At 70.8% G+C, this 115,343-nt stretch carries 86 protein-coding genes and 4 pseudogenes; 46 read left to right on the plus strand and 44 right to left on the minus strand.

Annotation, left to right across the window (positions count from 1 at the left end):
- Positions 1-171 precede the first annotated feature (171 nt).
- The gene (locus WMF42_RS27545; protein WP_437685799.1) at positions 172-591 is read left to right on the plus strand and encodes a hypothetical protein; all 420 of its coding nucleotides are present in this window, start codon (positions 172-174) and stop codon (positions 589-591) included.
- 2 nt (positions 592-593) lie between these two features.
- Entirely contained in the window at positions 594-2,390 is a 1,797-nt protein-coding gene (gene dauA, locus WMF42_RS27550) for a C4-dicarboxylic acid transporter DauA (RefSeq protein ID WP_437685801.1), read from the plus strand.
- Between the two features lie 37 nt (positions 2,391-2,427).
- On the opposite strand, the gene WMF42_RS27555 is transcribed toward dauA, so the two are convergent.
- From WMF42_RS27555 to WMF42_RS27585, 7 genes are all read right to left on the minus strand, one after another.
- Positions 2,428-3,789, minus strand: a complete 1,362-nt coding sequence (locus tag WMF42_RS27555; protein WP_437685803.1) for a TAXI family TRAP transporter solute-binding subunit — start codon at positions 3,787-3,789, stop codon at positions 2,428-2,430.
- A 264-nt stretch (positions 3,790-4,053) separates the two neighbouring features.
- Positions 4,054-4,305, minus strand: coding sequence for a hypothetical protein (locus tag WMF42_RS27560; RefSeq protein WP_437685805.1), 252 nt, complete (start codon positions 4,303-4,305; stop codon positions 4,054-4,056).
- Between the two features lie 631 nt (positions 4,306-4,936).
- The gene (locus tag WMF42_RS27565; RefSeq protein WP_437685807.1) at positions 4,937-5,335 is read right to left on the minus strand and encodes a hypothetical protein; all 399 of its coding nucleotides are present in this window, start codon (positions 5,333-5,335) and stop codon (positions 4,937-4,939) included.
- 26 nt (positions 5,336-5,361) lie between these two features.
- A complete protein-coding gene (locus WMF42_RS27570) occupies positions 5,362-6,666 on the minus strand; it encodes a DUF1552 domain-containing protein (RefSeq protein ID WP_437685809.1) in 1,305 nt (434 codons plus the stop codon).
- A 9-nt stretch (positions 6,667-6,675) separates the two neighbouring features.
- Positions 6,676-8,370 (minus strand): DUF1592 domain-containing protein, encoded by a 1,695-nt coding sequence (locus WMF42_RS27575; RefSeq protein WP_437685811.1) that lies wholly within the window; start codon positions 8,368-8,370, stop codon positions 6,676-6,678.
- Between the two features lie 1,357 nt (positions 8,371-9,727).
- Positions 9,728-10,129 carry a hypothetical protein gene (locus WMF42_RS27580; RefSeq protein WP_233561087.1) on the minus strand — a complete coding sequence of 134 codons (402 nt, stop codon included), beginning with the start codon at positions 10,127-10,129 and terminating at the stop codon, positions 9,728-9,730.
- A 1,048-nt stretch (positions 10,130-11,177) separates the two neighbouring features.
- Positions 11,178-12,371, minus strand: coding sequence for an alpha/beta hydrolase (locus WMF42_RS27585; RefSeq protein WP_437685813.1), 1,194 nt, complete (start codon positions 12,369-12,371; stop codon positions 11,178-11,180).
- An 89-nt stretch (positions 12,372-12,460) separates the two neighbouring features.
- Between WMF42_RS27585 and WMF42_RS27590 the strand changes: the two genes are divergently transcribed.
- The gene (locus WMF42_RS27590) at positions 12,461-12,667 is read left to right on the plus strand and encodes a hypothetical protein (protein ID WP_437685815.1); all 207 of its coding nucleotides are present in this window, start codon (positions 12,461-12,463) and stop codon (positions 12,665-12,667) included.
- Positions 12,668-12,837: 170 nt separating this feature from the next.
- Here the strand turns inward: WMF42_RS27590 and WMF42_RS27595 are convergent, their stop codons facing one another.
- Both WMF42_RS27595 and WMF42_RS27600 read right to left on the minus strand, forming a co-directional pair.
- Positions 12,838-13,740: a nucleoside hydrolase gene (locus tag WMF42_RS27595; RefSeq protein ID WP_061606096.1), complete on the minus strand. Its 903-nt coding sequence runs from the start codon at positions 13,738-13,740 to the stop codon at positions 12,838-12,840.
- Between the two features lie 339 nt (positions 13,741-14,079).
- Positions 14,080-14,436 (minus strand): hypothetical protein, encoded by a 357-nt coding sequence (locus WMF42_RS27600; RefSeq protein WP_437685817.1) that lies wholly within the window; start codon positions 14,434-14,436, stop codon positions 14,080-14,082.
- A 291-nt stretch (positions 14,437-14,727) separates the two neighbouring features.
- On the opposite strand from WMF42_RS27600, the gene WMF42_RS27605 reads away from it, so the two are divergent.
- Entirely contained in the window at positions 14,728-15,912 is a 1,185-nt protein-coding gene (locus WMF42_RS27605; RefSeq protein ID WP_437685819.1) for a cytochrome P450, read from the plus strand.
- 19 nt (positions 15,913-15,931) lie between these two features.
- Here WMF42_RS27605 and WMF42_RS27610 read toward each other — a convergent pair whose 3' ends face one another.
- Positions 15,932-17,191 carry a DUF5690 family protein gene (locus WMF42_RS27610; RefSeq protein ID WP_081426169.1) on the minus strand — a complete coding sequence of 420 codons (1,260 nt, stop codon included), beginning with the start codon at positions 17,189-17,191 and terminating at the stop codon, positions 15,932-15,934.
- Between the two features lie 425 nt (positions 17,192-17,616).
- On the opposite strand from WMF42_RS27610, the gene WMF42_RS27615 reads away from it, so the two are divergent.
- Positions 17,617-18,129 (plus strand): hypothetical protein, encoded by a 513-nt coding sequence (locus WMF42_RS27615; RefSeq protein ID WP_437685821.1) that lies wholly within the window; start codon positions 17,617-17,619, stop codon positions 18,127-18,129.
- Between the two features lie 481 nt (positions 18,130-18,610).
- Here the strand turns inward: WMF42_RS27615 and WMF42_RS27620 are convergent, their stop codons facing one another.
- Positions 18,611-20,119 (minus strand): hypothetical protein, encoded by a 1,509-nt coding sequence (locus tag WMF42_RS27620; RefSeq protein ID WP_437694466.1) that lies wholly within the window; start codon positions 20,117-20,119, stop codon positions 18,611-18,613.
- On the opposite strand from WMF42_RS27620, the gene WMF42_RS27625 reads away from it, so the two are divergent.
- The 13 genes and pseudogenes from WMF42_RS27625 (at position 20,108) to WMF42_RS27685 (ending at position 36,322) form a co-directional block, all read left to right on the plus strand.
- The gene (locus tag WMF42_RS27625) at positions 20,108-20,449 is read left to right on the plus strand and encodes a BON domain-containing protein (RefSeq protein WP_233561089.1); all 342 of its coding nucleotides are present in this window, start codon (positions 20,108-20,110) and stop codon (positions 20,447-20,449) included. The two genes, WMF42_RS27620 and WMF42_RS27625, sit on opposite strands and share 12 nt — an antisense overlap.
- A gap of 860 nt (positions 20,450-21,309) precedes the next feature.
- The gene (locus WMF42_RS27630; RefSeq protein WP_437685823.1) at positions 21,310-23,340 is read left to right on the plus strand and encodes an amino acid adenylation domain-containing protein; all 2,031 of its coding nucleotides are present in this window, start codon (positions 21,310-21,312) and stop codon (positions 23,338-23,340) included.
- Positions 23,337-24,326 (plus strand): chlorinating enzyme, encoded by a 990-nt coding sequence (locus WMF42_RS27635; RefSeq protein WP_437685824.1) that lies wholly within the window; start codon positions 23,337-23,339, stop codon positions 24,324-24,326. Before WMF42_RS27630 ends, WMF42_RS27635 begins: the two co-directional genes overlap by 4 nt.
- Complete coding sequence (locus WMF42_RS27640) at positions 24,323-24,694, plus strand: cupin domain-containing protein (protein ID WP_061606105.1); 372 nt, start codon at positions 24,323-24,325, stop codon at positions 24,692-24,694. Before WMF42_RS27635 ends, WMF42_RS27640 begins: the two co-directional genes overlap by 4 nt.
- A gap of 76 nt (positions 24,695-24,770) precedes the next feature.
- On the plus strand, positions 24,771-25,937 hold the full coding sequence (locus WMF42_RS27645; RefSeq protein WP_437685827.1) for an alpha/beta fold hydrolase: 1,167 nt from the start codon (positions 24,771-24,773) through the stop codon (positions 25,935-25,937).
- A gap of 37 nt (positions 25,938-25,974) precedes the next feature.
- Positions 25,975-27,396, plus strand: a complete 1,422-nt coding sequence (locus WMF42_RS27650) for an FkbM family methyltransferase (RefSeq protein ID WP_437685829.1) — start codon at positions 25,975-25,977, stop codon at positions 27,394-27,396.
- Between the two features lie 77 nt (positions 27,397-27,473).
- Positions 27,474-28,709: a benzoate/H(+) symporter BenE family transporter gene (locus WMF42_RS27655; RefSeq protein ID WP_061606114.1), complete on the plus strand. Its 1,236-nt coding sequence runs from the start codon at positions 27,474-27,476 to the stop codon at positions 28,707-28,709.
- A gap of 57 nt (positions 28,710-28,766) precedes the next feature.
- Entirely contained in the window at positions 28,767-29,540 is a 774-nt protein-coding gene (locus WMF42_RS27660; RefSeq protein ID WP_437685831.1) for a thioesterase II family protein, read from the plus strand.
- A 60-nt stretch (positions 29,541-29,600) separates the two neighbouring features.
- On the plus strand, positions 29,601-30,782 hold the full coding sequence (locus WMF42_RS27665; protein ID WP_437685833.1) for an acyl-CoA dehydrogenase family protein: 1,182 nt from the start codon (positions 29,601-29,603) through the stop codon (positions 30,780-30,782).
- Between the two features lie 240 nt (positions 30,783-31,022).
- Positions 31,023-31,385: pseudogene (locus tag WMF42_RS27670) on the plus strand (class I SAM-dependent methyltransferase); the annotation flags it as partial.
- Between the two features lie 330 nt (positions 31,386-31,715).
- Positions 31,716-32,648, plus strand: coding sequence for a PLP-dependent cysteine synthase family protein (locus WMF42_RS27675; protein WP_061606115.1), 933 nt, complete (start codon positions 31,716-31,718; stop codon positions 32,646-32,648).
- A gap of 387 nt (positions 32,649-33,035) precedes the next feature.
- Positions 33,036-33,917 carry a hypothetical protein gene (locus WMF42_RS27680; protein ID WP_061606110.1) on the plus strand — a complete coding sequence of 294 codons (882 nt, stop codon included), beginning with the start codon at positions 33,036-33,038 and terminating at the stop codon, positions 33,915-33,917.
- A gap of 182 nt (positions 33,918-34,099) precedes the next feature.
- Positions 34,100-36,322 (plus strand): flotillin family protein, encoded by a 2,223-nt coding sequence (locus WMF42_RS27685; RefSeq protein WP_061606111.1) that lies wholly within the window; start codon positions 34,100-34,102, stop codon positions 36,320-36,322.
- Between the two features lie 373 nt (positions 36,323-36,695).
- On the opposite strand, the gene WMF42_RS27690 is transcribed toward WMF42_RS27685, so the two are convergent.
- Positions 36,696-38,087 carry a hypothetical protein gene (locus WMF42_RS27690; RefSeq protein ID WP_437685835.1) on the minus strand — a complete coding sequence of 464 codons (1,392 nt, stop codon included), beginning with the start codon at positions 38,085-38,087 and terminating at the stop codon, positions 36,696-36,698.
- 461 nt (positions 38,088-38,548) lie between these two features.
- On the opposite strand from WMF42_RS27690, the gene WMF42_RS27695 reads away from it, so the two are divergent.
- Both WMF42_RS27695 and WMF42_RS27700 read left to right on the plus strand, forming a co-directional pair.
- Complete coding sequence (locus WMF42_RS27695; protein ID WP_437685837.1) at positions 38,549-41,692, plus strand: hypothetical protein; 3,144 nt, start codon at positions 38,549-38,551, stop codon at positions 41,690-41,692.
- A gap of 885 nt (positions 41,693-42,577) precedes the next feature.
- Positions 42,578-42,913 carry a hypothetical protein gene (locus WMF42_RS27700; RefSeq protein WP_061608853.1) on the plus strand — a complete coding sequence of 112 codons (336 nt, stop codon included), beginning with the start codon at positions 42,578-42,580 and terminating at the stop codon, positions 42,911-42,913.
- Positions 42,914-43,310: 397 nt separating this feature from the next.
- Here the strand turns inward: WMF42_RS27700 and WMF42_RS27705 are convergent, their stop codons facing one another.
- Entirely contained in the window at positions 43,311-46,256 is a 2,946-nt protein-coding gene (locus tag WMF42_RS27705; RefSeq protein ID WP_437685839.1) for a DUF4215 domain-containing protein, read from the minus strand.
- A gap of 442 nt (positions 46,257-46,698) precedes the next feature.
- On the opposite strand from WMF42_RS27705, the gene WMF42_RS27710 reads away from it, so the two are divergent.
- The 3 genes from WMF42_RS27710 (at position 46,699) to WMF42_RS27720 (ending at position 56,262) form a co-directional block, all read left to right on the plus strand.
- Positions 46,699-52,368, plus strand: coding sequence for a DNA repair ATPase (locus tag WMF42_RS27710; RefSeq protein WP_437685840.1), 5,670 nt, complete (start codon positions 46,699-46,701; stop codon positions 52,366-52,368).
- 230 nt (positions 52,369-52,598) lie between these two features.
- Entirely contained in the window at positions 52,599-53,807 is a 1,209-nt protein-coding gene (locus WMF42_RS27715; protein ID WP_437685842.1) for an FIST signal transduction protein, read from the plus strand.
- Positions 53,808-54,825: 1,018 nt separating this feature from the next.
- Positions 54,826-56,262 carry a cellulose binding domain-containing protein gene (locus tag WMF42_RS27720; RefSeq protein WP_437685844.1) on the plus strand — a complete coding sequence of 479 codons (1,437 nt, stop codon included), beginning with the start codon at positions 54,826-54,828 and terminating at the stop codon, positions 56,260-56,262.
- A 33-nt stretch (positions 56,263-56,295) separates the two neighbouring features.
- On the opposite strand, the gene WMF42_RS27725 is transcribed toward WMF42_RS27720, so the two are convergent.
- From WMF42_RS27725 to WMF42_RS27735, 3 genes are all read right to left on the minus strand, one after another.
- A complete protein-coding gene (locus WMF42_RS27725) occupies positions 56,296-57,258 on the minus strand; it encodes an L-lactate dehydrogenase (protein WP_061605343.1) in 963 nt (320 codons plus the stop codon).
- Positions 57,259-57,395: 137 nt separating this feature from the next.
- Positions 57,396-58,625, minus strand: coding sequence for a mechanosensitive ion channel family protein (locus tag WMF42_RS27730; RefSeq protein ID WP_437685846.1), 1,230 nt, complete (start codon positions 58,623-58,625; stop codon positions 57,396-57,398).
- A gap of 84 nt (positions 58,626-58,709) precedes the next feature.
- Positions 58,710-58,889, minus strand: coding sequence for a hypothetical protein (locus WMF42_RS27735; protein WP_437685848.1), 180 nt, complete (start codon positions 58,887-58,889; stop codon positions 58,710-58,712).
- Between the two features lie 650 nt (positions 58,890-59,539).
- Between WMF42_RS27735 and WMF42_RS27740 the strand changes: the two genes are divergently transcribed.
- The 3 genes from WMF42_RS27740 (at position 59,540) to WMF42_RS27750 (ending at position 61,850) form a co-directional block, all read left to right on the plus strand.
- Positions 59,540-59,986 carry a CoA-binding protein gene (locus WMF42_RS27740; protein ID WP_437685850.1) on the plus strand — a complete coding sequence of 149 codons (447 nt, stop codon included), beginning with the start codon at positions 59,540-59,542 and terminating at the stop codon, positions 59,984-59,986.
- An 83-nt stretch (positions 59,987-60,069) separates the two neighbouring features.
- Positions 60,070-61,233 carry an AAA family ATPase gene (locus WMF42_RS27745; RefSeq protein WP_437685852.1) on the plus strand — a complete coding sequence of 388 codons (1,164 nt, stop codon included), beginning with the start codon at positions 60,070-60,072 and terminating at the stop codon, positions 61,231-61,233.
- A gap of 2 nt (positions 61,234-61,235) precedes the next feature.
- Positions 61,236-61,850, plus strand: a complete 615-nt coding sequence (locus WMF42_RS27750) for a DUF4276 family protein (protein ID WP_437685853.1) — start codon at positions 61,236-61,238, stop codon at positions 61,848-61,850.
- 98 nt (positions 61,851-61,948) lie between these two features.
- Here WMF42_RS27750 and WMF42_RS27755 read toward each other — a convergent pair whose 3' ends face one another.
- On the minus strand, positions 61,949-62,371 hold the full coding sequence (locus tag WMF42_RS27755; protein WP_233562198.1) for a cupin domain-containing protein: 423 nt from the start codon (positions 62,369-62,371) through the stop codon (positions 61,949-61,951).
- A gap of 226 nt (positions 62,372-62,597) precedes the next feature.
- On the opposite strand from WMF42_RS27755, the gene WMF42_RS27760 reads away from it, so the two are divergent.
- Complete coding sequence (locus WMF42_RS27760) at positions 62,598-63,635, plus strand: PA0069 family radical SAM protein (protein WP_437685855.1); 1,038 nt, start codon at positions 62,598-62,600, stop codon at positions 63,633-63,635.
- Between the two features lie 203 nt (positions 63,636-63,838).
- Complete coding sequence (locus WMF42_RS27765) at positions 63,839-65,479, plus strand: glycoside hydrolase family 43 protein (protein ID WP_437685857.1); 1,641 nt, start codon at positions 63,839-63,841, stop codon at positions 65,477-65,479.
- Here the strand turns inward: WMF42_RS27765 and WMF42_RS27770 are convergent.
- Positions 65,440-65,679, minus strand: a complete 240-nt coding sequence (locus WMF42_RS27770) for a pyrimidine/purine nucleoside phosphorylase (protein WP_437685858.1) — start codon at positions 65,677-65,679, stop codon at positions 65,440-65,442. The two genes, WMF42_RS27765 and WMF42_RS27770, sit on opposite strands and share 40 nt — an antisense overlap.
- Before the next feature lie 270 nt (positions 65,680-65,949).
- Between WMF42_RS27770 and WMF42_RS27775 the strand changes: the two genes are divergently transcribed.
- The 3 genes from WMF42_RS27775 to WMF42_RS27785 all read left to right on the plus strand — a co-directional run bounded on the left by WMF42_RS27775 (position 65,950) and on the right by WMF42_RS27785 (position 68,540).
- The gene (locus WMF42_RS27775) at positions 65,950-66,963 is read left to right on the plus strand and encodes a hypothetical protein (RefSeq protein WP_437685860.1); all 1,014 of its coding nucleotides are present in this window, start codon (positions 65,950-65,952) and stop codon (positions 66,961-66,963) included.
- Positions 66,964-67,276: 313 nt separating this feature from the next.
- A complete protein-coding gene (locus WMF42_RS27780; protein WP_061611050.1) occupies positions 67,277-68,056 on the plus strand; it encodes a HAMP domain-containing protein in 780 nt (259 codons plus the stop codon).
- Positions 68,057-68,081: 25 nt separating this feature from the next.
- Positions 68,082-68,540, plus strand: coding sequence for a tellurite resistance TerB family protein (locus WMF42_RS27785; protein WP_061611049.1), 459 nt, complete (start codon positions 68,082-68,084; stop codon positions 68,538-68,540).
- 80 nt (positions 68,541-68,620) lie between these two features.
- Here WMF42_RS27785 and WMF42_RS27790 read toward each other — a convergent pair whose 3' ends face one another.
- From WMF42_RS27790 to WMF42_RS27805, 4 genes are all read right to left on the minus strand, one after another.
- On the minus strand, positions 68,621-70,183 hold the full coding sequence (locus tag WMF42_RS27790; protein ID WP_437685862.1) for an NFACT RNA binding domain-containing protein: 1,563 nt from the start codon (positions 70,181-70,183) through the stop codon (positions 68,621-68,623).
- Between the two features lie 21 nt (positions 70,184-70,204).
- Positions 70,205-70,924 carry a hypothetical protein gene (locus WMF42_RS27795; RefSeq protein WP_437685864.1) on the minus strand — a complete coding sequence of 240 codons (720 nt, stop codon included), beginning with the start codon at positions 70,922-70,924 and terminating at the stop codon, positions 70,205-70,207.
- A 144-nt stretch (positions 70,925-71,068) separates the two neighbouring features.
- The gene (locus WMF42_RS27800; RefSeq protein ID WP_437685866.1) at positions 71,069-71,812 is read right to left on the minus strand and encodes a hypothetical protein; all 744 of its coding nucleotides are present in this window, start codon (positions 71,810-71,812) and stop codon (positions 71,069-71,071) included.
- 145 nt (positions 71,813-71,957) lie between these two features.
- Positions 71,958-72,395, minus strand: coding sequence for a hypothetical protein (locus WMF42_RS27805; RefSeq protein WP_437685868.1), 438 nt, complete (start codon positions 72,393-72,395; stop codon positions 71,958-71,960).
- Between the two features lie 101 nt (positions 72,396-72,496).
- On the opposite strand from WMF42_RS27805, the gene WMF42_RS27810 reads away from it, so the two are divergent.
- Positions 72,497-73,240, plus strand: a complete 744-nt coding sequence (locus WMF42_RS27810) for a formylglycine-generating enzyme family protein (protein WP_061609045.1) — start codon at positions 72,497-72,499, stop codon at positions 73,238-73,240.
- A 12-nt stretch (positions 73,241-73,252) separates the two neighbouring features.
- Here WMF42_RS27810 and WMF42_RS27815 read toward each other — a convergent pair whose 3' ends face one another.
- The 3 genes from WMF42_RS27815 to WMF42_RS27825 all read right to left on the minus strand — a co-directional run bounded on the left by WMF42_RS27815 (position 73,253) and on the right by WMF42_RS27825 (position 76,905).
- Entirely contained in the window at positions 73,253-73,879 is a 627-nt protein-coding gene (locus tag WMF42_RS27815) for a glutathione S-transferase family protein (protein WP_437685870.1), read from the minus strand.
- 105 nt (positions 73,880-73,984) lie between these two features.
- Entirely contained in the window at positions 73,985-76,279 is a 2,295-nt protein-coding gene (locus tag WMF42_RS27820) for a 5'-nucleotidase C-terminal domain-containing protein (RefSeq protein ID WP_437685872.1), read from the minus strand.
- Between the two features lie 194 nt (positions 76,280-76,473).
- Positions 76,474-76,905 (minus strand): CBS domain-containing protein, encoded by a 432-nt coding sequence (locus WMF42_RS27825; RefSeq protein ID WP_437685874.1) that lies wholly within the window; start codon positions 76,903-76,905, stop codon positions 76,474-76,476.
- A 253-nt stretch (positions 76,906-77,158) separates the two neighbouring features.
- Here WMF42_RS27825 and WMF42_RS27830 point away from each other — a divergent pair, with 253 nt between their 5' ends.
- The gene (locus tag WMF42_RS27830) at positions 77,159-77,923 is read left to right on the plus strand and encodes a zinc-dependent peptidase (protein WP_437685876.1); all 765 of its coding nucleotides are present in this window, start codon (positions 77,159-77,161) and stop codon (positions 77,921-77,923) included.
- A gap of 80 nt (positions 77,924-78,003) precedes the next feature.
- Positions 78,004-78,330, plus strand: a complete 327-nt coding sequence (locus tag WMF42_RS27835; RefSeq protein WP_061609040.1) for a hypothetical protein — start codon at positions 78,004-78,006, stop codon at positions 78,328-78,330.
- 3 nt (positions 78,331-78,333) lie between these two features.
- Here the strand turns inward: WMF42_RS27835 and WMF42_RS27840 are convergent, their stop codons facing one another.
- From WMF42_RS27840 to WMF42_RS27860, 5 genes are all read right to left on the minus strand, one after another.
- Positions 78,334-78,948, minus strand: coding sequence for an SgcJ/EcaC family oxidoreductase (locus WMF42_RS27840; RefSeq protein ID WP_437685878.1), 615 nt, complete (start codon positions 78,946-78,948; stop codon positions 78,334-78,336).
- Positions 78,949-79,069: 121 nt separating this feature from the next.
- Entirely contained in the window at positions 79,070-80,212 is a 1,143-nt protein-coding gene (locus tag WMF42_RS27845; protein ID WP_437685880.1) for a hypothetical protein, read from the minus strand.
- A gap of 40 nt (positions 80,213-80,252) precedes the next feature.
- Positions 80,253-80,846, minus strand: a complete 594-nt coding sequence (locus tag WMF42_RS27850; RefSeq protein WP_061609038.1) for a hypothetical protein — start codon at positions 80,844-80,846, stop codon at positions 80,253-80,255.
- A gap of 11 nt (positions 80,847-80,857) precedes the next feature.
- A complete protein-coding gene (locus WMF42_RS27855) occupies positions 80,858-82,993 on the minus strand; it encodes a xanthine dehydrogenase family protein molybdopterin-binding subunit (RefSeq protein WP_061609037.1) in 2,136 nt (711 codons plus the stop codon).
- Positions 82,990-83,451, minus strand: coding sequence for a (2Fe-2S)-binding protein (locus WMF42_RS27860; protein WP_437685882.1), 462 nt, complete (start codon positions 83,449-83,451; stop codon positions 82,990-82,992). The genes WMF42_RS27855 and WMF42_RS27860 overlap by 4 nt, the downstream gene beginning before the upstream one ends.
- A gap of 210 nt (positions 83,452-83,661) precedes the next feature.
- Here WMF42_RS27860 and WMF42_RS27865 point away from each other — a divergent pair, with 210 nt between their 5' ends.
- The gene (locus WMF42_RS27865) at positions 83,662-85,332 is read left to right on the plus strand and encodes an NTP transferase domain-containing protein (protein WP_437685884.1); all 1,671 of its coding nucleotides are present in this window, start codon (positions 83,662-83,664) and stop codon (positions 85,330-85,332) included.
- Between the two features lie 181 nt (positions 85,333-85,513).
- On the opposite strand, the pseudogene WMF42_RS27870 reads toward WMF42_RS27865, so the two are convergent.
- Positions 85,514-85,831, minus strand: a pseudogene (locus WMF42_RS27870) (transposase); the annotation flags it as partial.
- Positions 85,832-85,981: 150 nt separating this feature from the next.
- Here WMF42_RS27870 and WMF42_RS27875 point away from each other — a divergent pair.
- A pseudogene (locus WMF42_RS27875) lies at positions 85,982-86,206 on the plus strand (aldo/keto reductase); the annotation flags it as partial.
- A 7-nt stretch (positions 86,207-86,213) separates the two neighbouring features.
- Here the strand turns inward: WMF42_RS27875 and WMF42_RS27880 are convergent.
- The 4 genes from WMF42_RS27880 to WMF42_RS27895 form a co-directional block, all read right to left on the minus strand.
- Positions 86,214-87,575, minus strand: a complete 1,362-nt coding sequence (locus tag WMF42_RS27880; protein WP_437685886.1) for a cytochrome P450 — start codon at positions 87,573-87,575, stop codon at positions 86,214-86,216.
- Between the two features lie 180 nt (positions 87,576-87,755).
- On the minus strand, positions 87,756-88,637 hold the full coding sequence (locus WMF42_RS27885) for an SDR family oxidoreductase (protein ID WP_437685888.1): 882 nt from the start codon (positions 88,635-88,637) through the stop codon (positions 87,756-87,758).
- The gene (locus tag WMF42_RS27890; protein WP_061609047.1) at positions 88,634-89,188 is read right to left on the minus strand and encodes a TetR/AcrR family transcriptional regulator; all 555 of its coding nucleotides are present in this window, start codon (positions 89,186-89,188) and stop codon (positions 88,634-88,636) included. Before WMF42_RS27890 ends, WMF42_RS27885 begins: the two co-directional genes overlap by 4 nt.
- Positions 89,185-89,931, minus strand: a complete 747-nt coding sequence (locus WMF42_RS27895) for a hypothetical protein (RefSeq protein ID WP_437685890.1) — start codon at positions 89,929-89,931, stop codon at positions 89,185-89,187. The genes WMF42_RS27890 and WMF42_RS27895 overlap by 4 nt, the downstream gene beginning before the upstream one ends.
- 241 nt (positions 89,932-90,172) lie before the next feature.
- Here WMF42_RS27895 and WMF42_RS27900 point away from each other — a divergent pair.
- From WMF42_RS27900 to WMF42_RS27910, 3 genes and pseudogenes are all read left to right on the plus strand, one after another.
- Positions 90,173-90,292, plus strand: a pseudogene (locus tag WMF42_RS27900) (hypothetical protein); the annotation flags it as partial.
- A gap of 186 nt (positions 90,293-90,478) precedes the next feature.
- On the plus strand, positions 90,479-90,775 hold the full coding sequence (locus WMF42_RS27905) for a hypothetical protein (protein ID WP_437694467.1): 297 nt from the start codon (positions 90,479-90,481) through the stop codon (positions 90,773-90,775).
- A gap of 523 nt (positions 90,776-91,298) precedes the next feature.
- Positions 91,299-94,055, plus strand: a complete 2,757-nt coding sequence (locus WMF42_RS27910; protein ID WP_437685892.1) for a hypothetical protein — start codon at positions 91,299-91,301, stop codon at positions 94,053-94,055.
- A gap of 620 nt (positions 94,056-94,675) precedes the next feature.
- Here the strand turns inward: WMF42_RS27910 and WMF42_RS27915 are convergent.
- Positions 94,676-95,485, minus strand: coding sequence for a TetR/AcrR family transcriptional regulator (locus tag WMF42_RS27915; protein WP_437685894.1), 810 nt, complete (start codon positions 95,483-95,485; stop codon positions 94,676-94,678).
- A 287-nt stretch (positions 95,486-95,772) separates the two neighbouring features.
- Between WMF42_RS27915 and WMF42_RS27920 the strand changes: the two genes are divergently transcribed.
- Positions 95,773-96,345 (plus strand): alpha/beta hydrolase fold domain-containing protein, encoded by a 573-nt coding sequence (locus WMF42_RS27920; RefSeq protein ID WP_061609661.1) that lies wholly within the window; start codon positions 95,773-95,775, stop codon positions 96,343-96,345.
- Between the two features lie 45 nt (positions 96,346-96,390).
- Here WMF42_RS27920 and WMF42_RS27925 read toward each other — a convergent pair whose 3' ends face one another.
- From WMF42_RS27925 to WMF42_RS27945, 5 genes are all read right to left on the minus strand, one after another.
- A complete protein-coding gene (locus tag WMF42_RS27925) occupies positions 96,391-97,125 on the minus strand; it encodes a hypothetical protein (protein ID WP_437685896.1) in 735 nt (244 codons plus the stop codon).
- Positions 97,126-97,365: 240 nt separating this feature from the next.
- Positions 97,366-99,303: a PAS domain-containing sensor histidine kinase gene (locus WMF42_RS27930; protein WP_437685898.1), complete on the minus strand. Its 1,938-nt coding sequence runs from the start codon at positions 99,301-99,303 to the stop codon at positions 97,366-97,368.
- Positions 99,304-99,316: 13 nt separating this feature from the next.
- Positions 99,317-100,111, minus strand: coding sequence for an alpha/beta fold hydrolase (locus tag WMF42_RS27935; protein ID WP_061609663.1), 795 nt, complete (start codon positions 100,109-100,111; stop codon positions 99,317-99,319).
- 214 nt (positions 100,112-100,325) lie between these two features.
- Positions 100,326-101,582, minus strand: coding sequence for a protein kinase domain-containing protein (locus tag WMF42_RS27940; protein ID WP_437685901.1), 1,257 nt, complete (start codon positions 101,580-101,582; stop codon positions 100,326-100,328).
- A gap of 616 nt (positions 101,583-102,198) precedes the next feature.
- On the minus strand, positions 102,199-102,468 hold the full coding sequence (locus tag WMF42_RS27945; RefSeq protein WP_061607572.1) for a hypothetical protein: 270 nt from the start codon (positions 102,466-102,468) through the stop codon (positions 102,199-102,201).
- Positions 102,469-103,010: 542 nt separating this feature from the next.
- Between WMF42_RS27945 and WMF42_RS27950 the strand changes: the two genes are divergently transcribed.
- From WMF42_RS27950 to WMF42_RS27965, 4 genes are all read left to right on the plus strand, one after another.
- Complete coding sequence (locus WMF42_RS27950; protein ID WP_437685902.1) at positions 103,011-104,915, plus strand: DUF4215 domain-containing protein; 1,905 nt, start codon at positions 103,011-103,013, stop codon at positions 104,913-104,915.
- Positions 104,916-105,894: 979 nt separating this feature from the next.
- Complete coding sequence (locus tag WMF42_RS27955) at positions 105,895-108,042, plus strand: TOMM precursor leader peptide-binding protein (protein ID WP_437685904.1); 2,148 nt, start codon at positions 105,895-105,897, stop codon at positions 108,040-108,042.
- An 11-nt stretch (positions 108,043-108,053) separates the two neighbouring features.
- Positions 108,054-108,836 (plus strand): SagB/ThcOx family dehydrogenase, encoded by a 783-nt coding sequence (locus WMF42_RS27960; RefSeq protein WP_437685906.1) that lies wholly within the window; start codon positions 108,054-108,056, stop codon positions 108,834-108,836.
- Positions 108,837-108,858: 22 nt separating this feature from the next.
- Positions 108,859-109,893, plus strand: a complete 1,035-nt coding sequence (locus WMF42_RS27965) for a TOMM precursor leader peptide-binding protein (RefSeq protein ID WP_437685908.1) — start codon at positions 108,859-108,861, stop codon at positions 109,891-109,893.
- Positions 109,894-110,044: 151 nt separating this feature from the next.
- Here the strand turns inward: WMF42_RS27965 and WMF42_RS27970 are convergent, their stop codons facing one another.
- From WMF42_RS27970 to WMF42_RS27980, 3 genes are all read right to left on the minus strand, one after another.
- Positions 110,045-110,416 (minus strand): hypothetical protein, encoded by a 372-nt coding sequence (locus tag WMF42_RS27970; protein WP_437685910.1) that lies wholly within the window; start codon positions 110,414-110,416, stop codon positions 110,045-110,047.
- Between the two features lie 107 nt (positions 110,417-110,523).
- Positions 110,524-111,108, minus strand: coding sequence for a hypothetical protein (locus WMF42_RS27975; RefSeq protein WP_437685911.1), 585 nt, complete (start codon positions 111,106-111,108; stop codon positions 110,524-110,526).
- On the minus strand, positions 111,105-113,219 hold the full coding sequence (locus tag WMF42_RS27980; RefSeq protein ID WP_437685913.1) for a hypothetical protein: 2,115 nt from the start codon (positions 113,217-113,219) through the stop codon (positions 111,105-111,107). Before WMF42_RS27980 ends, WMF42_RS27975 begins: the two co-directional genes overlap by 4 nt.
- A gap of 307 nt (positions 113,220-113,526) precedes the next feature.
- Here WMF42_RS27980 and WMF42_RS27985 point away from each other — a divergent pair, with 307 nt between their 5' ends.
- Positions 113,527-114,456, plus strand: coding sequence for a hypothetical protein (locus WMF42_RS27985; RefSeq protein WP_437685915.1), 930 nt, complete (start codon positions 113,527-113,529; stop codon positions 114,454-114,456).
- A gap of 143 nt (positions 114,457-114,599) precedes the next feature.
- Entirely contained in the window at positions 114,600-115,088 is a 489-nt protein-coding gene (locus WMF42_RS27990) for a GNAT family N-acetyltransferase (protein ID WP_437685917.1), read from the plus strand.
- The last annotated feature ends 255 nt before the right edge of the window (positions 115,089-115,343 follow it).

Raw genomic sequence — 115,343 nt, forward strand, 5'->3', positions numbered from 1 at the left:
TCGTGCGGTCGCGGCGCGGCAGAACGCGGAGGTCTTCGCGTGGCACAGATGTTGCCCTGTCGGTGCGGCGGTGCGGCGGGCCGGCCGCCGGGAGCGGTGAAGGAGCAGTGCGGGAGCACGTCGCCGCGCGCTCCACCGTGGCGCCGGCCGGCCGAGGAGGGTGTGGAACCGATGGTGCGAACGACGAAGGCGGCAATGAACGCCGCGGCGCGGAGACGGCGGGGCGATCCGCGCGGCGTGGTCATCGTCTCCGACCACGCGGAGACGCTGGACGGGCTGCAGGGCTACCTCCAGCGCGCCGGCGTGACGGCGCACGTGACGCGCCACCTCCGGGCAGCCGCGCTCGACGGCGCCGACGTCGCTGCCGTCGTGCTCTTCCCGGACGACTACCCGCTGGCGGAGGTCGAGGCCGCGGTGGCGCGCCTCCTGCGCGAGCGTCCTTCCGTGCTGCCCGTCCTCGTGACCCGGAATCCGCGACAGTTCGAGACGCTCGTGAGCGCGGCGGGCGCGCGCGATGTCCCCGTGATCATCCCGAAGCCCGCCTGGGGATGGACGATCCTCGATCTCATCCGCGCGCGGGTGGAGGTGTGACGATGTCTCCCAGGTTCGAGCGAATCGACCCGGCTGCCGCCGGGCAGGGCCAGGGCGGCGAAGCGCCCCGGCCGCCCGCCTCGCCGCCTTCTCCGGCGCGGCGCCTCATCCCGGTGGCGACGGCCCTGCGGCGCAGCTTCGCCAGGGGGTACGGCCTCGCCGAGCTCCAGGCGGACCTCCTGGCCGGCACCGTCGTCGGCGTCGTCGCGCTCCCCCTCTCGATGGCGCTCGCCATCGCGGTGGGAGCGCCCCCCCAGCACGGGCTCTACACGGCGATCGTGGCCGGCGCGCTGGTGGCCCTGCTGGGGGGCTGCAAGTTCCAGGTCACCGGCCCGACGGCGGCCTTCGTGGTGATCCTCGCGCCGATCGTGACGAAGCACGGGCTCTCCGGGCTGATGACCGCGGGCCTGATGGCGGGCGTGATGCTCGTGATCATGGGGCTCGCGCGGCTCGGCCAGCTCATCCAGTACATCCCGCACCCGGTGACGACGGGCTTCACCGCCGGCATCGCCACCGTGATCGCGACGCTCCAGGTGAAGGACATCCTCGGCCTCTCGACAGGGGCGCTCCCGGAGCACTTCACGGACAAGGTCGCCGCCCTGTGGGCGGCCCGCGGGACGGCCAGCCTCTTCGAGCTCGGCGTCGCCGCGTCGACGCTCGCGCTGCTCCTGCTCGTCCCGCGGATCGTCAAGAAGGTGCCCGCGCCCCTCATCGCCATCTCCGTCGTTTCGCTCGCCGGCATGGTGATCGCCGAGGTCTACCCGGTGTTCTCCGTGGCCACGATCGGCAGCCGCTTCCGCACGACCATCGACGGCGTGGAGGTCGCCGGGATCCCGTCGATCCTGCCGGTCCCGTCGCTCCCGTGGGGGGACGGGCTCTCCTACGAGCTCGTGAGGGACCTGCTCCCCTCCGCCTTCGCCATCGCCATGCTCGGCGCCATCGAGTCGCTGCTGTCGGCGGTCATCGCCGACGGCATGACGGGGACCAAGCACGATCCGGATGCGGAGCTCGTCGGGCTCGGCGTCGGGAACATCGTCGCGCCGCTCTTCGGCGGCATCGCGGCGACGGGCGCGCTGGCGCGCACGGCGACGAACATCCGGGCAGGCGCGCGCTCTCCGATCGCCTCCGTGACGCACGCCCTCGTCATCCTGCTGTCGATCCTCTTCCTCGCCCCGCTCGTGGCCTACGTCCCGATGGCGTCGCTGGCGGCGCTGCTGCTGCTCGTCGCCTGGAACATGTCGGAGCTCCACCACGTCGTCCGCATCGTGAGGCTCGCGCCGAAGAGCGACGTCTTCGTGCTCCTTTCCTGCTACGGGCTCACCGTGATCCTCGACATGGTCGTCGCGGTCTCGGCCGGCGTGGTCCTCGCCGCCATCCTCTTCATGCGCCGGATGGCGGAGCTGACGGGGAGCCGGACGGTGCTGGACTCGAGCGAGGACTCCGACGCGATCCAGCTCCCGAAGCGGGTCGCGCTGTACGAGGTCAACGGCCCGCTGTTCTTCGGCGCCGCCCAGAAGGCGATGGATGCGCTGCACTCCATCCGCGGGGATAGCTACGAGGTCATGGTCCTGCACCTCGGCAAGGTCCCGGTCATCGACAGCACGGGGTTCGTCGCGCTGGAGAACGCGCTCGACGGGCTCGCGCGGCGCCACAAGACGGTGATCCTGGCCGGGCCGCTGCCCAGGCCTCGCGAGATCTTCGACAGGGCGCGCCTCCACGAGGAGAAGCCCTATCGCGTTCACGTCGCGGAGGACCTGGACGCGGCGATCCGCCTCGCCGGCGAGCTCGTGCGGGCCTGACGCGACCGCCGCCGCAATCAGCGTGACCGCACGCGGATCACGCGGCGGGTGGCGGCGGGATCGAGGGCTGCTCGCCCTCGAGTCGCCGGCGCACGTACCCGAGGTGCAGGTAGAGCTGGTAGAGATCCGCCGTGGCCCTGAGCGGGACCGACAGCGCCGCGAGGTTGTCCTCGAGCTGCCGGAGCGTCGCGATCAGCGCCGCGCGCCGCGCCGGATCGACCGGGCGCGAGAGCTCCCGCTGCGCGCGGCGCAAGATCTCGTAGTGGCGGTAGATGCGCGCGCTGATCCGCCAGTTGTACAGCGGCTGCGCGATCTTGAAGATGGAGAAGATCACCGTCGCCAGGGGCAGCAGCATGACCTTGAGCCGGCTCACCATCGACGCCGGCCAGAACGGCAGGACGCGCCGCAGGAACGAAGGCCCCTCCTCTTGGTAACGCCGCGCCTCGGGGTGGAGCGGCGCCTCCACGAAGCGCGTGGACGGGAACTCGCCTGGCGCGTCGAGGAGGTTGCCCGGCGCGTGCGCGGCGCGCGCCGCCTCGATCAGGAGCGGGATCAGCGCGGGGTGGAGCGTCGCGTTGGCGACCAGCGCGGCGGGCGGGGCGAGCAAGGTGCTCGGCGCGGGCGGGATGTTGCGGTCGAGGTCGAGCAACCCCTCGCTGAGAGGTACGCTGGAAAGATAGGGATACCGGCGCACGTAGCTCTCGTGCCGGCGCAGGCTCATGAGGTGCACGCCCTCGGCGCGGAGCAGCTCCTGCACCTGCGCGGAGCCGGGGCCGACGATGAAGAGCGCGGCGTCGATGCGGCCAGCCAGCAGCGCCTCGGCGGCCTCCTGATCGGGCAAGCCCTCGAAGGGCGCGCCGGCTGCGGCCTGCGCGTCGGCGGTGACGCCGCTGTCCGCGAGCAGCCGCTCCACGACCTCTCGGGTGCCACTGCCCTCGGGGCCGATGGAGAGGCGCATGCTCGCGAGATCGGTGAGGCGATCGTGGGCCCCGTCGCCGCGGTGGAAGACCCAGAGCGGCTCGCGGTAGACGCTGGCGAGGCTGCTCAGGCGATCGCTGGCCTCGGGCGGCATGACGCCGCCCTGCACGAAGGCGAGGGAGACCCCGCTCGCCGGATCGAGCAGGAGCGCCACGTTCTCGGCCGAGCCCGCCGTCTCGCGGATCTCGACGGTGATGCCGACCCCGGCCAGGTACGCGCGGTACTGCTCGGCAAAGGCGTGGTAGCGGCCGGTGGGCTGCCCGGTGGCGATGGTCACCTGGCGGGGCGGCGGGGGCTCGACGAAGAGCAGGTAGGTCGCGACGAGGGCGACGAGGCCGAGCAGCAGGAACGGGGTCCAAACCCGCAGGAGCTCCCTGCGGTACCCCTCGACGATCTCGCGGCGGCGGACGAGCTTGAACATGAGCGGCTCGCCTGGACCCGTCCGCCGCGACGCGGACCCGCGCCCACCTCGGGGGCGCGGACCGCCGGCGCGACCGGGGGTGCCAGGGAGCGCATGATGGCCCGACGGGCATCGCCCGGACAACCCCGTTGCTCCACGCCGCCCCACCGCGCCGCCTCGCCGCGCCCGCGCGGGGACGCAAGGGACCGGATCCTCGCGCGCCCTGGTCGCAGTGAACGGGCAGCGTCGCCTGCGGACGCCACGTGTCTGTGATGCCCTCTCCCCTCAAGCGCCCAGCTCGAAGCGCTGCATCGCCACCAGCGCGACGCAATCGGGCGCGCGCGAACCGGACACGATCTGGCGGATCTCGTGAAAATACCGCACGTGCAACGCGCGCAGCCGCTCGAGGTCGCTGCGCGCGACGCTGATCAGGTTGTACGAATACAGGCCCGGATCGCCGCGGCTCTGCCGGCGCGCGGCGACGTCGAGCCAGTGTGTCTTCAACCGTTGTCGCGGCTCGGCGGCGCCCCGCGTCATATCGACGGTCTCGGACGTGGCGGCGTAGCGCCCCTTGCGCCATCGGACGAGGCCCCCGCGACAGGGCCTCGAGGCACGCGCGCACCTCGTCGTCCGGGAGCCGGAGGCGAGCGGCGACCCAGGCGTCGTCATGGCAGGGGAGTGCCGCGTAGCTCGCGAGCTCGAGGACGCGCAGGACGGCGTGGGACCAGGGCATCTCCGTCGCTATCCGGCGGCGCTCCTCGAGCGCGCGGAAGTCGCGCGCCACCGAGGGCAGCTGGCCCGGGTGGACGAAGAGGGCGAGGAAATCGAGCAGCCGGTCGGTCGTCGCGTCGACGATGGCCAGCACGTCGGGGAGCCGGGGCTCGGGACGCGCCCGCCATGAAGCGCGACACCTGAAACGCGCTGCGCCCGATACGGGAGCCGATCTCGGCGTTGCTCAGCCCCCCCCTTGACGATCTGAAAGACGCCGCGCGCCGATCAGCTTGAAACACCCAGGAATGAAGAGATTTGAACCACAGAGGCACAGAGGGCACAGAGGAGGAAGAAAAAAAAATAAATTATCTTTCTTTTCTCTTCCTCTGTGCCCTCTGTGCCTCTGTGGTTCGTTTTCTCGGGGTTTCAACCCGTTTGTCGCTCTAGGTCGATCGCTTCATCCTCTGTCAATTCGACTGCTCCATCGTTGCAATGGTGTACACTCCATGGCCATACCCGCCGACAATGACGGCACCGATGGCACCGTCGCAGGCGCGGCCTCGATCGCCTCGATCGCCTCGCTCGCGCCGCCCGCAGCAGCCAGGCATTCCTCCGCGTCGTCGCCGAGCGCGGCGACAACATCGGCAGCGCTATCGCCCGGCTCCTGCAGCTGCTCGAAGCCGTCGGCGCCGCCGAGCTCGAAGAGGCGCTCGTCGAGGAGCTCGAGCGCGACACCATCCACGTCGGCGCCGTCCGCCAGGTGATCGACCGCCGCCGCTCCGAGCGCCACCTGCCGCCTCCGGTCTCGATCCCCGTCACGCGCGGCCAGCACGCCGCCCTCGTCGTCACGCCCCATTCCCTCGCCACCGAATTGGCTTCCAGCTATGTGATGAGCGGACCTCGACACCAGGCAGCGCGGCCGACAGACGTCACGTCCATGCCGATCGCCCGGGCAATGCTGACATAAACGTCGTTGTGATTGCGCCCGCCGGCGTCGAGCAGGCGCCCGGTCGTCCAAGCACCTCCACAGCTGCCGGCAACCACGAAAGGTGCGTGTTGGGGCGGGTGGTCGGTCTCGGCGAAGTTCTGGGCTGAGCCAAGCTGGCTGCTGCCGTTCTGGGTGCAAAGAACCGCTGCGGTGTTGTCGAGCAGCGAGAACTCACCGTCGGAGAGGCTCTTCAGCTTCTCGACGAAATAGCGGAACTCTCCCGCGAAATAGGCCTGGAGCCGGGTGATCTGTCGTCCCGGATCGCCGTCCGGATCGCCGTGTGAGACGGAGTGCCAGGCTGAGATATCGATGTCGCCGAACTTGATGGCTTCGTTGTTCTCGCCGCCGCCCCACATCATGGATGCCACGCGAGTGATGTTGCAGGCGAAGGCCATCGCCATGATGTCGAGATACAGCCGGCTGTGCTCCGGCATGTCGTTCATCATGGTGTTCTTGCTGAGCAGCGGCGACGCGATCTCCTTGCACGAGCTCTCTCTGGGGATGCTGCCGCCGACATCGCGTTCGAGCGTGCGCAGCGACTCGAGGTAGAAGTCCATCTTGACGGCTTCCTCCGGCCCGAGCCGCCCGCGAAAGGACCCGACATCGTCCTTGATGAAGTCGAGCACGCTCTGACGGCGGAGCAGCGCCTGCTCGGCGGAGCTCGGCGTGTTCATGGTCGTGCCGCCCCCGCTGATGCGGTCCGCGATGCGCTGATACGCAGCCAGCGGGTTTGTCACGCTGGGGATGAACCTGCCATCGACCTGAGACAGCCCGGGGATGACGCCGCCGTCGCCGGATGTCTGCCCGACCGCGATCTCCAGCGATGCCAGCGGCGCCGTGCCCTTGAGGAACCTGGCGAACTCCTGATCGATGCTGGTCGGCGCGCCGAGGCCGAACACCGAAAACGAAGCCGAGCGGTGCGCGTTACCGGGGTCGCGTACGAGCGTCAGGTTCTTGAACACCAGGATGTCGTCGCGCACCGCCTCGAGTGGCGCCATGTGCGGCTTGAGCACGAAGTTCCTCTCGCCTCCGGTCGGCTCCGATTGATACTGAGAGCCATTCGCGTAGCCGAACATGGCGACGCGCGTGATTCGCGGAACGGTTTGGGCGTAGAGGTTGTCGATGAGCCCAGAACAGAAGATCGTTCCGTAGCCGAGGCCACGAAGCATCGCACGCCGGGAAAATTTCACGTTGCGCATGGCTAACTCCTAGTTTCTCCGGTCGATGAAGCTCGGTGACTCGATCACGCTCAGCACCAGCTGATCGATCGCGTGCTGTGAGCGCGCAAATTCGTCCACGAGGCGCTCCTTCTCGCAGGCGTCGAGCTCCGTCAAGTCGTACCCTGAAGCGTAGGCGGCGAACTGCTGGACGAAGCAGCCGTAGACATCCGGCTTTTGCGCCAGCTCGTCCACCAGCTCCACGAAGTTGGAAAACGCCATTCCGGGGAGCGCGTTCTCCTCGCTCGGCAGCGGCAGACTGCCGCTCGCATCGATCACCTGCCCCTGATCCATCGTTCTGTAGCGACCGATGGCATCGTAGCTCTCGAGGGCAAACCCGATGCCATCGAACAGGTTGTGACAGACGGCGCAGCCCGGGCTCGCATGAATGCCGAGTCTCTGCCGACCCGTGGCACCCGGCTCGGCAAATTGGCCAGCGTTCGGGATACCGGCGGGCGGCAGCGGCACGCGGTGGCACAGGACCTCTGCGCGGACGTAGGCGCCGCGCCCGACGAGGCTCGTATCCTGGCTGTGCGCGTGGCCCCAGAGAAACGGTACCGAGGTGAAGATGCCTCGGCGCTCCGTCGGATTGAGCTCGCGACGCACCATGGCGTCGCCGGTCACCCCGCTCAAACCGTAGAGCGGGGCGGTGCGCTCGTTCACGAACGCGTACGTGCCCGAGAACAGCGAGTCGAAGCGACGATCCGCTCCCGCGTCGAACAGCACGCTGTTCGTGAACAGGCGCAACTCTTCTTGCAAATCGGCGGCGAGCTCGGGCGTCGCCATCGGGAAGAGGCTGGCGTCTTTCACCGACTTCGAGAGATTCTCGAGCTCCAGCCACTGCTCGAAGAAGTGGTTCATGGCCGGCGCGGCCTTGTCGCGCGCCTCGAACAGGCGCTGGGCCTGGGCCAAGATCACCGTACGGTCGCGCAGCTTGCCTTGATCTGCGAGCGCGGTGAGCTCAGCGTCCGGCGCGCTGTCCCAGAGCATGTACGAGAGCGCCGAAGCGATCTCGTGATCCGTCAGCGGTGTCACCGCTCCGGTATCCTTCACCGTGCCGAGCTCGGTGCGGTGCAGGCTGTTCGGCGACATGAGCAGCGCCTGCACGACGCTCTTGACGCCGCCGGCAGGACCTTCGCCCTGCGCGGCGGTCTTGGCGAAGAGCGCGCTGAAGGAGGTGATTTCAGCCGCCGAGAGCGGGCGGCGCCACAGCTTTCGCCCCGTTTGGGCGACGAAGCCGTCCAGGCAACTGCCAGGCGCCAAGCTGGCGACGTCGCAAGCGATCCCGAACTTGTCGGGGTTCTGCAGCGCGTGCGCCCCGAGCTCTTCGCCGAGCGCGAAATAGACCTCCGCGAGGAGCGGCGCGACGCGCAGGTTCGAGGCCTGGTTGGCGAAGCCGTCGAGCCTGGCCTCGTTCGGCAAGCTCGACAGCGCTGCCGGCTGGATGTCGAACTCGTCGCGCAAGGTGTTGGCGAGCTGGGAGTTGGTCAACCGCCAGATGCGCGGTTTGGCCAGCGCAGGGGTGGCGCCACACTCGGCCGCCGGCGCCGCCTCGGCCTCGGGTCCCCCGCCATCGGGTCCCAGGACGCCCGTGCACCCGGTGGCCACGGCGACCGCGAGCGGCGCAAGGCGAAACGAGCGGCTTATGAGTGAACGCAGTACACCGGTTCGTTTTACGATAGGCATGGAACGCTCTTGCTGGGGTGAAATCTTGGACGAAGCTGGGTGAGGCTGAAAATTTGGACGCGATCCGAACGTCGAGCTTCTCGTGGTGGCGTCTCCGTTTGTTGCCACGAATGACCGCATCCGTGTCGAAATCGGCAGCGCTCCAGAGGTTCGGCGCGGGTAGCCGGACCGCCGTGCGATCGCGTCTTGCCCTGAGGTGGACGCGAGCGTCCGAGGTCAGTCACGATCTGCTCGAGATCTGTCGAGAGGCCGTGAAGACCGCTCACTGAAGTGTTCTGCGCCGGGGGTGGATGCGGCGGGCTCGACCGGTCAGCTCACCGGATGAGCCATCGAGCTCTTGCCTGGCCGCGCCATCTCCATGTCGTTCCCCGACCCCGGGGCGCGAGCAGGACTCCCATGAAGAACTGCCAGGCGCTCCACATCACGAGCGCCGCGCCGCTCGGCGTGAGCGTGGTCGCCCCACCGCTGGTCGTTCGATGGGCGCCGGCGCTCCCCGCTCTTGCCCGGGGCGGGGTGCTCCACCTTCCCGGGGCCGGCGCTGGATCCGACGAGCCGCATCCCACCAGGCTCAATCCAACGAGGGCGACGGTTTTTGAGGCATATGAACGCACGGCAGCCTCGACGAGGTTGGTTGTATACGGCTGAAGGCTAGATGAACCGGTGCGCGTGCGGGTCGCAGGTGAGGCCTCGCGCTCAGGGCGCGGTGTGGCGCGAGCGATGCCCCCGCGATCGCGACGCTGCACGCGTGCTCGACGACCGAACGAACATACCCGGTGCCGACATCGATCCCGACCCCGGGGACGAAGCGCCGGCGCGCACGACGGCTTGTCCAGGGCAAAACAAAAGAACACCCCGAGAGGGCATTGTGAACGTTAACATTTTAGGTGTCAACCAGAGATCGAGCGGCGCGCGGGCCTCCTGGATCCCAGGGTGGGGCGCGGCGCCCGTGTGAGCTCTCCGATGCGCTCGGCTCGTACCACGGCCCGGCGAGATGGCGGGCCGGCGGGCCGGCGGGCCTGCAGGTGCGATACGTCGGCCTGCATCGGGCTCAAGAAAGCGAACGGCATCACTGCGCTTGCCCACGAAGGCGGCCATGGTCGACGGCCTGACCATGAACAGCAATTGGTGCACCACGGCACAGGAGCTCACGATGACCACGAGATCTCGCCTGCCGGGCACCTCTGATCAGGGCGCACACGCACCTGCCACGCAGGTTCCGAATCTCCGTTTGGCGGACCCGCTCGGACGGAGTTCTCCGGGCCAGTGCTGGCCTCAGCCCGTCGGGTACGGCCGGCGCTGCCAGGAGAGCGCGCGCCCGGCGCGAGGAGCGGAGAGCGGGATAGCAGAGAGAGGCGCCTCAGAAGGCGGCGTCGCGGAGCTTCGCCTTGTACTCCGCCTTGTACAGATCGTGGCAGGCCTTGCAGCTCGCCTTGGCGCCGTCGATGTCGCCCTTCTTGGCCTTTTCCGCGCCATCCTTCGAGATTGCAACCCACTTGGGCATCCCGGGCGGCGGCTTCGACGCCACGTATTCCAGCGCCGACGCGATCTTCGCGCCGTCGCCGCTCGTGGTCGCCGACTGCATCACCGTCTTCATCCAGCCCTGCATCGGACAGGCCTTCTGTCCTTTTCCACCGCAGCCAAAATCCTTTCCCTCGGCAACAGAACCGGGGACATCCGCCGTCCCGCTCGCGGCCCACGCTGCGCCCGCAAAGCCGATGCCGACGCTCACCAACACCGCACTCATCAGCTTCATGCTCATCGGCATCCGACGTCTCCTGCCATGTAAGGAGCAAGCTCGGCCAGGCCATCGCAGCTCGGAGGAACAGATTGTGAACGTTCACATTTTTGGCGTCAACCAGAATTAACCGACGCGCGGCTATCCTCGATCCCGATGGGCGCGCAGCGGCGGCCAGCCGCGGCGCCGACCGTCGATGCGCTGCTCGGCTTCGAGCGCGTCGGGCGGGCCGGCGATCAACGCGGTCTGGCGTCCGCCGATGTTGACGCGGCGCGCAGGAGGAGCCCCGCCAGCCTTGCCCTCCCTCAGGCTCGGGGGTACCCCGCGGGCCCAGGGCCGGCGGGACGGTCGAGGTTACCGTTCGCCTGAAACTCAGCGACGGAAAGCTGAACTCCTGTGCTCCGAAAATCTCTACGTGGAGAGAGCATGCGGAAGACGATTTTGTCATTCGATGAGCCTCGTCGATAGACAAACATCCGCCTCTCAGAATCGCTACGATCCATCCGCTGCCGGTCCCGTGCGTCCTGCGAGCTTGTCGGTAGGACCGGCCGGCTTCGCTGCTGTCCACATCCGGCGAAAGCGGTCTCCGTGATCTGAAGCCGCACGGACAGGGGTGGCGATGAGCAGGCAGGCATGGAAGGCGCCCGCCCGCCTGCTCATGGGTTGGGCTTCGGCGGCGGCAGGTGTAGGTCTCATCGCACCTGGCCGCTGTGACCACGGCCGTGGGGCAGGGTCGGCCTCGGAGCCGCCATCCTACGGGCCCGGCCGCGCCCCTTTCGGTCTGCTGCGCTACACTTCTTCGCGCTGCGTTCCGGCTTCTTTTGCCGACGACGACGTTGTCGAGATCGCCGACCATGGGCGCGCTCCTGGCGTGGTTCGTGTGGAGCCACGCCGTGCCAGAGCCCACTGGCGCGCTCGTCACCTCGATGCGCCCGCCGTGCGCCTCGGCGATGCGGCGCGCCTTCTGTCACCTGAGGTGAGCGTGGCGATTCGCCCTTGATATCCGCGAATCGCTTTGCTTTTCCTTCCCCCCGCAGCCTGCGGGGCCCAGCATGGGCTGGACCACCATGCGTCAATCGGCCGGGTAGCCCCGCCACATCCAGCGCAGCGTGTCGGGGAGTGTCTGTCGGATCACCTTCCCGTCGCAGTGGCTGGCGCCCTTCGAGTAGACGAAGCGGTAATGATACCCCTTCTCCTTGAGGATCGCCGCCACGCGCTGGTTCGCCATCACCCAGTTGTGGTGGCTCGCTTCATCTCTGGTGCTGCCGAGGTCGTTGTCGCCGACCTGCAGGAAGATGCGCAGCGGCTTGCGCGGGCTGTCCCGGATGAGCCCCTCCGTGTACTCCCAGGCGCCGTCGGGATACTCGGCCTCGGTGGGCGCGCGGGGGTTCTGCTGGTCGACGAACGTGCCGGAGTAGGTGACGATCTTGCGGTAGGTGTCGTCGCCGAACCAGCCCATGGTCAGCGCCGCCGCCCCGCCCGAGCTGCATCCGTACGTGGCGCGGCCGTCCGGATCGCTGGTGAACTTCAGGTTGGGGTACGCGGCGCGGACGGCCTGGTCGTTCTTGACCGCCTCGAGGAGCTCCGTATCGACGAACCTCTGATAGGCGTCCGACATGGTGTCGTATTCTAGCCCCCGCTCGCTGCCGTACGAGTCGCCCCCTCCGCTCGCGGCGAAGATGGCGATGACGCTCGGGAAACGGTTGTTCGGGTCCGCGACGAAGTTGTTGATCGTGTTGATGATCTCGTTCCTGTCGCGCGCGTCCTGGACGACCATGAACGGCGCCTCCTCGCCGTCGACGTACGTCGCGGGGATCGCGACCTCCACGCGGCGGTTGAAATCTCCTTTGGCGTTGTCGTTCAAGGTTGGATCGTGGCCGGTGAAGATTTCGCTCTCCCGGGACGACAGGGAAAACGTGAACGTCCGCCCCTGGGGAACGCCGTCGATCCTCTTGATCTCCGAAGCGTCCTGGTAGTCAGGCCCGATCTCGAAATCGCCGTCGCCTTCGGTGCCGACCGGATCGATCGTCCCGCCCTGTCCTCCCCCGCCGTTCGGGCCCGGGTCGTCCGTGCCGCCCGTGCCCGAGGTGCTGCCGCTGCTGGTCGAAGAGCTGCTGCTGCTCGAAGAGCTGCTGCTGCTCGAAGAGCTGCTGTTTCCTTTTCCTCCGCTGCCGCCCGAGCCGTCGGCGGCGTCGTTGTCGGACCCGCAAGCAGCGATTGAAAGCGCGACAAGGAGCGAGATGCTGCATGTGATCGAGCGGGTCATGGATCCTCCTGGGATTCAGTAGCGGATCGCCCTCGGACCGGCTCACCACGAGAGCGAATCGTGCCGGAGCGAAGTTTTTCTGTCGCAGCGTGAGCCTGCTGCTCGCCGCGACGCGGCATACCTCCCAGCCGCGACGCGGCATGATCCGACGCATCGTCCTGGCCGAGAGACAGGAGACCCTCGCCATGATCGACTCGAGCTCCTGTCCGATGAGCGGCTTGAGCGGCGGCGAGAGCGTCACGCCCAGAAGTTCGGCCACCTCGCGGGTGCTCATCTCCACCACCGTCCGCCGCTGACGTTACCGCTAGGATCACGGAACATCTCGCGCGAGCTGGGGCGGTCCGTAAAATCATCAACCGGCGCTCAGCGAAGCCTGCGTCCCACTGTTTGAGGCCGCGTGCCCGGACGGGCCGGCAGAGGACGCCCTCGCCGCGTGCATCGACGAGGCGCGCGCCCGAGCTGCCGATCAGCGCCCGAGCACGTCGAGGAAGCGCTCCTCGTGAAACCCGATCGAGATCCGCGTGCGCGTCCCCTGCACGGCGCGCGCACCCCATTCGCCCTTCGCTCGATAGATCTCGACCTCGGCGAGGTCGCAGACGCGCTCGTCAAGCGCACAGGCGGCCGCGACGAGATCGTGCATCGCCTTGCCGACGCCCTTGTCGTCGAGGTAGCGGTCGAGCGCGTCGATCATCATCCTCAGACCAACCCGCGACGGATTGCTCGCGATCCGGCGATTCAGCGCGTCCTGCATGGATGGGGTCCACACGACCCCGTGGCACACGTTCTTCGAGACGAACACGCGCTGGTCGATCTGCGGTGAAGCGAGCAGCGCGAGCGTCTCCCGGGGCGCGCCGCCGGGGTTGAAGCTCGGGCAGGTGAGCCGGCCGCGGAATTTCTCGAGCGGCTCGGCGACCAGGTCATCGCCCGCGAAGCCGCCCTGCTGGACCCAGCGCGCGAGCCTGAGCTCGGGAACGTCCTTGAACGCCTTGCCGATGTTCTTGGGCGCCGCCCCGACGAGCACCGTGGCGTCCGGATCGCGCAGCAGCTCGGCAAGCAGCGCGGGGCCGATCGCGACCTCGCCGACCGGGTGCTGGAGGATGCCTTCGCCGTAACACGCGTGATGGAAGCCGGAGACACGCGCCTTCTTGCCATCGCTGGTCGCCCACCAGGACGGACCGTGCAGCGCGCCGATCGGGACATCCGGCCGGCCGCAGCGATCGAGCCCCCAGCGGACCAGCTGGCACTGGTCCTGCGAGCCGGGCGTGACGAGCACGCCGAGCAGCTCGACGCCGGGGTGATCGGCGAGCCAGAGCAGCGTCATGAAGTCGTCCGGGTCCGAGGTCTCCATCTCAAAGATCATGCGCCGCATGACCGCTACTCTATCCCATCACCCGACGAGCCGCCGCTCGAAACAGACGGCTCGAGGAGCTGTATCGGCTCGGCACTCCAGCCCAGGGCACCATCACGTCGTCGTGCGTGCTCCGGGACTGCTTCCCCTGGAACAACATGAACGTCGGCAATTCCCGAGATCAACAACGCCGCGCTGGCGCTCGCGCTCCTCATCCTCTCGTCCCTCGCCGCCACCGTGGGGGCTTATCGCGTCGCAGATGAATCGCCCGCTGACGCTCGCGCCCCGAGCCCCCCCTCGGCGCGCCGCCGCGCGCGCGGAGCGCGGCCGCGCCTCAGGGGGCCCTGAAACCGCCTCCGGTCAGCTCGCTGTCCAGGTGCCGTTCAGCGCCTCGCAGATCGGCTTCGCGGCCTCCTCCGTGAACCCTTCCGCATGGTAATAGTACATCGTCATCGTCTCCCCGCCGCGGGTGACGACGCAGGTGCCCAGCACGTCGTCCGTCGAGCAGCCATCGACGAGCGTGGCCTCGAGGTCTCCGGAATCCTTGCATTGGCTTTCCTGCTCGCCGATGTCGCCGGCCTCGATCTCGGTGCAGCTATGGACCGACACACCGCTCGCGGCGGAGGACCTGAACTCGCAGGCGACCTTGCCGGCGACCTGACCCTCGCCGCCGCACCCAGCGACGAGCACGAACACGAAAGCAAGAATGTTGCGCATGGCGATTCCTCCTTGATGCGCGCTCGAGGGAGCGCGACGTGGTGAGATGTCCACCTCGCGCGAGCAGGGCGACCGGCTCCGCTCGCGCTGATCGTGGTCTGCCGGCGCTATGTTCGGCGCCGAGCGCCGGGATCACGGAATCGTCACCCCCGGCCCGAGCGCGGCGACGCCCTCGGTCGTTCTCGGGCGACCGCGACGGCCGTCGCCCAGGAGGTCCATGTCCATTGACGGCGTCCGCGCGTTCGCGGACCATGGGGGCTTCATCCAGTTGCCCGACATCAGGAAGGACCCATGAGCCATCGCCTGGATCTGCTCTCTCCGGAGCTGCGCGCGAACCCGTATCCTTATTATGCGGAGCTGCGCCGCTCCGATCCGGTGTGCCAGGTCGATCCGGGGGGGCTGTGGGCGCTCAGCCGTTATGACGACGTCGCGTTCGCCCTCAAGAACACCGACCTGTTCTCCGCGCAGGGCGGCCGGGTGGGCGTGCTCCCGCCCTGGCTCGACCGCAATCCGATGGCCGACTCGCTGCTGCTCATGGATCCGCCGGAGCACACGAAGGCCCGGGCCCTCGTGGGCCGCGCGTTCAGCACGCGCGTGATCCCGCGGATCGAGCCCGTGCTGCGCGCGGCGACCCGGGAGTTCATCGAGCGGCTGACCCCGGGGCGCGAGCTCGACTTCTACGCCGAGCTCGCGATGCCCATCCCGGCGGCGGCCATCGCGGATCTCCTCGGCCTCGACCCGGCGCTGCGCGCCCATTTCCAGCGCTGGACCGCGGACTTCGTCGCCACCGCGGCGGCCACGCCGGAGATGAGGCCGCGGATCCGCGCCACAATCGTCGAGCTCGAGGAGTACCTCCTGGAGGTCATCGCGGCGCGCCGCGCCGCGCCGCGGGACGATCTCGTGAGCGACCTCCTGGCGGCCCGGGTCGACGGCGTCGCGCTCACCGAGCCCGAGCTCGTGAGCTTCCTCTTCGTGCTGCTGGCCGCCGGCTTCGAGACGACGACCCACCTGCTCAACGCCGCGCTGGTGCTCCTCATGGATCACCCCGACGTGTACGCGCGCATCCGCGCGGACCCGGCGCTGATCCCGGCCTTCCTCGAGGAGGTGCTGCGGTTCGAGCCCCCGGGCCAGATCGCCTTGCGGCAGGCGAAGACCGATGTGGAGATCCGGGGCGTCACGGTGCCGGCGGGCGCGTTCATCGCGGCGCTCATCGGCTCGGCCAACCGCGACGAGCAGGTCTTCCCGGATCCGGATCGGTTCGATATCGACCGAGAGCGTCAGGTGGGGCTGTCGTTCGGGCACGGCGTCCACTTCTGCATCGGCGCGGCGCTCGCGCGCGCCGAGGCGAAGATCGGGATCGAGGTGCTGGCGTCCCTCCCGGGGCGCTTCGAGCGGGCGGGCGGCAGGGCGCCGGAGTGGAACGTCTCCCTGCTGCTGCGCGGGCTGAAGGAGTGCTGGGTCCGCTACGTGCTTTGAGCGGCTCCCGGTGATCGCCTCAGGCGTCGAGCGCCGGGCGCGCGGCCGGGAGCGAGGGGCGCGTGCGCAGCCAGAAGTAGCCCGCCGACGCGGCGAAGAGCGCCGCGCAGAGGAAGGCTGTCGCGTAGCTGAAGCCGAGGAAGAACTCGAGCCACGAGCGCCTGGCCTGGCCGAAGCTCTTGTAGAGCAGCAGGGCCACGCTGCCGAGGTAACCGAACGCGTCGGCCGCGGTGATCAGGAAGCCCGCCGTCGCCACCGAGCCCACCGCCGCGATGAGCCGGTCGAACAGCACGCAGTTGAACGGGACATACCCCACGTAGAGCCCGAGCCCGACGCTGATCATCCACGCGACGGGGCCGATGACGCCCGCCTGGAAGAGCACGGTGCTCACCCCGGCGAGCGCCGCCCCGCCGACCATGATGCCGTGGATCGCGAGGAGCGCCGTCCTGTTGCTCCGGATCCCCATCATCACCGCGACCGAGAGGAGCGCGCCGATGGCCACGGGGATCTCGGCCGTCGTCAGGATCGCCGGCTGATCGGCGTAGTCGAGGGCGTCCCAGATCTCGCGGGCGAAGTTGTCCCGGAAATCGCGGTAGGCGGTGAGGACGATGTAGCCGAGGACCAGGGTCGCGAGCCCGCCCGCGTTGGCGAGGACGAACGCGCGCCGCGCGGCGCGGTCCATCGGCGCGCGCCGGGTCCGGAGCGCCTCGTCGGTCGCCGACGGCGGCGGGATCTGCGCGAGCATCCACACCGAGAGCAGCAGCGGCGGGAAGAAGAGCGCCCCGGTGACAGCGGGCATCCAGACCTCGGGGACCCCCCAGCCGAGCGTCAGCTTGCCGACCGTCTTCACGAAGCCGCTCGCCACGATGAAGCTCGCGCAGAGGCCGGCGCCGAGCAGGTCGCTCACGCGGCGCCCCTCGAGGAAGCCGAAGACGAGCCCCCAGACCATCCCGAGCGGCAGCCCGTTCAGCACGAGGAAGACAGCGGCGTAGGGGGCCGGCGTGAGCGCGAACAGCACGAGCGCGGCCTGGCTCACCCCGATGCACGCGAGGATGGCGAGGGCGCGCCGCTCGGGCGGCATCTCGGACACCACCTTGATCCCGAGGAACTTCGAGGCGCAGTACCCGAGCACCTGGGCGATGATGTAGAGGCTCTTCAGGTCGAGCGCTGGGAGCAGCGGCAGCGCGACCGTGCCCTGGAAGGTGCCGACAGCGAACGGCTTGCGGAAGGCGTACATGCAGAAATACGTGGCGAACGCGGCGAACACGGCGAAGGCCATGAACACAGGCGCCGGCGCGCGCGCGAGCCACCGGGTCACGCTTCCGCGCGCCCCCTCGTCACGCGGCTCACGGGTCATCTCGTCACGCGGCTCACGAGCCATGTCATCGTTTTTCACGCGTCATCTCGCCACGTTGTTCACGTGTCATCTCGCCACGTTTCTCACGGTCATCTCGCCACGTTGTTCACGCGTCATCTCGCCACGTTGTTCACGCGTCATCTCGCCACGTTGTTCACGCGTCATCTCGCCACGCGCATCTGGGCCGGCATGGGCGCTCCGGGGATGGCGCGAGGGTAGCCGCGGGTGCGCGGCGCGCGCATGAATTTTCGGTTCCGGTGAGGCGCACGGCCGTTCCCTTCCGCCCGCTCCCGTGCGAGACATCGGAGCCTGCGCCGCCGTCCGCGGCGCGGCCGGGAGGGCACGCCGTGGGAGATCCGTCACCGCTCGCCGCGAGGAAGGTCCTGGGAGACGCCGGGGCCCCTGCCCTCGGCCGCGACGAGCGGCTGCGCGGCGCTGTCGCCCTGCTCGCGGTGGGCCTCGCCGCCGGAGGGGCGGGCGAGCTCTCGCTCGACCAGGTGAAGCAGCGCTTCCGGAGCGCGATGACGCGCGATCCGCTCGATTCGCTGGCGGCCATGGTCCTCGGGTGCTCGTACCTGTTCCACCAGGCCGAGCAGGCCGAGAACCCGCGGTGCACGCGCTTCGTTGACGCGCTCCTGTTCATCTCGACGTGCCTGTCCGGCGGCTACACCGACCAGTTCGCGCGCACCCCCGCGGGCAAGACGATCGCCTCCTTCGCGATGACGTTCGGCCCGACGCTCGTGGGCTCCGCGCTGAGCACGCCCGGCGGCGCGCCCGCGTCCCAGGGGCTGCAGGAGCAGAACCAGGCGATCCTCGAGAGGCTCGACGGGATCCTCGAGGCGCTGCGCGCGCCGCGCTGACCACGCGCGGCACGCAACGAGCCAGGAAGCGCGCAAGCAGACCCGAGCGCGACGGCCGCACGACCGAGCTCGACAGGACGAGAGACGCCCAGGTCAGATCGACCCACGGGATTCTTTCTCTCTCGCCGGAGATGCCTCGCTCTGCGCACGCTCGACCGCTTCGGGAGGGTATCGATCGATCCCTGGAGAGAGCTCAGGAACAACCCGAATCGACGTTCTCCCCGGTGTGGCACAACGTCTCGATGGGACGCCTTGTCGCTCGCGCGTGGGGCACTTTGCACCCCCGCGGGCGGGGATGACGCCCGTCATCTTCCCGAAAACGGACCGAAACGTCGCCCCGACGGATCTGGAATACCCCTTGCGACGTCCGGCCGCGCTGGGGCATCGGGGCCCCGGCTTTTCCAGGGGCGCGGCACCGGACAGGCGCGAACAACGGGCGGCCCGAACACTGATGTCCCGCATGCCATGAGCGCTCACTGGATCATGACCGGAAGCGACACGGTTTCGCCGAGCTGTCGCGCGTGTTGCAGAGAAAGGCGGAGGAGTCATGCCGAATCGTCAGGGATGGATCGACGAGGAGCACAGTGACGGTCGGGGACGCGACGACGAGAGGTTCGGGCGACACCAGGGGTATCGAGGTGATCAAGGATATCGTAGCGAGCGCGGAGCCGCCGGCGATGCTAGCTACGGCCATCGTGGCAATTACGAGCAAGTACTCCAGCGCGACGACCAGCGTCACGCCCGAGGCGGCCACGACGACTTCCGGGGTGGGTCGGATCCACGGGAGTTCGGTGGACGCAGCCAGGAGCGCGGCTACGAGGGTGAGTTCGGCGGAGGCGGCTACGATCGCGACCAGGGCGGACGCGGCTACGGCGGCGAGCGTGGCTGGGAAGGCCGGCAGGAGCGCGGCTTTGGACAGCGCGAGGACTTCGGGGGCCAGCACCACGCAGCCCACGCTTCGGGCGGCTACCGCGATGACTTCCAGCGAGGAGGTCGCGACGATCTTGGCGCCAGGGGCGGCTACGGCGGCCGCCAGGGCGGCTTCGGTGGCGGCCAGGGCGGCTTCGGCGGCGGCCAGGGCGGTCACGGCGGCCAAGGTCACTTCGGCGGCGGCCAGGGCGGCTACCGCGGCCAAGGCGGCTTCGGCGGCGGCCAAGGCGGTCACGGCGGCGGCCAGGGCGGATTCGGCGGCGGCCAGGGCGGTCACGGCGGCGGCCAGGGCGGCTTCGGGGGCCAGGGTGGATTCGGAGGAAGCCTGGGCGGCCACGGTGGCGGCCAGGGTGGCTTCGGGGGCAGCCAGGGCAGCTTCGGCGGCGGCCAGGGCGGCTTCGGTGGCCAGCACGGCGGCCAGGGTGGTCAGGGCTACTTCGGCAGCGAGCATGAGCTCGGCGGCCGGGGCGCTCACGGCGCCCAGGGTGGATTCGGCGGCCAGGGCGGCTACGGCGGCGGCCAGGGAGGTTTCGGCGGTCATCCGGGTGGATTCAGCGGCCAGGGTGGCTACGGCGGCGGCCAGAGCAGCTTCGGCGGTCAGGGTGGATTCGGCGGCAGCCAGGGCGGCTACGGCGGCGGCCAGAGCAGCTTCGGCGGCCAGGGTGGATTCGGTGGCCAGGGTGGACCTGGTGGCGGCCAGGGCGGCTTCGGTGGCCAGGGAGGCTTCGGCGGCGGCCAGCACCAGGGAGCCCGAGGCGGCCTCCGGCAGTGGGCCGACGACGAGCGCGGCTGGACCGAGCGGTCCGGCCAGCAGCGAGGAGCTGAAGGCCAGGAGCCGCGCTTCCGGGGCGATCAAGGCTTCCACCAGCACCAGCCGGGTGGACAGGGCTGGGGCGGACAGGGCTACGGCGGCGGACAGGGCGCCGGCGGGCGGAGCTTCCTCGATACCGTCGGTGGACAGGGCGGAGGCCTCGGCGGTTCGCGCGGTCGCCCGCCCAAGGGCTACAAGCGATCGGACGACAGGATTCGCGAGGACATCTGCGATCAGATCGCCGACCACCCGGATCTCGACGCGAGCGACGTCGAGGTGAAGGTGCAGAACGGCGAGGTCGTCCTCTCCGGCACCGTCCGCGATCGCCGCTTCAAGCACCAGCTCGAGGCGCTCGCGGAGCGCATCTCGGGCGTGACCGACGTGCGGAACGAGATCCGGCTCTACCGCGAGCAGCAGCAGCAGGGCGAGACGAAGACGAGCGCCGGGCTGTCGTCGAGCGAGCGCTCCACCGCGGGCACGTCCGGCTCCACCGCGGGCACGTCCGGCGCCATCACCTCCGCCGGCGCCGCGTCGTCCACGGAGACGAAGAACAACGAGTCGCGCCGGAACGCGTCGTAGCTCCGCCCGCCAGAAGTCCGGCGCCTGCCAGAGGTGGCCGGACTTCTGCGCTTCGCGGCGGCTTCGCGCCGGGCGCCCGGTCGTGGCGCATGCCCCCCGCTGCGACCGACGGATCGCGCCCCACCCTCGTCAGCCCGCGAGCGCCTCCCAGAGCCCCAGCGCCCTGACGAGCCACTCCACCTGCCACGCCCTCTCCGCGAGGTAGCGCCGTCGATCGAGCGCGGGCGAGATTGACCGCCGCAGCGCTGTCCACGCGCCGGCCGAGCACGCCGCGAAGAACGACGAGGAGCACGGCGCAGCAACACAGGCAGCGATTGCGGCGCGCGGCCACCGAGATCACCTCGGGGGGCTGGTCCGGGCTGGCAGGGCCCCAGACCCGTCGCTCGCGCCTGCCGTGGCCCTGGAGCCGGACGGCGCCCCCGAGCGGACGACTCGCGGCGCCGCAGGCGGTGCACGGACGTAGCACCTCGCCCCGAGTTCCTCGCTTTCATGAAGATGTCGAGCAGGTTTCGCGACAGCCTGAGCCGACGCATTCACCACCGCGCCAATCCATCGGATCCCTTCGTCACCTCGACCACCCGCGCGCCGCATTCGTGCTCTCGCTCGATCGAGCCGCCAGGCCGCACGATGCCGAAATGGCACTGTAACATTTCACACCAATGACCACTTCTCCAGTCCGCACCCGCACGCCAAAATTTGGTCGCCCGGAACACAAATCGTTCTTGACCAATTAGAGCGACGAATCTAGTACTCGACGCAGAGAGCGATATTCATACTCTGGGGGGATGGGTGGGGCTCATTGCGCGGCGCCGCTTGCATAGCGTCGTGCAATCAAAGACGTACACCGACGCCATTCCTGCATGCGCGGCGTGGTCTGCACACGTCGCGTGAGACCATCTAGGGCGTCGCTCCTCTTGAGCGGAGCGAAAGCAAGGCGTGGACGGGCAGCGCCCTTCTTTCTGCCCATTGCCATTTTCGCAGAGGACATGTCGATGTTTGAAACCAAGTGCGAGGCGCGAGGACGAGCGCCGGGCGAACAGGTGCATCAGTTGCCCGGGAAGTGTTTGCACGAGATCTTTGCGGCCATTGCGCTGGCGCATCCAGAGCGCGTGGCCGTCAGCACGCCGGATGACGACATCTCGTACGGCGAGCTCAATGCGCGCGCGGACCGGCTCTCGCGCACGTTGCGGACGCTGGGTGTGGGTCCGGATGTGCTCGTTGGACTCTACGTAGATCGCAGCATCGACATGATCGTCGGGCTGCTCGCCATCCTGAAGGCGGGCGGCGCGTACGTGCCGATCGATCCGACTTACCCGCCAGCGCGAGTTCAGCTCCTTATTCGCGACAGCGCCGTCTCCGTCATCGTCAGCGTATCGCGCATCGCCTCGCTGGGCCTGCGCGATTGCGAGGCGAAGATCGTCCTGGCCGACCAGGACCCGGCGCCCGCCGGCGCGGAGCTCCCCGGCTTGCCGCCGGCGCACGTCTCCGACAGCAACCTCGCGTACGTGATCTACACCTCCGGCTCGACCGGAAAGCCGAAAGGAGTGCTGGTCGAGCACCGCAACGTCGTCCGGCTCTTCGAGCAAACCCATGCGTGGTTCGGCTTCGACGAGCGCGACGTGTGGACCATGTTCCATTCGATCAGCTTCGACTTCTCCGTCTGGGAGATCTGGGGCGCGCTGCTCTACGGTGGGCGGCTGGTCGTCGTGCCATTTGACGTGTCGCGCTCACCGTCGCGGTTCCTGTCGCTGCTTCACGAAAAGCGCGTCACCGTCCTGAACCAGACCCCCTCGGCGTTCCGTCAGCTCGTCGCGGCCGATCTGGCGTGTGACTCGCCGGCGGCGCTGTCGCTCCGGATCGTGATCTTCGGCGGCGAGCGCCTGGACACCCAGCAGCTCGCGCCCTGGATCGCGCGCCGCGGCGACCAGCACCCTCGGCTGATCAACATGTACGGCATCACGGAGACGACGGTCCACGCGTCGTACCGGCCCGTCGTCCGAGAAGATCTCGCCGCGCCTGCAATCAGCCCGATCGGCGTCCCGCTGCCGGACCTGCGGTTCTACCTCCTCGATGAAGCAGGGCAGCCCGTTCCGGACGGCGTGCCGGGCGAGCTGTACGTCGCCGGTCCGGGCGTCGCGCGGGGGTACCTGAACCGCCCGGAGTTGACCGCCGAGCGCTTCTCGCGCAGCCCGTTCGGTGACGCCGAGGGCACGCGGCTGTATCGCTCCGGCGATCGGGTCGTGCGCGGGCCGAACGGCGAGTACGCGTACCTCGGGCGCACCGACGATCAGATCAAGGTGCGCGGATTCCGCATCGAGCCTCGCGAGATCGAGCTCTGCCTGAACGGCCACGCCGAGCTGCTCGCGAGCGTCGTCGTGCCCCACGACTACGGCGACGGCGACGTCCGGCTCGTCGCCTATCTGGTGCCACGGCCCGGCATCCAGCCCGACATGTTCTGGGCCAGCAAGATCAGCACCGAGCTGCAGGCGCGGGCGACAGCGGCGCTACCCGTCCACATGAGGCCGTCGGCCTACGTGGCCATGGCCTCGCTGCCGCTCACAGCCCACGGCAAGATCGACCGAGCCGCGCTCCCTGCGCCGGCGGCGGCCCAGCGCCTGGAGAGCGCCGGGGGCGACGCCGCGAGCCCGACCGAGGCGTGGATCGAGGCGCTCTGGCGGGAGATCCTGGACCTGCCGCGCGTCGGCAATGACGACGACTTCTTCGATCTCGGCGGCACGTCTCTCGCGCTCATCCGCATGTTCGGGCGGGTGAACGAGCACTTCGGCACGGATCTGGATCCCGCCGTCATGGGCGACGGCGCGACGATCACGCAGCTCGCCACCAGCATCGATAAGGCGCTGAACAACAATTCAACGTTGAGAGTCCAATGAACACTGTTTCAGGGAAATCCTCCATCTTTTCCTTGTCGCCCCAGGAGACCAGCGATTTTCACCGGCTCGGCTATGCCGGCCCGTTCACGCTGTACGAGCCGGAGGAGATGAAGGAGCTGTGGCGGCGCGAGCGGCTCAGGATGCTCGACCGCAGCGCCGCCATCTATCAGGACGAAGCGGCGAAGTCCGGCGTGACGAACATCGCGAACTACGACCGCCACCTCGACAACGCCTTCCTCGCGTCGCACATCTGCCGTCCTCAGATCGTCGACCGCGTCGCCAGCATCCTCGGACCGAACGTCCTGTGCTGGCGCAGCGAGTTCTTCCCGAAGTATCCGGGCGACGAGGGGACGGACTGGCATCAGGCCGACACGTTCGCCAACGCCTCCGGTTCGCCCCAGATCGTGTGGCCGGAGGACAGGGAGTTCGGCGGAACGATCACTGTGTGGTCGGCGTTCACCGAGGCCACGGTGGACAACGGCTGCCTGCAGTTCATCCCGGGGACCCATCGGACCATGTACTACGATGAGACCAAGCGGATGCACTACGATCCGGACTTGATCAACAGCCTCGAGAAGGGGAGCACCCGGCGCGGCTTCTTCGGCTACGACTACCGCCAGCTCCAGATTGACCCGGACTGGCAGCCGGAAGAGTCGAAGGCGGTGTCGATGGTGATGCAGCCCGGGCAGTTCATCATGTTCTGGTCCACGCTGATGCACGCGTCGCACCCGCACAGCGGCAAGACGAAGGACATGCGGCTCGGCTTCGTCTCGCGCTACGTGCCGACCTCGGTGAGGATCTACCCCGACACCGACATCATCGAGGAGTACGGCGGCAAGGTGAGCCTCGAGAAGTACGGCGCGGTGCTCGTCAGCGGTCGCAACGAGTTCACCCACAACCGGATCGCGACGTCCACCACGCGCGGCCACCGCTTCGTCTCCCGCGATATCACGGCCTCGTCCGCGCAGCAGGAAGCGCTCGCGTGAGCGAGACGGCTGTCGCACGCGTGTCACTGGCGGAGAAATTCGCGCTCGTTGACCGGCCCTGGACCCCGAAGATCGTCGGTGAGCTGAACGGCCAGTATGTCAAGCTGGCCAAGTTCAGCGGCGAGTTTGTGTGGCACAAGCACGACAACGAGGACGAGATGTTCCTGGTCGTCAAGGGCGAGCTCACGCTCAAGCTCGAGGGCCACGACATCACCCTCCGCGAAGGGGAATTTGCCATTGTGCCGCGCGGCACCCTCCACCTCCCGGTAGCTGCGGGCGAGACGCACGTGCTGCTCTTCGAGCCGAAGAGCACGGTCAACACGGGTGAGCTGAACCATGCGCTTACAGCCAGCTGTGATTGGATCTGACCCCCGCGCGCTGGCAGGAGGTCACGAGGAGCCTCAGGCGTCCGCCCGCGCGGCCGTGCGGCGCCTGGCGGGCACGATGTCGTCCATCGCGCCGCTCGTGAACGCGCTCGACGCGCCGGTGCGCGTCGCGGTGTCGGGGCCCGGGGCGCCCGAGGGCGGAGGCTCGACGCTCGGCGAGCGGGGTGACGAGCTCCAGGCGTTGCTCGATCGGCTGGCGGACGGCGCCGGGGCGCGGCGTGTCGTGCTGCACCGCGATGCCGTGCCGCTGTCTGCCTTCGAGCTCATCCTCAGCGATCGCCTGGCGCTCGCGTCGACGCTGGAGCTGCCTCTGGAGGTGCTCCGCGCGCTGCGCATGGACGTGGACGACATCGCACAGGGACCGCGCGCGCACGGCGTCGAGGCGGTGTTCGAGCGTGGGGAGCTGCAGTCCTGGGACGGGTCCCGCCTGCGGGTCTACGTCGAGGGGCCGAGCGACCGCAAGGCCGTCATCCTCGTTCCTGCGTGCGGCATGCCGATCGGCCTGTGTGAGCCATGGATGCGTCGCCTTGCTCAGGAGTTCCGCGTCATCACGTGGGAGAGCCGCGGGCTCTTCGGCGCGATGGGCACGACGGAGGAGTTCGACGCGCGCGCGCACGACGTGTCGGCGCAGGCGCGCGACATGCTCGCCGTCATGGACCATTTCGGCGTCGAGCGCTCCCACGCCACGGCGCTGTGCGGCGGCGCCGTGATCGCGCTCGCCGCGGCGGCGACGGCGCCGACGCGCATCTCGTCGCTGAGCCTCTGGCACGGTGACTACGAGCTCGGCCAGGACGCGCCGAAGACGCAGCATCAGCGCGACGTCCAGATGCTGATGACGATGGCCGGCAGGGGGCGCGCTCAGGCCACGGGGCTGCAGAAGATGTTCAGGCGACCGTCCGTGCTCGCCAAGATCCGCGCCGACATGGCACATCATGTGATGTATCCTTACGCGAACGGCGAGCTCCTTTACCGCTATGCACGTCTGAACGGCGCGATCATGGAGCACGACTGCAGATCGTTGCTCGAGCGGGTAGGCCAACCGGCCCTGGTGGTCACGAGCCATGACGACCACACGGCACACCCGGAGGGGTCGCGCTACGTCGCCAGCAAGTTACCTCGCGCAGAGTTGTACATGGGAGAGCACGGGGATCACCTGACGTTGTTCGAGGCCGAATCGCGCCTCGGTGATCTTGCCGCTGCGTTCATTGCTCGCGAAGCGAACTGATAAATCGGGCGGAAACATGAACCATAATGACAATGATGTGAACCGTGCGCTCACCTCCTGCCTCCGCGATCATGCCGCGGTCGAGGACGCCGTCGTGGCGTCGAGCGGTCCGGACTCCAGCGCGCTCGTCGCCTACATCGTCCCGGATGCTCATCGCGCAGGGGAAATCAGACGCGCGTGCGCGCTCGAGGCAGACGGCCGCCTGGAGGGGCTATCGCTCCACGAGCCGAGCGCCGAGCTGCTGGTCGCGCAGCGGAACCGCACGGAGACCGACTTCCTGTACCGAGAGATCTTTCTCGACAACGCCTACTTGCGGCACGGCATCGAGCTGCCGGAGCAAGCGTGCATCATCGACGTGGGCGCGAACATCGGCATGTTCAGCACGTTCGCCGCGAAGGCGTGCCCGACAGCGCGCATCGTCGCGATCGAGCCCATCGCCGAGCTCAGCCGCGCGGTGCGCGCCAATGCCGAGATTCACGGCGCCAACATCACGGTGCTGAACTGCGCCATCGGGAGCGAGGCGGGTCGGACCGAGTTCACCTTCTATCCGAACAACACGGTGATGTCCGGCCGCTTCGCCGACGTGGAGGACCGCGACGTGCTGCGCGCCTACCTGCTCACGGGAGATGGCGCGCAGGAAGGGCGCCTGCTGGACGACCTCGTCGCGGACCGCATGGCCATCGAGAGGCGGAGCTGCGAGGTCATGACCCTGCGGCAGGTGGTCGAGATCCAACGTATCGGGGAGATCGATCTCCTGAAGATCGACGTTGAAAAGGCCGAGATGGACGTCCTGAGCGGCATGGACGAAGCGACGTGGGCGAAGGTCGCTCAGATCGTCATCGAAGTCCACGATATCGGGGGTCGACTCGGTGAGGTCCTGAAGATGCTCGACGACCGGGGCTTCGTCGTCGCGCACGACTGCGACGCCCGCATGGTGAAGACGGGCTGCTATACCGTCTACGGCCATCGTGCGCAGAAGCGGCGCGCCGGCGCGCGCACCGGAGCGCCGGCCCCCGCGGAGCGATGGCCGTCGCGGCGCAAGCTCGCCGATGACCTGCGCGCCGCGATCGCCGGCCAGCTCCCCGGCCATCCTGTCCCCGAGCGCTTCATCTTCGTGAGCGCCCTGCCGACCGAGGCCAGCCTCCGCGAGCTCTCGGCGCTCTCCCGCGCGGAGCACGCCCCGCGCGCGCCGGGCGGTAGCCGCAGCGAGATCGAGTCGCGCCTCGCCGGCATCTGGCGGGAGCTGTTCGGAGGAGGCGTGCTGCGCCCTGACGCGGATTTCTTCGAGCTCGGCGGGAACTCCCTGACGGCGGTGCGGCTGCTCTCCCGGATCGAGGACAGCTTCGGAGCAGACGTCCTCGCGCCGGACGATATCTTCACGGCGAGTCGGCTCGACGACATGGCGGCCGCCATCGATGCCACGCTCGCGGCCCGTCAGGCCGCCGGCGGCGCCGCTTGATCCGGCGCGGCGTGGCGTCGCCGGCCAGCAGGCCCGAAGCCGCGCTGGCTGGTTGACGCGATCGAGGATGTATGTTCATGCCGAGGGCTGTGACGAGCTCGATTCCCTTATCCGTCGTCGCCGCGGGCTTCATCACTGTCCTCGTCGGCTTCACCAGCGCGGCCGCGATCGTGTTCCAGGCCGCCAGCGCCGCCGGCGCGACGCCGGCCGAGCTGAGCTCCTGGATGGGCGCGCTCGGGCTGGGTATGGGGGTCACGTGCATCGGCCTCTCGCTGCGCTACCGAGCGCCTGTCGTCACGGCCTGGTCCACGCCGGGCGCCGCGTTGCTCGCCACGAGCCTCACCGGCGTATCCATGGCGGAGGCGATCGGCGCCTTCGTGCTCTCGGCGGCCTTGATCACGATCTGCGGGCTCACCGGCTGGTTCGAGCGGATCATCGATCGCATCCCGATGCCGATCGCCTCGGCGATGCTGGCCGGCGTGCTCGTCCGCTTCGGGATGGATGTGTTCACCGCCATGAAGACCAGGTTCGTGCTGGTCTTCGCGATGTTCTTTGCCTATTTGCTCTGCAAGCGCCTGTGGCCTCGTTACGCGGTGATCGTGGTGCTGCTCCTCGGCGTCGTGGTATCGTGGTGGCAAGGCTTGCTCCACATGGAGTCATCCCAGCTCACGCTGGCGACACCGACGTTCGTCATGCCGTCGTTTTCCTGGCCCGTCCTGATCGGCGTGGGTGTTCCGCTGTTCGTCGTCACGATGGCGTCGCAGAACCTCCCCGGCGTGGTCGTCATCCGCAGCTCCGGCTACGCGACACCTGTGTCGCCGTTGATCACATGGACCGGTGTCACCACCCTGTTGCTGGCGCCGTTCGGTTGCTTCGCGCTGAACCTCGCCGCCATCACCGCCGCCATCTGCATGGGCAAAGAGGCGCACGAGGATCCGGCGAAGCGTTACCTGGCGAGCGTGGCCGCCGGCGTCTTCTATTTGCTCGTCGGCCTCTTCGGCGGGGCCGTCGGCATGCTGTTCACGGCGTTTCCGAGAGAGCTCGTGCTCGCCGTGGCCGGCCTCGCGCTGCTCGGCACCATCGCGAACGGCCTCCACGGCGCCATGAGGGACGAACGCGCCCGAGAGGCCGCGCTGATCACCTTCCTGGTCACCGCGTCGGGCGTCTCGCTGTTCGGGATCGGCGCCGCGTTCTGGGGGCTCGTGGCTGGCGTCTCCGCGCTGGCGGTGCTCACCTGGTTCCAGCGCGTCGCTCCCGCGCAGGCGATCCCCGCCCGCGCGCACGCCGCCCCCGAGCGAGGCGGCGAGCGATGATCTCGACGGGTCCTGAAACGCCGCCTTCCGTCCGCTCCCGCGAGCCGAGAGGCTGAAATGAGTATCGAGCAGATCCCCACCAAGGCGCCTGTCCTCAATCGCTGGATCTATCGCCCCGCCCCGCGAGCGAACGCGCGGCTTCGCATGTTCTGCTTTCCTTACGCTGGCGGCAGCCCCTCGCTGTTCCGGAGCTGGGTCCATGCCATCCCGGCCGACGTCGACATCATGGGGGTACGGCTGCCGGGTCGCGATAACCGGATCAAGGAGCCGGCGTACAGCGAATGGTCCGCGTTGCTCGACGCCCTCGAGGACTCGCTCCCAGAGCTGCTCACGGGGCGCTTCGTCTTCTTCGGCCACAGCATGGGCGCGGCGGTTGCCTACGAGCTCGCCCGCCGGCTCTCCGCGAAGGGCAAGCCGCTCCCGGCGCATCTGCTGCTCGCCGGTTGCCGAGCGCCGCACGTCCCTCGCTACGTGCCGGCGATCCACCACCTGCCGGATGAGGAGTTCTACGAGGGGCTGCGCGACATCAGCGGTACGCCCCGCGAGGTCCTCGCGGACAAGAAGTTCATGGCGCTGCTCGCGCCGACGCTGCGCGCGGACATCCAGCTGGCGGAGACGTGGTCAGGCACAGCCGGCGAGCCGCTCGACACCCCGATCACTGTGTTCGCTGGCGCGGAGGACGCGCTCGCCCCGCCGGATCGCATGCCGGAGTGGGCTTGCTATACGACGGGGCGGTTCACGGCCCATCTACTTCCCGGTGAACACTTCTTCCTCCGCACATCAGAGGAAGCGTTGTTGGGTCACATTCGTGCCACGCTGGAGTCGTGCTGACGGGCAGGACGACCCTCACATGGACAGGAGCAGCAGGAGGATGGAGCGCTGGACGCCGTGATGTCTGTCTACTTTTCGCCCGAGCACGAGGCCTTCCGTCATCGCGTACGGGAGTTCCTGTCGCAGGAGGTGCTACCGTTCGCCGATGAATGGGAGCACGCGCGACTCATTCCGCGACGCGTGTGGCTGGAGATGGGCCGCCGCGGGCTGCTCGGGCTTCACTACCCGAAGACGTACGGCGGCGCCGAGCTGGATCTGTTCTACTCGCTGGCGTTCCTCGAGGAGCTCGGCCGCACGGGGTACTCCGGTTTCCGGGCCTCCGTGTCGGTGCACGAGTACATGGCGACCCACTATCTCGCCACGTCCGGCAGCGAGGCGTTGAAGCGCAAATACCTGACCACGGCGATCGCCGGAGAGAAGGTCGCGGCGCTCGCGATCACGGAGAAGGACGCCGGCTCGGACCTGAACCGCATCGCCACGACGGCGACGCTCGACGGCGACTGCTTTGTCGTCAACGGCGAGAAGACCTTCGTCACCAACGGCACGACGGCCGGCTTCATCACCGTTGCGGCGCGCACAGCGCCCGCATCGACAACGGCGAAGCGCGGCGCCGTCGGGCTCTCTCTCTTGCTCATCGATGCCGAGTCGCCCGGCATCGCCAGGCAGAGGCAGGACAAGATCGGCTGGCATTGCTCCGACACGGCGGAGCTCCGCTTCGAGAACGCGCGCGTGCCTGTCGAGAACCTGATCGGCAAGCCCGGCGGCGGCTTCATGTATCTGATGCGCGGGTTCCAGCTCGAGAGGCTTGTCGCGGCCACGCTGGCGATCGGCGGGATGGATCGCTGCATCGAGGAGACCTGCCGCCACCTCCTCGGGCGGCGCGCATTCCAGGGAACCTTGGCGGGCCTGCAGGCGATCCGACATCGGGTCGCCGACCTTGTGACGGACATCGAGGCGGCTCGTCAGCTCGTCTACCACGCCGCGTGGCTGTACCAGCGCGGCGAGCTGCCCATCGCGGAGTGCTCGATGGCCAAGCTCCGCGCCACCGAGCTCGCGAGCCGCGTGGCCGCGGAGTGCTTGCAGCTTCACGGGAGCCGCGGCTACCTGGAAGGATCGGCGATTTCGAGGATCTACCGCGACGCGCCCGCCGCGACCATGGCCGGCGGGGCCAGCGAGGTCATGCGTGACATCATCGCCCAGATCGCCATCGAGGAGAAGCATCGCCAGGGTGGTGTGACATGATCACGCGCTGGCCTCCGGGGTCCTCCTCCAGCGGGGACATGCACGCGAGAGGAGCTGTTGTCCGGTCGCGGGCCACGCTCGACGCGCTCATCGAGGCCGCCGTGCGGCTCTGGCGTGGCTCACGTCCATGAGGCGCACGGCGCCGGAGGTGATGGGGTGAGCTGCTGGCTCACCCGCTCGGATGCGCTCGGGGCGCCCGAGCTCCTCGGCGAGCCCGCGACGCGCATGGCGAGCGGGGCCATGGCGGCGCTCGCATCCGCCGCGCGGATCCTGGGCCGGTCGCTGCCTCAAGGGGAGCTACGCGTGCTCGAGCTCGGCTGCGGCGCGCTCCAGCCCGCGGCAGCGCTGCGCGACGCGCTCGGCGCCGCTCGCGTCCGCTTCACGCTCCTCGACGCCGACGAGACGATGATCCACCGCGCCTGCGACGCGCTGGGAGACTCGGTCGCCGCCGCGCACGCGCTATCTCTCGATCCGGCGGAGATCGCGGGGAGGCTCGGGAATGCGCGCTTCGATGTCGTCCTCTCGGTGTGCGCTGTGCATCCGCTGGCCGATCGCGCCGGGAGGGATCTCCTTCGCACGATCTGCGCGCACCTGGCGCCGCGCGGCGCGCTCCTGCTGCTGGACGTCTTCCGTCTCGACGGGCTCGCGCGGGAGCTCGGATGCGCGGCGGGGGAGCTGATCCATCCGCGGGTGGCGAGCGACGGCGCCGCGGCCTGCGGCTCCGCGCTGGCCGGCTCGGTGGATGACAGGCCCGCCGGCGAGCGCCGCGCCGCCGTGGAGGATCATCTCCTCTGGTTGCGGCATGATTCGCACATGGACGCGGCCTGCGCATGGCGCGGGTGGGACGCCGCACTGCTGATCGCCCGCCGGGGCGAGGCGCAGGCGGGCGGCGCGCGGTGGCCGGGGGAAGCCACGGCGGGTGTCGTCGCGAGCGTGACCGACACGATCGGCGACACCCCGATCGTGGCGCTCGACCGTCTATGCCGCGGGCAGGAGGGGTCGATCCTCCTGAAGCTCGAGATGCGCAACCCGGGTCTCAGCAAGAAGGACCGGATCGCGGTGGAGATGGTGCGCGCCGCCCGCCGCACGGGCGCCCTGCAGCCCGGACAGCCGGTCGTGGAGCTCACGAGCGGCAACACCGGCGCCGGGCTGGCGATCGCCTGCGCGATCCTCGGGCATCCCTTCGTGGCGGTGATGAGCGCGGGAAACTCGCGCGAGCGCGCTCGCATGATGATGGCGCTCGGCGCCGACGTCGTGCTGGTACCGCAGCACCCCGACTCGGTGCCCGGTGTCGTCAGCGGGCTCGATCTCGCGCTCGTCGAGGAGCGCGCCCGCGCTCTCGTCGTCGAGCGGGGCGCCTGTCGGACAGACCAGTTCGAGATGGAGGCCAACGTCGAGGCGCACGAGCGCGGGACAGGCGCGGAGATCCTGAGGCAGACCGGGGGCCGACTGGACGCGTTCGTCGATTTCGTGGGCACGGGCGGGACGTTCGCCGGCGTGGCGCGGGCGTTGAAACGGGCGCTGCCGGCTGTCCGCACGTACGTGGTCGAGCCCGCAACGGCGCCTTTCCTGGCTGGCGGGGAAGTCACGGATCAGCGGCACCGCATCCAGGGTGGCGGTTACAGCCGGGAGCTGCCACTCCTGGACCGGGCGCTGTGCGACGGTCATCTCACCGTCAGCGACGAGGAGGCCATCGACGCGGCCCGCCGCCTCGCCCGGATCGAGGGTATCTTCGGAGGCTTCTCGACGGGCGCCAACGTCGCCGCCGCGGAGAAGCTCCTTGCGGGTCCGCACCGCGGCAACACCATCGTGTGTCTCGCGTGCGATTCAGGGCTGAAGTACCTCAGCACCGATCTGTATCTATGAATTAGCCCGGCGGGTTCGGCGCCGCGGCGCCTATCGGCCGGACCGAGAGGCCCTCGCGGGTCGTCGTCGGCGGCGTCGTCGCGACGCTCATCGGATGTCTGGTGGTCGGCGTGCTCCCGCCGTTCTCGCTGCCGGTGGCCGCGCTGGCAGGGCTTGTCTGGGCGCTGGGGTACGGCATTGCAGGCCCCGTCCATCACTCCTGTCCGCAGGTCGATCGGCCCCGGATGGGCGCGGCTCGCGGTGGGCTCCAGCCCGGGCATGTCAAGCCATTTCGGCGACGCACCGCGGCGGTGGAATTTAACCCCGCTCCTCCCCTCGCTGTGATCCAATCCGGAGCGCCGGTCGGGGGCGCCGCGTCGCGCATCGCCCCTGCCCCCGCGTCTGCCCATGGCCGAGGTGCTCGCTGCATCCCTGATGTTCCCCGCCGTGCTCTTCACGGTCGTGCTCGCGCTCGCGCTCATTTACTGGCTGTTCGTGCTCGTTGGCGCGCTCGACCTCGACCTGCTCGGCGGCGCGCACGCCGACGCCGCGCCCGACCTCGGCGCGCTCGACGGAGCCGCCAAGGGCGCGCTCGAGGGCGCGACCAAGGGCGCGCTCGAGGGCGCCGCCAAGGGCGCGCTCGAGGGCGCCGCCAAGGGCGCCGCGGAGGGCCTGGCCGACGGCGGCGACGCCGCGCACGGCGTCGGATCGCTGCTCGTCGCGCTCCAGCTCCACCGCGTGCCCGCCACCGTGACGCTCACGCTCGTCGCGGCGTTCGGCTGGTTCTCCAGCGTGCTGTCGACGATGCTCGCCGAGCCGGCCTGGCTCGGCGCAGGGCTGCCGCGCTGGGCGCTCGGCCTCGCGGTGCTCGCGGGATCGCTCACGGTCGCCCTGCTGCTGACCTCGCTGGCCGTGCGGCCGATCGCCCCGCTGTTCGTGACCCGGCACGCCGAGGCGAAGAAGGACCTCGTCGGCCGCGTGTGCGTCATCTCCACCGGCCGCGTCGACGAGCGCTTCGGCCAGGCGGTGATCGAGGAGGGCGGCGCGAGCCACATCCTCGACGTGCGGAGCGACACGCCCGGCGCCCTCCGCCGGGGCGACCGCGCGCTGCTGGTGAGCTGGGACCCGCACGGCGAGGTCTTCGGCGCCGAGCCGCTCGACGCCCTGCTGGGCCCGCCCCCGCCGCTCGCCGGGCGGGTTGCGTCCTCCGCGGAAGGTCCCCCGGACGGCGCCGAGGACGACGAGGGCGCCGCGACGGGCGCAGGAAACGCGCGTCAGCGCGGTCGCTGAAGCCGCCATCGCGGTCCGCTCGAACGCCGCCGTCGCGCTGGCGGTTTCGTGTACGCTCCTCCCTGAGGGGGCATCATGCGGCCCCCGATCTGGCTCAGGCCCGGGCGCTGAGCCCTCGCTGACGCGAACGCGGAGGCGAGGGCCGTCGCCCTGCCGCCGCCGAAAACGCGAAGGAGCTCCGCGTGCCCACTCTGACCGTCCCCCTCATCATCGCTCTCGTCGGTGTCCTCGCCTTCGTCGCCCTCGGGATGCTGGTCATGTACGCCAAGTTCTACCGGCAGGTGGATCAGGGCAAGGCGCTGATCATCAACACGCGGGGCGAGGACCCCATCGTCACCTTCACGGGGACGCTGGTGATCCCGATCATCCACCGCGCCGAGTACATGGATATCTCGGTCAAGACGATCGAGATCGACCGTCGCGGCAAGGAGGGCCTGATCTGCAAGGACAACATCCGCGCGGACATCAAGGTCACCTTCTTCGTGCAGGTGAACAAGACGCAGGACGACGTGCGCACTGTCGCCCGGACGATCGGCTGCGTCCGCGCGTCGAACCCGGAGACGCTCGAGCAGCTCTTCGCCGCGAAGTTCTCCGAGGCGCTGAAGACGGTCGGCAAGCGGCTGAACTTCGAGGACCTCTACAAGGAGCGGCAGAAGTTCAAGGACGACATCATCGACGTCATCGGCAAGGACCTGAGCGGGTTCGTGCTCGCCGACGCGGCGATCGATTACCTGGAGCAGACCCCGATCGAGCTGCTCGACAAGGACAACATCATGGATGCCGAGGGCATCCGGAAGATCACCGAGCTCACGGTCGCGCAGAACGTGCTGACGAACGAGCTCCGCCAGAAAGAGCGGATGGAGATCGGCAGCCAGAACCTGAACTCCGACGAGGCCGTCTTCCGCTTCGATCAGCGCCGGGCCGAGGCCGAGGCGAAGAAGGCGAAGGAGATCGCGGTGGCGCAGGCGCGCGAGCAGAACGAGGCCGCCCGCATCACGAGCGAGGAGCGCAAGAAGACGGTGCTCCTCCAGGAGAAGAACGACGAGGAGGCGTTCATCGCGCGCGAGGCGAAGGAGCGCGGCGTCTCGGTCGCCCAGAAGAACAAGGAGCGGGAGGTCGCTGTCGAGACCGAGCGGGTCGAGAAGGCGCGGCAGCTCGAGATCGTGAGCCGCGAGCGCGACGTGGCGCTTCAACAGATCGCGCGCGAGAAGGAGCTGGAGATCCAGAAGAAGGACATCGCCGACGTGATCCGGGCGCGGATCGCGGTCGAGAAGACGGTGGCCGAGGAGGAGGAGCGCATCAAGGACGTGCGCGCGGTGGCCGAGGCGACGCGCCTCAAGGACGTCGTGCGCATCAACGCCGAGGCCGAGGCGCAGGAGCAGCTCGTCAAGCACATCAAGGGCGCCGAGGCGAGCGAGGAGGCGGCGAAGTTCCGGGCGCGCGAGAAGCTCATCACGGCCGACGCCGAGCTCGAGGCGAGCGACAAGGCCGCGCGCGCGAAGATCCGGATGGCCGAGGGCGTGCAGGCCGAGACAGCGGCCGAGGGGCTGGCGCGCATCCGGGTGAAGGAGGCCGACGCGCAGGCGATCGAGAAGCAGGGGTTCGCCGAGGCGCGCGTGACGCTCGAGAAGATGTCGGCCACGGCGGCCGGCGAGGAGAAGCAGGGCCTCGCGCGGGCGCTCGTGAAGGAGGCCGACGCGCAGGTGACCGAGAAGCAGGGGCGCGCCGAGGCGCTGGTCACCCGGGAGCGGCTCCTCGCCGAGGCCGCCGGCATCGAGCAGAAGGGGCTCGCGGCCGCGAGGACGCGCGAGGCCGAGGCGCTGGCGCTGGAGAAGACGGGCCTCGCCGAGGCGACGGCGATCAAGCAGCGGCTGCTGGCCGAGGCCGCCGGCACGGCGGAGAAGGCGACGGCGATGAAGGCGCTCGACGGGGTCGGGCGCGAGCACGAGGAGTTCCGCCTGCGGCTCGAGAAGGAGCGCGCGGTGGAGCTCGAGGCGCTGCGCATCCGCGCGGAGATCGCGCGGGCGCAGGCCGAGGTGCTGCGGGGCGCGTTCGACCAGGCGAAGATCAACATCGTCGGCGGCGACGGGGCGTTCTTCGACCGCTTCGTCAAGGCGGTCACCCTGGGCCAGTCGGTCGACGGGATGGTCGACCAGAGCGCCACGGTGCGCGCCCTTGTCGGCGACTACCTGAACGGCAACGCGAGCCTCCCCGAGGACCTGAAGCAGGTCATCGCCCACCCCGCGCCCCTCGCGCGGCCCAAGGACGGCACGCTGTCCGGGATGCTCACGTCGCTCCTGCCGGGCACCGACGACGACGGGAAGAAGAAGATCGAGGCGCTGGCCCAGAAGGCGCGGGAGCTCGGCCTCGACGAGCTCGTCCAGCAGCGAAGCCCGCGGGCCTGAGCGGCGCGGGGGGCGCGCGATCCGGCGGGCGGACGCCTCGGCTGGGTCGCGCGCTGGTTCATGAAGAGAGAATGAACCACAGAGGCCACAGAGGGCACAGAGGGGAGAGAAGAAGGCTTCTTCACCTGAGGGCCCCTCGCTTTACAGCCATTTTTCGGCAGAAAAATTGAACGGGGAGGCGGGGAGACGGGGAGACGGGGAGACGGGGAGGCGGGGAGACGGGGAGTATTTTGAATATTTCCCTCCCCGCCTCCCCGCCTCCCTGTGATTTTTTCTGAAGAATTTGAGGCCATGCCTCAGCTTCTCTACCTCTGTGCCCTCTGTGCCCTCTGTGCCCTCTGTGGTTTGTCTCTCTGTGGTTTGTCTCTTCACCTCACTGGTTCTTGGTCACGTAGACCAGGGCGGCGATGCACATCTCGTCGAGCGTGCTCTCGCCGAGGTGCACGTCCACGGGGGCCGGGATCTTCTGATCCTTGAGCGCCTTGGCGAGGAACGGGTTGCCCATCGTGTTGTCGTAGGTGCAGCGCATCGTGAGCAGATCGCCCCCGCGGAGGCGCGGGAGGTCCGCGAGGGGCGCGTCGTAATGGAAGCCGCGCTGCCACGAGAAATCCCACCTCGGCGTCTGCACCAGGCACTGCTCCGCGGGCTGGCCGGCGGCGGGCGCCTCGGGCGCGAGGGTGACCTTCATGTCCTTGCCGACATAATGCATGTGCGTGCCAGCGCCGTAGAGGTAGACCTCCGACTCGGACAGCGACGCCGGCATCCTGAACTGCATCGTCTCGACATGATCGCTCACGCCGGCCGGGATCAGGAACTCGACGCCATCCGTGTCGTTCGGCCCGGGCAGGAGCCCGCCACCCCCGTCCATGGGAGACTCGAAGTTGCCGATCAGCGCGACGCCCATGAAGTACTCGGGCACCCCTTGCGTGAAGCGCATCTGCACGCGCGTCGTGTCCGGCTCGGCGGTCGTCCCGGCCGGGTGGTAATGCACCTGCATCACCAGCCGCGAGCCCACGGGGATCTCCGCGCCGATGTTCGGCTCGAACTCCAGGGGCACCGCCCCCGGCGCCCACGCGGCGACGAGCTCGCCCGAGAACCCGGGGCCGCCGAAGCAGTCGTATCCACCCTGCTCGTCGGCGAGCTCCACGGACGCGCCCTCCTTGTCGAGGAACACGAGCGCGTGATGCACCACCTTGCTGTTGCCCGGGAGGACGTGCACGCCGTTGAGGTAACGCGTCTCCGATAGACCGGGATCCATCACGAAGCACCGGAACTGGTCGGCATCGCCGCTCGCGACGAACGGCGCCTCCGGCGCGACCTCCTTCTCGACGCCGGCGAGGCCGCCGGCCTCGGGGACGAACGGCGCCGGCGCGTCCGCAAGGTCGCCCTCGGGGCTGCCCGCGGCAGCCCACGCCTCGAGCGTCGCGATCTCGGCCTCGGTGAGCCGGAGGTCGTCCTTCCAGCCATGAGGCGGCTCGCACTCGTCGGTCTCGAGCGCGCCCCACGGCGGCATGGTGCGCTCCCGCGCCGAGCGCGCGACCAGGTTGGCCACCGAGCGCGCCGCGTCGTACGTCGTCAGGCTGAACGGGGCGATGTTGCCAGGCGAATGGCAGCTCATGCAGTGCTTCTGCAACAGCGGCTCGACGTCGCGATGGAACGTCGGCGACGCCGCCGTGGCGCCAGGCGCCCCCTCGCCAGAACAGCCGAGGAGCAGCGCCGGAACCAGCCCGAGCAGCGTGAACACGCCCGATGTCGAATGTCGCATGGAACTCCTTTTCAACCGCGCCCGCCGCGCCGACGCGCCAGCAGGGTCATGAAGGCCTCATCGCGAGGCGGGCCGCCGGCCTGCCGGCGCACCCTGCTGCCAGCGTGAGGCAACCCACCGGATGATGCAGCGTCCCGGAAGTCGCTGCCGACCGCGGGACAGGCCGGATAGTTCCAGGACAGACGCGCTGCGCCGGCAGAGAAGCACTGTCCCGGCAGCGAGAAAGCGCGCCGCGGCCTGCGGGTGACGCTGCGCAGCGCCCCGCGAGCGCGATCTCGGACGCGTTGCATCCCGGACACAGCGACGTCGCGCAGGGCGCTTTCCTGCGTCCGGCGCGCTCGAGACCTGTGGACACCGTAAGGGCCATCGGGTCCACTCGTCTTATGGCGCACGACAGGAATTTTCTGCGTCCTCGGTTCGAATTCGCCTCGCTGGCCGACCGGATGGCGCCGCTGGTCCCGATGATCGCGTTGCTCGCCTCGCTCACCGCGGCCGGCTGCGCGGGAGGCTCGGAGGTGACGACGGGGCCCACCGGGTCCAGCAGCGCGGCGGGCACCGGCGGCCATGGCGGGAGCGGCGGCGGCGGCGGCGGGGGCGCGGGCGGCGGCGGGGGCGACGCGGGCGGCGCCCCGAGCGGGAAGCTCGAGCTCTGCGTGCTCAACGACGGAGGGCCGACGGGCGCGTGCGCGAGCCCCGAGGTCCTCGATTTCGAGGCGGTGCCCGCGGGCCGGCAGCAAACGCGCCTGTTCCGCGTCGAGAACCAGACAGCGGAGACGGTCACGTTCACCGAGGCCACCATCGCCAGCGCCGACTTCGCGATCGAGCCGGTGCGCTACGAGCCCGACCCGGGGAGCCCGGGCGCGTGGACGCGCGCCGCGGAGCGGCTGCCGGCGGAGAGCGAGCCGGGCGGCGCGCTCTATTTCGAGGTGACGTTCACCTCGAGGGGGATCGCAGGGCCGCTGCCCGCCGACCGGGTGACCGTCGAGGCCGAGATCGGCGACGCGCACGCGCCCGACGTCGTGGTGCCGGTCATCGGCCGCTCGAACGGCTGTCCCGTGGGGACCGCGGCCTGCGACGACGAGCCGGACAACGGCTGCGAGACCGACCTCCTCAGCAGCGCGGCCCACTGCGGCGCGTGCAGCCAGCTCTGCGTCTCGCCGAACGGGACCACCGGCTGCATCGACGGGATCTGCACGGTGTCGTCGTGCACCAACTCCCACGCCGACTGCGACGGGAACGCCACGAACGGCTGCGAGACCAACCTGCTGAACGACGTCGATTCGTGCGGGGCGTGCGGGGCGAGCTGCGTCAAGCAGCACACCGAGGCGTTCTGCAACGGGGGCAACTGCGACATCACCGGCTGCGCGACAGATCACGCCGACTGCGATCTCGACCCGCTGACCGGCTGCGAGGCCGACCTCCTCACGAGCGCGGCCCACTGCGGCGGCTGCAACATCGCCTGCGACTTCGCGCACGCGAGCGGGACGTGCGCGGCGGGAGAGTGCCAGTTCGGGGCGTGCGACGCCGGCTACGCCGACTGCGACGGCGACCTGACGAACGGCTGCGAGGCGAACCTCGGGGCCAGCCTCGACCACTGCGGCGCCTGCGGCACCCCGTGCAGCTACCCGGCCGCCCTCGAGCTGTGCCTCGCGGGCGTCTGCGTGCTCGGCGCGTGCGAGCCGGGGTTCGCGAACTGCAACGCGAGCGCGCTCGACGGCTGCGAGGTGAACACGGCCATCGATCTCGCGCACTGCGGCGGCTGCAACATCGCGTGCGACCCCGCGAACGCCGCCGAGGCGTGCCTCGCCGGCACCTGCGTGATGGGCGCCTGCGACGCCGGCTTCGCCAACTGCGACGGCGCCGCGGCGAACGGGTGCGAGGTGAACACGGGCACGAGCCTCGCGCACTGCGGCGGCTGCGGCATGGCGTGCAACCTCGCGAACGCGTCCGAGGCGTGCGCGCTCGGGGCGTGCGAGCTCGTCGCCTGCAACGCGGGGTTCGCGAGCTGCAACGGCGTCGAGGCCGACGGGTGCGAGGTCAGCATCGCGTCCGACCCGGCGAACTGCGGCGCCTGCGGCGCGAACTGCGCCGCGGCGATCCCGAACGCGGCTGTCGGGTGCAGCGCGGGGGCGTGCACGTTCGGCGGCTGCCTGCCGGGCTTCCACGACCTCGACGGGTCGCTCGCGAACGGCTGCGAGTACGCGTGCACGCCCGTGAGCGACGAGGACCGGCCCGACGACGCCTTCGTCGACGCGAACTGCGACGGGATCGACGGCGACGCGAGCCTCGCTGTCTTCGTGGCGCCGACGGGGAGCGACGCCAGCCCGGGGACGCGGCAGGCGCCGAAGGTGTCGGTCATGGGGGGCATCAACGAGGCGGTGCTGACCGGGAAGACGCAGGTCTACATCTCGCAGGGGACGTACATCGGCCGGGTCACCCTCTCGAGCGGGGTGTCGCTCTACGGCGGCTACGACGCGACGGCCGGCTGGGCGCGCTCGGCCGCGTCGATCGTGGAGATCCGATCGGGGAGCACGACGGGCGGCTACCTCGCCGCTGTCGAGGGCCTGAACATCAACGCGCCGACGACGCTCGACCGGCTGACGATCCGGACGTCGACGGCGACGCTGACCGGCGCGTCGAACTACGCGATGCGGTGCGTGAGCTGCACGGCGGTGACGCTGAGGAACAGCCGGCTCGAGGCCGGCGGCGGGGGGCCGGGCGCCGCGGGCGCGAACGGCGCGGCCGGGACGGCGGGCGGCAGCGGCGCGAACGGCGAGGTGGGGAGCTGCGACGGCGCCGGCACGCGCACCGGCGGCGCGGCGGGCACGTCGAGCTGCGGCCGCGCCGGCGGCAAAGGGGGCGACGGGGGTCCCGAAGGGGGGAACGCAGGCAGCAACGGCGCGACCGGCTCCGGCGGGGCGATCGGCGGCGCCGGAGGCTCGCCCGGGAACGACAGCAGGGCGGGGCGGCCGGGCGGCAACGGAGCCGACGGCGGCAGCGGCGCGGTCGGGCTGAACGGCACCGGCGGCACCGGGGGGTTGGTCTCCGGCAATTTCTGGCAGGGCCGGGCCGGGAACACGGGCGTCGCGGGCACCCATGGGCACGGGGCCGGCGGCGGCGGCGGCGGCGGCGGACAGGGCGGCTTCGTCACGAACAACGGCGCGGGCAACGGCGGCGGCGGCGGCGGCGCGGGCGGCTGTGGCGGCAACGGCGGCGGCGCGGGCGGCGCGGGCGGCGGCTCGTTCGGCCTGTTTCTCGTGAACTCGACGGGGTTCCAGCTCGTCGCCAACCAGATCTCCAGCAGCAACGGCGGCGCCGGAGGCAGAGGCGGCAGCGGCGGCAACGGCGGCAACGGCGGCAACGGCGGCGCCGGCGCGACGGAGTGCACGAGCGAGGTCGGCGCCGGCGGCAACGGCGGCGCGGGCGGCAGCGGCGGCCGCGGCGGGCACGGTGGCGGCGGCGCGGGCGGCATCTCGTACGGCGTCTACCGGGTCAGCACCACGGTGTCGACCACGGGGAACGTCACCTTGGCCGGCAATGGCGGCGCGGGCGGCACCTCGCCGGGCAACGCCGGCGCGACGGGCGCCTCGGGTAACGTCTTCTGAACGATACAGCCTTCCCCCTGACAGGTCCATGCTCGGTTCCGTGACACAGGTGCATGCTCGGTTCCGCGACAATCCACGAGCGCCCGCGATCACCGCGCTGACCTAGGGACGCAACCAGAGCTCCCGCGCGACAGCGTACGCCTACACAGCTCGCGGCGAGCGGCGAGGTGGGACCGAGGTGAGCGGGCTCCGGCGAGCGTGTCTTTCACATGGATGCGCCGAGCAAGCTCGTGACGGAGGGTCAGCGCCTGCGCGCCATCGCGTGCGACGGGAGCGATCTCAGCGCCCTTCTTATCGGAGGCGGCGAGGGCAGCGCGACTCAAGGAGAGCACTGGCTGCCCGAGCTCGGGAAACGGTTCGCGCTCATCCGCATCGGGCAGGGATTCGACATCGTTTTTGACAACACGCCCACGCGCACCGAGATCCACCAACCCGGTCGACGCCGCGGAGCTCCACCAGGTCCTCCGCGGAGAAACGAGCTCGGCAGACTCCGTCGTCCGGCTCGATCCGGGGAAGGATTTGTGAAGAATTGCAAACCGATCGCGGGAGATCGCTCGCGACCACAGAGCGTTCAGGACAGACCGTCACGCTTCCCACAGACAGCGGCGCTCCTCACGAGCTCTGCCATCCTCGCAAAAAAAAACAATGATATCCGCCAACAACCCATTCACACATTGATGAGACTGCCAGCGCTACACAGCCCTCGACATCTCAAGCTGAGCCCGCCCAATGACCGCTCATGGCTTCACGCCAGAATCCACCGCAACCAAATCTCCAAGACTTCGTCTTGCACATCGAACAAGGCGCTTCTACGCTCGCGTCATCGCAGGTGCGACACGCGCAATCCGCGCCCTGGACGACAGCCTGCGATACAGGAGTCATGCCATGAAGATGCAACACGCATTCGCGCTCGGTGGCATCATCGCTGCTGTGGGCATCACCGGGTGCATGGGCTACGAAGAGACGGCGGAGCCGGAGATCGTCCGCCTGGATGCGAGCGAAGCCGCGGAGAACCCGCTCGGCAGCTGGAGCGGCCCCTCCGCTGCACCTGCCGCCGAAGCGCAGTCGGCCGGCCAGGACTCAGCCGCTTACTGCTGGGTGTGGCTCGACTACTGCGTTGACCCGCGTACCGGGACGGGGACCTGCCATGACAACGGCGGGTGTACCTGGGAACAGTTCATCAATGCATGCATCGACCTGTACGAGGACATCTGCATCTGAGCTGACGATCTCCGCGGACATGGTCGACGAGGCGCTCGTCGACGTCGCCTGCATCGACGTGGACGGCGGCGCGCCCGGGGTCGCCTGGAGGAGCACAGCCTCCGGCGCTCCCTGTTTCGCGGCTTGCTCGTTCGCGTAGGGGTTGAACTCGTTCGTGTAGACGCGGTTCAGGGCGACACCGAAGAGACGTACCGCATCTTCTACCGCGACGCCCAGCGCAGCTCGCAATCTGGGAGCACACCATCGAAGACTCGATGGTGGTATCGCAGTACGGCTCTAGGCACTCGTATCGAGATTCTCCTCCCATCCCCCTCCCAAGGACGAGAGAGGCCCGCCGACGGCGGCGCGGCGACCCGGACGGGTCGCCGCGCTTCACGCCGTCACGGGCGGACCCGGATCACTTGACCTCGGTGCGGCACGTGGCGCTGCAGTTGTCGCCGCTCGCTGTGTTGCCGTCGTCGCACTCCTCGTACGGCGACTGCCGCACGCCGTCGCCGCAGTGCGGGCCGAACACGCAGCCGGGCGCGCACTCGCCGTAGCCGCCGTCGTTCTCGCTGTCGTCGCACTGCTCGGGCGGCGCCTGCGTCACGCCATCGCCGCAGCGGGGGCCGTACACGCAGCCCGGCGCGCACTCGCCGTAGCCGCCGTCGTTCACCCCGTCGTCGCACTCCTCGCCGAGCTCCCGCTGCACGCGCCCGTCGCCGCAGACAGCGCCGATCCGGCAGCCGAGGCAGCCCATGCTGCCGTCGTTCACCCGGTCGTCGCACTCCTCGCCCCACGCCTCCTGGATGACGCCGTCGCCGCACTCCGGCGCCTTGGCGCACTCCGGCGTGCACCCGCCGTAGCGGCCGTCGTTCACGCCGTCGTCGCACGTCTCCTCGGGCGCGTCGATGCGCGCGTCGCCGCACCGCGGCCCGATCAGGCACTCCTCCGTGCACCCGCCGTAGCGGCCGTCGTTCACGCCGTCGTCGCACTCCTCGCCGAACTGGCTGTCGATGTTCTCGTCGCCGCAGAGCGGCGCCGCCACGCAGCCCGGCGCGCACGCCGACGAGCCGTAGCCGCCCAGGTTGGTGCCGTCGTCGCAGATCTCGTACGGCGAGCTCCGGACGCCGTCGCCGCAGTAGAGCCCCAGCGTGCAGCTCGTCGAGCACTTCCCGTACCCCGGGCCGTTCTCCGCCCCGTCGTCGCACTGCTCGTCGGGCGTGACGATGCCGTCGCCGCACACGGGCTCGCAGACGGACGGGGCCGCGTTGAAGCCGCCGAGCGTCAGCTTGTAGCTCGACGCCGCCGTGTGGCGCTCCGCCTGGAACACGGCGACCTCGTAGACGCGCCCCACGGTGAGGCCGAGCTCGTCCATGAGCACCGTCCCGCGATCGTCCTCCACGCCGCCGACCTCGCCCGTCCCCATCGGCGTGTGGATGCCGCCGAGATCGATGCGGAGCCGGTTGTTGATGAACACCCAGACGTCGTCGTCGCCGTAGAAGTCGAGCCGCTCGCCGCCGTGGTACTCGAACCAGTAGCGGACCTCGCTCGTGAAGTAGAAGTTGTGGTTGCCCGCCTCCGCCCACCCGTTGAACGGATCGCGCGCCAGGCGGCTCGCCTCGCGCTGCGCCGCCGGCAGCAACGGGTCCTGCCAGCCGCGGCCGTCGAGCGGGAAGAACAGGGGATCCTCGAACACGTACACGTCCGACGCCCCGGCGCGCAGGAGCACGAGCTGGTCGACGACCGTCTTCGAGATCGACGAGTTGTTGTACCAGCGGTTGAAGTCCGTCGCGTTCGTGAGGAAGGCGGCCGCCGGCGGCGACCCCGCGAACTGCGGCTTGCCGTCGGCGCCGAGCGTCGCCCGCACGAGCCCGGTCACGAGGGCGTTCGGCGGGTCGGTGTTGGGCTCGAAGTTCGGCGCGTCCTCCTTGAAGTCGCGGTACACGATCGGCACGCGCAGCTCGTCGCCCAGCGTCACGTCGTTCGAGCAGCGATACCCCGGCTCGACGGCGCACGCCGACGAGCAGCCGTCCCCGTCCGCCGTGTTGCCGTCGTCGCAGGCCTCGTCACCGAGGCGCAGCCCGTCGCCGCACGCCGACGTGCAGCCGGCGTCGCCGCAGTCCGGCTCGACCTGGCAGAACGGCGTGCAGCCGTCGCCCAGGTTGGCGTTGCCGTCGTCGCACGGCTCGGAGCCCTCCCGCTCGCCGTCGTTGCAGACGGTGTCGCGGCAGATGTAGCCGCCGGCCGCGGGCTCGCACACGACGCCCGGCTCCCACTGGCACGCCGCGCTGCACCCGTCGCCGTCCAGGGTGCCGCCGTCGTCGCACTGCTCCCGCGCGACGACCCGCCCGTCGCCGCAGACCGCCGCGCAGCGGCTCCCCGCGCGCGGGCAGTCGAACCCCGCCTCGACCTGGCAGGTCGCGGAGCACCCGTCGCCCGAGGCCGTGTTGCGGTCGTCGCACCCCTCGCCCACGCCGATCTGCCCGTCGCCGCACACGACAGTGAACGTGCAGTGCAGGCCGTCCGGGCACACCCAGCCCGCCTCGACGAGGCAGGTCGGCGAGCAGCCGTCGCCCGGCTCCGTGTTCCCGTCGTCGCACCGCTCGCTCGGCCGAAGCCGGCCGTCGCCGCAGCGCTCGATCGGCCTGCAGGGCTCCCCCGGCACAGGACAGACGATGTTCTCCCGGTCCTCGAGCGCGCACACGTCGGAGCACCCGTCGCCGGCCACCGTGTTCCCGTCGTCGCAGGCCTCGCCGGCCGAGACGCGCGCGTCGCCGCACGTGTGGAGCCGGTAGCAAGGCTCCCCGGCGCGCGGGCAGATCCAGTCGCCCGGCTCCCGCTGGCAGCGATCGTCGCAGCCGTCGCCCGCCGCCGTGTTGCCGTCCTCGCACGTCTCGCCGGGCTCGATCGCGCCGTTGCCGCACACGATCGTCGTGTGACACCCCTCCCCCGGCTCGCAGACGCAGTACGGCTCGATCTTGCAGGCGCCGGAGCAGCAGTCGCCGGGGAGGCTGTTCCCGTCGTCGCACTGCTCTTCCTCCCGGTTCTTCTCGCCGTCGCCGCACGCCGGCTCGACCGCGGCGCACTCCGGCGGCGCGCCCGGCCCGTCGCACGGGTCGCCCCCGCCGCTCCCCGACGCGGGCCCGACGGTGATGAACCCGCCGAGGCCGCCGGAGCTGTCGTCGGCGCCCGCGCCGCCGGCCCCGCCCTCGCCGCCCGCGCCGCCCGCGGCGCCGGCCCCGCCAACGCCGCCCCCCGCGCCCGTGTCGCCGCCGCCTCCGCCGCAGGCGACGAGCGGACCGGCGAGGAGGGCGAGCACCACAGAAGAAAGTCGTTTAGCCAAGCGCATCGATGCCACCATCCCAACCCGCTTCAGAAGAGCGTCACTTTGTTCAAGGAATGCCGCGGAGCGCCTCCGCCCATGAGGTGCGCCTCCGGAGACGGCGTGGGTGCATCTCGCACCGCATTCGCGCGCGTTCGCGCGCAGGCCGCCCTCGTCCCGGGGGGATCGCAACGCAAACTCCGCGATGTTGCAAGCGGATTTCGCGCCATGGCGGGTTTGCGACGCGCCGCCCGCCGCGCCGTCCTGGAATCCGCCCACGCGGACAGCGGCGGGCGGGCGGGCGTCGTGGAGACAGCTCGGTCTTGACATCGCGGCCCGGCGCTCAGGGCCCCGCGATCGCGCCAACTCGTCCCCCGGGCGCGGCAGAAGGGCTGTAGTCTGGCCGCGGGGAAGCCGGACCGGCGCTCGCGCGACGCGGGGCGGGGCGAGGCGAGGACCGAGGCGATCGAACGGAGCAGGCATGGTGTCGACAGGGGCCTTGGACGGCGCGGCCCGCGCGGCGGTGGCCGCCCCGCCGAAGGCGGCGGATACGCTGGATGGGGGCAGTTACGAGGTCATCCGGCGGCGGCTCGTCGAGCGCGCCGAGGAGCTGGGCCGCCGCGCCGAGGCGCTCAACGCGCGGCGAAAGCAGGTGTTCGGCGGCGCCGACCTCGCGCTCCTCGAGAACGCGCGCGTCAGGACCGAGAACAACTGCGTCCCGCGCGACATCGTGAGCATCCGGGGCAAGCTGCTCGTCGGCTACCTCGTGTTCATGGGGCTGAAGGAGGTGAACGTCGGCGACGTCTTCAGCCTCCACCGCTTCGCGAAGGAGGACGGCGCCTTCGACCTCACGCCCGCCCCGCTCGACGAGGGCGACGCGTTTCTTGCCGATCCTGGATTCGTCAAGGAATTCAAGGACCTGCACCGCTACGTGAAGGAGCCTCGGCTGCTCCAGCTCCGGCGCAGCGACACGCGGCTGCTCGCCATCTTCCAGGTCGGCGCGACCGAGCGCGACGTGAAGGTGTTCCGCTGGAGCATCGACGCGACAGGGCGCATCCGGTACCTCGACTCGCGCGGCGAGGAGGACAGCGTCCGGCCGCGCGCCCACGACTTCGCCTGGACGCAGTCCACGCGCGACGACCACGTGCAGGGCAAGCACCCGCACGTCTCGATCCTCGGCGAGATCTTCGTCGAGACGGTCGGCGGCGACCTCACCGTCAAGGTCGAGAACAACACGACGACGGGGCTCGGCATCTACCGCGAGCCGGTCGACGACGCGGGCCAGGCGCTCGACGACGCCGACATCCAGTACGCCCGGCTCGGGCCGCTCATCCTGCTCAAGATCAAGCCGTTCCGCGAGCCGTCGTACCGCTACCTCGTCTACAACGGCCGCACCCGCAAGGTCGTGCGCATCGACGCGATCGGCCTCGCCTGCCTGAGCCTCCCCGAGGACCAGGGCATCGTCTTCCCGAACGGCTACTACCTCGTCACCGGCGAGACGAAGCGCTTCGAGGGGAGCACCGAGAGCCTCGTCTTCGAGCGCGTCATCCGCTCGCCCAACGGGGAAGACGTGCTCTACGTGTTCCACCAGGTCGTGGACGGGCGCTACGTGCTCTTCCCCTACAACCTGATCCGCAAGGAGATCGCGACCCCGATCCAGTGCCACGGGTACAGCCTCTTCGACGACGGCAAGATGGTGATCTTCCGGGCGTCGAGCGACGAGGCGACGCGCGTCCACCCGATGCAGATCTGGCAGACGCCGTTCATGACAGCGGAGTTCGCGGCGTCGGCGCCGACCGACGGCTCGTACCTCGCCAAGGTGGGCAACGCCGACCTCGTGCGCGGCATCTCCGACGCGCTCAGCCTGCGGCGCGCGGCGATGGACGGGTCGCCGACCCGCCAGACGTTCGAGGATCTCATCCGGACCGCCGGGCGGATGACCGACGCCTTCTACTGGCTCGGCCACGCCGAGGCGGGCGACCTCCTGTCGATGGTGACCGAGCTCCGGGCCGTCTCCGAGAGCATCGTCGACGAGTTCGAGAAGGTCGAGGCCATCAAGGCGCGCGCCGCGAGCGCGCTCGCCGAGACAGAGGCGGCGCAGCAGCAGCTCCTCGGCGGGGTGCGGCCCGAGGACGCGGCGAGCGTCGACGCCTTCCTGACGGCGCTCACCGCCCTCCGGCGGCAGCGCGGGCACCTCATCACGCTCCGCGAGCTCAAGTACATGGACCTCGACCGCGTCGACGCGCTCGAGGCCGAGGTCGTCGCGCGGGCCGACGAGGTGAGCCAGGCGTGCGTGACGTTCCTGCTCGGCGAGCAGGCGTTCAAGCCGCTGGCCGACCGGCTCGCTGGGCTCATCGCGAAGATCGAGGCGGTCGCGAAGTCGCCCGAGCTCGCGCCGTTCGCCGCGGATCTCGACGCGGTGAACGAGGGGCTCTCGGTGCTCGCCGACATCGTGGCGAGCCTCAAGGTCGACGACCCCACGGCGCGGACGCGGATCCTCGAGGGGATCAGCGAGGTGTACGCGCAGCTCAACCGGGCGCGCGCGACGCTCACGGCCCGCGGCAAGGACCTCCGGGGCGCCGAGGGGCGCGCCGAGTTCGGCGCGCAGTTCAAGGTGTTCGGCCAGAGCGTCTCGAGCGCGCTCGCTGTCTGCGACTCGCCCGAGCGCTGCGACAGGGAGCTGTCGAAGCTGCTCGTCCAGCTCGAGGAGCTCGAGGGCAAGTTCGGCGAGTTCGACGAGTTCCTCGGCGAGCTCGCGGCGAAGCGCGAGGAGGTCAACGACGCGATCGCCGCGCGGCGGCAGGCGCTGCTCGACGAGCGGCAGCGGCGCGTCTCGAACCTCGTGGCCGCGGCGGACCGGATCGTCCAGGGGGTGGCGCGGCGGGCGCGCTCGTTCGCGGGCGCGGACGAGCTGAACACGTACTTCGCGTCCGACGCGATGGTCGCGAAGGTCCGCGATCTCGCGGCCGAGCTCCACGCGCTCGGCGACAGCGTGAAGGGCGACGAGGTCGAGGCGCGGCTCAAGGCGGCGCGGCAGGACGCGCTGCGGGCGCTGCGCGACCGCGAGGACCTGTTCGAGGGCGGCGGCGACGTCATCAAGCTCGGCCGCCACCGGTTCAACGTGAGCACGCAGCCGCTGGAGCTCACGCTGGTGCCGCGCGGCGAGGGGCTGTCGCTGCACCTCACCGGGACCGACTTCTTCGAGCCGATCGAGGACCCGGCGCTCGAGAGCGCGCGCGACCTCTGGGGCCAGGAGCTCGCGAGCGAGACCGCGGACGTGTACCGGGGCGAGTTCCTCGCGGGCTCGATGCTCGCGGACGCCGAGGCGGGGCGGCACGGCCTCTCGATCGACAGGCTGCGCGAGGCGGCGATCGGCCCGGGCGGGCTGCTCGGCGCGGTGCGCGCGTACGCGGAGGGGCGGCACGACGAGGGCTACGAGCGCGGCGTCCACGACGCGGACGCCGCGCTCATCCTGGAGAAGCTGCTCGCGCTGCGGGCCACGGCGGGGCTGCTCCGGTTCGGCAGCGCGCCGCGGGCGCTCGGCTGCCTGACCTGGGCGGGGCTCGACGCGCGCGCCCGGGATCTCGTCCACCGGCGGGCGCGGAGCCTGGGCCGGCTCGCGGCGCAGCTCGGCGAGAGCGAGGCGCGGGCGGCGCTCGCGGCCGAGCTCGCGGAGGGCGTGGCCGCGGCGGCGGCGGCGCACCGGCTCGGGCCGGACGTGAGCAGCGCGGCGGCGGTGCGCGTCGCGGCGCGCTACCTCGTGGAGGAGCTCGCGGCGGAGCGCGTGCGGTTCGTGACGAGCGACGCGGCGCTGTCGCTGCGCGACGCGCTGCTCGCCCACCTGGACCTGGCGGGGGGCCGCGCGGCGTTCGAGGAGGACCTGCGGCAGCTCGAGAAGCACCCGGCCGAGCGGCTCCAGCTCGCGCTCGCCTGGCTGAGGGGGTTCGTCTCCAAGGACGCCGTCGACGAGGGGGGCTCACCCGGCAAGCCGGGCTCTGCCCCCAGGCCCTCGCGAACATCCATGAGCCACCTCGCGCTCGAGGCGGCGGTGGTGATCGTGACGGAGCGGCACCTGGAGCGGGAGCCCAGCGGGGCCGTGACCGAGGCGCGCGTGGAGGGGCTGCTCGGCCAGCACCCGCGCATCCGGGAGCGCGCGCTCGCGCTCCGGCTCGACGAATTCCTGAGCAGGATCGAGGACTTCCTGCACGATCGGGCGCCGCGCTACCGCGCCTACCGCAAGGTGCGCAGCGAGATCGCGGAGCGGGAGCGGAGGCGGCTGCGCCTCGAGGAGTTCGCGCCGCGGGTGCTCACGTCGTTCGTGCGCAACCGGCTGATCGACGAGGTGTACCTGCCGCTCGTCGGCGCGAACCTGGCGAAGCAGCTCGGCGCGGCGGGCGACGTGAAGCGCACCGACCTGATGGGCATGCTGCTGCTCATCTCGCCGCCGGGCTACGGCAAGACGACGCTGATGGAGTACGTCGCGAGCAAGCTCGGGCTCGTGTTCATGAAGGTGAACGGGCCGTCGCTCGGCCACGAGGTGACGTCGCTCGACCCCGCCGAGGCCCCGAACGCGACAGCGCGCCAGGAGGTCGAGAAGATCAACCTGGCGTTCGAGATGGGCAACAACGTGATGCTCTACCTCGACGACATCCAGCACACGAACACGGAGCTCTTGCAGAAGTTCATCTCGCTCTGCGACGGGCAGCGCCGGATCGAGGGCGTGTGGCGGGGCCGGACGAGGACGTACGACCTGCGCGGCAAGAAGTTCTGCGTGGTGATGGCGGGCAACCCGTACACGGAGTCGGGCGCGCGGTTCCAGATCCCCGACATGCTGTCGAACCGGGCCGACACGTACAACCTCGGCGACATCCTCGACGGCAAGGAGGCGCTGTTCGCGCTGAGCTACCTGGAGAACGCGCTCACGTCGAACCCGACGCTCGCGCCGCTCTCGGGGCGGGCGCCGGGCGACACGCACAGGCTCCTCCGGATGGCGCAGGGCGAGTCCGTGCCGACGACGGAGCTCGAGCACGCCTACTCGGCGGCGGAGGTGTCGGAGATCGTCGCGGTGTTCGAGCGGCTCTTCCAGGTGCAGAGGGTGCTGCTCTCGGTGAACCTGGAGTACATCCGGAGCGCGTCGCAGGACGACGCCTTCCGGACCGAGCCGCCGTTCAAGCTGCAGGGCAGCTACCGCAACATGAACAAGCTCGCGGAGAAGGTCGTGGCGGCGCACACGCCTGCGGAGGTCGACCGGCTCATCGACGATCACTACGTGAGCGAGTCGCAGACGCTGACGACGGGCGCCGAGCAGAACCTGCTGAAGCTCGCCGAGCTGCGCGGCCGGATGACGCCCGAGCAGAAGGCGCGGTGGGAGGAGATCAAGAGGGGGTTCGTGCGCATCAAGCGCATGGGCGGCAAGGAGGACGATCCGGTCGTGCGCGTGACCGGCACGCTGTCGATGCTGGGCGAGCAGCTCGAGGGCATCCGCGGGGCGATCGGGAAGGCGGCCGCGGTGGCGCAGGCGGGCGACGCGCGGGCGCGCGAGATGAAGCAGTGGCTCGCGCCCGAGCTCGAGCGGCTGTCGACGGCGATGAAGGGGGTGGCGCAGCCGCGGGTCGACGTGAAGGTGGAGACCGATCGATCGGTGTCGGAGTTCGTGGGGCACCACCTGTCGCTCGTGGAGCGGATCGTGGCGCCGCTCGCGAAGGCGACGACGCAGAGCGCGTTCGGCATCCGTGCGATCGAGGCGCAGGTCGCGGAGCTCGGGCAGGCGCTGCGCTCGCTCGACGAGAAGGTCCGCGGGGGGGCGCGCCCGGCGAGCCAGCCGCCGCCGCCGCGCTACGAGGCGCGGCTCGGGGCGGGGTCGCCGGCGAACTTCTACCGGACCGCGCCCGCGGCCGACGTGGTGGAGCACGGCGGCATCTTCGTGCCGACCTCCCGGCAGCCGCCGGCGCGGGGGACGACGGTGGCGATCAAGATCCCGTTCGCGGAGGGCGGCGAGATCGACGCGGTGGCGGTGGTGGAGTGGACGCGCGAGGCGCAGGAGGAGGGCCCGCCCGGGTTCGGCGCGCGCTTCGTGCGGCTCTCTGGCGAGCAGCGGGAGCTCGTGGAGGGGTTCGTGCGGCAGCGGGAGCCGATGCTGCTGCGCGCGTGAGGGCGCGGGCGCCGCTGCGGAGGTGCGCGCCGTGATCACAGCGCACGAGCTTGGCCACCGGCCTGCCGCGCGTTCCCCACACAGCGGGCGGACGCACAGAACAGAAGCTTTCATGAGCAGTGGAGACGCGTCCCTTGTGCGTGTTATCACCGTGCCGCGACGCGTATCGTCAGCGATGGCCAGGACTCGAAGCCCGCGCTCCGGCGCCGGGCACCCAGGAGCTTCGGCGCATGAAGATGATGACCCTCGGACCCTTTGATGGGAACGCGTGGCTGCTGGGCCGCAAGGTGGAGCGCACGGTCGCGGAGTGGAAGGAGCCGGCGAAGCTCGCGATCGTGGCCATGCCGAGCGGGCCGAAGCACGAGGAGTACCTCGCCGCTGTCGAGGACGCGACGGGCGTTCCGGTGGTCGGGGCCACGACCGGCGGGGCGTCGTTCACCGAGCGCGGCTTCAGCAGGAGCGGCATCTCGTGCGCGTTCCTCGGCGGCACGAGCGTCGAGGTGGCGTGCGCGGCGGCGCGCGAGCTGCGGGCGGATCACGGCAAGAGCGTCCGGGCGGCGCTGAGCGACATGGACGAGGCGGTCTCGAGCAACGGCCCGCGCAGCAGCGCGCCGAGCTCGATCCTTGTGCTGGCGGACGCGTTCGCGTGCGACGGCGACGAGCTCGTGGCGGCGCTCCGTCAGGGCGTGCCGCCGCACACGCGCGTCTTTGGCGGGACGGCGGGCGACGGGTGGACCTTCGAGGGGGCGAAGGTGTTCCTGGGCCGGAAGGCGCTGACGGACGCGGCGATCCTGGTGCGGTTGACGCACCGGCACCGGGTGAACATCGACGTGGTGCACGGGTTCCGGGCCGCCGAGGGGGGGCGGGATTTCACGATCACGGACATCGAGCGGAACGTGCTCCGGACGCTGGACGGGCAGCCGGCGGCGCGGGTGTACGAGGAGGAGCTGTCGCGGCTCGGCCTCAGGACGAGCGGCGAGGGGCTGCTCCAGACGATGGCGAAGCACGCGCTGGGGGCGAAGACGCCGTTCGGGGAGGCGCTGAAGATCAGGTCGCCGATCGCGATCCGCGGGGATGGCGCGGTCGTGCTGACCGGCGGGCTGGCGCGGGGGCAGGTCGTGCGGGTGGTGAACGCGGCGCCCGACGCGCTGCTGCAGGCGGCGAAGGGGCTGTCGACCAAGGTGCTGGGGTCGCTGCCGGCGGTGTCCGGATCGCTTGTGTTCGACTGCGCGTCGCGGCTGCGGCTGCTGGGCGAGAGGTACCGCGACGAGGTGAGGGCTTTCCTGTCGCCGAACGGGGCGTTGCATCCGATGTTCGGGATGGCGTGCTACGGCCAGATCGCGAAGTTCGGGGGGAGCGTCGAGGGGTTTCACAACACGAGCGCGGTGATGGTGGCGTGGGGGGAATCGGATCAGGGGACGGGGCCCGCCAGCGGGTAGCATCCTCCCCCTCTCGTCTCCCGCCTCCCCTCTCCCGTCTCCCCTCTCCCCTCTCCCCTCTCCCGATCCCCGTCTTCGTGCTCGTCCTCGTGCGCGTGCGCGTTCCATCCCATCTCCCGTCCCCGTGAGACGGGTAGCGGCAAGACCGAGGACGGGAACGTGCACGCGCACGCTCACGCGCACGCGCACGACAGACGAGGACGATAGGCCGGAAGACGGGAGACGGGAGACGGGAGAGGGGTGACGGGTGGCGTTGGTGGCGTTGGTGGCGGGCAACTGTCACCCGTGTCCCGACGTCAGCTTGAGAGACACACTCCGACCTTTTTCAGGCTGCGTAACGAGCTACCTCCCCTCGGGTGAGTTGCTGCGATCTTCCCACGATACGAGTGGGCATCGTCAGGTCCACAACGGCTATCGATGCGCGCCGATCCACTTCAACAGCGAGTGCGGGGGTCGCACCGACGCGCTCGGCGCCGCTCCCCATCCATACAGCGGTCGTTCCTGGCCATCCGGGGCGTTCCTGGCCGATCGGGAGAGGTGAGACCAACCAACCCAGGGTCGCCGGGACAACCACAGAAGCTCGCGCGGTGCGACGCAAGATCCTCGGAGCGACAACAAGAGCGATCGTGCGGCCGCGCTCTCCGGCCCGCGCGCGAGCACGGGAAGCCGACTGAAAGCGAGAACACAGCACCGGATCGCGCACCTGAAGATTTACACAACAGAGCACCACACACAACGACGCTGTCACCGGAGTCCGCATCTCACACCGTGCGAACCGTTTGCATGCGCCGTGGAAACTTCAGGCAAAGCTGCAGACAATTCGGACCTGAGAGACACTCATCTGCTCACGGAGAACTCAGCATCTGTTATGCTGTGCTCATCGCGGCCTTGAGCCAGCTTATCTCTTGGAAAGCTCGCGGCTGCTCCCGGGGGTGCACGCGTCGCGCATCGCGCGCGGGCCGTTCTGCGCCTGGTGGAGCCGCGTGCTCTCGGCATCACAAGGACGAAGGAGATCCTCATGAACCTTGCACCCTGGCAGAAGCCCTCGTCGCATCGACGTCTGCAGTCCCGGAGCGGGAGCGACGAGCCGCGTCAAGCGAGGGACGAGCGACCGGCGGGCGCGTCGAGCCCGCGCCCGATCGAGGCAGGACGCGCAGGCACACACGCCCTCGCGCGCGTCGCCCTGGCCGGGCTGCTCGCGACGCTGGGCGCGTGCGTCGCTGGAGAGGCCGGCGACGCGGAGCTGGGCGACGAATCGCCGATGGCCGCCGAGAGCGGCCTCTCGGCCGAGCTGAGGTACCAGCCGCTCTGGGCAGGCCGCTACTGCGCCGCCGTCACCGTGACGAACGACAGCGCGAGCGCCACCACGTCCTGGAGCGTCGTCACCGACGTGAAGAACGCGACGGTGACCGGGTCCTGGGGCGCCGTGTTCTCGACCAGCGGCACGCTCCTGACAGCGACGCCGACCGCGGGCAACGCGCGCATCGCGCCCGGCGCTTCGGTCACGTTCAACTTCTGCGCGACGGGCACCACGCGTCCGACGATCTCGTCCGTGACGGGCGACGGGACGCCGTCGTCCGGCTCGACGGGCACGACCGGCACCGGCGGCACCGGCGGCACCGGCGGCACCGGCGGCACCGGCGGCACCGGCGGCGGCTCGGACGGCGCGAGCGCGCCGAGCGCGCCGAGCGCCCTGCCCGCGGCCCGGGAGGCGTGTCCGACGCTCGCCACCGGGACGATGACGTTCCGCGGCCGCGAGGTACAGGTGTGGGCCGGCGCGCGGTCCGCCACGCCGGCGCCGGTGGTCGTCTACTGGCACGCCACGGGCTCCAGGCCGCGAGAGGCGGTGACCGGCCTCGGACAGGCCGCCATCGACGAGATCACGAGCCGCGGAGGTGTCGTGTTCGCGCCCAACGCGTACGACGGGCACGGCGGCGAGGACGGCACGCGGACCACGGGCAACAACGTGTGGTACGTGGGAGACCTCGCCACGGCCGATGAGGCGCTCGCGTGCGCCATCCAGCAGCGCAACATCGACGCGCGCCGCATTCACTCGCTCGGGTTCAGCGCGGGCGGGCTCCAGGCGGCGTACATGGCGTACGCGCGCTCCAGCTACGTCGCGAGCGTCGTGACGTACTCGGGCGGCACGACGGGCTTCGGCACCCCGGCGCTCCAGGACGCCACCAACCCGCCCGCCGTCATGGGGGTCCACGGCGCCGAGGGCTCCGATGTCGTCGGGATCGACTTCGCGCGAGCCAGCGCGGCGTTCGAGAACGACATCAAGGCGAAAGGCGGCTTCGCCATCGACTGCGACAGCGGCGGAGGACACCGCATCCCGTCCGGCATCGCCGCGTCGAGCTGGCAATTCTTGAAGGACCACCCGTACAAGGTCGCGCCGCGGCCCTACGCGTCGGGCATCCCGTCGAGCTTCCCGACCTATTGCACGATCCGGTGAGCGCCGGCTCGGCCTCGACCGCGCCGGCCCCCGTCAGAACCCGAGCGACCTGATCGCCTTGCGGATCGTGTCGGCGCTGGCGCGGACGCCGGCCTCCTCCTCGGCGCTCATCGGGATCGGGAGCTGCGACTCGAGGCCAGACCGGTTCACGATGCACGGCACGCTCAGGCAAACATCGTCGATACCGCGGTAGCCGCCGAGCAGGCTGCTGACGGGCAGCACGCGGTTCTCGTCGCGCAGCAGCGCCTCCAGGATCTTGGCGGTCGCCAGGCCGATGGCGTAGTTCGTCGCGCCCTTGCCGGAGATCACCTGGGCAGCGGCGTTCTTCACGCCGTGGAAGATCGCCGCCCTGTCGCTCGCGCCGAGCTTGCCATGGCCGGGCACGGACCACTCGTCCAGCGGGATGTTCGCGACGCTCGCGCTGCTCCACAGCGGCACCTCGCTGTCGCCATGCTCGCCGGCGATGTAGGCGTGGACGTTCTGCACGGCCACGTTCAGGTGCCTGGCGATCAGGAAACGGAACCGGCTGCTGTCGAGCACCGTGCCGCTGCCGATCACGCGGGCAGGCGGGAGGCCCGTCAGCTTGAGCGTGACATACGTGATCACGTCGACCGGGTTGGTCACCAGCAGGTAGAGCGCGTCCGGCGCCACGGCCAGCAGCCTCGGCAGGAGCTCGCGGCATATCGCGACGTTCGCCGTGGCGAGGTCCATCCGGCTCTGCCCGGGCTTCTGCTTCGCGCCGGCGGTGATGACGACCACGTGCGCCCCGCGGCAGACCTCGACGTCGTCGCTGCCCTCGAGCGTCGCCACCGGGACGAACTGCAGGCCGTGGTTCAGGTCGAGCACCTCGGCGTCGACCTTGGACCGGTTCGCGTCGAACAGCGCCACCTGCTTCGCCACGCCGCGGAGCAGGCACGCATACGCGATCGTCGCGCCGACGCTGCCAGCGCCCACGACCGCGACCTTGCTGGGAGAGACGGACTGGGGATCAGGCATGCCGCTCGGGGTACCGCAGCGACGCGACCGGACCAAGCCAAATCAGGCCCTGTCAGGCCGCGTCAGGCCGTATCAGGCCGCGCCTGAACACGCGGGCTCGACGGGCGGCAACGCATGTCGCACGCCGGCGATGAGGCTCAGCGCGGGGGGAGCGGCGGCGCCGGCGCCTGGGCGGCCGCCGAGGGCGCGGCGGGCGCCGGCGGCGGCGCGGCGGCTGGCACGGCGACGATCACCGGCGCCATGGCGGCGGCAGGCGACGGCGCGGCAGGCGGCGCGACGAGCGCCGGCAGCACCAGCGGGGCCATGGTCGGGGGGGCGCCGGGGTGCAGCTCGACGGCGAGGCCCGGCTGCGCTGCGCCGGGGCTGAGCGCGATGCCCTCCTCGCGGCAGGCGCGGAAGAACGCCTTCATGACCTCGGACTCGATCACATCGTGGCGCTCGAAGTCGCCGATCCAGAACTTGATGACGTAGCGCTGGAAGAGCGGCGTGACCGCCGCGAGCCAGAGCCTCGGCGCGGGATCCTCGAGGACGTCCGGCACCTGCGCGCAGGCGCGCCGGGCGGCGCGCTCGACGGCCTCGGGGGCGGCGGCGAGCGCGACGAGCATCTCGATGTTGCGCGCGCACCTGCGGTCCGGCGCGCAGAAGTTCTGCACGCGCGCCTTGGCGATGACCGAGTTCGGCAGGATGACCACGTCGCCGGAGAACGTCCTGAGGCGCGTCGAGCGCCACCCGACGTAGACCACCTGCCCCTCGACGCCCTCGACGAGGATCCAGTCGCCCACGCCGAACGACCGCTCCGAGTGCAGGGCGAGCCCGGCGAAGAGGTTGCCCAGGGTGTCCTGGAGCGCGAGGCCGAGGACCACCGTGATGACGGTCGACGTCGCGAGCAGCGGCACGAGGTCGACCCCCGTGACAGCGCCGACGATCGAGAGGCCGGCGACCAGGTAGAGGATCGTGAGCAGCAGGTGCCGGACCAGCGCCGGGATCTGCACCTTCTGGCGCTCGGCGAGCCAGAAGTCGATGACAAGGGTCTCGGCGACCTCGATGCCGAGGTACGACGCGAGCGCGAGCTCCATGAGGAGCACGCCCTTGTGGAGCGTGGGAAGGTCGCCCCCGCGCAGGGTGATGAACGTGTGCATCGAGATCAGCGCGACGAGCAGGCGCGCCGGGAGCCGCATGCGGCGGATCAGGAGGTCGTCGAGCGACGTCTGCGTGGCGCCCGCGATGCGCGCGAGCAACGCGAAGAGCAGGCGGTAGGCGAGGAGCCCGAGCGCGAGGACGGCGAACGACATCCCCAGCGCCACGGGCAGCGAGGCGGGGGAGCGGACAAGGTCGGCCCAGAGCGCGGGCAGCCGTTCGAGGTTCACGCAACGAGTCTGCCACAAGCGGCGACCGGGGAGTTCGCGCCGATCAGCACACGTGCCGCCGCGCCGCAGTCCGCCGGCGCCGCGTCACGTCGCCTGGTGGAGCACCGGGAGGGGCAGCGCTGGGTGTCCGGTCAGGGCGGGGGCGCGGGGAGAGCAGTCTTCCTCGGTGTAGGCGGAGACGAAGGCGAAGCAGGAGCTCTTTCCTGTCGGGGTGCACGCGCCCGGCGTGCACGCGCGGGTGTCCTCGAAGTCCCTGTAGAACACTGCTGGAGCGGGTCGCGGCCTTTCAGCAGCGGAGAGTGCCTCCTCCCTTGTTCTCGGCAATCGACGTAACTGAGCTTCAATGGGGCCGCCGCCTTTCAGCGGCGTAGAGGTGCGACGCATGTCCCGCTCCTGGCGGACGACTTCGCTTGCCGCCCTCTCCCCCATCTTCCCCGCTCACTCCCCCGCCTCGCCCCACGTCGCCCCTGGCTCGCCGCACCCGATCCCCGCTCCCTCCACGTCGCCCCCCGCCTCCGCCCACTCACCCCCCGCCCCGCCGCACTCATCCCCCGGCTCGCGCGACTCACCCCCCACCTCGCCCGCGTCATCCCCCGCGGAGCTTTCGCCTTCCGGCCGGGGGATTCTCTCCTCCGCCCTGGGGCGCCCTGTCTCCGCCCCGGGGCTGCCTTCGTCCAAGCCCGTAGGGTCGTCGCGCAGGGCGGGGATCTCGGCCCCGGTCGCCGGTCGGCCAGCAGGCCGAGCGGGGGTTGCAGCGCCTGACCGGCCTCGCAACAACGAGGACCACCACCCCGCCCTCCGCACCGCGCCACCGCGCCACCGCGCCACCGCGCCCGGCCGTTCAGGAATCCCCATCCCCGGCACCCCCAGGCCCGCGGGGTGCCGCGCCGGCCCGGCGGGCGTACACTCGCCGCATGAACGACGTTCGCGACATCAGCCACGACGAGGCCCGGGTGGCGGAGCTGGTCCGCTCGGCGAAGCGCGTCGCCGTGCTCGGCATCAAGACCGAGGCGCAGGCGGATCAGCCCGCCTTCTACGTCCCGAGCTACCTGAAGAGCGCGGGCGTGGAGGTGATCCCGGTGCCTGTCTACTACCCCGACGTGAAGACCATCCTCGGCCATCAGGTCTACCGCCGCGTGGCGGACGTCCCGGGCCCCATCGACATCGTCGACGTCTTCCGGCGCAGCCAGGACGTCACCGGGCACCTCGACGACCTGCTCGCCGCCCGGCCGCGCGCCGTCTGGCTGCAGAGCGGCATCCAGAACGACCCGGTGGCCGAGCGGCTGGTCGAGGCCGGCATCCTGGTCGTCCAGAACCGCTGCCTGATGGTCGACCACCGGCGGTACGCCGGGCGGGGCTGAGCCCGGCGCCGCCCCGGCGCGCGCCCGCACCGACCGGCTCGCCGGGTGGCGTCCTTGAGGACGATCCGAGTAGAGTTCGGCGCATGCTCCTCAAGAGCCTGCGGCTGGATCGGTTCCTCTCGTTCGGTCCGGGCAGCGATCCGATCGAGCTCGGCGAGCTCAACGTCCTGATCGGTCCGAACGGATCAGGCAAGTCGAACCTCATCGAGGCCATCGGCCTCCTGCGCGCTGCCCCCACGGATCTGCTCGCCCCGATACGGCAGGGCGGAGGGGTGAGCGCGTGGCTCTGGAGGGGCGAGCCCGGCGCGAAGGCCGAGGTGGAGGCGGTGCTCGCGTACAGGCCGGAGTCGAACAGGAACTTGCGCCACCGGATCTCCTTCACCGAGGTAGGAGCGCGCCTGGAGATCGTCGACGAGCGCATCGACGACGAGGAGCCATCTACCGGTCAGACCGGCGATGCCTTCTACTTCGGCTACGAGCACGGCCGGCCGACCCTCAACGTGAAAGACGGCAAGCGCGAGCTCAGGCGCGAGGACATCGATCCGCAGCAGTCCATCCTCTCGCAGCGCAAGGATCCAGACCAGTATCCGGAGCTCTCGTTCGTCGGCGACAAGTACAGCGAGATCCGGCTCTACCGTGACTGGGGATTCGGGCGCGTCTCGTCCCCCCGGCGCCCACAGCCGCCCGATCTGCCGACCGATCACCTGCGCGAAGATGCACAGAACCTCGGGCTGATCCTGAACCGGTTCCGCCGAGATATCCCGACCAAGCGGGCTCTCCTCAACGCTTTGCAGCAGCTCTTCGATGGTGTCGTCGACTTCTCTGTGCAGATCGAGGGGGGAACGGTCCAGGTCTTCCTCGAGGAAGAGCGCTGGACCATCCCCGCGACGCGCCTCTCCGACGGCACGCTCCGCTGGCTTGCGCTGCTCGCCATCCTGCTCGATCCGGCGCCGCCGCCGCTCGTCTGCATCGAGGAGCCGGAGCTCGGCCTCCATCCGGATCTGATGCCCACGCTCGCGCGCCTCCTCGTGGGCGCGTCCGAGCGCACGCAGCTCGTCGTGACGACACACTCGGACGTCCTCGTCGATGCGCTCTCCGACAGGCCAGAGGCCGTGATCGTCTGCGAGCGCCACGAAGGTCGGACGACCATGCGACGACTCACGCGGGACGCTCTCTCGACGTGGCTGGAAGCGTACGCGCTCGGTGAGCTCTGGCGCAAAGGCGAGCTCGGGGGCACGAGATGGTAGCCGTGCGCGTCTACGTGGAGGGAGGCGGCGCCTCGAGGCGGGCTCAGGAGCCCCTTCGTGAAGGGTTCAGCAAGCTGTTCGAAAAGGTCCTCGGTGCGTGCGCCAGGCCGAAGATCATCGCATGCGGCAGTCGCAACGAGGCTTTCGCCGATTTCAAGCGTGCGCTGAAGAGCCACCCGGACGCGCTGTGCATCCTCCTCGTGGACAGCGAGGAGCCCGTGAAGCCCGCGATATCAACGTGGGGCCACGTCTCCAGGCGCGAGGGCGATCAGTGGCCAAGGCCGGATGGCGTGCGCGATGAGCAGCTTCACCTCATGGTGCAAGCGATGGAGGCCTGGCTCGTTGCCGACGCGGAGTCGCTCGCGGCGTACTACAAGCAGGGATTCCGGAAGGATGCGCTACCCCGTCAGAAGAATGTCGAGCTGATCGCGAAGAAGGACCTCTACGAGGCGCTCGAGCGGGCGACAAGAGAGTCGAAGACCAAGGGGAAGTACGCGAAATATCACGGCTTCGAGCTGATCGGGCTGGTCGACCCGAACAGGGTGCGCGCGGCCTCCGTACATGCGGCGCGGTTCTTCGATACCCTCATGGATCATGCCGCGGCCGGGCCGCCCTGAGCTGGCGCGCTGGCCGGCGCATCGCACCGGTCGCGCTCTCGGGCAGCCCGGCGATGCCCGGACCATGAACGCCCGACGGCAACCTCGCCGCAGCCCCGCTACAGCGGCCGGTGCTGCGTCCCCTTGCCGTACGTGATCGCCAGGAGGTCTCCCGGCTCCCGGACGATGAACCGGTGCCACGCGCCCTGCGGGACCTTGCACGCCGTGCCCGCGCGCAGCGCGACGACCCGCTCGCCGCCCTGCTCTTGCAGCACGATGTCGCTCGCGCCCGACAGGAGGTACAGGATCTCGTCCCCGGCCGGGTGCATCTCCCATTGCTGCATGTCCGCGGCGAGGTGAAACGTCGTCACCAGCCATCCGCCCGCCTCCGCGACCCGCCGGACGTCCGCGGAGTTGAAGTCGCCCGACATGAGCTCTTTCCAGAACGTCGGCCGCACCTCGATGGGCAACGCGTCGCCCCCGTCCGCGAGGTGCAGGTAGGTGCTGCGGAGATCGAACCCGGGCTCTGTCGGATTGGCCATCTTGTCCCTCACAATGCTCCTGGAAGCGACCATGCGAGCAGCCCTCCCTTGCCCTGTCAATCCGCTCTCCCTCTCCCCTCTCCCCTCCCCCGCCGCGCCCTCCGCTCCCGCCCAGCCCGCCACGCCGGCGCTCACCGGGCTCACCTGAACAAACGCTCCCATCTCGCCCAGGAGGCGCTACACTCCGCTCGCGGCGACCGGCCCCTCGCCCGGCGCCGCCCGCACCATGCCGCGCCCCGTGAACAACCCTCCGAACCCGTGGTCGTCGACGCAGGTCGAGTACCTCGAAGAGGCGCCCGCGGCGACGCTGCAGGTCTTCGAGGAGCAGGCCCGCTCCATCATCACCTCGAACGACAGCCCCGACCTGCCCTTCCGGTTCAGCGTCAACCCGTACCGGGGCTGCATCCACGCCTGCGCCTACTGCTATGCGCGCCCCTCGCACCAGTACCTCGGGTGGGGCGCCGGGACGGACTTCGACCGCAAGATCGTCGTCAAGGCGAACGCGCCCGAGCTGCTCGAGAAGGAGCTCTCCCACAAGGGCTGGCAGGGCGACACGATCGTGTTCTCCGGCAACGTCGATTGCTACCAGCCCCTCGAGGCGAGCTACGAGCTCACCCGCCGCTGCCTCGAGGTCTGCCTCGCCTTCCAGAACCCCGTCGGGCTCATCACGAAGGGCGCGCTCGTGCGCCGCGACGTGGCCCTGATCGGCGAGCTCGCGCGGCGCGCCCGCGCCCGCGTCCACCTCAGCATTCCCTTCGCCGACGACGCTGTCGCCCGCAAGATGGAGCCGTACGCGAGCCGCTCGTCGCTCCGCTTCGAGGCGATGCGCGCGCTCTCGGACGCGGGCGTGCCGACCGGCATCTCCCTGTCGCCCATGATCCCCGGCCTGAACGACAGCGACGTCCCGGAGCTCCTCGAGCGCGCCCGGGACGCGGGCGCGCAGACCGCCTTCATGATGCCGCTGCGCCTGCCGCGCGAGGTGCTCCCCGTCTTCGACGAGCGCCTCGAGGAGGCCTTCCCGGACCGCGCCGGCAAGGTCCGCCGCGGCATCCAGGAGATGCGCGGCGGCAAGATGAACGAGGCCGCCTTCGGGGCGCGCTTCCAGGGGGCAGGCCCGCGCTGGGCGGCGATCCAGCGGCTGTTCGAGGTCCACTGCCAGCGGCTCGGGCTGAACGCGGCGCGCGTGGGCGACGACGCAGACGCCGCGGAAGAGCGCTCGACGTTCCGGCGGCCGAGCCGACAGGGGACGTTGTTCGACCTGTGAGGGTGGAGTTCGCTCTGTCAGGAAAGAGAAGGGCGCAGGCAGCGTCGTCCGGCCGTGGTGTAGACGAACTACCACAGCAGAGTGGGCGCGTTGGTTCTGCTGGCCTTTGTAGGCGGACGAGGCGGCGATCATGACGCCGTTGCGATTGAACCACGGCCCCGATCAGGGGCGACTCCCCGCAGCAGTGCTAAGACTCTCGCCCCATGAGCCAGAACCGGATCATTCATAACCCCATCCTGCCGGGGTTCAACCCCGACCCTTCCATCGTCCGTGTCGGTGAGGACTACTACGTGGCGACGTCCACGTTCGAGTGGTTCCCCGGCGTGCAGATCCACCACTCGCGGGACCTGGTGAATTGGCGGCTCGTGACCCGCCCGCTGACGCGCGCGAGCCAGCTCGACATGCTGGGCGACGCGGACTCGTGCGGCATCTGGGCGCCGTGCCTGAGCTACCACGGCGGCCGCTTCTACCTCGTGTACACGGACGTGAAGCGCTACGGGCGCTCCCTGCGGGACGGCAGCGCGTCGCTGCGCGACACGCACAACCATGTCGTGACGAGCCCGCGCATCGACGGCCCTTGGTCAGACCCGGTCTATCTGAACAGCAGCGGCTTCGATCCCTCGCTGTTTCACGATGACGATGGTCGAAAGTACCTGGTCAACATGCTGTGGGACCACCGCCCGCTCGCCAACCCCTTCGCCGGCATCGTGCTGCAGGAGTACTCCGAGCGCGAAGGCAAGCTGATCGGCAAGCGCCGCAACGTCTTCCAGGGCACGAGCCTCGGGCTCACCGAGGCGCCCCACCTCTACAAGCGCGACGGCTATTACTACCTGATCACGGCCGAGGGCGGCACGGCCTGGAACCATGCCGTCACGATGGCGCGCTCGAAGCAGATCACCGGCCCCTACGAGCTGCACCCCGAGAAGTACATTCTCTCCTCGCGCCTGCGGCCCGATCTCCAGCTGCAGCGCGCGGGCCACGCCGACCTCGTCGAGACACCGAGCGGAGACGTCTACATGGTGTACCTGTGCGGGCGGCCGCTGCACAACCGAGGCCGCTGCACCCTGGGCCGCGAGACGGCGATCGCTCGCATGCGCTGGTGCGACGACGGCTGGCTGCGCACCTTCGATGGCAGCGGGCTGCCGGAGGTGGACGTTGTCGCGCCGGAGCTCGCGCCGCACGGGTTCGAGCGCCCCCCGGCGCGCGAGCGCTTCGACGGCAAGGAGCTGCCGCTCGCGTTCCAGTGGCTGCGCTCACCGTACCCGGAGGAGCTCTTCAGCTTGAGCCAGCGCCCCGGCTACCTGCGCCTGTTCGGGCGGGAGACGATCGGTAGCTGGTTCCGGCAAGCGCTCGTGGCGCGGCGCCAGGAGTCGCTCTGCTACAGCGCCTCGACCGTCGTCGAGTTCGAGCCGGAGCACTTCCAGCAGATGGCGGGGCTCGTGGCCTATTACAACAGCTCCAAGTTCCACTACCTGTACATCTCGCACGACGACACGCACGGCAAACACCTGCGCGTGATGTCCCGGCGCCCCGATCAGATCGTGTTCGACGCCTTCACGCCGCCGGTGCCGATCGCGCCGGGCCAGCCCGTCGAGCTGCGGGTCGAGGTCGACTACGAGCGCCTCTACTTCGGCTATCGTGTCGGGCAAGGGCCGCTCGTGTGGTTCCCCGAGCCGTTCGACGCGAGCATCCTCTCCGACGAGGCGACGATGCCGGGCTTGCCCAACTTCACCGGCGCGTTCGTGGGCATGGCCTGCCAGGATCTCGCTGGCACGCAGCACCCCGCCGACTTCGCCCATTTCGACTACGCCTCGCGCGCGTTCGTGCCCGATCCCTGCGCCTGAACGCCGCGCCCCGCGGCGAATGCCTCGAAGCTGCTCTGCCCGTCGAGCCGCACGGCGCAGCTTCCGGCGATGATTTCCATGCGCTCGGCGCGTCCGTTGAACCGTGGTACTTCACCGGGGTACACTCGCCCAATGGTCTTCTTGGATCCATCCGGGCAGCGCAGCGTGTGGCTGGCCGAAGCGGCGGCGCAGCGCGGCACGCCGGCGCTCGACGTGTACCCGAGCGTTCAGGAGAAAGCGCAGCGAGCGCGATGAACCTCCGGTGTTACGCCACCGTCGTCGCGATGGCATGGGTGGCCGCGTGCGACAGCGGCTCTGGCGAGCCGCCTCTGCCAGCGCCGTCGGGCGGAGCAGGCGGTACGTCGGCGGCCGGCGCCTCGTCCGCGGCAGGAGGCTCGAGCGGGAGCGCAGCACAAGCAGGCGCTGCGGGAGCGAGCGGCGGCGCTGCGGCCGTCGCGGGCTCGACCGGCGTGGCCGGCACCGCGGGCGGCGCTGGCGGCGCCGGCGGTGCCGGCGGTGCCGGCGCGTGCCCGGCGGGCTCGACGCAGCTGTCGCCGTGGCCCGGCGAGACCGAGGTACGCACGCTCGACAGCGAGGACGCGTTCGAGAGCGATCTGAGCGGGCTGGCCTACGAGGCCCCTGGAACGCTGTGGGCGACCGACAACCTCTCCGCCAGGCTGTTTCGATTGTTGAAGAGCGGAGGGAGCTACGCGCCGGACACGTCGAATGACTGGGCCTCCGGCAAACGGCTACGTTACCCGAACGGCAGGGGCACGCCCGACGCGGAGGGAGTGACGCTCGCCGCCACGAGCGCCGCGGGCGTCTACGTCTGCGCCGAGCGCGACACGGACGATCCGTCCGTGAGCCGGCTGTCCGTGTTGCGCTACGACGTGACGGCCGCCGGAGCGACGCTGACCGCGACTCATGAGTGGAACCTCACCGCCCTCTTGCCCGAGGTCGACGCGAACGCGGGTCTGGAAGCGGTCACCTGGGCGGCTGACAGCTTGCTCACCGCGCACCACTTCTTCGACGAGAGCAAGGCCCGAGCTTACGTCCCGAGCGACTACGGCGAGCACGGCGCCGGCCTGTTTCTGGTGGGCGTGGAAGAGACCGGCAAGGTGTACGCTCTCGCGCTGAATCACGAGAGCGGCGCGGCCACCCTGGTCGCCAGCATCTCGACGCCGCTCGCGGGCGTGATGGGGCTCGAGTTCGACCGTGACACCGGGAGCTTGTGGGCTCACTGCGACGACACGTGCGACAACCAATCCGCCGTGTTCGGTATCGACGACGCGCTCGGGCGCTTCGTGCTGGAGCGGCGCTTCACGCACCCCAGCGGGCTGCCGGACTCCAACAACGAAGGCATCGCGCTCGCGCCGGACGCGGAGTGCAGCGGCGGCGTCAAGCCGCTCTTCTGGACCGACGACGCCGACGCCGACGGCTTTTCGGTGCGCGAAGGCTCGCTCGCTTGCGGTTGCCTCCAGTGACCGAAGGCCGTGGTAGAGCGGCCCGGGCCCGACAGGAGCGCACACGACGCCCCGGCTGGGTGCGCCGCCCCATCACGCCTCGCCGCTACGGCGGTGCCGCGCCGACCCCGGAGAACCAGCGCCGCGACATCATGGCCCTCACAGGCCCGAACCGCGTCGCGAGCTCCCGCCCGCGGATTGGGCCTTGCGACCGGCGCACGGAATGCGGTACCACGGAGACCGCAGTGCGTTTCGTGGGGGGTCGCACTGGCGCGGCCCGCTCCTGGTCTATCTTGGACATGCGGCAATGTCGCATGTCCTCTGACGAGCCCTCATGACCTCTCCTGCCCACGATCGCGCCACGGCCCGCCCGGCTGCCCGCCGCAAGCTGCTCCTGAACCCGCGATTCCAGCTCAAATACACGGGGCTCCTGGTCTCGGTTGTGCTCGCGGTCATGGTGGTGCTCGGCATCGTCGTCTGGCAGACCGCGAGCGTCGCGAACGAACAGGCGCAGTACGCGGCCACCCAGGCGGAGCTCGCGCTCAAGGAAGCCGCGAACAGCGCGAAGATCCTGAGGATGAGCACCGCCGCGCTCGGGGGCGAGGGATCCGAGCTCGGCAGCACGCTCGACGAGGAGCTCGAGAAGACCAACCGCGAGCACGAGCGCAACCTCGCCGAGGTCGCGAAGCGGCGCTCCGAGGTCGAGGGGCTGCGCCAGCGCCTGCTCAACGTCCTCATCGGCGGCGGCGCGTTCCTCCTCGTCGTCCTCGGCGTGCTCGGGATCTTCATCACCCAGCGCATCGTGGGGCCGGTCCACCAGATGAAGCGCCTGTGCCGCCAGGTCGGGACGACGCGGCTCACCATCGGGGAAGGGCTGCGCAAGGGCGATGAGCTCGGCGACCTGTTCGACACGTTCGTGCAGATGACCTACTCGCTCAAGGCGCTCCAGACAGGCAGGCTCGCGACGCTCGACGCGGCCATCGAGAAGGCCGAGGCCGAGTCGGCGTCGGCCGAGGTGCTCGCGGGGCTGCGCGCGCTCCGGGCGCAGCTCTGCCTCGGCCTCCCCGAGGCAGAGACGGTGCGGCGCCGCGCGCCGAGAGGTGGCAAGTCATGAGGCGAATCGCCGGACCGGAGTCCACATGAAGCCCCCCGCGCTGGTCGAGCAGGCCGCCGGCCTGCTCCGCGCTCGTTTTGATCTGAACGAGTACAACCCGACCCCGATCGTCGACCTCGGCGCGCTCGTGGCGAACGCCGACGGCACCGTGGACGCCGAGGAGATCGACGCCCTGCGGCAGCTCATCGAGCCGATGCTCGGCACCGAGCTCAACGCCGAGCTCGTCCGCTACCTCATCGAGGCGAGCCTGAAGGTGATCGCCGCGGCGGGCGTCGAGCCCCGGGTGCGCCTGCTCGCGGAGATCCTCATGGACTGCGACGCGGTGGAGGAGGGCATCATCGTCGCGCTGGCCGTGGCCCACGCGAGCGAGGGGGTCTCCGACGCGGAGCGCGCGGTCGTCGAGTCGCTCGCCCGCGCGGCAGAGCTCCCGGCGCGCCGGCTCGCCCACCTGAACGACCAGGTCCGGGCGGCGTTCGCCGCCTGAGGGCGGCCGCGAGCAGCCCCGGCGTCGCCCGCGCCGGCGTGCCCGCGCCGCGCGCGGCCGCCACCCCGTGGAAGCCGGCGTCAGCCCTCTTCCTTGGTCGCGAGCAGCCGCGACAGGCGCTCCGGCTCGATGCGGACGGCGATGACCTTCTCCCTGTCGTACGTCACCGCGCCCGGGGCCGAGCCGCGCGGCTTGCGCACGTGGCGGCGCTGGACGTAGCTCACCTCGCACACCGCCTCGCCGCGCGCGTCGCTGAAGTGCGCCGCCAGCGTCGCCGCGTCCACGAGCACGTCGGCCGGGCAGCTCGCGCCCTTCGGGAGCGGCACGATGACGTGCGACCCCGCGACGCCCTTCGCGTGCAGCCAGAGGTCGTGCGGCCGCGCGTGCTTCGTCGTCAGCGCGTCGTTGTCCGCGGCGCCCCGGCCGACGAGGATCGCCGCACCGGACGCGCTCCGGTACGCGTGGAACGGCAGCCGCGGGGCCGCCCGCCCCGCCCGGGCGCCGCGGGCGCCGTGGGCCCCGGACGCGCCGGGCTCGCCGGCCCCGCCCGCGGCGCCCACCCCGGCGAGCTCCGCGCGCGAGACGCCGAGCGAGCGCGCGCGCTGCGCGAGCGGATCGAGCGCCTCGGGCCGCGCCTCCGCCGCCGCGACCTCCGCCGCGAGCGCGGCGACCGCCTCGAGGGCGCGCTCGGTCTCGGCGAGGCGCGCGCGCATCACCGCCTCGCCGCGCTGGTAGCGCCGCGCCTTCGCGAAGAAGGCCTCGGCCTGCGCCTTCGCGGGGCGCGCCGGGTCGAGCGCGACCTCGATCGTGCCGCCCGTCTCCCAGTCGTCGAGCAGCGCCCTGGCGGCGCCCCGCGGCACCCGCGCGCCCTGCGCGAGCAGGAGCTGCCCCGTCTTCTGGAGGCGCGCGACGCTCCCCAGCCGCCCTAGATCGCCGCGCACCGCCTCGGCGCGGCGCTCGAGCGCCGCGCGCCGCGCCTTCACCGCGCGCGCGAGCGCCGCCTTCTCCTGCGCGGCGGCCGCGGCGTCGCTCGCCTCGACAAGCGCCGCGCCCGCGGCGAACGGATCCGCCGGGTAGGCGACCTCCGCCGGCGGGTCGCCCCCCTGCGGCGGCCAGCGGAGGATCAGGCCGCCGGCGGCGTCGAGCAGCCGCGCCTCGCCCCGGCGCCCCGGCGCGAGCTCCAGGCGCGCCCCCGGCGCGAGCTCCGGCCGAGGCCCCGGCGCGCGCCCCGACCGGTCCCCCGCCGCGAGCTCCGACCGGTCCCCCGGCCCACCTGCCGCCTCGGCCTCGATTCCATCATCGCCACCATTTTCCCATGACAACGGTTCGCCCGCGACCACGGCGATCCCGTCGCGCCGCACCTCGATGACCAGCACGCTGCGGCCGACGAGGTGCGCCCGCATCGCGGCGACCAGCGGGTGCGAGGCGGCGGCGCGGAGCCGCGGCGCGCGCGGCAGGACCCCTGCCCCGGCCACGCGCGGCCCGATGCCGGCGCCGAGCACGCGCCGCGCCCCGGCGTACACAGCGAGCACGACGAGCCCCGTCGCGGGGTTCGCGTGCGCCGCGTCGATCCGCGCGCCCACCCAGCCCGCGACAGCGTCGGCGAGCGCCCCGCCCTGCCCGCTCCCCTGCTCGTCGTCCATGGCGAACGCCGCTCGCGCCCCTCAGCGGAGCTCGTCGAAGATCGGCCCGCAACAGCCCTCGGCGAGATCGCACGCCGAGCCGGCGTCCTCGCAGACGCGCACCTCCATGCCGTCGACGAGGCAGGAGCAGACGACCCCGCTGGGCCCGGTGGGGCGGCACTCGGCAGCGAAGTCCACGCCCGGGCACGAGCCCTTGCAATGGCAGGTCCTGTCGCCGCCGCCGGAGCACGCGAACGGCTCGCAGTCGGGTCCGGCCCCCGAACCGGACGCGCACATGCCATACCGCTGCAGGTCCGGCTGGCACGTGGCCGGGATGAGGTCGCACCGGCTCGCGCTGGGCATCGCGCACTCGTAGACCGGGACGAGCAGGTCGTTGCACTCGGGCGCCTCGGCGAGCTGCCAGTCGCACTCGCTGCGGCAGCCGTCCGGCGACACAGGCCCGCAGCTCTCCTGGAGGAGCTCGCAATATCTCATGCAGAGGGACCAGACGTCGCCCCCACCCACCCCGGTGGACGAGCTCGTCACCGACGAGGTGCTGGACCAGCCCGTGCTGGTGCTGGTCACCCCGACGCTGATCGCGCTGGCGCCGGTCACGCCGACGCTGACCGCGCTGGCGCCTGTCGCGCCGGCGCCTCCCGAGCCGTCGGGCATGCCGTCGACGACGACGTTACCACCGCAGGCGCTCCCCCAGGCCAGGGCGGCGAGCGCAGCAAGGCGCGTCCCGAGCCGCGAGTTCTCCATGGGACGCGAGACTACCCCAGGTGCGCGCTCCGGCGCGAGCGCGGCGCGCGGTGAGCTCTCTCTCCCCTCGCGGGGCAGCGCCCTGGCAGGATCTCTGACCCGAGGAGTTCGCGCGGCGCGCGCAGGGCAAACGCCGCGCGCCCCTCAGCGGAGCTCGTCGAAGATCGGCCCGCAGCAGCCTTCGGCGAGAGCGCACGCCGGGCCGACGTCCTCGCAGGAGGCCACCTCCGTGCCGTTGATGAAGCAGGAGCAGACGAAGCCTGTGGGCATGAAGGGGCGGCACTCGGCAGCGAAGTCCACGCCCGGGCACGAGCCCTTGCAATGGCAGGTCCTGTCGCCGCCGCGGGAGCACACGAACGGCTCGCAGTCGGATCCGGATCCGGACAAGCACGTATCATAACGCTCCAGGTCCGGCTGACACGTGAACGGGAAAGGGTCGCACCGGCCCGCGCCGGGCATCGCGCACTCGAGGAACGGGACGAGCAGGTCGTTGCATTCGGGCGCCTGGGCGAGCTGCCCGTCGCACTCGCTGCGGCAGCCGTCCGGCGACACAGGCCCGCAGCTCTCCTGGAGGAGCTCGCAATAGCTCATGCAGAGCGACCAGGCGTCGCCCCCGCCCACCCCGGTGGACGAGCTGGTCACCGACGAGGTGCTGGGCAAGCCCGCGCTGGTGCTTGTCACGCCGGCGCCGTTCGTCGTCGAGCTCGTCACGCCGACGCTGACCGCGCTGGCGCTTGTCACGCCGACGCCGACCCCGCTGGTGCCCGTCGCGCCGGCGCCCCCCGAGCCGTCGGCCATCCCGTCGACGACGACGTGGCCACCGCAGGCGCTCCCCCATGCGAGGGCGGCGAGCGCAGCAAGGCGCGTCCTGAGCCGCGAGTTCTCCATGGGATGCGAGACTACCCCAGGTGCGCGCTCCGGCGCGAGCGCGGCGCGAGCGCGTCATGAACGCGGCGCGGCGTCGGCTCGACGCGAGCCGCCGCGCCCTCGCGGACGCAGGCCCCCCGGCGCCGCCGGCGCGCTCGGTGTCCGGTCAGCCGGCGTCGAACGCGCATCTCTCGTACGCGGGCACGAGCACCGAGCACTCGCGCGCGGGAAAGTCGCACTGCCCCACCACGTTCCTCTCGCAGTCGAAGATCGGCACGAGGAGCTCGTTGCACTCCGGCGCCTGGGACAGCAACGTCCCGCAGAACGCGCTGCACTCGCCCAGGTCCCGCGCGCACGTCGCCGCGAAGAGCTCGCAGTAGGACACGCAGGTCGACGTCAGGTCGCCGCCGCCCGCGCCGGAGGCGCTCGTCGAGGCCGAGGTGGTCGACCAGCTCGCGCTGGTGCTCGTCGCGGCGCTGCTCGTCGCGCCCGCGCCTCCCGACCCGTCGGGCGTCCCGTCGACGACGACGTGGCCGCCGCAGGCGCTCCCCCACGCCAGGGCGGCGAGCGCGGCAAGGTGCGTCCTGAGCCGCTTGATTTCCATGCCGCGAGACTACCCCAGGTGCGCGCTCCGGCGCGACGGCGACGCGAGCCGCCGCGCGGCCCCCTCGTGCGTCGCGCGGCTTTGCGATAGAGAGCGGCCGCGTGCTCCTCGATCTCCTTCTCGCCCCGCTGCTCGCCCTCGCCGCCGCGCCGCCCCGGCCGGGGGCCGCGGCGCCTTGCCCGCCCGACATGGTGCTCGTCGAGGGCACGCACAACGAGAACGTGCAGCGGATCTGCACGAGCTACCGCGGCGGCCATTGCTACAGCTTCTTCCCCGGGCTGTTCGCGGCCGAGCCGCGCTTCACCCCGGTGCGCACGTGCATGGACCGCCACGAGTGGCCGAACCGCGCCGGCGCGCTGCCCGTCGTGATGCTCCGCTACGTCGAGGCCGAGCGCGAGTGCGCCGCCGCCGGCAAGCGCCTCTGCACGGAGTTCGAGTGGGAGCTCGCGTGCGAGGGGCCGTCCGCGCTCCCCTTCCCCTACGGGTACGCGCAGGACCCGGCCGCCTGCAACGTGGGCAAGCCGTACCGGGGGATCAGCGAGCGGCGGCTCGCGTCGAACGACCCGGCCGTGCGCGCCGCCGAGACGCAGCGGCTCTGGCAGGGCGAGCCGTCGGGCTCGTACCCGGCGTGCGTGAGCCCGTACGGCGTCGTCGATCTCGTCGGCAACGTGGAAGAGTGGGTGTCGACGTCGCGACCCGAGTGGCCCCATCCGTCGTCGCTCAAGGGCGGCTACTGGTCCAAGCCGTGGGCGGGGTGCCGCGGGACCAACGACTCGCACGGTCCGATGTTCCGGTTCTACGAGATCGGGTTTCGCTGCTGCAAGGAGCCCGGGGCCGGGCCGTGAAGCCGGCGGCCTTCAGCCGCCGAAATTGCGCGCGATCACCGGGGCGATGTCCGCATGGGCCTCGGCGCGCTCGGCCGCGGCGACGGCGCGCGGCGCCACCTCGCGGAGGCGATCGCGGCCCGGGCGCCAGCGCGAGAGCACGGAGGCATAGACATCGAGCACGCTCAGCCGCTCTCCGAGGAAGAAGGGCCCTTGCCCGAAGCTCGCCTCGATCGCGCTCCAGCACTTCAGCGTGCGCTGCACGGTGGCCTCCTTGAGCTCGTCCTGCGCCGCCTTGCCCTTCACCCAGCGCTCGGGGAAATCGCCCACCGTGTACATGGGATAGATCGCCGAGGGGAAAAAGACGAGCTGTCGAAGGAATGCGGCGCGCCGCGGATCGCCGGGGGGCGGGGCGAGATCCGTGTCCGGGTGTCGCTCCAGCAGCCAGAGCACAATCGCCACGCTCTCGGTCATGACCGTGCCGTCATCGAGCACGACCGTCGGCACCTGGAGCAGCGGGTTCAGCGCCCTCAACGACTCGACGGCAGGCCCGGACTCCCAGGGCGCCACCTCGATGAGCTTGTACTCCTCGCCGAGCAGCTTGCAGACCGCCTCGATCAATGTCGAGCCGCACCCCTTGCACCCGTAGATCGTCACCATCGCTGCGCACCTCCGTCCGGTGCACCGGTCCATAGCAGCGCCGCGCGCCGCTGTGCAGCCGTCGATCGGACTGCGCCTCGGGATCAGGGATCTCCCGAAGGACGACTACATCGACGAGGGCACGCTCAGATCGACGGCGTAGACCGAGAGCATCTTGCCGCTCCCGTCGTCCTGCGCGACAAGCGAGATGTGGGTCAGCCCGGCGGCCTCCGCCTTCGGGAGCGCGTCCTGCGCCGAGGTGAAGATCACGGGGCCAGCGGTCGAGACCTCGGCGAAGCGCCAGCTCCTGTCGGAGCCGTTCGCGGCCCGCGTGAGGCTCCCGATGTCCTTGATGTACGCGATGAGCACGTCGCGGTTCGTGTCCGGCGCGGCGAAGATCGTCTTCGAGCCGTCGAGCCCAGGGAAGCCGCCGCCGCCGCTCGCGCGGTAGTTGTTCGTCGCCACGATGAACTCCGCGGCCGGATCCATGGGCTCGCCGTTCCACAGGAGGTTCTTGATCCGGCCGCTGGCCTTCATCCCCGCGGGCGGGAGCGGCTGCGTCACGTCGATCTCGTACGAGATCCGCCGGTCCGTGACCATATCGAAGTTGTAGCCGGGCATCCCGACGTTGATGAGCGGCTGCGGCTCCGTCTCGCTCGGATCGATCTGGTTGAAGCGCGTCGCGGCCCTCTCCAGCCAGTCGAGGAGGTCGGCGCCGGTCACCTTCACCGCCTGGAGCGTGTTGGCGTAAAGATAGAGGTCGGCCGCGTTGTTGATCGCGATGCTCCCCGCCGGCACGCCTGTGTAATCGTTGCCGCCCTGGAAGCCGGACTTGAACGGCGCGCTGACAGAGAGCACGGGGAGCGCCGCGAACTGCGGCAGGTTCTGCTCGATGTAGCGGGCGACGTAGTCCGCCTGGGCCTGGTTGACGATCTGGATCGCGCTGACGTCGCCCACGTCGGCGAACGCCGTCGACATCTCGAAATCGCTCGTGCCGATGGGCGTCTTGACGTAATCGACCGCCGCCTGGTGCTCGGCCTCGAGGAGCGGCGCCATGGCGGGGTCGGCCTCGACGAAGACCTTTGCCTTGTCCGGCTGCTCGGCGCAGAGGGTAGCGAACGCGCAGGGCGCCCCCGTGCGCCAGCGCTCCATCGCGTCGCACGCCTCGGGCAGCCCGCCCTTGCAGCTCGTCGCGATCGGCCGCGCCTCGACGACCGTCTTCGCCTTGTCGACCGTCCAGCGCTCGCCGTCGTGGAACAGGCCCATCTTGATGACGCCGAGGTGCTGGCCCCAGAAGCCCGGCATGACAGCGGGGACGCCGGCGACCGTGCCCGCGTCCTTGTCGACCTCCGGCAGGCTGAACTGGGCCACCGTGCTGCTCGGGTTGGGGAAGATCTGGTGCGAGTGGCCCATGAGCACCGCGTCGATGCCGGGCACGTGGGCGAGGTGCCACGCCTGGTTCTCGAGCGTGGACGTGTACGGCGCGTCGTCGAGCCCACCATGGATGATGCCGACGACGAGCTCGGCCCCCCTGGCGCGGAGATCGTCGACCAGCGGGGCCGCGACCTCCTTCACCCCCTTCGTGAAGACCTTGCCGTCGAGCCACTTCTTGTCCCAGGTCAGGATCGCCGGCGGAGTGATGTGGATGAAGCCGACCTTGAGCTCGCTCTCCACTGTACCGCCGCCCGGCGCCGTCGCCGTGATCGACTTCGATAGGAGGACGGACGGCGGGAAGAGCGTCTCCTCGGTGCTCAGGCTGAAGACGTTGGAGCTCACCTGCGGGAACTCCGGGCCCATGCAGCCGGCCGAGCCCGCGAGATCGTGCCCCTCGACGTCGAACGGCGTGTGGGTCACCTGCGAGAGGAAGTCGAGGCCGTAGTTGAACTCGTGATTGCCGATCCCGCCGACGTCGAACCCGAGGTGGTTCATGGCCTTGTAGATGGCCAGCGTCTCGCCGCACGCGACCGGATCGACGAGCGCCTGATGGTCGGCGAGCACCGTGCCCTGGATTGTGTCGCCGTTGTCGACAAGGAGGCTGTTCGGGAGCTCGGCGCGCGCTTGATGGATGAGCGTCGCTGTGCGCTCGAGGCCGATGGATGGATCCGCGACCAGCTTGAAGTAATCGAAGCCGAGGATGTTGGTGTGGAGATCGGTTGTCTCGAGCAGCGCGAAGTCGGCCGTGGCCCCGCTCGGCGTCGCGATCGCTCCCCCCTCGCCGCCCGAGCCGCTGGAGCTGGACGACGGCGCGCCGGCGCCGCCCGAGCCGCTGGAGCTGGACGACGGCGCGCCGGCGCCGCCGGAGCCGCTGGAGCTGGACGACGGCGCGCCGGCGCCGCCCTCGTCATCGCCGCACGCGGCCATCGCGCTCATGGCCAGGATCGCCGAGGCGATCGCCGCGTGCCATCCGAATCGACCCTTCATGCTGGGCTCCTTTCCGGGCGTCGCTCCGGCCGATGCGGCTTTGCGCGGCGACGGTCACGTTGAACCGGGGTGACCGAGTTCTCGCACTCCCGCACGCCCGGATCAAGGACCCGATACGCCGCAGGGACGCCGGGGCGGCGCGCGGTGGATCGACGTCTCTGCTGAGCCCGGGACCGGCGATCGCCGGCCGCCCTTCACGCGGGCCGAGCCGCTGGCGAGGCGGTCTCTTCCTTCGTGAGCAAGGCTGCCAGCACGGCCAGCGCGTCGGTCGTCGTGAAGACGCCGACGACCTGCTGGCCTTTCAGCACCACCGCCGAGCCGTACTTGTGCTCGGCCATCTCGCGGACCACCTCGGAGAGCGGCGCTTCCGGCGCGACGGCGTAGGGGCTCGGCGACATGGCCTCGCTGACGAGGAGCTCATCTCCCTCCGCCTCCTTGAGCGTCTCGATCCAGTAGATGTCCCGCTCGGAAATCATGCCGACCAGCCGGCCACCACGCAGCACCGGCAGGTGCCGGATGCGGTGCCCGCGCATGAGCGAGCGGGCGAGGCCGACCTTCTGATCGGCGCCGATCGAGTGCGGGCTCCTGGTCATGCAATCCTGGATACGAAGAGTGGAAGAGCTCATGGTGCCTCCGTCGGCGCTGGGCGTCCGTGCTGCTTCATGGATTCGCAAGATGCGGACCACCGGGGAGAGCTCGCGGCGCGCGGTCCCTGTCGAACACGGCCGGGCACGCTGCCCGGGCGTTGCCCCGAGCCGAGCACAGCCCTCGCTGCGCTGTCGACATACCTCCCGGGCGCGTGCCAGCAGCGATTGCGCCCGAGCGCAGGCGGTTCGCCAGGCCAGACCGCGCGCTCGATCGCGGGTAAGATGGGCGCCGATGCTCGCCTTTCTCAGGAGGCGGCGGCGCGCCGCCGTCCGCAGCGCGCCCTTTCCGGCGGCGTGGCGCGCGATCCTCGACCGCAACGTGCCCTGCTTCGGCCGCCTCCCGGCCGAGGACCAGGAGGAGCTGCTCGGGCACATCCAGGTCTTTCTGGACGAAAAGCCGTTCGAGGGGTGCGGCGGCCTGGAGATCACCGACGAGATCCGGGTCACGGTGGCGGCGCAGGCGTGCCTGCTGCTCCTGCACCGCGAGACCGAGTACTACCCCGAGCTCGAGGTCATCCTCGTCTACCCGAGCACCTACGTGGCCCCCGGCAGGGAGGTCCGGGAGGGCGGCGTCGTTGTCGAGGGCGGCCGGGCGCGGCTCGGGGAGTCGTGGTCGCGCGGCGCGGTCGTGCTCGCGTGGGACGGCGTCCTCGCGGGCGCGGCGGACGTGAGCGACGGGCACAACCTCGTGCTCCACGAGTTCGCGCACCAGCTCGACCAGGAGGACGGCCCCGCCGACGGCGCGCCCGAGCTGCCGGAGCGCTCGATGTACGCGGCGTGGGCGCGCATCCTCGGCCGCGAGTACGAGCGCCTCCTGCGCGACGAGGCGAGCCTCAAGCGCACGGTCATCGACCCCTACGGCGCGACGAACCCGGCCGAGTTCTTCGCTGTCGTCACCGAGGCGTTCTTCGAGAAGCCACGGAAGCTCAGGGCGAAGCACCCGGAGCTCTACGATCAACTGAAGGCGTTCTACCGCCAGGACCCGGCCGGCCGCTAGCGGCGCCGCTCGACGCCGCGATCACGGCCGTCGCCGCCGTCACCGCGGCGCGCGGGCGGATCGCCGATCCGCTGGCGATCATGATATCTCTCTGCCCCCTCGATGGCCCGAAAGCGCAAAGGCCAAAGCACCTTCGCCTCTGGGACCTCGAGGCGAGCGTCCCCTCCCCGTCGAGCCCGGCCGAGCTCATCGCCGCGCCGTACCTGCGAGAGCCCGCGGCGGCCGTCCGGGTGGGCGTGCTCGACGACGGCGGCGATCTGCGCGACACATGCCGCGACGACGACTTCGTCGGCGCCTGCGCGGCCATCGTCTCGACCGCCCGCCACGAGGACGCGCTCCGCTTCCATTTCGTCTCGGCCGACGGCCGCAACGACTGGACCGCCGTGACCACCGTCAGCGTCGACTGAGGGCTACGGCGCCGGGCTGGCGGGCGCCCCCATGCTGCGCACCGCGCGAAAGGCGTCGGCCGTAGCCTGCGTGTTCTGCGTGGTCACGATCCGGAGCCGGTCGCCCTCGCGCCGCGCGACGTGCACCAGGATGCCCTGCATGTCGGGCACCGGCTTGCCGTCGGGGGTGACCACGCCCGTCAGCTCCCAGGCCCAGCGCACCACCGCGATCTCCGGCCCGACGAAGCGCGTCTCGACACGCACGCTGGTGAGGCGGCTCTGGCGGAAGACTGTCTCGTGAATGCCGACATGGTTCTTCCGGATCTCCGGCCGCCCGTGCCACCACATCCCGAAGATGTTCACGAAGTCCGCGTCCTCGGCCTGCAGCGCGGAGAACGCATCCATGTCGTGCCGGTTCCATGTATCGCAGAAGGCAGCGGCGAGCTGCTCTCCAAGCGCCTGCTGCGCGCGCGCATCGGGCAACGCAGCGGAGGCGGCCGGCGCGGGCGCCGCCGCGACGGGCGCCGCCGCGACGGGCGCCGCCGCGACGGGCGCCGCCGGCGCGACGGGCGGCGGCGAGGCCGGGGCACACGCGAGGGCCAGGAGCGGCAACGCCGCGGCAAGGAAGGGTCGAACCATGAAGCGCCCTTACATCGAGGTGGCGCGAGGCGTCAACCGGCGCGCTCGTCGCGCGCTGCGGGCCGTGGCCTCGTGGTCATCGCTCGACAAGGGCCCTGCGCGAGGCGCTGACCTCCCGCGCTCACTCGATGGTCGAGTCGGTCACGGTGATGGACGTGTCGTCGTGGTTCGATATCTGCGGGTAGGTGGGGTACCACGAGCCGCCGAGGTTGCCGGTGATCACCGATCGATCGATGACGATGTTCCCCGAGTGGTCGTTGCTCACGAAGAAGATCGCGCTCCCGTGGGCGTTCACCTCGTTCCGCTCGATCCGCGTCCCGCAGAGCGTGAGCGTCATCGTGTTGCCGTCGTTGTAGATGGCCCCGCCGCTGCCGCCGCCCGGCGTGCCCGCCTCGGCGGGGTTGCCGCCGTTGCCGAGCGCGCGGTTGTGGGAGAACAGGCTGTTGATCACCGTCCAGGAGACGCCGATGCTGCTGATCCCGCCGCCGTTCGCGCACGCGTTCCCGTACCCCTCGGCGCCGCCGAAGGTGCTGTTCACCACGTGGAGCGGCAGCCCATTGTACTGCATGAAGGCCCGGATCCCGGCGCCCCCGACGTCGGGGCCGGTCGGATCGCACGCGTTGTTGAAGAAGCGGGCGTTGACGACCTTGAGGCGCCCGCCCTGCGCGAAGATGGCGCCGCCGCCCTCGTCGTCCTCATCGGTCGAGTCGCCCTCGATGAAGGTGAGGTTCTGGACCGTCAAGCGCGGGTGATCCTGGTTGTCGCAGCTCGGCGTCGTCCAGACCTGCGCCTCGTCGCACGTGTTCATGTAAAGGATACGCCGCTGACCGCCGCCGCTCAGGGTCACGCGCCCGCCGCCGTCGATCACGATCTCGGGGCCGGTGTCGTTGAAGATCTTCGCTGTCTCCTCGAGCGTGATGGTGATCGGGTCGGGGCCGCAATCAAAGGTGATGATGCCGCCGCCCGCGACGGCGGCGACGACAGCCGCCGAGGTGCAGCTCTCCGGCGTGCCGTCGCCGATCACCGTCGTCGGAGACGAGGTGTCGGCCGCCTGCGCCGCGGCCGGCACGGCGCACGCGCCGTCGGGGTTGCCCGCGGCCGGGCCGCCGCCCTCGTGCGCGGGAGATCCCGGGGTCGCCCCGCCCGAGCCGCTCGTCGCCCCGCTGCCGCCCGCGCCCGTCGCCTCCCCGCCCTCGTCGTCGGCGCAGGCCCCGAGCACGACCGCCACCGACAGGCACACCATCAGATCCAGCGTTCGTCGCATGATGTCCTCCTCGCTAGAAAGTCCCCTGGAGGGAAGTCCGTCACCCGCCCGGGCAGGGCGCGCCGGCGCGGGCCCAGGTCTCCCAGGCGGCGACGAACTCGGGGTACGGCGTCGGGACGGGCGTGCGGCCGGCGCCGGGGTTCCAGCCCCAGGTCACGAGCGGGTCCTCGAGGTGGACGCGCAGCGCCGCCATGTCCTTGCCGCCGTTGCGCGCCGGGTCCTTGATCTGCTCGCACAGCGCGCGCGGGGCGACGCCGACGAACACCATCTTCATCTCGGGCGGCGGCATGTGCCAGCCCTTCGAGACGCCCGGCGGCACGTGCATGCCGAAGCTGTTCGGCGGGTTCGTCGGGCCGTGGCACGTCGTGCACTCGGCGCCGGCCATGCCGTGGCCCGTGGGGCCGCGGAGCACGAGCTGGTTGTGCAGGCGGCCCTCGTCGCCCTGCAGCGGCACGTCGCCGGCAGGGTGGCAGTTCTGACAGCGAGGGTGCTGGAGGACGCCGCGCACCGTCTCGAACGCGGCGAGGCCGGCCTGGCGGTCGGCCGGCGACGGCGCGGGGGCCTGCGAGGCTCCGGGCGTCTGCCCGCCGCAGGAGGCGAGGAGCAAGGCGAGGACGAGAGAGGATCGGTTCATGAGGTCGGCACCTAGGCGAGGCGGAACGGGAGAGAGCGCAGCCGCTGCTTGGTCAATGCGAACACTGCGTTCGCCACGGCGGGCGCGATCGGCGCTGTGGCAGGCTCCCCGATGCCGCCCATCTTCGCCTCGCTCTGGAGGATGTGCACGGCGACGCGCGGCATGTCGAACATCCGGACGACGGGATAGTCGTGGAAGTTGCTCTCCTGGACCTGCCCCTCGGCCAGGTTCAGCTTGCCGTAGAGCGCCGCCGAGAGGCCGAAGGCGACGCTGCTCTGGACCTGCGCGTCGATGCCGAGCGGGTTCACCGCTGTGCCGCAATCGACGCTGCAGGTGACCTGGTGGACGTGGATGCGCCCCTTGTCGATCGAGATCTCGGCGACCTCGGCGACGATCGATCCGAACGACTCGTGCATCGCGAGCCCGCGCGCCCGCCCCGGCGGGGGCGCGGTGCCCCAGCCGGCCTTGTCGGCGGCGACCTTCAGCGCGTTGGCGTGCCGCGGCTTGTCCTTGAGCAGATCGAGGCGGTACGCGAGCGGGTCCTGGCCGGCGGCGTGGGCCAGCTCGTCGATCATGCTCTCCACAGCGAAGGCGGTGTGCGTGTTGCCGACCGAGCGCCACCACAGCACGGGGATCGGCGTCCTCGGCGAGTGCAGCGACACGCGGAGCGCCGGCGTCCTCGCGACGTAGGGCGACTCGGCGATCCCCTCCACCGAGGTGTGGTCGATGCCGTTCTTGCCGAGCATCGGCTCGAGCGCCGTGCCGGCGATGATCGACTGGCCGACGGCCACGTGATCCCACGCCACGGGCACGCCGCGCGCGTCGACGCCGACCTGGATCCGGTGGACGAAGGCGGGGCGGTAGAAGCCGCCGCGCATGTCGTCCTCGCGCGTCCACACGACCTTGACCGGCACGCCGGCGGCCTTCGCGACAGTCACGGCCTCCGCGACGAAATCGGACGTGGAGCTGGCGCGCCGCCCGAAGCCGCCGCCGAGGAACGGCGTGTGGATCTGGACCTTCTCGGGCGCCGTGCCGAGGATCTTCGCCGCGGCCATCTGGTCGCCGGTCTGGAACTGCGTGCCGGTCCAGATCTCGCAGCGATCGCCGTCGATCTTCACCGTGCAGTTGAGCGGCTCCATCGGCGCGTGCGCGAGGTAGGGCAGGTCGTACTCCGCCACGAGCCGCGCCTTGGCCGCGGCCATGGCGTCCTCGACCTTGCCTACCTGGGCGGCGATCGCGCCGAGCTTGCGCGACTGCGCGCGGAAGTCCTCGATCAGCTTGCCGGTGTCGACCCCGCCGCCCTCGGGCTTCGCCCACTCGGCGCGGAGCGCGTCGCGCCCGAGCTTGGCCGCCCAGAAGTGCGCGGCGACGACGGCGACGCCTGTCGCTGTGGGGACGACCTTCTCGACGCCGGGCACCTTGAGCGCGTCCGCGGGGTCGAACTTCACGAGCTTCGCGCCGAACGCCGGCGGGCGGAGCACCACGGCGGTGCGCAGCCCGGGGAACTGCACGTCGATCCCGAACTGCGCCTTGCCCGAGATCTTCTCCGGCGTGTCGAGGCGGCGCACGGGGGTGCCGATCAGCTTCCAGTCCTTCGGCGCCTTCAGCTTCACCTTCGCCGGCGGGGTCAGCTTCATCGCGTCCTCGGCGAGCTGGCCGTAGGTGAGCTGATCCTTGCCGTGGGTGACGACCCCCTTCGCGGCGACGCACGCCGCGGGCGCGACCTTCCACCGGGCGGCCGCCGCGCGCACCAGCATGTCCTTCGCCATCGCGCCGACAGTGCGGTACCGCTCGAACTCGCCGTTCGTCGTCGTCGACCCGCCGGTCATCTGGAAGCGCATCACGGGGTGGCCGTACACAGGCGCGGCCGGCGCGTGCTCCGACCGCACCTTCGACCAGTCGCACTCGAGCTCCTCGGCGATCAGCATCGCCAGGCCGGTCCAGATGCCCTGGCCCATCTCGGAGTGCGCGAGCACCACGGTCACCGAGTCGTCCGTGCCGATGCGCACGAAAGCGTTCGGCGACAGCGGGGCCGGCTGCGCCGCCTTCGGCGCGGCGCGGACCCCCTCGGGCACGTAGAAGCTGAGCAGGAGCCCCGCCGCGGAGGCCGTTGTCGCCTGCAAGAAGTCACGCCGGGAGACGGTCACTTGCCACCTCGCTTGAGCCGCGACGCGAGGATCACCGCCTCGCGAACACGACCATACGTCCCGCACCGACACACGTTTCCGGACAGCGCAGCATCGATGTCAGCATCGGTGGGATCCGGCTTCTGCTCGAGCAGGGCGACCGCTGTCATGATCTGCCCGGACTGGCAGTACCCGCACTGCACCACGTCGGCCTGCGCCCACGCCTGTTGCACCGCGTGCGACCCGTCGGCCGACAGGCCCTCGATCGTCGTCACCTTGCGCGCCCCGACGCTCGACACAGGCAGGACGCAGGAGCGCGCGGGCTTGCCGTCGAGGTGGACGGTGCAGGCGCCGCACTGGGCCATGCCACAGCCATACTTGGTGCCGGTCAATCCCAGCAGATCCCGGATCACCCAGAGCAGAGGCATGTCCGGTGCGGCCTCGACCACGCGAACAGCGCCGTTGATATGGAGTTTCATGGCCGTCCAGGCCATACTTTTGCGCTGGCACGCCGTCAAGCGACGGCTTCCCTTCTTATCGTTTCTTCAACATCGGTCAGCGGCCGACATCGTCCTGTTACATCCCGGGGACTCCACGCGCGCCGCGGCGCGGGAGGGCGCGACAGGTGGCGTCCAGCGACGATGAACGTCCTGGCGGGGACGTCACGAAAGGATGATGATGCCGCGCGGATGAACGAGCTCGAGCGGATCGTGCGGGAAGCGACGAAGTTGGTGGCGGACCGGTCCCCGTTTCTGCTCGCGACAGTCGTGCGGGTCTCCGGGTCGTCGTACAGGCGCCCCGGCGCGCGGATGCTTGTCGCCGGCGATCGATGGCTGTCGGGGTGCGTGAGCGGCGGTTGCCTCGAGGGCGACGTGATGCTCCGCGGAGAGCACCGGTGCCGTGACGGCGCCGTGGTGGTCACCTACGACTCGACGACCGAGGACGGGGAGCCGTGGGGCGTGGGGCTCGGCTGCAACGGCGTCGTCGACGTCCTGCTCGAGCGCGTCGAGGCCGGAGCGACCCACGACGCGCTCGCGTTCGCCGGCGCCTGCTTCGCCGAGGAGACAACGGGCACGCTGGTCACGGTGATCCGCTCGACGGCCTCCGCGGTCCCGGTCGGCGCGCGCCTCGCCTTCGGTCCGCCGTGCGCGCTCGCGCGTCCGGTGACCGATCCGGCAGCGCGCGCCGCGATCGAGCGCGCGGCGCGGGGGCCGGCCGGGGTCGTGGAGCTCGACGCGGCCGAGATCACGGTGCTCGTCGAGAAGATCGCGCCGTCGCCGCAGCTCTTCGTGCTCGGGGCTGGTCACGACGCGGTCCCCCTCGTCACGCTCGCGAAGTCGGTGGGGTTCCGGGTCACGGTGGCCGGCCCCGTCGTCCGCCAGGGCTCCCGGTTCGCCGCCGCGGATCGCGTGCTGTCGACCGGCGGCGCGATGGATCGCCTGCGCGCGCTCATCGACGCGGCGGCCGAGCCGTACGTCGTGATCATGCACCACCAGCGCACGCCGGATCGCGACGCGCTCGCGGCCGCCCTCGCGTCGCGCGCCCGCTACATCGGCGTGCTCGGGCCCGCGCGCCGCACGCGCGATCTGCTCGCCGAGCTCGGCCGCGGCTCCGGCGACGATCCGCGGATCCACGCGCCGATCGGGCTCGATCTCGGCGCCGAGACGCCCGAGCAGATCGCGCTCTCGGTCGTGGGCGAGCTCCAGGCCGTCGCGCGCCGGGCGCAGGGCGGGAAGCTCCGCGACCGCGCGCGGCCGCTGCACGCCGGCGTGGCGATGGCCGTGCTCGCCGCGGGCGGCTCGCGCCGCCTCGGGCGCCCCAAGCAGCTCGTCGAGCTCGACGGGGCGCCGCTGGTCCGTCGCGTGGCGACGGCGTGCATCGAGGCGCGCTCCGGGCCTGTCGGCGTCGTGCTCGGCGCCCACGCCGGCGCTGTCGCGCCCGCGCTCGGCGATCTGGGCGTCGCGCTCGTCGCGAACGACGGCTGGGAAGAGGGCATCGCCTCCTCGATCCGCGCCGCGGTCCGGTGGGCCGAGGCCTCCAGGGCCGACGCGCTGCTCATCGCGCTCGCGGATCAGCCGCTGATCACGGTCGAGCACCTCACCGCGCTGCGGAATGCGTGGCTCGCGGGCGCGCCGATCGCCGCGTCGCGGTTCAGCGGCGTCGTGGGCGCGCCGGCGGTGTTCGACCGATCGCGCTGGGACGCGCTGGCGCGCCTCGAAGGAGACCAGGGCGCCGGCCGGCTGCTGCGCGCCGAGAGCGTCGTGGCGATCGACTGGGCGGGCGGGGCGATCGACGTCGACACGGCCGATGACGTGCGCGCGCTCGACAGCCACGCGCTGACGCATCCGCCGAGCTGCTGAGCCGCCGCCGCTCCGGGCGAGCCCCAGCAGGCTGCGGGGATCCCTCGGCTGAGCTCACGAGGGACCCTGCCGGTGTGCCGTGCCACCCTGTGCCGTCCCCTCCGGCACAGGACCGAACGAATCGCCTTGGCTGCAGCCCTTTTCAGCGGGGAAATTGAACAGGGAGCAGCCGTGTTCCTTGTCAAGAGGTGGCTGCGGTGAAAGACCAGGGTCGGCCCGCCTCCACCATCGCGTTGAGGATGGTGAGGAGCTTGCGCATGCAGGCGGTCAAGGCGAGCTTGGCGGGCTTCCCAGCCGCGACCAGTCGCTCGTAGAGCGACTGGAGGACCGGGTTGCAGCGCAGGCCCGAGACGCAAGCCATGTAGAGCGTGAAGCGCACGGGTGTGCGCCCACCGCGGATTGAACGGCGGCGCTCCTTGCCGCCGCTTTCGTCGTTGAACGGAGCAAGGCCGGCGAGCGAGGCGATCGTCTTGCGGTCGAGCGTGCCGAGCTCCGGAAGCTCCTGGCGCGAGCGACAGCGACGAAGGCGTCGAGGTCGCCGAGGTCCACGTTCATTGTTCGGTATCCCGCACAGCCCGTGCGGATTGTGCACCGTTATCGCGCCCCTCGACAGGGCCTACCTTGGCCGGGTCAGCCAAGGAGCCTTGATATGCCCAGGATCAACGCCGCCGGGACCGTGAGGCTCGGCCACCGCCACGTAAAGCGCCTCGGTTACGGCGCGATGCAGCTCGCCGGGCCCGGCGTGTTCGGTCCCCCGAAGGACCGCGCCGGCGCGCTCGCGGTGCTGCGCGAGGCGGTCGCCGCGGGGGTCGACCACATCGACACGAGCGACTTCTACGGCCCGCACGTCACGAACCAACTCATCCGCGAGGCGGCAGGGATCAACGGACGATGACGCGCACCGGAGAGCCGGGCAGACCCTGCAGCCCCACCCGCACTGGCTTCCTGGACACGAGCTCGAAGCTGTGGCGCCGCAGCAGCGTGCCCAGGATCAGCTTCATCTCGTACAGCGCAAACGCAGCCCCGATGCAGCGCCGATTCCCGCCGCCAAACGGCAGGAACTCGAAGGGGGAATAGGTTCGCTCCAGGAATCGCTCGGGACGAAACACCTCCGGCTCCGGAAATACGGCGGGATCGTGGTGAGCCCAGATGATCTGCGCGAACACGCCTGATCCGGCCGGCAAATCGTAGCCCGCGATCCGCATCGGCGCATTCAGCTTGCGCCCCACCCCCGGGCTGGGCGGGCGCAGGCGCAGCGTCTCGTTGCACACCGCTTCCAGGTACGGCGCCTTGGCCAGCGCCTCGGGCTCCGGATCCGCGCCCAGCGCCGTCAGCTCGTCCTGCAGCCGGCGCAACGCGTCGGGCGCGTGTCCGAGAAAATAGAGCGCCCAGGTGAGCGCGCCCGCGGTCGTGCTGTACCCCGCGAAGAGCAGCGTGTGAAGCTGCTCGAAGATCTGCTGGTCGTCGAGCGCCGTCCCGTCTTCCTGGCGGGCTTCCAGGAGGAGGCTCAGGACATCGGTGCGCTCGGCGGGCTCGGCGCGGCGGCGGGCGAGCTCCGGATCGAGGAAGCTGCGCAGGTCCCGGGTCGCGCGCTGCCTGCGCGCCCACGGGCCGACGCCCCCGAACTCCCGGCGCAGCCCGGGAATCAGGAGGGTGATGGTCAGGCCCAGGGTGAAGCTCTTGCGCAGCTCCTCGAGCAGCGCCTCGAGGCGCGCCGCTTCCGCCGGTGCAGTGACTCCGAACACGATGTGGATGATCGTCTGCAGCGAGAGCTTGTGCATGAGGTCCTGCGCCACGAGCTGCTGGCCCGGCTTGAGGTCCCGGGACTGCTGCAGGGCCAGGTCGCACATCTGCTTCCCGTACAGGCGCATGCGTTGCCCGTGAAACGGCGGCATGAGCAGCTTGCGCATCGCCGTGTGCCGCGCGCCCGAGAGCACGAACAGCGACGACTCTCCGAACAACGCGTTGAAGTTCTCGGCCAGCATCTGGTCGAGGGTCTCCGGTGGCACCGCGAAGACGGACCGCAGGCCCTCCACGCTGCCGGTGGCCAGCCCCGGTTTGCCGTTCATCTTCGGGAGCGACATCGGATCGCCGTAGCGCTTCCGCATGCGAAGCGTGAAGCCGAACGGGTCCATCATCCCCTGCAGGTTCACCAGGATGTTGCTTGTGGGGCCTCTGGGCAAAGTGGTCATGGGGCGCCGTCCTTCGATGGTGCTGCGTCCGCTGTTCGATGCAGGTGACATGCTACCACGCCCGCCTGCAGCGCCGCGACCGCGGCGCGCAGTCCGCCCAGTGGGCCGGAGCGCAGCGGAGGACCTGGACGAGAGAGAGCATGGCGCGACTGTCTCACACGACGGCGGACACGCGGCTACGCTGCCCGGAAATTCGGATCCGGCGCCAGCTGGCCGAGACAGTCGTGGTGCTCAATTGCTCTCCTTGGAAAAGTGGGGACGCAGGGCGGCGGCAGCGACGAAGTCGAGTATTCGATCAGGCAGGACGCGCGCCAAGAGGGTGAGCAGTGCCGCGTCGCGGCCGACAGTGTAGCGAGCGCGCGGCCTGCGCGCTGTCACTGCCTTAACGATCACCTTGGCCGCGGCATCAGCGGGCAGGCCCGACCCGGCCCCGGTGAACGCTGCGGTCTGCGCGTTGACGGCTTGCACCAGCCCGCCGTAGCGCTGGCTCAGCTCGGGCGTCATGGCCGACGCGATCTCCTTGGCGGAGGCGATCGCCCGGCCGGGCATTTCCGTGCGCACCGCGCCCGGTTCGACCACAACCACATGGACGCCGAGCGGGGCGACTTCGCGTCGCAAGGAGTCACTGACGGCTTCGAGCGCGAACTTTGTACTTGCGTAAGGACCATAGGTGGCCCCGGCGAGCTTGCCGCCCACGGAGCTGATGTTGACCACGCGACCCTTGCTGCGGATCAGGGCCGGCAGGAGTGTCTGGGTCACGACGATGTGGCCGAAGAGGTTCACCTCGAACAGGCGGCGCCACTCGTCGATCGCGAAGGCCTCGACCGGCGCGTTGACGCCGATGGCGGCGTTGTTCACGAGCGCCCGCACTGCCCGGCGCTGCGGGTCTTCGCGCACCCGAGCAGCGAGCGCCTGGATGTGGTCCGGGTTGGTGATGTCGAGGATCAGCGGCTCGATACCCGGCCCCCGGATCGCGTCGGCGTCCCGGTCGCGCCGGACCCCCGCGAGGACGTGGAACCCTCGCCGAGCCAGTTCGCGTGCCGTGGCCGCGCCGATGCCGGTAGATGCACCGGTGACAATGGCGAACTCCTGGATCTCAGCTGACGCTGTCATGACCTTGCTCCCTTCTTCGACGAGCGAGGAGCGAAGCGCGCCGCGAGGAGCTGCGTCCGCTGCTCGAGCACCTCCATCGAGGGCCGGTCGGCGAGCAACCCGTCGAGCGCGAGCAAGAAGACCTCGGCGCTCGCTTCGTCGCCCAGAATCGCGGCGACGCACCCGTGCACAACCTTCCGGTAGTGCGCCTCACTCTCGGGGTCGATCCGCTCACAGGCCTCGAGGAACTCGCCCCCCATCGGCGTGCCGACCATCTCGGCCCAAGGTTCGAGCACCATCAGACGGCAGACGCCGAGCAAGCGCTCATAGGGGCTGCCAGGCCCCTCCGCCGCCTGCTTCGCAGCAGGGTGCCGGGAGACCAACCAGTCCACGAAGACGGCCTGGTAGATCTCCTCCTTGTCCTTGAAGATCCGGTAGAGCAGCGTCCGCGAGAGGTTGGCGCGCCTGGCGATGTCCTCGAACGCCGTCTTCGCAAAGCCAAAGTTCAGGAAGCACCAGCGCGCGGCCGTCAGGATCCTCGCGCGCCGGACGGCAGCCTCGTCGTCTGTCATCGTCGCCGGCATGAAAACATTATGACAACAAGAGCACCAAATGTCAACATGTATCGTAGAGCGCTTTGCTCTCCTGGAAAACCCGCTCGACGACGAGTCGTCTTCGGCATGACGTGCGCGAAGGTCATCGCGACGTGATCGACGCGCGCTCGCAGGGCGCCGGGCTGAGCGCCTGGCGCTGCGCGGCGTCCAGCGGAGATAGCCTGTTCCGCATGATCCAGCCCGAAGAAGCAGGCACCGCCCCGGCGTCCCCTGCGCGTCGGTCGCTCACCGCCCCGGCCGCGCTGCTCGCCGCGCTCGCGCTGACCCGCTGCGGAGGCGCGCCCCCTTCCCTGCCCGTCATCGACGTCGCGCGCCGCGCCGGCAAGGCGCCTCCTGCCGATGACTTGCGCGGAGGTGCCGCCCTGCCCGCTCGCTAAGTCGACGCGCGCGGCGCGAACGCCATCGGCCCGAAGGTCCCCGGCGGCACGATGGCATTGCTCGGCGGCCGGCGCGTCCTGGTCGCGCACGACGGCGCCGTGCGGCACGAGACCGCGCCCTGCCGCGAGCCGCTGCTCGATCTCGTGCTCGTCCCGAACCACGGCGCGGCCGGGCCGCAGCTCGTGGGGCACGGCGAGCACGGCGTCTACCGCTTCGACGAGCCGCTCGGCGCGCCCGTGGTCCTCGGGTGGACCATCGACGAGATCCTGCGCGTCAGCAGCATGCCGTCCGTGCTCGCCGTGTGGGTGCAGCGCGCCGAGCACCCGGTCTTCCTCGACGTGGCGACGGGAGCGCACAGCGTCGTGGTCGGCGTCCGGGGCAGGGCGCGCCTGGACGATAAGCGACCAGGCGCCCGGGAGCGCAGCGCCAGCGGCGCCTGGTCCGTCCGCCCGGGGCGGTCCGGGACACCCCGGATCCGGCGCCGTCACCGCGCATGCCCGCCAGCGCAGGCGCCGCGGGCCGGGTGCGCTAGGGTCGCGGCGCGCACGCAGGCGTATAGCGTACTTGCTGAAGACACCTCGGCGGGGACGCACTCACCGCGTCATGAGTCCAATGGAGCCCATCGCCCGTCTCGCGGCTTTGATTCCTCCGCCGAAGATCCCGCTTGTGAGATACCATGGCGTGTTCGCGCCTCGCTCGTCGTGGCGCTCTCTCGTGACACCCAAACCTCCGGCCCGCGCCGCGAAGTCTGAGCCGTGCGCGGGGCACGCGCCTCTGCCCGCCGCGCCCGCGCCCGCATCGCCCGCGCCCGCGTCGCCGTGCGCTCCGCCGGCGCTCTCAGTGAGGTCGCTCGCGCATGCCGAGCCCACGGTGCGAGTTGAGCCGACCCTGCTCTCGGTCTTGCACTGGGGGCGGCTGCTCGAAGGGGAGTTGTTCGCTACGTCGCGCTACGTCGAGTGGGCCGTGCTCATGAAGCGTTCGTTCGGCTTCGATGCGCTCCGCTGCCCGAGATGCGAACGGAGGATGCGCGTGCTTTCCACGATCACCGACTCAGCGGTGGTGCGCCGCATCCTCGATCATCTGAACTTGCCCTCGCAGCCCCGAACGGCAGCACCCGCGCGCGATCCAACGTGGGAACCGATGGCGTTCGGGTTCGACGCGGCGTAGGTGGGCACCCGGCCCGAGCCCGTCATGGCGAACGCACGTCGCGGTCGTCGAGCCAGAGCTGCACCCAATGCATGGTGCGCGGGCCCTGCGACGGGGCGAGCGGGTGTTTAATGCGCGATAGACGGCTCGCCCGGCGCCGTTCCCGCGAGGCTTGACACGGGCGAGAGCTCTATGGATGCCTATCCGCCGACAGTCCCGTCGGCAAAGGCGCGCTTGAGCGACAGCCGCGCCAATCCGTCCTGTCGCAGCTCGACGCGCTCCTGCGCGATCGGCGGTCTCAGGACGTAGCGCAAGAGCGCCTCCCTCGCCGCGGCGTGGTGCGCACCGGCGCGTGTCGCGGCGTGCAAGGTGAAGCCATCCAGCGATGGCGCACAGCGGCTTTTCGTAGGCGAGCGCGCTCGGTGACGAGGGGCCGCTGCCGATTGATATTCCTGTGTGGCTGAGCTAGATTCGGAGCACGTGCAGGTCCGGACGGGCCGGGAGCCCCGCGCGCCTGAGAAGACCGTCGCTTCAGGAGACAGCCATGCCAAAGCCGAAGCGCTCCACAGCGCCACTATTTCGCTTATTCATCGTTCTATGGGCGTGCTTGTTGCTGTTCGCGTGGCCGAAATCGGCGCTCGCCGCGACGAACATCGCGGGCGGCCGCATCATCGACCAGACCTGGACCTTGGCCGGGAGCCCGTACATGGTGCAGGGCGATATCCTGGTGCCTGCGGGGGCGAAGCTGACGATCGAAGCGGGCGTGACGGTCCTATTCGCCACGTCGGATGGGCTCGGCGCGGGGGCCGACACAGCGAGAGTCGAGGCGACGGTCCGCGGGATGCTCGAGGTGAATGGCACGGCGGCAAATCCCGTGAGCTTTCAGTCGATGGGCGTGGCCGGGCAGTGGTATGGACTCGTGCTGGACACGCCGACGTCGATCATAACGACGACGAACCTGGTGCTGCAGCACGCCAAAATCGCCATTACCGTAAGCGCCGGCGCACCTGTGCTCACCGACTTTACGGCACACACGAACGAGGGCGGCGTGTATTTCCTGGGCGCCGGAGGAGGTGCGCTCGCGAACGCGGTCATTCGGAACAACACCCAGCACGCCGTCGTCGTGAACTCGAACGCCGGGGCGGCAGTGAGCGTGTCGTTGGCGAACATGACCATTAACCAGAACAATCAAGGCGGCGTCTGGGTGGGCACAACGACGGGCTCGTCGGCGACGGTAAGCGTGGCAAATTCGATCATAACCAACAACAGCTGCGGAGTCTGTGGCCTTTACGAACCGGCGAACGTATCCGTATCGGTAACACACTCGAATGTGTGGAACAATTCCACGAACCTCCCCAGCGATTTAGCCATGGGAATCGGGGTGCTCTCTAGCAATCCGCTTTACGTGGCAGCGCCGAACAACCTTCGACTGACATCGAATTCACCATGTCGTTTTGCGTCGGATACCGGTGGGGACATCGGGACATTGCCATATACAGGAGACGCCACGAACGGCCTCCTGGGCACCTTGTGGACGGACACGACGCTGAGCCTCTCAGGCTCCCCGTACAGGGCGCTGGGTGATCTGACGGTCCCGCCAGGCGTCACGTTGACGATCGATCCTGGGGTGACGTTGGAGTTCTCGGCGACTGATCAAATGAAGTCTGGAAGCGACGCATCGAGGAGCGAGCTTCGGATGAGCGGGACGCTGAGATCGAACGGGACAGCAGCGCAGCCGGTGACCATGAGGTCGTCGTCTTCGCGTTGGTGGGGACCGCAGTTTTTTGCGACATCGTCGAACAATTCGGTCAAAAACACGGTGATCATGACGGCCATGTACGGTGTATACGTGGCGCAAGGGTCGCAGTCGCTGGACGGGCTGACGCTGCACCACAATGAACACGGCGCATATTTTGTCGGCGCCGGCAGCGGCTCGATCACGAATTCCGTCATTCGAAACAACGACATTGACGGCGTGCAACTGATCGCGGGCAGAGGGGAGCGAGTCAGCCTATCATTGACAAATGTAACCATCTACGGGAACGGCCAAGATGGCGTGGAAGTATCCGGGGATTCTGGCTCGGCGTCGTTGACAGTGACGAACTCGATCATCTCGCACCAGCGCGCAAGCCGTGGGATCAGGCGCTCGAGCGGCTCCGGGACGACGACGGTGACGTATTCAAACGTGTGGAACAACTCCGTCAATTACCAAAACGTAGTGCCAGGAGAGGGGACGATCTCGGTCAATCCGCTCTACGTGGGAGCGCCGGAGAACCTGAGGCTCCAGGACCTCAGCCTGTGCATCGACGCGGGCACCATGACCGGAGCCCCGGATCGCGACATCGAGGGGACACCGCGTCCGCTCGACGGAGATGGGCTCGGTGGGCCGGCGTTCGATATGGGCGCGTACGAAGTTGCGCTCGGCGTATGCGGCGACGGGATCCTCGGCGCCGGCGAGGCGTGCGACGACGGCGCGGCGAACGGGCAGTACGGCAAGTGCAATGCCGACTGCTCGGGTCGAGGGTCGTACTGCGGGGACAGCGAAGTGAATGGTCCGGAGCAGTGCGACGACGGGAATACGGCTGATGGTGACGGTTGCAGCAACGCGTGCACAATCGAAGCGCAAGGAAGCGGCAGCGCCAGCGGTGGCACAGGCGGCAGCGGCGACGCAGGCGGCAGCGCAATCGGCAGCGGCGGCGCAATCGGCAGCGGCGGCGCAGGCGGCAGCGGCGACGCAGGCGGCAGCGCAATCGGCAGCGGCGGCGGCGGCGGCACCGCAGCCGCAGGCGGCGACTCCAGCGGAAGCTCAGGCGGCAGCGGCGGCGTCGGCGGCACCGCAGCCGCAGGCGGCGACTCCAGCGGAAGCTCAGGCGGCAGCGGCGGCGGCGGCGGCGGCGCAATCGGCAGCGGCGGCGGCGTAGGCGGCGGCGTAGGCGGCGGCGCAGGCAGCGGCGGCGGCGTAGGCGGCGGCGCAGGCAGCGGCGGCGGCGTAGGCGGCGGCGCAGGCAGCGGCGGCGGCGTAGGCGGCGGCGCAGGCAGCGGCGGCGGCGTAGGCGGCGGCGCAGGCAGCGGCGGCGGCGCAGGCAGCGGCGGCGGCGTAGGCGGCGGCGCAGGCAGCGGCGGCGGCGTAGGCGACGGCGCAAGCAGTGGTGCGGGCGGAGCCGTGGGAGGCGAGCCCATCGCGGACGGCGGCTGCGGCTGCGTGACGGCCGGCGGTTCGACGAACTCGCAAGCGGGTCCGCTGGTCCTCCTGCTCGGAGCCCTCGGCTTGACGCTCACGCGCAGGCGCCGGGCCGCGTGACCCCTGCCGCGCGATGGCACCGCCTTCGCGAACGTGGCCCGCTTGTGGGCGACGTCGCCGCGACGAAGCTCATCCAGCAGGCGCAGCGCATGGGCGGGGGCCTGTTCATCGGCGTTGCCATCTGATCGTCGGCAGCAAGGCCGGGAGCAGCACCCTTGATATCCGCTCGGACGACGGCGATGTCGCCTTCGCCGGCACCATCGTGGATCCCTGAGCCTCGCGCAGATCCTGCGCTGGCACCCTCACCAGGCAACCGGGCGCTGCCATGAGCCGCGGGTGCTCCACGCGCCCTGGAGACACAAGACCGACGGCTCGAGCAGACCGCGCGGCAGCTCGCGGCGCCGCGGTCGCGGCGCACGCGCTTCCGCCGGATCGAGGCGCTCAGCGACAGCCGTCCTGGCGCGACGCGCGAACGTCAAGCATCGACGAGCGCGAACGCCACGACTAAGCGACAAACGGGTTGAAACTGCCTGAAAAGCGCAGAATTTCGAACAGCCAAGACACCATAAGACGCCATAAGACGCCATAAATATTTACTTATTCCATGGTGTCTTTTGGCGTCTTGGCATCTTATGGCGTCTTGGCGGTTCATTTCTCGCTTGATCAACGAGATCGTTGTTCTAGGCTCGCCGCCCGCAAGGAGCGGCTGATGAAACCAACATACTGCCTCTTGCTCGCGCCGGCGCTCTCCACGCTGGGCGCGGGCCGTGGGGGGAGCGAACTGTCGGAGATGCGGAGCCGCATGCATCGCTTCCTCGACGAGGCGGCGCGCACGGAGCGCGGCGGATAAGGGGTTCGCCGCGCTCCGTGCGCGCCTCGAAGGGGACCGCCTTCTCGCCACGGCTCGCGATTCGGAGTCGACGTATCGAAGGCCGCCAGGATGCCGCGCGCCGGATCACGTGCCCGTGAGGTAGCCGGCCACGAGACGCGTCGCGGTGCACGTCGAGATAGCCGCGCACGAGCGCGTAGGACTCATGATGCAGCGCTTCGACGTTCGCGAGCCTTCCGACACGCGGGAGCTGCTCGAACAGCACCCGATGCAGTCGCGGATCGACCCGGTGTGCGTCGACCATGACCGCCACCAGCCTGCGTACCGACGCCTCGACCGGCTGGTCAATCACGTCGGCCAGCGCCAGGCGCACCATATCCATCATCTCCTCCATGTGGCGGTCGATGACGGCGGCCACCAACGCCTCCTTGCCGGGGAAGTACTGGTAGAGCGAGCCGATGCCGACGCCCGCCGCGAGCGCGATCTTGTTCGTGCTGGCCGTGTCGTACCCCTCCTTCGCCAGAATGCGAGCGGTCGCCGTGAGCAGCGCGTCGACGGTCAGCTGCGCCCGTTGCTGGGTGGCGAGTTTCCTCGGCGCGGTCTCCTGGTCATGTGCGGCGCCTCTGGAATGCGAGCGGACCGAATATGAGCCATCGCTCACAATGAGTCCACCACCGCGTTCCCGAGGTGCATCGACATGAACATCACGCACGCCGGCCACGCGCGGGACTTCATCCCCCGCCGTGCCGTTCCTGTGGACCTATGACCTCATCGTCGCCGCGCTGACGCGGGAGGCTCGCTGGCGGGGCGCGCTGCTGCGGCAGCTGCGCCCGCAGGCGGACGACGTCATCGCCGACCTCGGCTGCGGCACGGCGTCCTTCCTCGCGCTGCTCGGTCGACACGGCACGCCGGCCCGCGCCTCACCGCCCGACAGGGCTCGGCAAGGACGTGAGCACATCGCTCGAGACCGCCGAGGGCTGGCCCGTCTATCACACGGCGCCCGCGGCGTATCCTCAGGCGCGGCAGCACGTCGTCTATCTTCACGGCGGCGGCTACATCAACGAGATCAAGCGCCGGCACTGGGGGCTTATCGGTGAGCTGACGACGAAGGCACCCGCGCGGTGCGTGGTGCCGATCTATCCAGTCGCGCCGCTGTCCGCCGCGGATGCGACGGTGCCGGCCCTTGCCAGGCTGTTGCGGTCGCTGCTCGAGGCCGTGGGGCCCGAGGACGTCACGGCGATCGGCGACTCCGCCGGCGCGGGGATGGCGCTCGCCGCCGCGCAGGTGCTGCGCGACGGCGGCGGACCGCGGCCCCGGGCCATGATCCTCATCTCGCCGTGGCTGGACGCGTCGGTGAGCGGCGCGGAGCAGGCCGCCATCGCCGCCCGCCATGCCCTCTACCAGCGGGCTCGCCGCAAGACGCCCTTGCGCTGGACTGGCCAGACGCGCAACTGGAAGCCGATCGGCCCCGTGCCCCTCGACCCCCACGCTCATGAGGCTCAAGCACTCATGACGACGTGACCAGATCAACGGCCAGCTATCTTGACATCCCCCGCCTCGATGAGGTCACGCCGGGTATGCGGGGAGCACGAGGTCGCTGGCGGCGCTCGTGACCATCTTCTCGAACCAGCGGGAGAGCGGACGCGAGGTGAGCGCCCGGTACATCGTGTTGCGCAGCGCGAGCTGCACGCGGGTCGGTGGTGCGAAGAACGAGCCGACGTGTTTCGCCCCCTGCTGGCAGCGCCGGGCATATCGACGGACCCGCGCTTCGTAGCGCTGGAACGCGGCGCGATGGTCTCCCTTCGCGACGGCGAGCTCACCCGCGAGCACGTACGCGCAGACCACGGCGAGGCCGGTCCCCTGTCCGCCGATGGTGCCGCCATAGCCGGCATCGCCCAGGAGCACGACGCGACCGCGCGAAGAGCGATCCATGCCGATCCGCCCCACGGCGTCGAGATACAGGCTCGGACTCTGCCTCATCGCCTCGAGCAGACGCGGCACCTCCCACCCCATCCCCGCAAAACGCTCGGTGAGGATCGCCTTGTGCTGCACCACGTCGCGCGGATCGTGGTCGAGCGGCCTGGAGGCGAACATCAGGAGCGCCGTTACCTCCTCGGGGCGGCGGGCGCTCGCGATGCTGGCCGCCCGCCCCGGCTCGCTGAAGATGAGGCCCTGGTGATCGAGGCCGAGGTGGTTCGGCGCGGCGAACGTCGCCACGTAATAGCCGTGGAAGCGCAAGAACCTCGACTCGTCGCCGAACGCGAGCGCGCGCACGCGGGAGTGCAGCCCATCGGCGCCCACGACCAGGTCGAAGCATCGCGGCCGGCCACGCCGAGCTCGCGTGGCGCTTCGTGACCTGGGCGCTCCAGACCGGCGGAGACGCGGTGCGCCGGGCCGTCTCGGCGGCCTTCGAGGCGGGCCTCGCCGCGCCTCCGCCGGCCGCCGCGGCGGCCTTCGCCCCCGCCGAGGCCCTCGCCGCGCACGGGCGTCCCGCCGGCGCCGTCATGGCGGACGCCTGGCGCCGCGCGATCGCGGACGTCATCACCCCTGCGATGCGCGCGCTGCTGCCTGGGCGCGCGGGAGCACCACGGTGAACGTGGTCCCCTCGCGCTCGGTCGATCGGACGCTCACCCGGCCGTCGTGCGCGCTCGCGATCTCGCGCACGATGTAGAGGCCGAGCCCGACGCTGCGCGAGCCCGGACCCACCTGCGCGGCGCCCCGCTGCATGGGCTCGAAGATGCGCGCCTGGAGCTCCTTCGGGATGGGCCGCCCCGTGTTGTGCACCCGGATCTCGAGCGCGTCCTTGGCCACGGCCGTTGTCACCGTGACAGGCTCGTCCGGGGTGCCGTACGTCAGCGCGTTGTTCACCAGGTTGGTGAGGATCTGCGCGATGCGATCCGGATCGGCGGACCCCAGGCCTTCCCCCGCGCGCCGGTGCTCGAGCCGACGGCCCGGCCAGGCGAGCCTCAGCTCGTCGAGGAAGCCGGCCGCGAACAGGTGCAGATCGATCTCGCGGCGCTGCACGCGCAGGCCGCCGCCGAGCCTCGCCTGGGTGAAGTCGAGGAGGTCCCCGATGAGCCTGTTGGCGCGGTCGGCGGCGGCCGTGATCCGGCCGGCGATCACGCCCTGGAGCTCCGCGTCCGCGTCCTCGAGCATCTGTGTCCCCAGCAGGACCGCGTTCAGCGGATTGCGAAGATCGTGGCTGACGATCCCGATGAGCTGCTCTGCCAGGATCGCGCGCTGCTGCGCCTCGCGCTGCTGCTGGCGCAGGACGGTCACGTCGCGCGTGAGCCCGAGGACGGTGGCGATCTCTCCGCGGCTGTTGCGCTCGGGGACGACATGGGCCTGGAACTCGCGCCGACGGCCGTCCTGCGCCTCGTAGGTGAACGCGAGCGTGCCGTCGCGGCCCGCGAACGCCTCGTCGATCGCCGCGCGCCAGGCGGCCGCGTCCGCGTCCCCCATCCCGCGCCGGCCGACCGGCTTTCCGAGGAAGTCCTCGACAGGCCTCCCGGTGAGCGCCTCGGCGGCGGGGCTCAGGTACACGTAGCGGTGCGCCCTGTCGAAGCGCGCGATCACGTCGGGCGAGTTCTCGGCGAGCGTCCGGAACTCGTCCTCGCGCTGCCGGACCGCCTCCTCGCTCCTCCGGCGGTCCGTCACGTCCTCGATCATGCCGGTGAAGTGGACAGGCTTGCCGCCGTCGTCGAAGAACGCGCGCCCGGTGGAGCGGACGATCCGCTCGACGCCGTCGTGGCCGAGGAGCCGGTACTCGACCGAGTACGTCGCGCGGCGCTCCGGATCGATCGCCGCGGCGAACGCGGCCGCCTCGGCGGCGCGGTCGTCCGGGTGGATGCGCTCGGCGTACGCCTCGGGGGCCAGTTCGTCGGCGGCAGGGAGCCCGAGCAGCGAGGCCACGTCGCGCTCGTAGTGACGGGCGCCTGTCGCCATGTCGACGCTCCAGACGCGCAGGTGCGCCGAGTCGAGCGCGAGCCGCAGCCGGGCCTCCGCGCGCGCCCGCGCCTCCTGCGCCTGCCGCTCGCTCGCGAGGAGTTCCTCCGCGCGCTTCCTCGCGAGCAGCAGCTCCCGCTCGTACTTGCGGCGGTCTGTCGCGATGAACACGGCGACGTCGACAGGCGGCCGGGCGGACGAGGCGGCCCCGGCCGGACCCGCGCGGCGGGCGGCGTTCACGAGGACGGGGAGCACGCGGCCGTCGCGGTGCACGATCTCGAGCTGCACCTCGGCGACCGAGCCCTGCATCTGCAGGAGCGGCATCCAGTGGGTGTAGTGGAACAGCTTGCTGCCGATCGTGAGCAGATCCTGGAATCGCTTGCCGACGAGCTCGGGCGCGGCGAACCCCGTCCAGGCGCACATCGTACGATTGACCCGCTGGATCGTCCCGTCGGCGGCGGTCGTGAGGAGGCCGCACGCGGCCAGCTCGTAGAGGTCGAGCGCGTCGCCTGAGCCTTCCCCGGCGGAGCTCATCGACAGGCCCGGCTCACGCCTCGAGGAACTCTCGCATCGCCTGCACGAGCGGCCCGGGCGCGCTGAGATGAGGACAGTGACCGATGTTGTCGATGAAGCGAAGCGCGCTGTTCGGCAGCGCCTTGTGCAGGTATTCGCCCACCGAGGGCGGAGCGATCACGTCGTCGGAGCACTGAAGGATGAGCGATCGCGCGGTGAGCCTGGGGAGATCGGCCCGGTTGTCCGAGAGGAAGGTCACGCGCGCGAAGTGCTTGGCGATCTCCGGGTCGGTCCTGCAGAAGCTGTTGGTCAGCTCCTCGCCGAGCTCGGGCCGGTCCGGCGCGCCCATGATGGTCGGGGCCATCGCGCTGGCCCATCCAAGGTAGTTGCTGTCGAGCGCGTCGAGGAGCGAGTCGATGTCGTCGCGCGAGAACCCGCCGAAGTAGTCGCCGTCGTTGATGTAGCAGGGAGACGGCCCGACCATGATGTGCTCGCGGAAGCGCTCCGGCGCCGCGATCCCTGCGAGCAGCCCGATCATCGCGCTGACCGAGTGTCCGACGAACACCGCCGGCCCGGTCGCGATCTCGCCCAGGATCTCGATCACGTCGCGGGCGTGCCCCTCGAGCGTGTCGTACTTCCTGCGGTCGTACGCGGACAGATCCGAGCCGCCGCAACCGGCGAGGTCATACAGGATGATGCGGTGGCTGTCCTCGAACGCGCCGGTGAGCAGGCGCCACATGTTCTGATCACACCCGTAGCCGTGCGCGAAGATCATGTCGACGTCGCCCCGGCCGACGACCTTCACATTGTGACGCTTGCGGACGCTCACCTGCGACGCTCCTTGTCTGCGAGGGACTGACATAACAGAGGGATCCACGGCCCGCCACCCGGCCGGGCGGCCGCGGCGGTCGCTGCGGCCTGGCGAGCCTGTCGAACACGGTCGATCTCGCCGTGAGGAAAAGACTCGTGCACTGGCCGGGGGCGCGCACGACGTCAGGCGACGCTGGACACGACCTCGAGGGAGGTAGTCGGCTACGGGCCGCTCAGTGGCGCGTCCTGAGCAGCTCGCGCTCGGCGGACACGCCTCGGGCGCCCGTCGCGCGGTTGTCGCGGGGGACGCGCGCGCTCCGCGGCGCCGGGCGGGGGTCGACCGGGCGCGCGGCCTGCGCGGAGACGGGCCGCGGCGCGGCCGCGGGGTCGGAGGCCTCCTCGGGCGCTGGGACGGCGGCCCCCAGCGCCGCGGCGTCCTCCGATCTCGCTGCCGGGCGTGGGCTCGCCTGGGCGGCGATGCGCGCCTGCGCGGCGCGAACGACGGAGGCGGCGCGCGCGTCGACGCTCGACGCCCGCAGCGCGGCGGGTACCTGGGCCTGCGCCCACAGCGCGCCGGTGGACAGCACGACGCCGAGCGCCACGACGAGGCCGGCCGCGAGGCCCAGCTTGCCCCGGCGCGCGGGCTCGGCCCGCGCCGGCGCATTCGACGGGCCGACAGCGGCCTTGTAGGCGGCGACCATGGCCTCGATCGAGGGGAACCGCTCCGTCGGATCGAGGGTGAAGGCGCGCGCGAACCAGGCCGAGAGCGCTGGCGGCGCCTCCGGGTACGGCGCCGGCCGCGGCGATTGCGCCTGGGCCAGGATCGAGGCGAGCACGTCGCTCATTGTGTGGCCCGGGAAGGGAAGCCGGCCCGTGAGCGCCTCGTACGAGACGACCGCGAGCGCCCACATGTCCGAGTGCGGGCTGGTGTCCCCGTCGCACGTGTGCTCCGGGCTCAGGTACGCCGGCGTCCCCAGCACCACGCCGTCGGCGGTCCGACGGGGGAAGTCGGCGGGCAGATCCTTTCGGATCCACTTGGCGATGCCGAAGTCCGCGACCCTGGCGCGCACCTCACCGTCGCGCCCCTCCTCCAGCAGCACGTTCGTCGGCTTGACGTCGCGGTGCACGATGCCGAGGCCGTGCGCGACAGAGAGCGCCTCTCCGATCTGGCCGAGGAGCGGGGCGAGCTCCGCCGGGGACATCGTCCCGCGCTCCTGCATGAGCTGTTTCAGGGATCGACCGCGAACGTAGCCCATGACGAGGTACGGCCCCGCGGCAGGATCGTTGCCGACGTCCCGCACGGCGACGACGTTGTCCGTCTTCTGCGCGAGCTGCGCCGCGACCTGGGCCTCGAACCGGAAGCGCTCCAGCGCGGTGCCCGCCTGGCTCTCGCGCTGGACCGCGAGGAGCTTGAGCGCGACGTCGACCCGCAGCGCCCCGTCGTGCGCGAGCCACACCTCGCCCATCGCGCCGCGTCCGACGAGCCGCAAGAGCCTGTACCGCCCCGCGACGAGCTGGTTGCGCCGCGGGTCCTGCGCCAGGTCGCCCCGCCCGCCGACAGAAGAAGCGGGGCCGGCGTCGCCGGAGCGGTCAGAGCGCGGCGCGACGGAACGCGCGCTGTCCGCCCTCTGGAGACTGGCGTCCGATCGTCCACCCGAAGCCGATGCTTGCCACACGAGCGGTACCCTCCGTGCCGTCGTCGTGTCCAGGCTCCTTGACGCGCTGATGCGACAACGCTCCTGGACCCCGAGACCGGGGCATGTCGGTCATGGTAGCACCGGGCGGGCGAAGCTGGAATCAGGAACGATGGAAGTGCCTCGCTCGGGAGTCTCCGGATCCACCATGAGGTGCGCAAGGGTGGTGAATCCGCGCATTGGCGGCGCGCTCGCCCAGGTCAGAACGTGATCGCGATACCGTCCGCCGGCCTGGTCGCCGGCCGTGGTGGACGATCTCGATGTTGTCGCCCCCGGGATCGAACAGGACGCAGCGTCGTGGCCAGGTCGGTACGGGCGCTGGCCGGGAGCGCCGTGGTCCTCGCCGCGGCACGGCACGCGGACCGCGCGCGACCGGCGTCGAGCCGAGATCGCGCGCGAGGCCCGCGGCGCTTCAGGTGTGCCCGACGCCCAGCAGCTCGACCTGATTGAACCCCGTCACCGTGAAGAACAGGCGCTGGTAGCTCCCCAGGTAGAGGTGCCACTCGTCCGACACGCCCTTCAGCTTCGTGCAGTCGATGTGCAGCTCCCTGGCGGCGTCGAACGGACCTTTGCTCGGCACGAGGGCGAGCCATTCGTTGAGCTTTCGCTCCTCGGAGCCCATGAGCCCCGACTTCGAGAGCGTCTTCTCGTACTTTTTATCCGAGATAATCGTCCAGGTCACGTCGGCCTCCTGTTCCCCCGGCCTAGTCGTCGTGGGGCCGGAATTATCGTGGCCTCGTCAAAATCTGTCAAGCCGCCTCGCACATGAATTGCCGCTCGGGCGACCGGAGTAACGACGCGGCCACGTCGTGCTGCGGAGCCTCTGGCCGAAGCGCTTCCGGATCATGCGCGCCAGGAGGCGATATCCGATGAAGAAGCCCACGCTCATCCCTGGTCCATCAAGAGAAGGAATCCCAGCGGGAAGAGGGCACAGCGGAGAGAACAAAGCAACGCTGTGTCCTTTGTGCCTCTGGGATTCGAATTCTTCGCCATCACGAGATCGGCGACGAGCTTCCACGACGCGGTGCGCGCTGCGGAGCTTCCGCCGTCGCGAAAAGGCGACGCTGTGCCGGGATTTATCCGCGCGGCGAGGTGGTCGACTTCAATCCACGGCCGAGCGGGCGGCGACGCGCGCACGAGGCGCTCGAGCGCAGGGCACCCATGTGAGAGACTGTCGCCACGTCACGCCCCCGAGAGGTCCCGGGCGACCGGAAGGAGGAGGTCATGCGTCCTTGTGTATCGCGGCCTGGTTCGAGGATCGTCATCGCGAGCTGGATCGCCCTGGTGGCGAGCTGCTCTGCGTCCAACGAGGGCACGCCCGGCGACGGGCGGCCGGGCGTCGGGGGTGGTCCCAGCAGCGCCGGGAGCGCCGGCAGCGGCGCCACGGGGATCGGGGACGACATCGGCGTGGGCGACGACGGCGCCACGTTCCGTTGCGGTGACGGAGTCCTGACGTCGGACGAAGCGTGCGACGACGGCAACGTCGCGGGCGGGGACGGCTGTCCGGGGGATTGCCTCTCGGTCGAGCTGGGCTGGTCCTGCGCCGTGCCGGGAGCTGCCTGCGTGCGCATCGCCCGCTGCGGGGACGGCGTCGTTGTGTTTCCGGAGCTCTGCGACGACGCCAATACCGACCCGGGCGACGGCTGCTCGCCGACATGCAAGGTGGAGGTCGGCCACCAATGCGATGGCAGCCCGAGCGCGTGCACGCCGACGTCCTGCGGCGACGGCGCGCGGGAGGGCGCAGAGAGCTGCGAGGACGGCAACACGCTGCCCTTCGACGGCTGCTCGACGAGCTGCCAGGCGGAGCCCGATTGCTCCGCGGGCTCCTGCGCTTCGCGCTGCGGGGACGGCCTCGTGCTCGCGGAGGAGTGCGACGACGGCAACAACATCGACGGCGACGGCTGCTCGGCGGCGTGCACGGAAGAGCCGGGTTATGACTGCGCCGTGCCGCAGCCCTCGGGATCGATGGCTGTGCCGGCGGTGTACCGCGATTTCCGCGCGGCCCACCCCGACTTCCAGCCGAATGGCCCCGGGCGCAGCGCGCCTGTGTTCGGCATGGTCGCCCCACGGCTCGACGCCGGGAAGAAGCCGACGTACATGGCGGTCGCGAACAGCCTGGTCACCAGCGCGCAGAGCTTCGCCGACTGGTACCGCGACGTGCCCGGCACCAACAGCACCACGGTCACCACCCTGACGCTGTGGGACACAGGCGACGGCCGCTTCGTGAACCGCTGGGGCGCGGACGGCGAGCAGTGGTCGCTGCTGTCGCCGGAGAGCGCGCATTATTGCGGCAACGTGGGCAACGAGGAGGACGGCGAGCCGTGCACCTCGACGACCGAGAACACCGCTTCGTGCGGCGACATCCACAGCCCCGAGTTCCGCGGCTGCGAGGCTCGCGGCGGGGTCTACTGGGCGAGGTACCTGGAGGCCGCCTACGACGGGAACCCGCTGTTCTTCCCTGTCGACGGCGACTCGTTCACGCCGGCGGCCGAGCGCGTCCCTGCCGACATCTTCCCGAGCTACGGGGATGGGAGCTGGTTGAAGGAGGAGGGCACTCCGGATCACAACTTCCACTTCACGAGCGAGATCCGCTACTGGTTCCAGTACACGGCGGGCGAGGAGTACGTCCTCGACTTCACGGGCGACGACGACGTGTGGGTGTTCATCAACGATCGCCTCGCTGTCGACGTCGGCGGCATCCACAGCGCCGTGACCGGTCACCTCGTCATCAATGCTGCGGGGGCAGGCAGGGTGACCTACGCCGCGGAAGGGGACGAGGTCATCCCGGCGCGGAACGTCGACCTCGGCCTCGTGGACGGCAGCGTCTACCAGATCGCCGTGTTCCACGCCGAGCGCCAGACCGCGGCCTCGACGTTCAAGCTCACGCTGCAGGGGTTCGCGACCGCGCGCAGCGAGTGCGCGCCGATCTGCGGCGACGGCATCGTCGGTCTGGGCGAGCAGTGCGACGACGGCGTGAACGACGGCGGCTACGGCGAGTGCGGAGCGGACTGCCGGCTCGGCGAGTTCTGCGGCGACGGCGTCGTCCAGGCCGTGGAGGAGTGCGACGACGGCAACAACCTCGACGGGGACGACTGCGGCAGCGGCTGCCGCAACCTGATCCCGCGCTGAGCCGGGCCGGCCAATGCTGGCCGCGAAGCGACCGTTGCTCGATCTGCGCCAAGGGATAGCTCCCCGTGGTTCGCGCCCGGCACGCTGCGCGCGTCGCGGGCTTCTTCGGCGGGTCTCAGGCGCTCATGCCCTTGGCCCCGGATCACCCGGTCGAGTACGAGCGCTCCCCGACGCGAGCGGCCGCTGTCGCCTCGGGCACAGACTACATCGATAACTTCTACAACCTGAAGCGACGGCATTCACGGCTCGCCTACATGAGCCCGATCGAGCTCGAATCGAAGACCTGCGTGGCCGCGCGCGCGGGGGCGTCTCGCGCGACCGCGGCGCTGGTCCGCCTGGATGACAGGAGCTCGCACACGAGATTCCGCTGCTCGTACGCGAGTGTGGCGTTGACGAAGAGTGCCTGTGAACCATTCAGTACTGGGGGACTCAGAACCGGAGGCTCAACCATGACGAATACAAGTATCACGAATGGAGCACCGAAGGATCTGGACATAGCGATGAAGGAGATCCGCAACGCCGTCGACGATTTGTCGGGCAGGTCGGATAGCGCGGAAACAATGGAGCTGACGAGCGCCCACTGCGGCTGCGGCCACTGCGGCTGCGGCCACTGCGGCTGCGGCCACTGCGGCTGCGGCCACTGCGGCTGTGGCCACTGCCACTGCGCCCGCACCTAGCCCCGGGGTAGCCGGGCGAGCGAGCGCGCCCGGGAAGTCGGGGAGCGTTCACAGCAGCTCCCCGTCTTCCCTGGAACGCCGCGGGTGCGCGGGCTCGATGCCGTTGCCTCTCGGCGATGCTCCCGTTGCCTCTCGGCGATGCTCCCAATGGCTCTCCCCGTTGGCTCTCGGCGATGCTCCCGTTGGCGCTCGGAGCATCCCTCGTCCGGCGCCGGCATCGAACCTCCTACATACCGACACCGGCGGCCCGGCGCGACGCAGGTCGGCACCTCGTCGCGCTGCCTTTTCTCTGGAGATCTCGCGTGGCCATCGAACGATCCAGCTCATCGACCTCCGCTCCCCCGATCGAGGGGGGCGCCCCGGCTGCTCCGGACGAGGCGCGCGAGCGGCTCGCGCGGTCGCGCGTCCTCGTCGTTGGTCTCGAGCCGTGGGGCGCCGTCGCGGCCCTCGAGCTCGCGGCCTCGGGCGTCGGCGCGCTCCAGGTCCTCGACGACCGGACGGTCACGGCGGACGACCTCGGCCCGTTCGCCGAGGCGGACCTCGGGAGAGAGCGCGCCCCTGCGCTCGCCCTCGCGCTGTCGCGCCTCGCCCCCCGGTGCGCGGTCTCGTCCGGGGCGCTGGTCGCACGCGCAGAGCGCCCGCTCGTCCAGGAGGACACCGGCTGGGACCTGATCCTCGCCTGCGTCTCGAGCGACGATCTCCTCGTCCTTCAGAGCGTCGCCCGCCTCGCCCACGGCGCTTCGATCCCGTCGCTCAGCGCCCACCTCGACGGGCTCGACGCGGTGATCGGCCCGGCCGTCGTGCCCGGCGAGACCGCGTGCTGGGAGTGCTGCCGTCTCCGGCAGCTCGCGACAAGCGACAACGCCGAGGCCGATCTCGCGCTCCAGGCGTCGCTCCTCGCCGAGCGCCCGGGCCCCCGGGCGCGCACCTACCTCGCGCCCGTGCCGGCGTTCCTCGGCCACGCGGTCGCGCTCGCGGCCATCGACCTGCTCGTCCGCCGGGGCGCGTCGCCGCTCTCGGGCGGGCTCATGGTGCAGAACCTGGTCGACCCGGAGGCGTCGTTCCACGCCGTCCTGCAGATGCCCTGGTGCCCGGTCTGCGGCGGCGCCGCAGGCGCCCGGCGCGAGGGGGCCGCTCGAGAAGCCCCGCGCGTTCGCCTCTCCGGCGCGCGCGACACCGCGGAGCTCCGCCGGCTGCTCGCTGGCATCGTCGACGCGCGGACGGGCATCGTCAGGCACCTCAGGCTGGACATGAAGAGCCCGGCGCTCGCGCTCGAAGCGCCGCTCACCGCCACGGCCGTCCTCAGCAACTACACCGAGGGCGCCGGGCACGCCCACCGCTGCGAGGAGCCGGAGGTCGGCACCGGAAAGGGCACCACCGCCGTCGACGCCCTGATCAGGGCCGTGGGCGAGGCGATCGAGCGCTACGCCTCCGCGCGCATCGACAGGGCGGGTTTCCTCCGCGCCTCGATCGTCGAGATGAAGGGCGACTTCATCGCTCCGGAGCGGCTGGGTCGCTACGAGGAAACGCAGTACGCCCGCCCCGGGTTCCCCTACGCCCTCGTCGTTGCGACCACGCCGATCGACTGGGTCCTCGGGCGCTGGCTGGACACCGGCGCGCCCGTGCACGTCCCGGCGCTCGCGGCCTACTACACCTACTGCGCTCCACCGGAGGCTCGCTTCTTCGATGTGACCTCGAACGGGCTCGCCGCGGGCGCGACGCTCGACGACGCGTCGATGGCGGCCGCGCTCGAGCTCATCGAGCGTGACGCGTTCATGATCTCCTGGCTCGCGCGCAGGCCGGGGCGACGGATCGTGCTCGACGAATCGATCGACCCCGACGCGCGGGAGGTCGCCCGCCAGCTCGCGGATTGCGGCGCCCGGGTCGAGCTGTACCTCCTGGAGGCGGGCATCGCGGTCCCCGCGGTCATGTGCGTGGGTTATGGCGATGGCAAGCGCTGGCCCGGCGCCGTGGTCTCGCTCGCCGCCCACCTGAGCCCCCGCGCGGCCATCAGGAAAGCCATCCTGGAGCAGGGCCAGATAGTGAGTTACGTCATCCGCTTCGTCACCGGCCAGGAGGTCGTCATCCCCGCGCGGCCGGAGGACGTGCGCACGCTCGACGATCACGCGGCCTACTACTTTCCCGCGGAGCGCGCCGCCGCCTTCGCGTTCCTCCGCGAAGGCGGCGCGGTGACCGCCTCGCAGCTCGAAGAGCCCGGGGAGGTCTCGCTGTCCGAGCTCGCCCGGCGCGTGACGGCCGCGGGGCTCCGCATCGCGATCGTCGACGTGACGTCGCCCGATCTCGCGGCGACCCCATTCCGCGTCGCCCGGGCCCTCGGGCCCGAGTTCCAGCAGATCCACTTCGGCCATGAGCTCGCGCAGCTCGGGAACCCGCGCCTCCGCTCGATGGCGCCCCACGGATTCAACCCCGATCCCCACCCGATGGCCTGAGAGAGGACACCATGGCAAGGAGCAAAGAGGCGGACGTCGCGCGGCTCTATCACCTCCAGTCCTCGCACGTGAGATCGCGGCCGCTGGAGCGGACGTTCGATGGCGATCTCCAGCCGCGCCGCTTCCGCACCTACGCGGGCTCGGCGCGCACGGCGCTGCCCGGGCGCGATTTCGCGGTCGACACCCCGCTCGGCGCGGTGCTGGAGCGGCGGCAGTCGATCCGCGACTTCGCCCTCAGGCCGTTGCCGCTGGAGACGCTCGGGCGGCTCCTTCACGCGAGCTACGGCGTCCGGACGCTGCGCAAGGGCGATGGGGAGTGGAGCAGCCAGCGCCCCGCGCCCTCGGCGGGCGGCCGGTACCCGCTCGAGATCTACGTGGCGACGCAAGCCGTGGAGGGGATCCCGGACGGCCTGCACCACTACGACGCCAGGGCGCACGAGCTCGAGCTCCGGCGGGAAGGCGCCGCGCACGCCGCGCTCGCCGATCTGGCGCTCGGTCAGGACATGCTCGTGAACACCAACGTCGTGGTCATCGTCACGGCGATCCCGTTCCGCACGATGTGGAAGTACGGCCAGCGCGGCTACCGCTACGTATGGATGGACGCCGGGCACCTCGGCCAGAACCTCTATCTCGTCGCGACGGCCATGGGCCTCGGCCCGGTGGCCATCGGCGGCTTCTATGACCAGGAGCTCAACGCGTTCCTCGAGCTGCCGGCCGAGGAGGAGGCCATCTACGTCGTCTGCATAGGTCATCCCGGGCCGGCAGAGGGCCGGACAGAGACCGAGCACGCCTGAACGACGACCGTCGGAGAGCACCATGCCCAGCATTCGACTCAGCCGCTCGGCCAGCATCACGCCCACGGGCGTGGGCGTCATCCTCCAGTCCGACCTGGGCGCCTTCCAGCTCACCGGCTCGGACGTGAGCGCGTTCGTCGAGCGCATGGCGCCGCTGCTCGACGGGTCGCGCGACCGCCAGGCGGTCGTCGAGGCGCTCCCCGACTATGCGCCGGCGAGCGTGATCCGGTTCCTCGACCTGCTCGAGGCGCGCGGGTTCATCGAGGCGGCGCCCGACGCGGCGGCGCCCCTCGATCGAGAGCGCCTCCGCGGCCAGGACGAGTTCCTCCGGCGGTGGCCCGCGGCCGCCGGGGCGCAGCAGCGGCTCGCGGGCGCGCGCGTGCTCGTCGCGGGCCTCGAGCCCTGGGGCGCCTCGGCGGCGCTCGCGCTCGCGGCGGCGGGGGTCGCCGCGCTCCACCTGGTCGACGACGGCGTCGTCGGGCCGGGCGACGCCGCGGTGCTCCGGGAGCGCGGCGCGGCGGCGCTCGGCGCGCCCCGCCGCGCCGCCGTGGCCGCGCTGATCCGCGAGCGCGCGCCGCGGTGCCGGGTGGACGAGAGCTCCGCCGCCGCGCTCGAGGCGGGCGATCTCCGCTCGCCCGAGGGGCGCCCCCGCCTGATCGTCTCGGCCGTGCGCGCGGACGACGAGCCGCTCCTGGAGCGCGTCGCACGGTTCGCCCATCGCGCGCGCATCGTGTCGCTCTGGTCGCACCTCGCGGGCGCGGCGGCTGTCGTCGGCCCCCTCGTGTTCCCGGGCGAGACCGCGTGCCGGATCTGCGCCGAGGCGGGGGCGCTGAACCCCGCGTCCGCCGCGCGCCCGGGCGGCGCGCCGGCCCCGCACGCCGGCGCGATGGGCCAGCTCCTCGGCCAGCTCGCGGCGATGGAGGCGCTCAAGGCGATCACGGCGTACACGGCCTCCCGGCTCGCGGGCCGACTCCTCGTCCAGGACCTTTGCACCTTCGAGACATCGCACCACACGCTCGTGCGGCTGCCCTGGTGCACTGTGTGCGGGGAGGGCTAGCCCGGGGCCGCGCCGCGGCGGCTCGAGCCTGCAGGCGTGAAGAGGGCACCTCCGAGCTCGGGCGCGGGTCTGGACGCGACACGGCGGCCTCAGCGCCCGATGCCCCGCCCTCCCCTGCCGGACGGCCCGCGCGCTCCGGTGCCGCGCGCGGTCAGCCCGGGGCGCGCAGCGCTTCGACGAGCGCCTCGACGAGCGCGCGCACCTGCAGCGAGGGCGCCCGCTCGCCGAGCAGCTCGAGCACGTCCTCGTCGTCCTCGCCGCACGAGAGCTGAACGGCGGCGACGACGGCCCCATCGCGCTCGACCGCCAGATCGAAGATCCCCTCCTCGTCGCTGACAGGCACGCCGAGCAGCGCCGACAGCCGGCGGCCGAGGAGCTCCGCCAGCGGCTCGTCCCCGTCGAGGCCCGCCTCGCCGGGCTCGATCCTGGCCTGGACCGGGCGGGCCGGCCCCCCGCTCACCTCGGCCCCCTCGCGGTCGAGCCGGAAACGAAGGCCACCTGCCTCGAAGGATCCCGTTGTCACGCGCGCCATCAACGCACGCCGCGCGCGCCCGGGCAAGCGAGTCCGACCGCGAGGGCCCCGATCCGGGACGACGCCGGGCGGGCAAGGCCCGGCGGAACCGCCAGGCCTCAGAGCACGCTCACGAGCGGCCCGGCGTCGCCGTCGAGCCATTGCTCGGAGACCACGAAGCTGGTCGAGAACCCGACCTGACCGCGGTATTCGAAGCTCTCCGACCCGATCTCGATCACCCTCCGATCGCCGCGCCGGACGGGGAACACCACGGAGGCGCCCGTGGCGAGCCCGTCGCCCCCTTTCTGGTCCAGCCCGAACCACGCCTCGCCGGCGCTCGCGCCGAGCGTCCTCACCATGGCCAGCGAGGGCGCCGAGCAGTCGATGCGCAGCCACTCGCGCCGCATCCGCGCCTTGCACGCGGCGCCGCTCCTGTCCCTCGCGAGCCGCACCGGCTCGGCGGCGTCCCACTCCGCCGCCGCGGGCCGCGGCGTCCGCTCGGGCGCAGGCGGCGCCTCCTCCAGCGCGCGCGCCTTGGGCGCCTCCTTGCCGCCTCCGCCGTCCGGGGGCGCTTGCCCTGCCGCTGCCCGAGATTCGATCGCGGCGCCGTCCGGCCCCGCGGACTGGCCGCTCGGCGGCTCCGCGGCTTGCGCCGGCGCGAGCGCGCCGAAGAGGACTGTACCGATCCACAATCGCTTCTTCATAACGTCCTCAGGAAGGCGACGAGCGCCGCCTTGTCTTTCCTCGACATGTGGCTGGTGCGGCCCATGCGATCCTCGTTCTTCTCGACGAGCTCTTCGAGCGTCCTCGCGGAGCCGTCGTGGTAATAGGGCGCTGTCCCGGCGACGAAGCGCAGGGAGGGCGTCTTGTACACAGTGCCCTTCTTCTCCCGGTAAAACCCGGGCTGTTCGCCGAGGCCCGGCATCGGGTAACCCGTCCGGTCGGTGTACTCGGTCTCGGGCACATGGCAGCGGGAGCACTGCGCCGCCTCGCTCGTGAAGAGCGCGAAGCCGTGCTTCTCCTCCGGCGTGAGCGGCCGGGTCTCCCTGGGCGGAGGCGCGAGCCCCTCGCGAAGGAAGCTGGCGAGATGGCTCGCGCGCAGCGCGAGCTCGGCGTCCGCGCCGCCGCCCATCCCCCATCGGTGCAGGCCGAAGCCCGCCCGGATGCGCGCGGCCAGGCTCTCGCTCTGGGCGTTCCAGCCATAAGGGCCCTCGGCCGACACGCGCCCTGCGAGCATGGGAGTCTGCCGCGCCACGCCACCCGCGAGCCCTTCCATCGGACGGTTGTCGGCCGATCCGAAGAAGTTGGCGAAGTCGTCGCCGCTGACCTCGTGCCACACGTGGCCGTCGTCGCGCCCGTCGGGGTGGCACCCGGCGCACCCGAGCCCGCCGCTCGTCGTCCAGTCGGTCGCGTTGTAGAAGAGCTTCCGGCCGATGGCGGCCTGCTCCGAGCGCGGAGGCTCGGCCAGGCGGATGAACGGCACGGGCCCCGGCTCGTGGGGGGCCTCTGGATCGTGCGCGTCGAGGCGGACGATGGCGAGGGTGTCTGTCGACCGGCAGTACACCCAGGCCTGAGATTCGTCCCTGGAGAGGGCGACGCCGCTCGGCGCGCCGCACAGGGTCGCCGCGCCGACCCGTCGCGACAGGAACTCCAGGGACCCCGGCGTCGCCTGGTGGGACGCCGGCGCGCTGCCGAGCGGGTACGTGCGGAGGGGCCGGAGCGTCGGCTCGACAGAGAGCGCGTCGAGCTCCACGAGGGCGTCGGTGCCCTCGCTGGCGACGAGCAGCGTGCGGGTGCTCGCGCGGTAGACGAGGGCGCGCGGCTGGACGAACGGGGCGAGCTCGGTCCTCGGGGCTTCGAGCTCCGGGTCACCCACGATGTCGATGTCGAAGGCCGGTGCAATCCGGATCAGGGCGCCCTCGCGGCGGCGCGGCGCGAGGGGCTCGTCGTTGCCCGTCTGCAGGACGTCGACCGTGGCGGCGCCGAACCACGCCAGATCGCCGAGCGCGCCGAGCGCGTGGCGCGCGACGAACAGGCGGCGGCCGTCCGGGGAGAGCGCGGCCGCGTAGCCGAGCGAGGCGGCGCGCGGAGCGTCCGGGGGGGCGCGGTACGGCGACGCGGGGAGCGCGATCGACATCGCCCGGGGTGGAGAGCGCAGGTCGATCCGGGTGAGCGCCGCCGACGTGAGGTGCGTGATGTACGCGGCCGCGCCGTCCTCGCGGACCACGACGCCGCGGGGCTCGCGCGGGACGTCGATCGACCACGACCTCGTGGCGGTCGCCAGATCCACCGCGGAGACCTCGCCGGTCCACGCGCTGGTGACGAGGGCGGTGCGCTCGTCCGGCGTGATCGCCAGCCCCCAGGCGTCGGCCGGCAGCGGCACGCGCGCGACCTCGACGAGGCCCGCCGTCGGATCCGGCCGCAGGACGAGCAGCAGCCCGGGATCCCGGATCGTGACGAGCACGCGGCCGTCGAGCGCGAGCACCTGCGCGGGGCGCCCGGGGACAGAGACGGCGATCGGCGGCGTGCTCACGTCGACCGGCAGCGGGATGCGCCGGACGACGGCGTGGTCCTCGTCGGCCAGGTACAGCGCGTCGCCCTGCGGCGAGCGCGCGAGCGCGCCGCCGGTGCGCACGCCGGCGCGGAGCTGCGGGGACGGCGGTGCAGGGGACGGCGGTGGTGGAGGAGACGGCGGCGGGGTGGCCGCCTCCTCGACTCCGGCATTCCGCTGGTCCGGCGCCGGTTGCCTGGAGGGGCTGGAGCAGGCCGCGGAGAGGACCGCGGCCAGAACGAGAGTCGGTGTTCGCGGCTTCATCGGGCGCCCCAACAACGACACCGCGCACCGGAGTTATTCCAGGTTCTGCGGATCGGGTTTGCGGGTGTCCGCGCATCGGCTGGCGGAGGCGACCGACGGCGCTCGATGGAATAACGCGGTCGCGATGCGCGAGGCGCGGAGCGAGTGCGGGGTGGCGCGGCGCGGGGTCTTGATGGCGCGGCGGGCGCGCCTCGCGAGGCCGCCACCCGCCATGGCGCCGCCACCTGCCCGACGCCGTGTCTCCTCTGGAAATCTCCGGTTTTGGCCTCCTGATCCCCTGGTACGCGATCTGCCATGGGCGCCGCGCATGGGAGACGCCGACATCACCTTGCGCCACCTCGCCCGAAGGCGCCCCGAGGACCTGGCGCGCGCCTTCGTCCCCGAGGGCCGCCCCATCGAGGTCCTCGGCTGGGTCGACAGCCAGGTCACGAACATCGAGCGCCGCCTCGACAAGGCCCTTCGCCTGCGTGTCGACAACGAGCCGCGGGTGCTGCATGTCGAGTTCTGCTTCGCGCTCCGCGACGACGTTCCGGATCGCGTCTTCGAGTACCTCGGCTTACTGTTCGCCGCGCTCCGCCTCGAGGCCCCCGGTGCGCCGGTGCCGCCGATCGAGAGCGTCGCCGTGGTCCTGTCGGGTCGCAAACGACGCTTGCCGGCTACAGGTAAGCGCCGCATCGCCTGGCCGGGGCGGCCGTTCAGCGGCGCGCACTTCCGCGTCGACGCCATCTACCAGCGCACAATCAAGGAGCTGCGGGCGCGCGGCAGCGTGCTCTGGCTGGTGTTCGCCCCGCTCGCGCGCGACGCGACCGCCGCGGCGCTGCGGGAGGTCGTCGCGGAGATCCACACGGCCGCGGCGACCGCCGAGGAGCGGGCCGAGCTGTACACGGCGCTGCTGGTGATGGCGGCCATCGACCCCTGGGGGCATACTCTGTGGAAGGAGCTCATCGTCATGGTGGAGGACAAAGAAGAAGGGCTGCTCCGGCGCACGCCGATCATCGGGGAGATGATCATCGAGGCCGAGCAACGGGGAGAGGACCGCGGCAAGCAGAAGGCGATCGCAGAGCTGCTCGGTCGTCTTTTCGCGCGGCGGCTCGGCCGACGCCCGACTGCCGACGAAGAGCGCTCGATCGTCGAGCGCGCCCGCGCGCTCGGTCCGGGCGAGGTCGAGGATGCCTTGCTCGATCTCGAGGGTGAGGCGCTGGTCCGCTGGCTCGCGGAGCCGATTCGCCCCTCGTGAGCTCCCTCAGGAGCATGGTTCTCCGAGGCCCAGCTCCTCTCGCGCCCGTGGTACCCTGCCCGCGACCACGGCCGTGAAAATAAGACCTCCAACCTCCACGCCGGCTTCCCCGGTCCAGCCCTTGCTTTCTGCGGGACAACACCATGCCTGACGACACGCCGCCCGTTTCCCTGCGCGAGATCACCCGCGACACCCTCGACGCCATCCTCGAGCTCTCCGTGGCCGAGAGCCAGAAGCGCTATGTCGCGACCAACGCGGTCTCGCTCGCCCAGGCGCACTTCGCGCCGGAGGCCTGGTTCCGCGCCATCTACTGCGGTGACGAGCCCGCGGGCTTCATCATGCTGGAAGACCACTCGCTGGAGTCCCCGCCGCCGGAGAAGCCCGAGATCGGCGTCTGGCGCTTCATGATCGACAGGCGCTTCCAGCGGCGCGGCGTCGGCCGGGCGGCGATGCTGCTGGTCATCGAGCACGCGCGGCGCAAGGGGCTTTTCTCGTCGCTGCTGCTGTCCTACGTGCCGGGCCCCGACAGCCCCGAGCCGTTCTACCGCAGCCTGGGCTTCCGCCCCAACGGCCAGATGAGTGGGGAGGAGGTGGTCATGGAGCTGTCGCTCGGCCACCCGTCGACGCCGTAGCGCGCCGCCGCGCCCGTCCTGCCGGAGCTGCGAGGGGTCGGCCACGGCCACGTGGCGTGACCCGCCGCGCGGCGGCGGGGCCGCGGTGAAGGCGATGGGCGGACGTCGGCTCAGGAACGATCCGGCGAAGGATGTCCCGCCCTGGAAGCATCCAGGCGAGGGGGACCCGGACGCGAGCAATCCCTCAAGAAAAAGCCGATCAGGACGTCGGCCAGAGCGCCGATGATGTGAACCCCTCGATGGTCTCGATTCCTT

It is taken from the genome of Sorangium sp. So ce176 (genome assembly GCF_051519835.1).
Classification (GTDB): domain Bacteria; phylum Myxococcota_A; class Polyangia; order Polyangiales; family Polyangiaceae; genus Sorangium; species Sorangium cellulosum_G.

Coding starts and splice junctions, on each gene's coding strand:
- WMF42_RS27545 (WP_437685799.1), top strand. CDS start 172: ATGGTGCGAACGACGAAGGCGGCAATGAACGCCGCGGCGCGGAGACGG.
- dauA (WP_437685801.1), top strand. CDS start 594: ATGTCTCCCAGGTTCGAGCGAATCGACCCGGCTGCCGCCGGGCAGGGC.
- WMF42_RS27555 (WP_437685803.1), bottom strand. CDS start 3,789: ATGTTCAAGCTCGTCCGCCGCCGCGAGATCGTCGAGGGGTACCGCAGG.
- WMF42_RS27560 (WP_437685805.1), bottom strand. CDS start 4,305: ATGACGCGGGGCGCCGCCGAGCCGCGACAACGGTTGAAGACACACTGG.
- WMF42_RS27565 (WP_437685807.1), bottom strand. CDS start 5,335: ATGGGGCGTGACGACGAGGGCGGCGTGCTGGCCGCGCGTGACGGGGAT.
- WMF42_RS27570 (WP_437685809.1), bottom strand. CDS start 6,666: ATGCGCAACGTGAAATTTTCCCGGCGTGCGATGCTTCGTGGCCTCGGC.
- WMF42_RS27575 (WP_437685811.1), bottom strand. CDS start 8,370: ATGCCTATCGTAAAACGAACCGGTGTACTGCGTTCACTCATAAGCCGC.
- WMF42_RS27580 (WP_233561087.1), bottom strand. CDS start 10,129: ATGAGCATGAAGCTGATGAGTGCGGTGTTGGTGAGCGTCGGCATCGGC.
- WMF42_RS27585 (WP_437685813.1), bottom strand. CDS start 12,371: ATGACCCGCTCGATCACATGCAGCATCTCGCTCCTTGTCGCGCTTTCA.
- WMF42_RS27595 (WP_061606096.1), bottom strand. CDS start 13,740: ATGCGGCGCATGATCTTTGAGATGGAGACCTCGGACCCGGACGACTTC.
- WMF42_RS27600 (WP_437685817.1), bottom strand. CDS start 14,436: ATGCGCAACATTCTTGCTTTCGTGTTCGTGCTCGTCGCTGGGTGCGGC.
- WMF42_RS27605 (WP_437685819.1), top strand. CDS start 14,728: ATGAGCCATCGCCTGGATCTGCTCTCTCCGGAGCTGCGCGCGAACCCG.
- WMF42_RS27610 (WP_081426169.1), bottom strand. CDS start 17,191: ATGGCCTTCGCCGTGTTCGCCGCGTTCGCCACGTATTTCTGCATGTAC.
- WMF42_RS27630 (WP_437685823.1), top strand. CDS start 21,310: ATGCGCGGCGTGGTCTGCACACGTCGCGTGAGACCATCTAGGGCGTCG.
- WMF42_RS27635 (WP_437685824.1), top strand. CDS start 23,337: ATGAACACTGTTTCAGGGAAATCCTCCATCTTTTCCTTGTCGCCCCAG.
- WMF42_RS27645 (WP_437685827.1), top strand. CDS start 24,771: ATGTCGTCCATCGCGCCGCTCGTGAACGCGCTCGACGCGCCGGTGCGC.
- WMF42_RS27655 (WP_061606114.1), top strand. CDS start 27,474: ATGCCGAGGGCTGTGACGAGCTCGATTCCCTTATCCGTCGTCGCCGCG.
- WMF42_RS27660 (WP_437685831.1), top strand. CDS start 28,767: ATGAGTATCGAGCAGATCCCCACCAAGGCGCCTGTCCTCAATCGCTGG.
- WMF42_RS27665 (WP_437685833.1), top strand. CDS start 29,601: ATGTCTGTCTACTTTTCGCCCGAGCACGAGGCCTTCCGTCATCGCGTA.
- WMF42_RS27680 (WP_061606110.1), top strand. CDS start 33,036: ATGGCCGAGGTGCTCGCTGCATCCCTGATGTTCCCCGCCGTGCTCTTC.
- WMF42_RS27690 (WP_437685835.1), bottom strand. CDS start 38,087: ATGCGACATTCGACATCGGGCGTGTTCACGCTGCTCGGGCTGGTTCCG.
- WMF42_RS27695 (WP_437685837.1), top strand. CDS start 38,549: ATGATCGCGTTGCTCGCCTCGCTCACCGCGGCCGGCTGCGCGGGAGGC.
- WMF42_RS27700 (WP_061608853.1), top strand. CDS start 42,578: ATGAAGATGCAACACGCATTCGCGCTCGGTGGCATCATCGCTGCTGTG.
- WMF42_RS27705 (WP_437685839.1), bottom strand. CDS start 46,256: ATGGTGGCATCGATGCGCTTGGCTAAACGACTTTCTTCTGTGGTGCTC.
- WMF42_RS27710 (WP_437685840.1), top strand. CDS start 46,699: ATGGTGTCGACAGGGGCCTTGGACGGCGCGGCCCGCGCGGCGGTGGCC.
- WMF42_RS27715 (WP_437685842.1), top strand. CDS start 52,599: ATGAAGATGATGACCCTCGGACCCTTTGATGGGAACGCGTGGCTGCTG.
- WMF42_RS27720 (WP_437685844.1), top strand. CDS start 54,826: ATGAACCTTGCACCCTGGCAGAAGCCCTCGTCGCATCGACGTCTGCAG.
- WMF42_RS27725 (WP_061605343.1), bottom strand. CDS start 57,258: ATGCCTGATCCCCAGTCCGTCTCTCCCAGCAAGGTCGCGGTCGTGGGC.
- WMF42_RS27740 (WP_437685850.1), top strand. CDS start 59,540: ATGAACGACGTTCGCGACATCAGCCACGACGAGGCCCGGGTGGCGGAG.
- WMF42_RS27745 (WP_437685852.1), top strand. CDS start 60,070: ATGCTCCTCAAGAGCCTGCGGCTGGATCGGTTCCTCTCGTTCGGTCCG.
- WMF42_RS27755 (WP_233562198.1), bottom strand. CDS start 62,371: ATGGCCAATCCGACAGAGCCCGGGTTCGATCTCCGCAGCACCTACCTG.
- WMF42_RS27760 (WP_437685855.1), top strand. CDS start 62,598: ATGCCGCGCCCCGTGAACAACCCTCCGAACCCGTGGTCGTCGACGCAG.
- WMF42_RS27765 (WP_437685857.1), top strand. CDS start 63,839: ATGAGCCAGAACCGGATCATTCATAACCCCATCCTGCCGGGGTTCAAC.
- WMF42_RS27780 (WP_061611050.1), top strand. CDS start 67,277: ATGACCTCTCCTGCCCACGATCGCGCCACGGCCCGCCCGGCTGCCCGC.
- WMF42_RS27785 (WP_061611049.1), top strand. CDS start 68,082: ATGAAGCCCCCCGCGCTGGTCGAGCAGGCCGCCGGCCTGCTCCGCGCT.
- WMF42_RS27790 (WP_437685862.1), bottom strand. CDS start 70,183: ATGGACGACGAGCAGGGGAGCGGGCAGGGCGGGGCGCTCGCCGACGCT.
- WMF42_RS27795 (WP_437685864.1), bottom strand. CDS start 70,924: ATGGAGAACTCGCGGCTCGGGACGCGCCTTGCTGCGCTCGCCGCCCTG.
- WMF42_RS27800 (WP_437685866.1), bottom strand. CDS start 71,812: ATGGAGAACTCGCGGCTCAGGACGCGCCTTGCTGCGCTCGCCGCCCTC.
- WMF42_RS27805 (WP_437685868.1), bottom strand. CDS start 72,395: ATGGAAATCAAGCGGCTCAGGACGCACCTTGCCGCGCTCGCCGCCCTG.
- WMF42_RS27815 (WP_437685870.1), bottom strand. CDS start 73,879: ATGGTGACGATCTACGGGTGCAAGGGGTGCGGCTCGACATTGATCGAG.
- WMF42_RS27820 (WP_437685872.1), bottom strand. CDS start 76,279: ATGAAGGGTCGATTCGGATGGCACGCGGCGATCGCCTCGGCGATCCTG.
- WMF42_RS27825 (WP_437685874.1), bottom strand. CDS start 76,905: ATGAGCTCTTCCACTCTTCGTATCCAGGATTGCATGACCAGGAGCCCG.
- WMF42_RS27830 (WP_437685876.1), top strand. CDS start 77,159: ATGCTCGCCTTTCTCAGGAGGCGGCGGCGCGCCGCCGTCCGCAGCGCG.
- WMF42_RS27835 (WP_061609040.1), top strand. CDS start 78,004: ATGATATCTCTCTGCCCCCTCGATGGCCCGAAAGCGCAAAGGCCAAAG.
- WMF42_RS27840 (WP_437685878.1), bottom strand. CDS start 78,948: ATGGTTCGACCCTTCCTTGCCGCGGCGTTGCCGCTCCTGGCCCTCGCG.
- WMF42_RS27845 (WP_437685880.1), bottom strand. CDS start 80,212: ATGCGACGAACGCTGGATCTGATGGTGTGCCTGTCGGTGGCGGTCGTG.
- WMF42_RS27850 (WP_061609038.1), bottom strand. CDS start 80,846: ATGAACCGATCCTCTCTCGTCCTCGCCTTGCTCCTCGCCTCCTGCGGC.
- WMF42_RS27860 (WP_437685882.1), bottom strand. CDS start 83,451: ATGAAACTCCATATCAACGGCGCTGTTCGCGTGGTCGAGGCCGCACCG.
- WMF42_RS27865 (WP_437685884.1), top strand. CDS start 83,662: ATGAACGAGCTCGAGCGGATCGTGCGGGAAGCGACGAAGTTGGTGGCG.
- WMF42_RS27880 (WP_437685886.1), bottom strand. CDS start 87,575: ATGTCACCTGCATCGAACAGCGGACGCAGCACCATCGAAGGACGGCGC.
- WMF42_RS27885 (WP_437685888.1), bottom strand. CDS start 88,637: ATGACAGCGTCAGCTGAGATCCAGGAGTTCGCCATTGTCACCGGTGCA.
- WMF42_RS27890 (WP_061609047.1), bottom strand. CDS start 89,188: ATGACAGACGACGAGGCTGCCGTCCGGCGCGCGAGGATCCTGACGGCC.
- WMF42_RS27910 (WP_437685892.1), top strand. CDS start 91,299: ATGCCAAAGCCGAAGCGCTCCACAGCGCCACTATTTCGCTTATTCATC.
- WMF42_RS27930 (WP_437685898.1), bottom strand. CDS start 99,303: ATGAGCTCCGCCGGGGAAGGCTCAGGCGACGCGCTCGACCTCTACGAG.
- WMF42_RS27950 (WP_437685902.1), top strand. CDS start 103,011: ATGCGTCCTTGTGTATCGCGGCCTGGTTCGAGGATCGTCATCGCGAGC.
- WMF42_RS27960 (WP_437685906.1), top strand. CDS start 108,054: ATGGCAAGGAGCAAAGAGGCGGACGTCGCGCGGCTCTATCACCTCCAG.
- WMF42_RS27965 (WP_437685908.1), top strand. CDS start 108,859: ATGCCCAGCATTCGACTCAGCCGCTCGGCCAGCATCACGCCCACGGGC.
- WMF42_RS27975 (WP_437685911.1), bottom strand. CDS start 111,108: ATGAAGAAGCGATTGTGGATCGGTACAGTCCTCTTCGGCGCGCTCGCG.
- WMF42_RS27980 (WP_437685913.1), bottom strand. CDS start 113,219: ATGAAGCCGCGAACACCGACTCTCGTTCTGGCCGCGGTCCTCTCCGCG.
- WMF42_RS27985 (WP_437685915.1), top strand. CDS start 113,527: ATGGGAGACGCCGACATCACCTTGCGCCACCTCGCCCGAAGGCGCCCC.
- WMF42_RS27990 (WP_437685917.1), top strand. CDS start 114,600: ATGCCTGACGACACGCCGCCCGTTTCCCTGCGCGAGATCACCCGCGAC.